93 protein-coding genes, 1 tRNA gene, 1 other RNA gene and 5 pseudogenes (1 of these 100 running past the window's edge) are annotated in these 115,343 nt (G+C 59.8%); 60 read left to right on the top strand and 40 right to left on the bottom strand.

All coding sequences use genetic code 11. From position 1 onward, the window contains the following. Window positions 1-186 precede the first annotated feature (186 nt). From VCA57_RS16860 to ppk1, 3 genes are all read left to right on the top strand, one after another. Window positions 187-1,425 (top strand): sterol desaturase family protein, encoded by a 1,239-nt coding sequence (locus tag VCA57_RS16860; RefSeq protein ID WP_411186236.1) that lies wholly within the window; start codon window positions 187-189, stop codon window positions 1,423-1,425. 333 nt (window positions 1,426-1,758) lie between these two features. Further along, entirely contained in the window at window positions 1,759-2,772 is a 1,014-nt protein-coding gene (gene hemB / locus VCA57_RS16865; protein ID WP_411186237.1) for a porphobilinogen synthase, read from the top strand. A gap of 18 nt (window positions 2,773-2,790) precedes the next feature. Beyond that, the gene (gene ppk1 / locus VCA57_RS16870; RefSeq protein ID WP_411186238.1) at window positions 2,791-4,995 is read left to right on the top strand and encodes a polyphosphate kinase 1; all 2,205 of its coding nucleotides are present in this window, start codon (window positions 2,791-2,793) and stop codon (window positions 4,993-4,995) included. 119 nt (window positions 4,996-5,114) lie between these two features. On the opposite strand, the gene ppx is transcribed toward ppk1, so the two are convergent. From ppx to VCA57_RS16895, 5 genes are all read right to left on the bottom strand, one after another. Further along, a complete protein-coding gene (ppx, locus tag VCA57_RS16875) occupies window positions 5,115-6,617 on the bottom strand; it encodes an exopolyphosphatase (RefSeq protein ID WP_411186239.1) in 1,503 nt (500 codons plus the stop codon). Window positions 6,618-6,949: 332 nt separating this feature from the next. Then, window positions 6,950-7,681 carry an amino acid ABC transporter ATP-binding protein gene (locus VCA57_RS16880; protein ID WP_411186240.1) on the bottom strand — a complete coding sequence of 244 codons (732 nt, stop codon included), beginning with the start codon at window positions 7,679-7,681 and terminating at the stop codon, window positions 6,950-6,952. Then, the gene (locus VCA57_RS16885) at window positions 7,668-8,318 is read right to left on the bottom strand and encodes an amino acid ABC transporter permease (RefSeq protein WP_411186475.1); all 651 of its coding nucleotides are present in this window, start codon (window positions 8,316-8,318) and stop codon (window positions 7,668-7,670) included. Before VCA57_RS16885 ends, VCA57_RS16880 begins: the two co-directional genes overlap by 14 nt. Next, the gene (locus VCA57_RS16890; RefSeq protein ID WP_411186241.1) at window positions 8,315-8,980 is read right to left on the bottom strand and encodes an amino acid ABC transporter permease; all 666 of its coding nucleotides are present in this window, start codon (window positions 8,978-8,980) and stop codon (window positions 8,315-8,317) included. The genes VCA57_RS16885 and VCA57_RS16890 overlap by 4 nt, the downstream gene beginning before the upstream one ends. A gap of 27 nt (window positions 8,981-9,007) precedes the next feature. Beyond that, on the bottom strand, window positions 9,008-9,793 hold the full coding sequence (locus tag VCA57_RS16895) for a transporter substrate-binding domain-containing protein (RefSeq protein ID WP_411186242.1): 786 nt from the start codon (window positions 9,791-9,793) through the stop codon (window positions 9,008-9,010). Between the two features lie 277 nt (window positions 9,794-10,070). Here VCA57_RS16895 and VCA57_RS16900 point away from each other — a divergent pair, with 277 nt between their 5' ends. The 5 genes from VCA57_RS16900 to VCA57_RS16920 all read left to right on the top strand — a co-directional run bounded on the left by VCA57_RS16900 (window position 10,071) and on the right by VCA57_RS16920 (window position 15,307). Further along, a complete protein-coding gene (locus VCA57_RS16900; protein WP_411186243.1) occupies window positions 10,071-10,772 on the top strand; it encodes a FadR/GntR family transcriptional regulator in 702 nt (233 codons plus the stop codon). Between the two features lie 124 nt (window positions 10,773-10,896). Further along, window positions 10,897-11,223, top strand: coding sequence for a thioredoxin TrxA (trxA, locus tag VCA57_RS16905; protein WP_079203790.1), 327 nt, complete (start codon window positions 10,897-10,899; stop codon window positions 11,221-11,223). Between the two features lie 256 nt (window positions 11,224-11,479). After that, window positions 11,480-12,739 carry a transcription termination factor Rho gene (gene rho, locus VCA57_RS16910; RefSeq protein WP_411186244.1) on the top strand — a complete coding sequence of 420 codons (1,260 nt, stop codon included), beginning with the start codon at window positions 11,480-11,482 and terminating at the stop codon, window positions 12,737-12,739. 133 nt (window positions 12,740-12,872) lie between these two features. Continuing rightward, complete coding sequence (gene ubiD / locus VCA57_RS16915) at window positions 12,873-14,339, top strand: 4-hydroxy-3-polyprenylbenzoate decarboxylase (protein ID WP_411186245.1); 1,467 nt, start codon at window positions 12,873-12,875, stop codon at window positions 14,337-14,339. Beyond that, window positions 14,339-15,307, top strand: coding sequence for a CDP-6-deoxy-delta-3,4-glucoseen reductase (locus VCA57_RS16920; RefSeq protein WP_411186246.1), 969 nt, complete (start codon window positions 14,339-14,341; stop codon window positions 15,305-15,307). Before ubiD ends, VCA57_RS16920 begins: the two co-directional genes overlap by 1 nt. Window positions 15,308-15,411: 104 nt before the next feature. On the opposite strand, the gene VCA57_RS16925 is transcribed toward VCA57_RS16920, so the two are convergent. After that, window positions 15,412-17,088, bottom strand: a complete 1,677-nt coding sequence (locus VCA57_RS16925) for a phosphoethanolamine transferase (protein WP_411186247.1) — start codon at window positions 17,086-17,088, stop codon at window positions 15,412-15,414. Between the two features lie 470 nt (window positions 17,089-17,558). Further along, window positions 17,559-18,536, bottom strand: coding sequence for an NADPH:quinone oxidoreductase family protein (locus tag VCA57_RS16930; RefSeq protein ID WP_411186248.1), 978 nt, complete (start codon window positions 18,534-18,536; stop codon window positions 17,559-17,561). Between the two features lie 157 nt (window positions 18,537-18,693). Here VCA57_RS16930 and VCA57_RS16935 point away from each other — a divergent pair, with 157 nt between their 5' ends. Further along, on the top strand, window positions 18,694-19,116 hold the full coding sequence (locus VCA57_RS16935) for a flagellar basal body-associated protein FliL (protein ID WP_411186249.1): 423 nt from the start codon (window positions 18,694-18,696) through the stop codon (window positions 19,114-19,116). Window positions 19,117-19,178: 62 nt separating this feature from the next. Here the strand turns inward: VCA57_RS16935 and VCA57_RS16940 are convergent, their stop codons facing one another. From VCA57_RS16940 to VCA57_RS16975, 8 genes are all read right to left on the bottom strand, one after another. After that, window positions 19,179-20,303 carry an ABC transporter permease gene (locus VCA57_RS16940; RefSeq protein ID WP_411186250.1) on the bottom strand — a complete coding sequence of 375 codons (1,125 nt, stop codon included), beginning with the start codon at window positions 20,301-20,303 and terminating at the stop codon, window positions 19,179-19,181. A gap of 1 nt (window position 20,304) precedes the next feature. Continuing rightward, entirely contained in the window at window positions 20,305-23,040 is a 2,736-nt protein-coding gene (gene rbbA / locus VCA57_RS16945; protein ID WP_411186251.1) for a ribosome-associated ATPase/putative transporter RbbA, read from the bottom strand. Then, window positions 23,037-24,101 carry an HlyD family secretion protein gene (locus VCA57_RS16950; RefSeq protein ID WP_411186252.1) on the bottom strand — a complete coding sequence of 355 codons (1,065 nt, stop codon included), beginning with the start codon at window positions 24,099-24,101 and terminating at the stop codon, window positions 23,037-23,039. Before VCA57_RS16950 ends, rbbA begins: the two co-directional genes overlap by 4 nt. 214 nt (window positions 24,102-24,315) lie before the next feature. Beyond that, window positions 24,316-24,765 (bottom strand): EVE domain-containing protein, encoded by a 450-nt coding sequence (locus VCA57_RS16955; protein ID WP_411186253.1) that lies wholly within the window; start codon window positions 24,763-24,765, stop codon window positions 24,316-24,318. Between the two features lie 358 nt (window positions 24,766-25,123). Further along, window positions 25,124-25,720 (bottom strand): 5-formyltetrahydrofolate cyclo-ligase, encoded by a 597-nt coding sequence (locus tag VCA57_RS16960; protein ID WP_411186254.1) that lies wholly within the window; start codon window positions 25,718-25,720, stop codon window positions 25,124-25,126. Between the two features lie 49 nt (window positions 25,721-25,769). Further along, window positions 25,770-25,948, bottom strand: a non-coding RNA gene (gene ssrS, locus VCA57_RS16965) — 6S RNA. Window positions 25,949-25,981: 33 nt separating this feature from the next. Continuing rightward, window positions 25,982-26,296: a cell division protein ZapA gene (locus VCA57_RS16970; protein ID WP_411186255.1), complete on the bottom strand. Its 315-nt coding sequence runs from the start codon at window positions 26,294-26,296 to the stop codon at window positions 25,982-25,984. After that, window positions 26,296-26,502 carry a TIGR02449 family protein gene (locus VCA57_RS16975; protein WP_411186256.1) on the bottom strand — a complete coding sequence of 69 codons (207 nt, stop codon included), beginning with the start codon at window positions 26,500-26,502 and terminating at the stop codon, window positions 26,296-26,298. Before VCA57_RS16975 ends, VCA57_RS16970 begins: the two co-directional genes overlap by 1 nt. A 284-nt stretch (window positions 26,503-26,786) precedes the next feature. Here VCA57_RS16975 and VCA57_RS16980 point away from each other — a divergent pair, with 284 nt between their 5' ends. The 5 genes from VCA57_RS16980 to VCA57_RS17000 all read left to right on the top strand — a co-directional run bounded on the left by VCA57_RS16980 (window position 26,787) and on the right by VCA57_RS17000 (window position 31,708). After that, a complete protein-coding gene (locus VCA57_RS16980; RefSeq protein ID WP_411186257.1) occupies window positions 26,787-27,341 on the top strand; it encodes a YecA family protein in 555 nt (184 codons plus the stop codon). A gap of 33 nt (window positions 27,342-27,374) precedes the next feature. Further along, on the top strand, window positions 27,375-28,709 hold the full coding sequence (gene pepP / locus VCA57_RS16985) for a Xaa-Pro aminopeptidase (RefSeq protein WP_411186258.1): 1,335 nt from the start codon (window positions 27,375-27,377) through the stop codon (window positions 28,707-28,709). Between the two features lie 3 nt (window positions 28,710-28,712). After that, window positions 28,713-29,900 (top strand): 2-octaprenyl-6-methoxyphenyl hydroxylase, encoded by a 1,188-nt coding sequence (ubiH, locus tag VCA57_RS16990; protein ID WP_411186259.1) that lies wholly within the window; start codon window positions 28,713-28,715, stop codon window positions 29,898-29,900. A 3-nt stretch (window positions 29,901-29,903) separates the two neighbouring features. Continuing rightward, window positions 29,904-30,386, top strand: a complete 483-nt coding sequence (locus VCA57_RS16995; RefSeq protein WP_411186260.1) for a DUF4442 domain-containing protein — start codon at window positions 29,904-29,906, stop codon at window positions 30,384-30,386. Window positions 30,387-30,487: 101 nt separating this feature from the next. Next, window positions 30,488-31,708: a 2-octaprenyl-3-methyl-6-methoxy-1,4-benzoquinol hydroxylase gene (locus VCA57_RS17000; protein WP_411186261.1), complete on the top strand. Its 1,221-nt coding sequence runs from the start codon at window positions 30,488-30,490 to the stop codon at window positions 31,706-31,708. Window positions 31,709-31,893: 185 nt separating this feature from the next. On the opposite strand, the gene dctM is transcribed toward VCA57_RS17000, so the two are convergent. From dctM to VCA57_RS17025, 5 genes are all read right to left on the bottom strand, one after another. Beyond that, entirely contained in the window at window positions 31,894-33,177 is a 1,284-nt protein-coding gene (gene dctM / locus VCA57_RS17005) for a C4-dicarboxylate TRAP transporter large permease protein DctM (RefSeq protein WP_411186262.1), read from the bottom strand. Continuing rightward, window positions 33,174-33,806 carry a TRAP transporter small permease gene (locus VCA57_RS17010; RefSeq protein ID WP_411186263.1) on the bottom strand — a complete coding sequence of 211 codons (633 nt, stop codon included), beginning with the start codon at window positions 33,804-33,806 and terminating at the stop codon, window positions 33,174-33,176. Before VCA57_RS17010 ends, dctM begins: the two co-directional genes overlap by 4 nt. Before the next feature lie 124 nt (window positions 33,807-33,930). Beyond that, a complete protein-coding gene (dctP, locus tag VCA57_RS17015; RefSeq protein WP_411186264.1) occupies window positions 33,931-34,920 on the bottom strand; it encodes a C4-dicarboxylate TRAP substrate-binding protein DctP in 990 nt (329 codons plus the stop codon). 294 nt (window positions 34,921-35,214) lie between these two features. Further along, window positions 35,215-36,603 carry a sigma-54-dependent transcriptional regulator gene (locus tag VCA57_RS17020; RefSeq protein WP_411186265.1) on the bottom strand — a complete coding sequence of 463 codons (1,389 nt, stop codon included), beginning with the start codon at window positions 36,601-36,603 and terminating at the stop codon, window positions 35,215-35,217. Beyond that, complete coding sequence (locus tag VCA57_RS17025) at window positions 36,600-38,414, bottom strand: ATP-binding protein (protein ID WP_411186266.1); 1,815 nt, start codon at window positions 38,412-38,414, stop codon at window positions 36,600-36,602. The genes VCA57_RS17020 and VCA57_RS17025 overlap by 4 nt, the downstream gene beginning before the upstream one ends. 167 nt (window positions 38,415-38,581) lie before the next feature. On the opposite strand from VCA57_RS17025, the gene VCA57_RS17030 reads away from it, so the two are divergent. Beyond that, a complete protein-coding gene (locus VCA57_RS17030) occupies window positions 38,582-40,207 on the top strand; it encodes a methyl-accepting chemotaxis protein (protein WP_411186267.1) in 1,626 nt (541 codons plus the stop codon). Here VCA57_RS17030 and rfbD read toward each other — a convergent pair. The 4 genes from rfbD to rfbB are packed head-to-tail and all read right to left on the bottom strand — an operon-like array spanning window position 40,204 to window position 43,545. Beyond that, window positions 40,204-41,070 (bottom strand): dTDP-4-dehydrorhamnose reductase, encoded by an 867-nt coding sequence (gene rfbD / locus VCA57_RS17035; RefSeq protein WP_411186268.1) that lies wholly within the window; start codon window positions 41,068-41,070, stop codon window positions 40,204-40,206. The two genes, VCA57_RS17030 and rfbD, sit on opposite strands and share 4 nt — an antisense overlap. Further along, on the bottom strand, window positions 41,067-41,612 hold the full coding sequence (rfbC, locus tag VCA57_RS17040; RefSeq protein ID WP_411186269.1) for a dTDP-4-dehydrorhamnose 3,5-epimerase: 546 nt from the start codon (window positions 41,610-41,612) through the stop codon (window positions 41,067-41,069). Before rfbC ends, rfbD begins: the two co-directional genes overlap by 4 nt. A gap of 2 nt (window positions 41,613-41,614) precedes the next feature. Next, the gene (gene rfbA, locus VCA57_RS17045) at window positions 41,615-42,481 is read right to left on the bottom strand and encodes a glucose-1-phosphate thymidylyltransferase RfbA (RefSeq protein WP_411186270.1); all 867 of its coding nucleotides are present in this window, start codon (window positions 42,479-42,481) and stop codon (window positions 41,615-41,617) included. Window positions 42,482-42,492: 11 nt separating this feature from the next. After that, a complete protein-coding gene (gene rfbB, locus VCA57_RS17050; RefSeq protein ID WP_411186271.1) occupies window positions 42,493-43,545 on the bottom strand; it encodes a dTDP-glucose 4,6-dehydratase in 1,053 nt (350 codons plus the stop codon). Window positions 43,546-44,126: 581 nt separating this feature from the next. On the opposite strand from rfbB, the gene VCA57_RS17055 reads away from it, so the two are divergent. The 14 genes and pseudogenes from VCA57_RS17055 to VCA57_RS17120 all read left to right on the top strand — a co-directional run bounded on the left by VCA57_RS17055 (window position 44,127) and on the right by VCA57_RS17120 (window position 61,773). Continuing rightward, the gene (locus VCA57_RS17055) at window positions 44,127-45,563 is read left to right on the top strand and encodes an undecaprenyl-phosphate glucose phosphotransferase (protein ID WP_411186272.1); all 1,437 of its coding nucleotides are present in this window, start codon (window positions 44,127-44,129) and stop codon (window positions 45,561-45,563) included. A 2-nt stretch (window positions 45,564-45,565) separates the two neighbouring features. Further along, complete coding sequence (locus VCA57_RS17060; RefSeq protein ID WP_411186273.1) at window positions 45,566-47,023, top strand: mannose-1-phosphate guanylyltransferase/mannose-6-phosphate isomerase; 1,458 nt, start codon at window positions 45,566-45,568, stop codon at window positions 47,021-47,023. Continuing rightward, on the top strand, window positions 47,023-47,934 hold the full coding sequence (locus VCA57_RS17065; RefSeq protein ID WP_411186274.1) for a glycosyltransferase family 2 protein: 912 nt from the start codon (window positions 47,023-47,025) through the stop codon (window positions 47,932-47,934). The genes VCA57_RS17060 and VCA57_RS17065 overlap by 1 nt, the downstream gene beginning before the upstream one ends. Window positions 47,935-47,953: 19 nt before the next feature. Then, window positions 47,954-48,742: a polysaccharide biosynthesis/export family protein gene (locus VCA57_RS17070; protein WP_411186476.1), complete on the top strand. Its 789-nt coding sequence runs from the start codon at window positions 47,954-47,956 to the stop codon at window positions 48,740-48,742. After that, window positions 48,736-50,724 (top strand): annotated as a pseudogene (locus tag VCA57_RS17075) (exopolysaccharide transport family protein); the annotation flags it as partial. The gene VCA57_RS17070 and the pseudogene VCA57_RS17075, both read left to right, overlap by 7 nt. A gap of 168 nt (window positions 50,725-50,892) precedes the next feature. After that, a complete protein-coding gene (locus tag VCA57_RS17080; protein ID WP_411186477.1) occupies window positions 50,893-51,288 on the top strand; it encodes a cupin domain-containing protein in 396 nt (131 codons plus the stop codon). Window positions 51,289-51,369: 81 nt separating this feature from the next. Then, a complete protein-coding gene (locus tag VCA57_RS17085) occupies window positions 51,370-53,361 on the top strand; it encodes an exopolysaccharide transport family protein (RefSeq protein ID WP_411186275.1) in 1,992 nt (663 codons plus the stop codon). Beyond that, window positions 53,361-54,536 (top strand): glycosyltransferase, encoded by a 1,176-nt coding sequence (locus VCA57_RS17090; RefSeq protein ID WP_411186276.1) that lies wholly within the window; start codon window positions 53,361-53,363, stop codon window positions 54,534-54,536. The genes VCA57_RS17085 and VCA57_RS17090 overlap by 1 nt, the downstream gene beginning before the upstream one ends. Next, a complete protein-coding gene (locus tag VCA57_RS17095; protein ID WP_411186478.1) occupies window positions 54,533-55,858 on the top strand; it encodes a GH39 family glycosyl hydrolase in 1,326 nt (441 codons plus the stop codon). Before VCA57_RS17090 ends, VCA57_RS17095 begins: the two co-directional genes overlap by 4 nt. Before the next feature lie 8 nt (window positions 55,859-55,866). Then, window positions 55,867-57,072, top strand: coding sequence for a glycosyltransferase family 4 protein (locus VCA57_RS17100; RefSeq protein WP_411186277.1), 1,206 nt, complete (start codon window positions 55,867-55,869; stop codon window positions 57,070-57,072). Further along, window positions 57,063-58,166 (top strand): glycosyltransferase family 4 protein, encoded by a 1,104-nt coding sequence (locus VCA57_RS17105; RefSeq protein WP_411186278.1) that lies wholly within the window; start codon window positions 57,063-57,065, stop codon window positions 58,164-58,166. The genes VCA57_RS17100 and VCA57_RS17105 overlap by 10 nt, the downstream gene beginning before the upstream one ends. Then, the gene (locus VCA57_RS17110) at window positions 58,163-59,551 is read left to right on the top strand and encodes an O-antigen ligase family protein (protein ID WP_411186279.1); all 1,389 of its coding nucleotides are present in this window, start codon (window positions 58,163-58,165) and stop codon (window positions 59,549-59,551) included. Before VCA57_RS17105 ends, VCA57_RS17110 begins: the two co-directional genes overlap by 4 nt. Next, on the top strand, window positions 59,548-60,357 hold the full coding sequence (locus VCA57_RS17115) for an acyltransferase (protein ID WP_411186280.1): 810 nt from the start codon (window positions 59,548-59,550) through the stop codon (window positions 60,355-60,357). The genes VCA57_RS17110 and VCA57_RS17115 overlap by 4 nt, the downstream gene beginning before the upstream one ends. A 9-nt stretch (window positions 60,358-60,366) precedes the next feature. Beyond that, window positions 60,367-61,773 carry a lipid II flippase MurJ gene (locus VCA57_RS17120; protein WP_411186281.1) on the top strand — a complete coding sequence of 469 codons (1,407 nt, stop codon included), beginning with the start codon at window positions 60,367-60,369 and terminating at the stop codon, window positions 61,771-61,773. Between the two features lie 209 nt (window positions 61,774-61,982). Here the strand turns inward: VCA57_RS17120 and VCA57_RS17125 are convergent. Beyond that, a tRNA-Lys gene (locus VCA57_RS17125) sits at window positions 61,983-62,059 on the bottom strand. A gap of 185 nt (window positions 62,060-62,244) precedes the next feature. Between VCA57_RS17125 and VCA57_RS17130 the strand changes: the two genes are divergently transcribed. Continuing rightward, the gene (locus VCA57_RS17130) at window positions 62,245-63,621 is read left to right on the top strand and encodes a tyrosine-type recombinase/integrase (protein WP_411186282.1); all 1,377 of its coding nucleotides are present in this window, start codon (window positions 62,245-62,247) and stop codon (window positions 63,619-63,621) included. A gap of 198 nt (window positions 63,622-63,819) precedes the next feature. On the opposite strand, the gene VCA57_RS17135 is transcribed toward VCA57_RS17130, so the two are convergent. Next, a complete protein-coding gene (locus tag VCA57_RS17135) occupies window positions 63,820-64,530 on the bottom strand; it encodes a GntR family transcriptional regulator (protein WP_411186283.1) in 711 nt (236 codons plus the stop codon). A 261-nt stretch (window positions 64,531-64,791) separates the two neighbouring features. Between VCA57_RS17135 and VCA57_RS17140 the strand changes: the two genes are divergently transcribed. Continuing rightward, on the top strand, window positions 64,792-65,856 hold the full coding sequence (locus VCA57_RS17140; protein WP_411186479.1) for a Rieske 2Fe-2S domain-containing protein: 1,065 nt from the start codon (window positions 64,792-64,794) through the stop codon (window positions 65,854-65,856). After that, window positions 65,853-66,806 carry a PDR/VanB family oxidoreductase gene (locus VCA57_RS17145; protein ID WP_411186284.1) on the top strand — a complete coding sequence of 318 codons (954 nt, stop codon included), beginning with the start codon at window positions 65,853-65,855 and terminating at the stop codon, window positions 66,804-66,806. Before VCA57_RS17140 ends, VCA57_RS17145 begins: the two co-directional genes overlap by 4 nt. 204 nt (window positions 66,807-67,010) lie before the next feature. Here the strand turns inward: VCA57_RS17145 and VCA57_RS17150 are convergent, their stop codons facing one another. Continuing rightward, on the bottom strand, window positions 67,011-69,239 hold the full coding sequence (locus tag VCA57_RS17150; RefSeq protein WP_411186285.1) for a tetratricopeptide repeat protein: 2,229 nt from the start codon (window positions 69,237-69,239) through the stop codon (window positions 67,011-67,013). Between the two features lie 611 nt (window positions 69,240-69,850). Between VCA57_RS17150 and VCA57_RS17155 the strand changes: the two genes are divergently transcribed. The 9 genes from VCA57_RS17155 to VCA57_RS17195 all read left to right on the top strand — a co-directional run bounded on the left by VCA57_RS17155 (window position 69,851) and on the right by VCA57_RS17195 (window position 81,791). Continuing rightward, window positions 69,851-70,516, top strand: a complete 666-nt coding sequence (locus tag VCA57_RS17155) for a glutathione S-transferase family protein (protein ID WP_411186286.1) — start codon at window positions 69,851-69,853, stop codon at window positions 70,514-70,516. After that, window positions 70,513-71,589 (top strand): WD40/YVTN/BNR-like repeat-containing protein, encoded by a 1,077-nt coding sequence (locus VCA57_RS17160; RefSeq protein WP_411186287.1) that lies wholly within the window; start codon window positions 70,513-70,515, stop codon window positions 71,587-71,589. Before VCA57_RS17155 ends, VCA57_RS17160 begins: the two co-directional genes overlap by 4 nt. Next, the gene (locus VCA57_RS17165) at window positions 71,586-74,036 is read left to right on the top strand and encodes an efflux RND transporter permease subunit (protein WP_411186288.1); all 2,451 of its coding nucleotides are present in this window, start codon (window positions 71,586-71,588) and stop codon (window positions 74,034-74,036) included. The genes VCA57_RS17160 and VCA57_RS17165 overlap by 4 nt, the downstream gene beginning before the upstream one ends. Before the next feature lie 18 nt (window positions 74,037-74,054). Continuing rightward, window positions 74,055-75,293, top strand: a complete 1,239-nt coding sequence (locus VCA57_RS17170; RefSeq protein WP_411186289.1) for an amidohydrolase family protein — start codon at window positions 74,055-74,057, stop codon at window positions 75,291-75,293. Beyond that, window positions 75,284-76,180: an alpha/beta hydrolase gene (locus VCA57_RS17175; RefSeq protein ID WP_411186290.1), complete on the top strand. Its 897-nt coding sequence runs from the start codon at window positions 75,284-75,286 to the stop codon at window positions 76,178-76,180. The genes VCA57_RS17170 and VCA57_RS17175 overlap by 10 nt, the downstream gene beginning before the upstream one ends. Before the next feature lie 90 nt (window positions 76,181-76,270). Further along, window positions 76,271-77,947 (top strand): DUF1302 domain-containing protein, encoded by a 1,677-nt coding sequence (locus tag VCA57_RS17180; protein WP_411186291.1) that lies wholly within the window; start codon window positions 76,271-76,273, stop codon window positions 77,945-77,947. A gap of 16 nt (window positions 77,948-77,963) precedes the next feature. Continuing rightward, window positions 77,964-79,301 (top strand): DUF1329 domain-containing protein, encoded by a 1,338-nt coding sequence (locus VCA57_RS17185; RefSeq protein ID WP_411186292.1) that lies wholly within the window; start codon window positions 77,964-77,966, stop codon window positions 79,299-79,301. Between the two features lie 130 nt (window positions 79,302-79,431). Further along, a complete protein-coding gene (locus VCA57_RS17190; RefSeq protein ID WP_411186293.1) occupies window positions 79,432-81,180 on the top strand; it encodes an arylsulfatase in 1,749 nt (582 codons plus the stop codon). A gap of 92 nt (window positions 81,181-81,272) precedes the next feature. Further along, complete coding sequence (locus tag VCA57_RS17195; RefSeq protein ID WP_411186294.1) at window positions 81,273-81,791, top strand: hypothetical protein; 519 nt, start codon at window positions 81,273-81,275, stop codon at window positions 81,789-81,791. A 58-nt stretch (window positions 81,792-81,849) separates the two neighbouring features. On the opposite strand, the gene VCA57_RS17200 is transcribed toward VCA57_RS17195, so the two are convergent. Continuing rightward, window positions 81,850-82,761 (bottom strand): LysR family transcriptional regulator, encoded by a 912-nt coding sequence (locus tag VCA57_RS17200; RefSeq protein ID WP_411186295.1) that lies wholly within the window; start codon window positions 82,759-82,761, stop codon window positions 81,850-81,852. Between the two features lie 89 nt (window positions 82,762-82,850). On the opposite strand from VCA57_RS17200, the gene VCA57_RS17205 reads away from it, so the two are divergent. The 10 genes and pseudogenes from VCA57_RS17205 to VCA57_RS17250 all read left to right on the top strand — a co-directional run bounded on the left by VCA57_RS17205 (window position 82,851) and on the right by VCA57_RS17250 (window position 93,137). Further along, window positions 82,851-83,879, top strand: coding sequence for an amidohydrolase family protein (locus VCA57_RS17205; protein WP_411186296.1), 1,029 nt, complete (start codon window positions 82,851-82,853; stop codon window positions 83,877-83,879). Then, a complete protein-coding gene (locus tag VCA57_RS17210; protein WP_411186297.1) occupies window positions 83,876-84,781 on the top strand; it encodes a VOC family protein in 906 nt (301 codons plus the stop codon). Before VCA57_RS17205 ends, VCA57_RS17210 begins: the two co-directional genes overlap by 4 nt. Beyond that, entirely contained in the window at window positions 84,778-85,638 is an 861-nt protein-coding gene (locus VCA57_RS17215; protein ID WP_411186298.1) for a fumarylacetoacetate hydrolase family protein, read from the top strand. Before VCA57_RS17210 ends, VCA57_RS17215 begins: the two co-directional genes overlap by 4 nt. A gap of 1 nt (window position 85,639) precedes the next feature. Then, the gene (locus tag VCA57_RS17220; protein WP_411186299.1) at window positions 85,640-87,208 is read left to right on the top strand and encodes a bifunctional 3-(3-hydroxy-phenyl)propionate/3-hydroxycinnamic acid hydroxylase; all 1,569 of its coding nucleotides are present in this window, start codon (window positions 85,640-85,642) and stop codon (window positions 87,206-87,208) included. 42 nt (window positions 87,209-87,250) lie between these two features. Next, window positions 87,251-87,673: a GlcG/HbpS family heme-binding protein gene (locus tag VCA57_RS17225; protein WP_411186300.1), complete on the top strand. Its 423-nt coding sequence runs from the start codon at window positions 87,251-87,253 to the stop codon at window positions 87,671-87,673. Window positions 87,674-87,753: 80 nt separating this feature from the next. Continuing rightward, entirely contained in the window at window positions 87,754-88,587 is an 834-nt protein-coding gene (locus tag VCA57_RS17230; protein ID WP_411186301.1) for a cache domain-containing protein, read from the top strand. Between the two features lie 137 nt (window positions 88,588-88,724). Further along, complete coding sequence (gene fdhA, locus VCA57_RS17235) at window positions 88,725-89,924, top strand: formaldehyde dehydrogenase, glutathione-independent (RefSeq protein WP_411186302.1); 1,200 nt, start codon at window positions 88,725-88,727, stop codon at window positions 89,922-89,924. Window positions 89,925-90,022: 98 nt separating this feature from the next. Next, the gene (locus VCA57_RS17240) at window positions 90,023-91,075 is read left to right on the top strand and encodes a Rieske 2Fe-2S domain-containing protein (RefSeq protein WP_411186303.1); all 1,053 of its coding nucleotides are present in this window, start codon (window positions 90,023-90,025) and stop codon (window positions 91,073-91,075) included. Window positions 91,076-91,181: 106 nt separating this feature from the next. Further along, window positions 91,182-92,252 (top strand): annotated as a pseudogene (locus VCA57_RS17245) (methyl-accepting chemotaxis protein); the annotation flags it as partial. Then, entirely contained in the window at window positions 92,247-93,137 is an 891-nt protein-coding gene (locus VCA57_RS17250; protein WP_411186480.1) for a methyl-accepting chemotaxis protein, read from the top strand. The pseudogene VCA57_RS17245 and the gene VCA57_RS17250, both read left to right, overlap by 6 nt. A 264-nt stretch (window positions 93,138-93,401) precedes the next feature. On the opposite strand, the pseudogene VCA57_RS17255 reads toward VCA57_RS17250, so the two are convergent. Then, window positions 93,402-93,857 (bottom strand): annotated as a pseudogene (locus VCA57_RS17255) (aromatic ring-hydroxylating dioxygenase subunit alpha); the annotation flags it as partial. On the opposite strand from VCA57_RS17255, the gene VCA57_RS17260 reads away from it, so the two are divergent. Continuing rightward, window positions 93,840-94,316, top strand: a complete 477-nt coding sequence (locus VCA57_RS17260; protein WP_411186304.1) for a hypothetical protein — start codon at window positions 93,840-93,842, stop codon at window positions 94,314-94,316. The pseudogene VCA57_RS17255 and the gene VCA57_RS17260 overlap by 18 nt on opposite strands. Before the next feature lie 252 nt (window positions 94,317-94,568). Here VCA57_RS17260 and VCA57_RS17265 read toward each other — a convergent pair whose 3' ends face one another. After that, window positions 94,569-95,117 (bottom strand): TetR family transcriptional regulator, encoded by a 549-nt coding sequence (locus VCA57_RS17265; protein ID WP_411186305.1) that lies wholly within the window; start codon window positions 95,115-95,117, stop codon window positions 94,569-94,571. Window positions 95,118-95,262: 145 nt separating this feature from the next. Between VCA57_RS17265 and VCA57_RS17270 the strand changes: the two genes are divergently transcribed. Next, complete coding sequence (locus VCA57_RS17270; RefSeq protein ID WP_411186306.1) at window positions 95,263-96,696, top strand: aldehyde dehydrogenase; 1,434 nt, start codon at window positions 95,263-95,265, stop codon at window positions 96,694-96,696. Between the two features lie 107 nt (window positions 96,697-96,803). Here the strand turns inward: VCA57_RS17270 and VCA57_RS17275 are convergent, their stop codons facing one another. From VCA57_RS17275 to VCA57_RS17285, 3 genes and pseudogenes are all read right to left on the bottom strand, one after another. Further along, a complete protein-coding gene (locus VCA57_RS17275; RefSeq protein WP_411186307.1) occupies window positions 96,804-97,388 on the bottom strand; it encodes a DUF2889 domain-containing protein in 585 nt (194 codons plus the stop codon). Window positions 97,389-97,458: 70 nt separating this feature from the next. Further along, complete coding sequence (locus VCA57_RS17280; protein WP_411186308.1) at window positions 97,459-99,090, bottom strand: electron transfer flavoprotein-ubiquinone oxidoreductase; 1,632 nt, start codon at window positions 99,088-99,090, stop codon at window positions 97,459-97,461. Between the two features lie 344 nt (window positions 99,091-99,434). After that, window positions 99,435-99,888 (bottom strand): annotated as a pseudogene (locus tag VCA57_RS17285) (IS630 family transposase); the annotation flags it as partial. Window positions 99,889-100,151: 263 nt separating this feature from the next. Here VCA57_RS17285 and VCA57_RS17290 point away from each other — a divergent pair. The 7 genes and pseudogenes from VCA57_RS17290 to VCA57_RS17320 all read left to right on the top strand — a co-directional run. Then, a complete protein-coding gene (locus VCA57_RS17290) occupies window positions 100,152-101,882 on the top strand; it encodes a DUF1302 domain-containing protein (RefSeq protein ID WP_411186309.1) in 1,731 nt (576 codons plus the stop codon). A gap of 16 nt (window positions 101,883-101,898) precedes the next feature. Further along, window positions 101,899-103,281: a DUF1329 domain-containing protein gene (locus VCA57_RS17295; RefSeq protein WP_411186310.1), complete on the top strand. Its 1,383-nt coding sequence runs from the start codon at window positions 101,899-101,901 to the stop codon at window positions 103,279-103,281. 19 nt (window positions 103,282-103,300) lie between these two features. Continuing rightward, complete coding sequence (locus VCA57_RS17300; RefSeq protein ID WP_411186311.1) at window positions 103,301-104,401, top strand: YCF48-related protein; 1,101 nt, start codon at window positions 103,301-103,303, stop codon at window positions 104,399-104,401. 94 nt (window positions 104,402-104,495) lie between these two features. Then, on the top strand, window positions 104,496-107,003 hold the full coding sequence (locus tag VCA57_RS17305) for an efflux RND transporter permease subunit (protein WP_411186312.1): 2,508 nt from the start codon (window positions 104,496-104,498) through the stop codon (window positions 107,001-107,003). Window positions 107,004-107,012: 9 nt separating this feature from the next. Further along, window positions 107,013-107,270 carry a hypothetical protein gene (locus tag VCA57_RS17310; RefSeq protein WP_411186313.1) on the top strand — a complete coding sequence of 86 codons (258 nt, stop codon included), beginning with the start codon at window positions 107,013-107,015 and terminating at the stop codon, window positions 107,268-107,270. Window positions 107,271-107,390: 120 nt separating this feature from the next. Beyond that, the gene (locus VCA57_RS17315; protein WP_411186314.1) at window positions 107,391-108,419 is read left to right on the top strand and encodes an MBL fold metallo-hydrolase; all 1,029 of its coding nucleotides are present in this window, start codon (window positions 107,391-107,393) and stop codon (window positions 108,417-108,419) included. Between the two features lie 10 nt (window positions 108,420-108,429). Further along, window positions 108,430-108,786 (top strand): annotated as a pseudogene (locus VCA57_RS17320) (transposase); the annotation flags it as partial. A 467-nt stretch (window positions 108,787-109,253) separates the two neighbouring features. Here the strand turns inward: VCA57_RS17320 and VCA57_RS17325 are convergent. The 7 genes in view from VCA57_RS17325 to VCA57_RS17355 are tightly spaced (at most 44 nt apart) and all read right to left on the bottom strand, a layout consistent with a single transcriptional unit that may run on beyond the window. Next, a complete protein-coding gene (locus VCA57_RS17325) occupies window positions 109,254-110,195 on the bottom strand; it encodes an electron transfer flavoprotein subunit alpha/FixB family protein (protein WP_411186315.1) in 942 nt (313 codons plus the stop codon). A 2-nt stretch (window positions 110,196-110,197) separates the two neighbouring features. Beyond that, complete coding sequence (locus VCA57_RS17330; protein ID WP_411186316.1) at window positions 110,198-110,947, bottom strand: electron transfer flavoprotein subunit beta/FixA family protein; 750 nt, start codon at window positions 110,945-110,947, stop codon at window positions 110,198-110,200. Then, a complete protein-coding gene (locus VCA57_RS17335; RefSeq protein ID WP_411186317.1) occupies window positions 110,944-111,738 on the bottom strand; it encodes an HpcH/HpaI aldolase/citrate lyase family protein in 795 nt (264 codons plus the stop codon). The genes VCA57_RS17330 and VCA57_RS17335 overlap by 4 nt, the downstream gene beginning before the upstream one ends. Before the next feature lie 2 nt (window positions 111,739-111,740). Then, window positions 111,741-112,901 (bottom strand): acyl-CoA dehydrogenase family protein, encoded by a 1,161-nt coding sequence (locus VCA57_RS17340; RefSeq protein WP_411186481.1) that lies wholly within the window; start codon window positions 112,899-112,901, stop codon window positions 111,741-111,743. A 35-nt stretch (window positions 112,902-112,936) separates the two neighbouring features. Continuing rightward, window positions 112,937-113,812 (bottom strand): MaoC family dehydratase N-terminal domain-containing protein, encoded by an 876-nt coding sequence (locus VCA57_RS17345; RefSeq protein WP_411186318.1) that lies wholly within the window; start codon window positions 113,810-113,812, stop codon window positions 112,937-112,939. Next, window positions 113,809-114,669 carry an alpha/beta fold hydrolase gene (locus VCA57_RS17350; RefSeq protein ID WP_411186319.1) on the bottom strand — a complete coding sequence of 287 codons (861 nt, stop codon included), beginning with the start codon at window positions 114,667-114,669 and terminating at the stop codon, window positions 113,809-113,811. Before VCA57_RS17350 ends, VCA57_RS17345 begins: the two co-directional genes overlap by 4 nt. Window positions 114,670-114,713: 44 nt before the next feature. Next, window positions 114,714-115,343, bottom strand: partial view of a cytochrome P450 gene (locus VCA57_RS17355; protein ID WP_411186320.1) — the 3' portion only. The gene runs 582 nt beyond the window's last position; the window shows 630 of its 1,212 coding nt (coding positions 583-1,212); the start codon falls outside the window, past its right edge — the gene reads right to left on this strand; it ends in the stop codon at window positions 114,714-114,716.

Genomic DNA, 115,343 nt, shown 5'->3' on the forward strand with positions numbered 1-115,343 from the left:
ACCCGAAGGGCCGGGCCCGTTTTAGCGCGATGCTGCGTTTCTCGATGGCTCATTTAGCTCACTAAACTTCGCATCTCGTGCCTTGCCTCGCGCTAAAACTGGCTCCGGCGCGGCCGCGAACGAAACGGGAACAGACCCTAGCCGTTAGCCTCATGCAACGATACGGCTTATGTAACGGGTGAGACCATGAATTACATCCTCTACGCCGTACCGTTTTTCTTCGCGCTGATCGCCCTAGAGCTATTGCTAGATCATTGGCGTGGGTTTAGTACCTACCGTTTCGCTGATGCGATCAACAGTCTCAGTGCTGGTGTGTTGTCGACCACCGTGGGCCTGCTGACCAAGGCCGTCGGCCTGCTCACCTATACCCTGGCCTGGCAGCAGTGGGCGCTGTTTGAACTGTCGGCCAGCAGCCTGTGGGTTTGGCTGTTTGCCTTTGTCTTTTACGACTTTTGTTATTACTGGAATCACCGCTTGGGCCACGAGCGCAATGTGCTTTGGGCGGCGCATTCGGTGCACCATCAGAGTGAGGACTACAACCTGTCCACTGCGCTGCGCCAGACCAGTACCGGATTTGTTTTCGGCTGGATCTTCTACCTGCCGATGGCTGTGGCTGGCGTGCCGCCGCTGGTGTTCCTCACGGTCGCTGCGCTTAATTTGCTTTACCAGTTCTGGGTGCATACCCGACATATCCCTAAGCTGGGTTGGTTCGAGTGGTTGTTTATTACGCCGTCTAATCACCGGGTACACCATGCGCAGAATGCTGTTTATATGGATCGCAATTACGGCGGCGTGTTCATTCTGTGGGACCGCTTTTTTGCCAGCTATCAAGAAGAATTAGATGAGGAGCCGGTGATTTTCGGCGTAACTACGCCGCTGGCTAGCTGGAACCCGCTGTGGGCTAATGCACAGTTTTATGTAGCGCTCTGGCGTGACGCGGTGCGCGCTGAGTCCTGGTGGGACAAGCTGCGCATCTGGTTTATGCGCACGGGCTGGCGGCCCGCCGATGTGGTGGCGAAATACCCGCAGAGCAAGCCGGACCTCAGCCACTTCGTCAAATTCGACGTGCCGTTGAGCCTGCTGCAGAAAGTCTATGCCGGTGCGCAGTTCAGCCTTTACGTTGTGGGCGGGACTCTGCTGCTGGGTATGGGCGCTGAGTTGAGTCTGGCGCAGATGCTGTTGGGCGTGGCCTGGATGGCCTTTGGTTTGTATGTGATCGGTGTGTTGCTGGAGAACCGGCCAAGCGCCAAGCGTATGGAACTACTGCGTGTGCTGCTGAACCTGCCATTTGCCTGGCTAGCCGTGCAATTGGGCTGGCTGGTGCCTCAGCCGCTGCTTTGGGGATTGCTGCTGAGCTACAGCGTGCTCAGCTTGGCAGGGCTGTTGTGCACGCCGCGTGAGCATAATCCGCTGCTTATTCAATAATCTGCTCAGGCGCTGTTGTGTGGTGGCCCTGTTGTGCTAAACATCGGGTGGTGCATCTGCCGATAGGATGTTGCTGTCGCCAACCTATACGCCGGCTTGGTTTTGCTCCTCAGATTTACCGCGCTGGTCAGCTGCATGCTGCCGCCCGCTTTTCAGGTGCTAGAACGTGTTTTCTCCCTAGTGTTTCCAACATATTCCCGTAATAGTCACGGCGCTATGTTGGATGTGCTTGCGGCACGCGGTCGCAGCGCTGTCGTGCGCTGTCATACATTGGTCATAATGTCCGCTTATAACTGTCACACTCGCCCGTGATTACGGGCTTCGGAGTCCGCCGTGAGTTTTACCCCAGCCAATCGCTTGTTCCCCGCCACTCGCCTGCGTCGTAACCGTCGTGATGATTTTTCCCGCCGTTTGGTGCGGGAAAACCGCCTGAGTGTGGATGACCTGATTCTGCCGGTGTTCGTCCTTGATGGCGAAAATCGCCGCGAAGCGATTACCTCGATGCCGGGTGTTGAGCGTTTGTCCATCGACCTGCTGCTCAAGGAAGCCGAGCACTGGGTGGCCTTGGGTATTCCAGCATTGGCGCTGTTCCCGGTGACGCCGCTGGAGAAGAAATCCCTGCTCGGCGAAGAAGCCTGGAACCCTGATGGCATTGCCCAGCGGGCGATTCGTGCCTTGCGTGCGAAATTCCCCGAGCTGGGCGTGATCAGCGATGTGGCGCTGGACCCGTTCACCACCCATGGCCAGGACGGCATCCTCGACGCCGATGGTTATGTGCAGAACGACATCACCGTTGATGCGCTGGTCAAACAGGCGCTGTCACATGCTGACGCCGGTGCCCAGGTGGTTGCACCGTCGGACATGATGGATGGTCGCATACAGGCGATTCGCGAGGCGCTGGAACTGGCCGATCACAGCAATGTGCGCATCATGGCCTACTCGGCCAAGTACGCCAGCGCCTACTACGGCCCATTCCGCGATGCGGTGGGTTCGGCAGCTAATCTGGGCAAGGCAAATAAGGCCAGCTACCAGATGGACCCGGCCAATAGCGATGAGGCGTTGCACGAAGTGGCCGCTGACCTGGCTGAAGGCGCGGACATGGTGATGGTCAAGCCGGGCATGCCCTATCTGGACATCCTTTGCCGGGTCAAAGCGGAATTCAAAGTGCCGACCTTTGTCTATCAGGTCAGCGGCGAGTACGCCATGCATATGGCGGCTATACAGAATGGTTGGTTGAGTGAGGCAGTGATTCTCGAGTCGCTAACTGCCTTCAAACGTGCGGGTGCCGATGGCATCCTGACTTACTTTGCCGTGCGTGCGGCAGAACTAATAAAGCAGGGGCAATAGCCCCTCCGGGACTATGCAATGAACACCGAAGGACTCAGTAACCCAGAATTGCCAGACGCCCAGCCGGTCGTCGACGAGGTTGTAGCCGTGGAACCCCCTGTCACCGAAGCTCCTGCGCCGGTCGCTCCGGCGCCTGTAGTGATCCATAACCTGGATGACAGCAGCCTGTATATCCACCGCGAACTGTCGCAGTTGCAATTCAATATTCGCGTGCTAGAGCAGGCGCTGGATGAGTCCTATCCGCTGCTGGAACGGTTGAAATTCCTGCTGATTTTCTCCAGCAACCTCGATGAGTTCTTCGAAATTCGCGTTGCTGGCCTGAAGAAGCAAATCAACTTCGCCCGCGAGCAGGCCGGTGCCGATGGCTTGCAACCGCATCAAGCGCTGGCGCGGATTGCCGAATTGGTGCACGAACAGGTGGATCGCCAGTACGCGATTCTTAACGACAACCTATTCCCGGCGCTGGCCAAGCACAACGTCAACTTTATCCGTCGGCGTTTCTGGACCACCAAGCACAAGGCATGGGTGCGGCGTTATTTCCGCGACGAGATCGCGCCGATCATCACGCCGATCGGCCTCGATCCGACGCATCCGTTCCCGCTGCTGGTGAACAAGAGTCTGAACTTTATCGTCGAGTTGGAAGGTATTGACGCGTTTGGTCGCGACTCCGGTTTGGCGATTATCCCCGCACCGCGTTTGCTGCCGCGCATTATCAAAGTGCCAGAGGATGTTGGTGGGCCGGGTGACAACTTCGTGTTCCTCTCGTCGATGATCCACGCGCATGCCGATGACCTGTTCCAAGGCATGAAGGTCAAGGGCTGCTACCAGTTCCGCCTAACGCGTAACGCCGACCTGTCGGTGGACACCGAGGACGTCGAAGACCTGGCCCGCGCCCTGCGTGGCGAGCTGTTCAGCCGTCGCTACGGCGATGCGGTGCGTCTGGAAGTGGTCGATACCTGCCCACGACCGCTGCTGGATTACTTGCTTAAGCAGTTCAGCCTGACCGAGGCCGAGCTATATCGCGTCAACGGTCCAGTCAACTTGACCCGGCTGTTCAGTATTACGGGTCTGGAAAGCCATCCGGAACTGCAATACACGCCGTTCACCCCGGTGATCCCCAAGTTGCTGCAGAACGCCGAGAACATTTTCAGTGTGGTCAGCAAGCAAGACATCCTCTTGCTGCACCCGTTTGAGTCGTTCACGCCTGTGGTCGATCTGCTGCGTCAGGCGGCGAAAGATCCACACGTGCTGGCGATTAAGCAGACCCTGTACCGCTCCGGGGCCAACTCGGAAATTGTCGATGCGCTGGTAGACGCCGCACGTAACGGCAAAGAGGTCACTGCGGTGATCGAATTGCGTGCGCGTTTCGACGAGGAGTCCAACCTGGCCCTGGCTAGCCGCCTGCAGGCTGCCGGCGCAGTAGTGATTTACGGCGTGGTCGGTTTCAAAACCCACGCCAAGATGATGCTGATTTTGCGTCGTGAGAGTGGTGACATCGTTCGTTATGCGCACCTGGGTACGGGTAACTACCACGCCGGCAACGCCAAGCTGTACACCGATTACAGCCTGCTTACCGCCGACGTGGCGCTGTGTGAAGACGTTTCCAAGCTGTTCAGCCAGCTGATCGGCATGGGTAAGACCCTGCGCATGAAGAAGCTGCTGCATGCGCCGTTCACCCTGAAAAAGACCCTCCTCGACATGATCGCCCGCGAAACTGCCTTGGCGGCCGAGGGCAAGTCGGCGCATATCATGGCCAAGTTCAACTCGCTGACCGATCCGAAGATCATCCGCGCGCTGTACAAGGCCAGCCAGACCGGGGTGAAAATCGACCTGGTGGTACGCGGTATGTGTTGCCTGCGTCCGGGTATTGCCGGGGTGTCGCACAATATCCAAGTGCGTTCGATCATCGGTCGCTTCTTGGAGCACACGCGGGTGTTCTATTTCTCCAATGGCGGCGAGGAGAAGATCTACCTGTCGAGCGCTGACTGGATGGAGCGCAACCTCGATAAACGGGTTGAGACGTGCTTCCCGGTGGAAGGCAAGAAGTTGATCCTGCGGGTCAAGAAGGAGCTGGAAAGCTACCTGACCGACAACACCCAGGCTTGGGTGCTGCAATCGGATGGCCGCTACCTGCACACGAGCCCGAGCGGCAACCAGAATCCGCGTAGCGCGCAGGCCGGCTTGCTAGAGAAGTTGACCGCACCACTGATCAGCGCACGTTAAACCTTGCAGAGGCTGCGCCTTGCGGGCGCCGCCTCAGCATTTGTTTCGTTTATGGCGCGTTAGGGCGAGCTAAGCGGCTAAGCAGCATGGCCTGCCGCATAGCCCATCGCGGCAGGCTCTCAGCGAACGATCAGTTCGATGCCGATACGTTTCAGCCACTCGGCTTCTTGGGTGAAGTCCGCCTGAGTCAGTGGGTTTTTCTCCAGCCAGCCGGCGGGGAACTGAATTTCCAGACTCTGCTCGCGCGCCTGTAGGTGAACGTTGGGCATTTCCTGGCTGCCACGAATGTGGTGGAACAGGATGGCAAAACGCAGCAGCACGCACAGACGGATCAGCTTGGTGCCTTCGCCGCCAAAATCGGCAAACTTGTCTTTGGGGATGTTGCGCCGATGCCCGCGGATCAAGAGGGCAAGCATTTGCTGGTCTTGGCGCGAGAAGCCAGACAGGTCTGAGTGCTCGACCAGATAGGCGCCGTGCTTGTGGTACTGGTAGTGGGCGATATCCAGGCCGACTTCATGCACCTTGGCGGCCCAGCTGAGCAGTTCGCGGTGCCATTCGTCTTGCAGTTGCCAATCTGCGGCGACCTTTTCCAGTGCTGAGAGCGCTTTGCTTTCGACCCGCGCGGCTTGCTCCAAATCGACGTGATAGCGCTCCATCAGCGAGCTGAGGGTGCGCTCACGCACGTCTTCATGTTGATGGCGGCCTAGCAGGTCATACAGCACGCCTTCGCGCAGCGCGCCTTCAGAGTGGCTCATGCGCTGGATATCGCAGGCATCGAAGATGGCTTCAAGAATCGCCAGGCCTGCGGGGAAGATGCTCCGGCGGTCGGGCTTGATGCCGTCTAGGTCGAGTTTTTCCGCTTCGCCGATCTTGAATACTTTGCGCTTCAGCCACGCCAGACCTGCGGCGTTGACCTCGCCGGAACCCAGCCCGGCTGCCTGAATGGTCAGGCCAATGGCTTTGATGGTGCCGGATGCGCCGACTGCATCTTCCCAGCCCAGGCGGCGCAGGGCGTGCTCAATGCCCATAATCTCCAGCCTGGCTGCGGTGTACGCTTGGGCGTAGCGCGCCGGGGTGATTTTGCCGTCCTTGAAGAAACGCTGGGTAAAGCTCACGCAGCCCATCTGCAAGCTTTCGCGTAGCAGGGGCTCGAAACGCTGGCCGATAATGAACTCGGTGCTGCCGCCACCAATATCGGCGACCAGGCGTTTACCGGGGGTATCGGAAATGCTGTGGGATACCCCGAGATAAATCAGGCGGGCTTCTTCACGGCCGGAAATGACTTCAACCGGGTGACCCAGGATCTCTTCGGCGCGGCGGATAAATTCGCTGCGGTTGCGCGCTTCGCGCAGGGCGTTAGTGCCCACCACGCGCACCGCGCCTTCCGGCAGGGTCGCGGTCAGCTGGGCAAAGCGACGTAGGCAGTCCAGTCCACGCTGCATGGCGTCTTCGCTGAGCAGGCGTTGCTCATCAATGCCAGCAGCCAGCTGGACCTTGTCGCCCAGGCGTTCGAGGATGCGGATTTCGCCGTGATCGGCTTTGGCCAGCACCATGTGGAAACTATTGGAGCCCAGGTCGATAGCTGCAATCAAAGGGAAAGACTCGGCAGGGGTATGCGGCATGGTAGAACCATCTCAATGCGGAACCGCGTCATCGTGCCACGATAGCCCGGCCCCGCCAACGCATACTGATGTCGCAGGCTTTGTGGATGTCTTTAGATCGAGCCCTGCCAAGGCTCTGGAGAGCGCTGTCAGCCGGGCTTTATGTCAGGCTGCTGCACCGCCGATAACCACGCATGTCGGGCGCTGCAGTTCCTCTGATGCGTGTCTCGCCGTTTGTGTTTGAGTTTTTTTGCTGCAGGCAGCGGATAACTGCCTAGATCGTCCGTTCGTCGCGTTCGTTCTACGGCGCGACGATTGGCCGAGGCGGGCTGTTTACCGCAGAGAAGTTTGGGTTAAAGGTTGATCGAGCCGATAAACTGGCGCAGTTCAGCAGTCTGCGGGTCGGCGAAGAGCTGCTTAGGGTCGCCGATTTCATGTACTTTTCCCTGGTGCATAAACACCAATTTATCGCCCACCTCGCGGGCGAAGCGCATCTCATGGGTGACCATGATCAGGGTCATGCCCTCGCTGGCGAGCTGCTTGACCACGGCCAGCACCTCGTTGACCAGTTCCGGGTCGAGCGCTGAGGTGATTTCGTCGCACAGCAGCACTTTGGGCGACATGGCCAGGGCGCGGGCAATGGCTACGCGTTGTTGCTGGCCGCCGGACAGCCGCTCCGGGTAGGCGTCGAATTTTTCACTAAGGCCGACCCGCTCAAGCATCTGTCGCGCCAGTTGTTCTGCTTCTGCGCGTGAGACCTTTTTCACCACCTGGGGCGCGAGCATGATGTTCTCGCCCACCGTCAGGTGCGGGAACAGGTTGAACTGCTGAAACACCATGCCGACCTTCTGCCGCAGGCTGCGCAAATCTGCGCGAGCGGCATCAATGTATTCGCCGTCTACTTCGATGACCCCGTCGTTGATCGACTCCAGGCCATTGAGCGTCCGCAGCAGAGTGCTTTTGCCCGAGCCGCTGCGCCCGATAATGGCGACCACCTGGCCTTCCTCGACCTTCAGGTCGATGCCCTTGAGTACATGGTTGTCGCCGTAGTACTTGTGCAGGGCGGTGACGTTAAGCAGTGACATTCAGCCTCCTTTCCAGGCGGTGTGCAGCGAATGAGAGCGGGTAGCAGAGCAGGAAATAGCCGAGGGCGACGAAGCCATAGACCATGAAGGGCTCGAAGGTGGCGTTGGCCAGCATGCCGCCGGTTTTGGTGAGTTCGGTAAAGCCGATGATTGAGGTCACGGCCGTGCCCTTGACCACTTGCACCGAGAACCCAACCGTGGGGGCTACGGCGATACGCGCGGCCTGTGGCAATACCACGTGGCGCAGCACTTCCAGGCGGCTCATGGCCAGGCTCTCGGCCGCTTCCCACTGGCCGTAGCTAATCGACTCGACGCATCCGCGCCAGATCTCGGCGAGAAAGGCGCTGGTGAACAGGGTTAGGGCCACGGCCGCCGCCAGCCAGGGCGAGACATCAATGCCCAGCAGGGCCACGCCGAAAAACACCATAAACAGCTGCATCAGCAGCGGTGTGCCCTGGAATAGCTCGATATAACCGCGCGCCAGAATACGTGGCGTGGCCAATGGTGCAATGCGCGCGAGCAGCACCAATAAACCGGCAATGCCGCCGCAAATAAAGGCTACCAGCGACAGGAGAAGTGTCCATTGCAGGCCAACCAGTAGGTTGCGCAGGATGTCCCAGAGGGTGAACTCCATCAGCGGGCTCCCTGAATAAAGCGCCGACCGAACCAGGCCAGCAACTGACGAATGATGATCGCCATGGCCAAGTACAGCAGGGTGGTGACTAAATAGGTTTCAAAGGCGCGGAAGTTACGCGATTGAATGAAGTTGGCGGCGAACGACAACTCCTCGGTGGAGATCTGTGAGCACACCGCCGAACCGAGCATGACGATGATGATTTGGCTCGACAGCGCTGGCCAGACTTTCGCCAAGGCCGGGCGCAGGACCACGTAACGGAAGCTTTCGACACGGCTCATCGCCAGTGCTGCTGCCGCCTCCAGTTGGCCATGGGGAATGGCCTGGATGCCGGCGCGGATGATTTCCGTGGAATAGGCCCCCAGGTTGATCACCATGGCCAGCACTGCTGCTTCCCATTCCGACAGGCGCACGCCCATGGCGGGCAGGCCGAAGAAAATAAAGAACAACTGGACGATGAACGGTGTATTGCGGATCAGCTCCACATAAATCCCGAACAGAGTGTTGAACGGGCGGATACGCCAGGCGCGCAGCACGGCACCGAGGATGCCGAGGCCAACCCCCAGCAGCGTGCCAATAGCGGTTAGCGCGAGGGTAAAGCCGGCGCCGCGCAGAAGCAGGTCAGCGTTCTGCAGTACCGGGATAAAGTCGAACTGATACGCCATCGTCGCGTGTCTCCTGGCTGGTCGGGCTTACAGGTCTGCCGGCAGCGGTTGCTTCAGCCATTTCTCGCTGATGGTGCTGAGGCTGCCATCGGCCTTGGCCGCAGCAATAATGGCGTTGACCTTATCCAGCAGGGCGGCTTCGTTCTTGTTCACGCCGACATAGACCGGCGAATCCTTGAGCTTGAGCTTCATCACTGGAACGCGCTTGGGGTTGCGCTCGGCGATAGCCACCATCACCACGTTGCCGCTGGCGATCAGGTCAACTTGGTTCGACAGGTAGGCGGCGATGGTTGAGTTGTTGTCTTCGAAGCGCTTGAGGGTGGCACCTTTGGGGGCGACCTTGCTCAGTTCGATGTCCTCAATCGAGCCACGGGTGACGCTGATGTTCTTGCCGGCTAGGTCATCAAGAGCGGTGATGGCGGCATCGTCCGGGCCGAATACACCCAGGTAGAACGGCGCGTAAGGTGCAGAGAAGTCGATTACTGCCTCGCGTTCAGCATTCTTACCGAGGCTGGAAATAACCAGGTCAACCTTGCCGGTGGTCAAAAACGGAATGCGGTTGGTGCTGTTGACCGGCGTGACTTCCAGCTTCACGTCTAGCTTGTCGGCCAGCAGTTGTGCGGCATCAATATCCAGGCCGCGCGGTTGCATGTCGGGCCCGACCGAACCGAACGGTGGGAAGTCCTGCGGCACGGCAACTTTCAATACGCCGCGTTGAGTGATATCTGCCAGGCCATCGGCAAAGGCCGGTGCGCTGCTGAGCGCGACGCTGGCAAACAAGGCGGCAAGTAGGTGGCGTGAGGTAAGGGTCATGGCGAGCTCCTGGGCGGATAAAAATGACAAATGCGCTAAAAGAGGTATTGCATCTGCCATGCCAATGTCTCGATTTTCGTGGTCTTCCGGCTGTCTGCTTGTAATTACAAGGTCTTACTGGTCTGAACAGTTAATAAACCTGTCTGCTCGGTCAGGCTGTTGGTCGCGTCTTATTGGTGCGCTGCGTAATATCGTGTTCCGCAAGGGTGCAAAGCTTGCCTGGAAAGGAATCAGGCCTTACAAAGGCGCTTTATCGGACTGACCGGCCTGAACAGTCATGAATGACACGCCCACACGAGCTGTACCTGAATATGCCGTCCAGGCGATCCGCGAGTTGATCGACGCAGGAGGCTATCGCGCCGGTGATGTGTTGCCCTCGCAACGTGATCTGGCCGAGCAACTGGGGGTTAGCCGGGCCTCATTACGCGAAGCGCTTTCTACACTCAGTGCCTTGGGACGGGTCAGCGTGCAGCCCGGCAAGGGTGTGTTCGTGCGCGAGCCTTCAGCCGCGCCTAGCGGGGCTTTCGCCTGGCCGTTTGCCGCACAGGTCAGTGCAGCGGATACCTTTCAGTTGCGCTTCGCGTTGGAAGGTTTCGCCTGTGGCTTGGCCGCAGCGACACTAACGGCCGAAGATCTCGATGCATTGCAGGACAACGTCGAGCAAATGCGCCTGGAACTGCGTGCTGCCGACTTCGAACGGGCCTCACAGTTGGATTTCGACTTTCACCGACGCATTCTGCAGGCCAGCGGCAATCAGGCCATGAGTGCAATTGTCACTTCCAGTGCGGCGATTTTTCTGGAAAGCCAGCGATTGCCGTTTATTCGTCCGGAGCGCGCGATGGAAACCTGGCAGGAGCACCGCAAGATTCTTGCGGCGCTTGGACGGCACGCGGCGGGGCCGGCGCAAAAGGCTATGCAGCAGCATATTCAGGCGGCGGCCTTGCGTACGGGCATCGCCTTTGTCACTCTGCGCAGCTGAGAAGGTGCTGCCATCAACTATTGATTAGGTTAATAGTTAAGCTCAATTGCATCTGCCTTCCTGTGACAGAAAAGCCGAGCTATGATGGCGGCCACTTTTTGCTTCCGAACATGCGGAGACTTCCATGAGCGAATTCATCACCAATGTCAGCGATGCCAGCTTCGATCAGGACGTGATCCAGGCCGAAGGTCCGGTGCTGGTCGACTACTGGGCTGAGTGGTGTGGCCCGTGCAAAATGATTGCACCGGTACTCGATGAGATCGCCCAGACTTACCAGGGCAAGCTGAAAGTCTGCAAGCTGAACATCGACGAAAACCAGGACACACCACCGAAGTACGGCGTACGTGGCATTCCTACTCTGATGCTGTTCAAAAACGGCAATGTTGAAGCGACCAAGGTTGGTGCATTGTCCAAGTCGCAGCTGGCGGCGTTCCTCGACAGCAACATCTAAGTTGCGTTGATACGGCAGTAAGCTCGAAATAGCCCCGCACATAGCGGGGTTTTTTCTACCTGAACGCTAGACGTATGAATAAAACCGGTGTTACATTCGGCCTCGCTGCATTTCCTATGCCGCCCCCTGCAAGCCGTCGCCGACGCATTCCTTTCGAATCTTTCGATATACAAGCAGGCGATCAAATCGTCTTCTCACGGCGCGGCCTCCCAAGCTAAATAGCTTATTTCCCCTCCTTCATGATTACGTCATTCCTATGAATCTGACCGAACTCAAGCAAAAGCCGATTACCGAACTGCTGGAACTCGCCGAACAACAAGGCCTGGAAAACATGGCCCGTTCGCGCAAGCAGGACGTGATTTTCTCCCTGTTGAAAAAACACGCTAAAAGCGGTGAGGAAATCTCCGGTGATGGCGTGCTGGAGATTCTCCAGGACGGTTTCGGCTTTCTCCGCTCTGCGGATGCCTCGTACCTCGCTGGCCCCGACGACATCTACGTCTCGCCGAGCCAGATCCGCCGCTTCAACTTGCGTACAGGCGATACCATCGTCGGCAAGATCCGCCCGCCGAAAGAAGGCGAGCGTTACTTCGCGCTGCTCAAGGTTGACACGATCAACTACGATCGCCCGGAAAATGCCAAGAACAAAATTCTGTTCGAAAACCTGACGCCGCTGTTTCCCACCAAGCGTCTGGTCATGGAAGCCGGTAACGGCTCCACCGAGGACATCACCGGCCGGGTGATCGACCTCTGCGCCCCGATCGGTAAAGGCCAGCGTGGCTTGATCGTTGCTCCGCCGAAAGCCGGTAAGACCATCATGCTGCAGAACATCGCAGCGAACATCGCGCGCAACAACCCCGAGTGCCACCTGATCGTTCTGCTGATCGATGAGCGCCCGGAAGAAGTAACCGAGATGCAGCGCACCGTGCGCGGCGAAGTGGTTGCCTCGACCTTCGATGAACCACCAACCCGCCACGTGCAGGTTGCCGAAATGGTCATCGAGAAGGCCAAGCGCCTGGTTGAGCACAAGAAGGATGTGGTCATCCTGCTCGACTCCATCACCCGTCTGGCGCGCGCCTACAACACCGTGATCCCAAGCTCCGGCAAGGTGCTTACGGGTGGTGTTGACGCTCATGCTCTGGAGAAGCCAAAACGCTTCTTCGGTGCCGCGCGTAACATCGAAGAAGGCGGTTCGCTGACCATCATCGCTACCGCGCTGGTGGAAACCGGCTCGAAGATGGATGACGTGATCTACGAAGAGTTCAAAGGCACCGGCAACATGGAACTGCCGCTGGACCGTCGTATCGCTGAGAAGCGTGTGTTCCCAGCCATCAACATCAACCGCGCCGGCACCCGTCGCGAAGAATTGTTGACCGCCGATGACGAACTGCAGCGCATGTGGATTCTGCGCAAGCTGCTGCACCCGATGGATGAGATTGCCGCCATCGAGTTCCTCACCGACAAGCTGAAAGCGACTAAGACTAACGAAGAGTTCTTCCAGTCGATGAAGCGTAAGTAAGGCGTTTTCGCCCTACAACAAAAGCCGGGTAAGCCCGGCTTTTGTGCATCTGGAGGTTGCTTCAGCCTTCTGATAGATCCAGTTCGGCGCTAAACTTTGCGTCCCTTTGCTTGGCCCGTAACGAGGCATCTGCATGCAGTATCGTGACTTGCGCGATTTTATTCGCGGCCTGGAACAGCGCGGCGAACTCAAGCGCATTCAGACGCCCGTTTCTCCTGTGCTGGAAATGACCGAGATTTGCGACCGCACCCTGCGTAAAGGCGGGCCGGCGCTGCTATTCGAAAACCCGACAGGCTTCGACGTGCCAGTGCTCGGTAATCTGTTCGGCACGCCTAAGCGCGTGGCCCTGGGCATGGGCGCAGAAGAGGTCAGCGAGCTGCGCGAAATCGGCAAGCTGCTGGCGTTCCTGAAAGAGCCCGAGCCGCCGAAAGGTCTGAAGGATGCTTGGAATAAGCTGCCGATCTACAAAAAAGTGCTGAGCATGGCACCCAAGGTGCTGAAAGACGCGCCGTGCCAGGAAGTGATTGAGGAGGGCGACGATGTCGACCTCGGCAAGCTGCCCGTGCAAACCTGCTGGCCGGGCGATGTCGGCCCGTTGATCACTTGGGGCCTGACCATTACCAAAGGCCCGAATAAAGAGCGACAGAACCTCGGTATTTATCGCCAACAGGTGATTGGTCGTAACAAGGTGATCATGCGCTGGCTCAGCCACCGTGGCGGCGCGTTGGACTTCCGTGACTGGTGCGAAAAATACCCAGGTCGTCCTTACCCCGTTGCAGTGGCTTTGGGCGCTGATCCGGCGACCATTCTGGGTGCGGTAACGCCCGTGCCGGACAGCCTTTCGGAATATGCCTTTGCCGGTCTGTTGCGCGGCCATCGCACCGAGCTAATCAAGGCGCGTGGCAGTGACCTGCAGGTGCCGGCCAGCGCCGAAATCGTCCTCGAAGGGGTGATTCACCCCGGTGAGATGGCCCCGGAAGGTCCTTACGGTGATCACACCGGCTATTACAACGAAGTCGACAGCTTCCCGGTGTTCACCGTCGAGCGCATTACCCGCCGGCAAAAACCGATTTACCACAGTACCTACACCGGCCGACCGCCGGATGAACCGGCGATTCTCGGTGTGGCGCTCAATGAAGTGTTCGTGCCGATCCTGCAGAAGCAGTTCCCCGAGATCACCGACTTCTACCTGCCACCGGAAGGCTGCTCCTACCGCATGGCGGTGGTGACCATGAAGAAGCAGTACCCCGGTCACGCCAAGCGCGTGATGTTGGGTGTCTGGTCGTTTTTGCGCCAGTTTATGTACACCAAGTTTGTGATTGTCACCGACGACGATATCAATGCGCGGGACTGGAACGATGTGATCTGGGCCATCACCACGCGCATGGACCCCAAGCGCGACACGGTGATGATCGAAAACACGCCAATCGACTACCTGGACTTCGCTTCGCCGATCTCCGGTTTGGGCTCGAAGATGGGCCTGGACGCCACCCACAAGTGGCCGGGCGAAACGACGCGCGAATGGGGCCGTGCCATCGTTCAGGATGAAGCGGTTAAGCAGCGCGTTGATGCGATGTGGTCTGAGTTGGGAATTGATTGATGAATGTCACCCTGAAGCCTTCAGGTGCCGTGCTTGCGGTGTTGCCTCATGAGCGCATCCTCGATGCCGCACGACGCCTGGGTTACGACTGCCCGCAGAGCTGCCGCAACGGCAATTGCCATATTTGTGCGGCGCTGCTGGTGGAGGGCCGTGTGCAGCAAGGCGGGGTCGAACTGACCCAGGGCGAGCTGTTCACCTGCCTGGCAGAACCGCTGGAAGACTGTGTGTTGCATTGGGATGGCGTGCTGGCCCCCGGTGAGCTGCCGGTGCTTGAGCTGGCTTGCCAGGTCTCGGCTTGTGATGAGCTGGGCGGCGATGTGTTTCGTCTGCGCCTGAGCGCTCCTGCGGGCAAGGCTGTGCGTTATCACGCCGGGCAATACGTGTTGCTGCAACGTGATGGCGATGATTACGCCGCTTTTTCCCTGGCGTCTGCTCCGCACAATGGTCGTGAGTTGGAGTTGCATGTGCTGGCCCGCGACGCGGCCACCGTTGCCCTGATCGCCCAGCTGCGCCGCACAGGCTTGGTAAAGGTGAAGCTGCCGTTTGGCGATACCCACCTGGCGGAGTTGCCGGATGGGCCGTTGGTGCTGATTGCCGCCGGCACCGGCATGGCGCAGATGCACAGCCTGATCGAACATTGTCGCGCCAGCGGCTTTGCTCATCCGGTGCATCTGTACTGGGGCGCGCGCCGTCCGGAAGACTTTTACGCTTTGGAGCACTGGCCGCAGTGGCAGCAGGTGCCCAATCTGTTCCTGCATCAAGTGGTCAGTGATCAATGTGGCTGGCAGGGTCGTTGTGGCCTGCTGCATGAGGCCGTGCGAGAAGACTTTGCTGACCTGAACGCGCTGCATGTATATGCCAGCGGCTCCCCGGCGATGGTCTACGCCACGCTGGATGCGTTGGTTGAGGCAGGGATGGATGCGCATCAGATGCGCGCTGACGTATTTGCCTACGCGCCACGCGGTTGAAGGCCGCAAAAGCGGCTGCGGCCTAATCGTGGTGTAGCAAACCTTGGTTGTTGCGAGCAGGCCTGCAGGCAACAACCAAGGTCGCTAGCGGTTATATAAGCCTGTTATTGGCCAGTGCCTACGCCAGGTTGCCGACAAGTGCTGAACATATCCAAGCCCGGCTGGTAAACGCTGCTTTGCACCGCGAACAAGCCCAGCAATGAATGGAAGATATTGTCGTGGCTGAGTTCCGGGTCATTCTGCTTGCCCTGCATGCAACCTTTGTCGATGTCCCAGTGGCTATAAGCGGCCGGTGAGAACCACATAACCATCGGCACATGGGTTTGCGCTTCAGGGGCGATTGAATAAGGCGCGGCATGCAGATACAGGCCGTTTTCCCCCAAGGACTCACCATGGTCGGAGACATAGATCATCGCCGTGTCGCGCTGCTCGGTATTGCGTTTGAGCAACTCAATCACCTGGCTTAAAAAATGGTCGGTATAGAGGATGGTATTGTCGTAGACGTTAACCAGCTCCTCGGTCGTACAGCTGCTTAGCTGGTTGGTATGGCACACCGGCTTGAAACGCTCGAACGAATCCGGGTAGCGGTCAAAATACTCCGGCCCATGGCTGCCGTCGGCATGCAAAACGATCATCGCGTTGCCGTCCAGCGAATCAATATAGCTCTGCAAGTCTTCCAGCATCACCTCATCAAGGCAGCGTCGATCATTGCAAAACGGGCTGTTTTTACGTTTGGCCACGTCGTCATTGGGGATGCGTAAGCACGTGCCTTTGCAGTCGCTGTTGTTATCACGCCAAAACACTTTAACGCCGGCGCGCTGCAGCACATCCAAAACGCCTTCGTTGGTTTTGCCTTTTCTGTCGCTGAAATCTTTGCGCGGGAACACCGAGAACATGCACGGCACCGAGACTGCCGTAGAGGTGCCGCACGAATGCACGGCGGTAAAGTTGAGGATGTCCTGTTTTTTAAGCTCTGGATTGGTCTCGCGGCTATAGCCATTGAGCGCAAAGTGGTCGGCGCGGGCGGTTTCGCCGACGACAAAGATCACCAGTGACTTCTTCGGCCGTGTTGATAGCTGTGCGCCAGCTTTGCTGTCGAGGCCTATTTGCTGCACCACCAGGCTTTCTTTGCTGCCAAAGCGCTGCTTGGCGTACTTACTGACGGCGTAAATGTAGTTTGTGGGGTTGATGTAGTGGGTCAGCTTGTCTTCATCGCGGAAAATCGGCGCATAGGTGGAATAAAAGCTACCGACCATCACCGCGACAGTAACCAGGCACGCGGTGATCATCAGCAGCTTATTCAGCAAACCGCGGAAAAACGGCGGGTAGCGAACCGGCGTACACCAGACCAGGATTGCCGGTAATACCCCGAGCACCAGCAAATAACCAAGCATCCGCATGCTCAGTAGCGCACCGGCCTCGTCAGGGTTGGTTTCGAAGATGTTTTGCACCATCACGGTATCAATCGAAACACCGTAACTGCCCATAAAATAGGTCGCGCTGGCTGAGCACAGCAATAACAACATGAGTAGCGGCTTGAGCAGGTATTTGAATGACACCAGGGTCAGCAGCAAGCTGATAAACGCCAGCAAAAACAGCGCAAAAGACCCATAAAACGCTGCTGCTTTTAAGCTGGTGAGCGGCACGAGCTGGTGCAGTGCCTGCCAGGTGGCGGCGTTATAAAACACCACCAATGCCAGCGCGACATACACAACTAAACGCGTTGGGCTGATTGCCGTGGTTGTTAACGCTGAAACCAACCGCCACTTGCCTGCTGCCATGTAACGTCACTCCGCAGTGTGTAACTGGATAATCTGCCGATTAAGATGCGAGCAATGCTAGGCGTTGGTGCGTCAAGAAAACGTGAATATCGAGCTGCTTAGGTTGATTTAACAGCCACTTGGCAACACTCCGTTGTGCTGCATTTTTGATCCGCGCATAAGCGCAGATTAGGCGACATTCAACGAAGCCGTAGTTTCTACTCAGGCAGGACAAATTGAGGCGTATGCCAAGTGGCAGCTACATCCTCCTCAGGAGGGGCTGCACCTAATTGCGCCTGCTTTATCAGGAGGCACAAGCGCTTGGGCTGGCTTTGCGAGGAGGGGAGAGCAGCGTAACCCAGCAACTGATGCGGCTAACCCACGCGAAAGCTCGCGTAAGCGTCGCAACGTTACTGGGACATACCTGAGGTGAGCCGCGCACTAGGCAGGCAAAGCGCGTGCGCGGCTGTGTGCTGATAACGGCTACGTATTTAGCGGACCTGTACCACGACTTTACCCACGGCCTTGCGCTGGCCGAGGGTATTGATCGCTTCGCCAGCCTGCGCCAGCGGGAAGGTCTGCGAAACCAGCGGCTTGAGTTTGCCCTCGGCGTGCCAGGCGAACAGTTGCTGGAAGTTGGCTGCGTTGTCCTGCGGCTGGCGCTGGGCGAAGGAGCCCCAGAATACGCCGACCACGGCTGCGCCCTTGAGCAGGGTCAGGTTGACCGGTAGCTCTGGGATGCGTCCACTGGCAAAGCCGACCACCAGCAGGCGGCCGTTCCAGGCGATGCTGCGGATGGCGGCATCAAACAGGTCGCCACCCACCGGGTCATAGATCACGTCTGCGCCCTGGCCGCCGGTCAGGCGTTTGACTTCATCCTTGAGGTTGCTTTCGCTGTAGTTGATCAGCTCGTCAGCCCCGGCGGCCTTGGCCACTTCGAGTTTTTCCGCGCTGCTGGCGGCAGCGATCACTTTCGCGCCCATGGCTTTGCCGATTTCTACGGCAGCGAGGCCGACCCCGCCCGATGCGCCTAGCACCAGTAGGGTTTCTCCTGGCTGCAGGTTGGCGCGTTGTTTGAGGGCATGCATTGATGTGCCGTAGGTCATACCGAAAGCGGCCGCGCTGGCGAAATCCATGCTGGGCGGGATCGGCATGACGTTATAGCCGGGTACGGCCACTTCTTCGGCAAAGCTGCCCCAGCCAGTCAGGGCCATGACCCGGTCGCCGACTTTCAGGTGGCTGACTTTCTCGCCGACGGCTTTAACAACCCCGGCGGCTTCACCTCCTGGCGAGAACGGGAAGGGCGGCTTGAACTGGTATTTACCCTCGATAATCAGCGTGTCGGGAAAGTTGACCCCCGCCGCATGCACCTCGAGTAGCACTTCATTGGTTTTCGCTTCGGGGCTGGCGATTTCTTCCAGTACCAGGGTTTCGGCGGGGCCGAAGGCTTTGCACAGCACGGCTTTCATCGGGCTTTCCTCTGCGGTTAGTGGTCATGCAGTTTAGGTGCGGGGGCTGCCGGGTCAACGAGCATGCTTGTACTTGATGGTCATGCATAAGCCTGGGGCTTGGGCGAGGCGCATACTCTAGCTATGCTAGGGGCTGAACTCTTGAGGAATACCGCCTGTGAAAGTCTGGATCGCATTGCTGTTGGCTCTGTCCATGCCCTTGATGGCTCAGGCTTCGGAAAGCAAAGAAGAGCCTAAAGAAGGTGAAGAGGGTGCCGCTCCGGTGGTGTCTTACGTAACCTTGGTGCCGGCGCTAGTGGGTAACTTTGGTGAAGGCCCCAAGCTCAAGTTCTACAAGGCGGATCTGTCCCTGCGGGTCACAGGCAAGGATGTCGAAGAGAAGGTCAAACACCATGAGCCGTTGATCCGTAATCAACTGGTCATGCTGTTTTCCCAGCAAACCGAAGAAGCCATGGCCGCTCCTGGGTCACGGGAAACACTGCGTGTCGAAGCGCTCAAACAAGTGCAGGACGTGCTCAATCAGGAAGAAGGCAAGCCCCTGGTCGAGGACTTGCTGTTCAATAATCTGATTATTCAGTAAGCGTTTAGGGTCTGTTGCTGTTTCATCGCGAGCCGCGTTGCTGCGAGCAATGGCAACAGGCCCTATGCCATCTGTGCCAGCGTCTTGCGAAAGCGCAGCAAGGCACCGGCGAAAAACACCGCACCGATAGTGATGATCGCCAGGAACTGCGGCCAGACGGTGGCGAACCCTGCTCCACGGTAGAGGATGGCCTGGGCCAGATCGACGAAGTGTGTGGTCGGTGCGACCATCATAATCTGCTGCACCAGTTCGGGCATGCTCTCACGCGGTGTGGTGCCGCCAGAAAGAATCTGCAGCGGGATCAACACCAGAATGATCAGCAGGCCCAGCTGCGGCATCGAGCGCGCAATGGTGCCGAAGAATATGCCCATCGAGGTGGTGGCGAACAGGTGCAGCAATGCACCGCAGAGAAACAATGGTAGCGAGCCGGCAATCGGCACCTGCAGCCAGCCCTGCACCACGAGCAGCAGCGACAACGTAGTGGCCAGCAACACCACCAAGCCCATCGACCAGACCTTAGCCAGCATGATCTCGTGGGGCGTCACTGGCATCACCAGCAGGTGCTCGATGGTGCCATGCTCGCGCTCACGGATCAGCGCCGCCCCGGTGAGAATGATCGATAGCATGGTGATTTGGTTGATCACCTCCATCACCGAGCCGAACCAGCTGCGTGTCAGGTTTGGGTTGTAGGCTATACGCACGGCCAACTCCGCTTGTTGCGGCAAATCGGCCCGGTAGTGGCGCAAGAACTCACTGACTTCCTGGGTGCCGATGGTCTGGATATAACCCGCGCCGGTAAAGGCCATGCTCACCTGAGTGGCGTCGACGTTGAGCTGGATGGCTGGGCTGTGCCCGGCCAGCACATCGCGCTGAAAGTCTGGTGGGATGTTCAGGGTGAAGGTGTATTGCCCCGAGTCCATACCGTGGTCCATTTCGCTCAGTTGAATGCGTTCCGGTTGGCGGAAAAACGGCGGCTGGAAGGCATCAATCAGGCGCTCAGAGAGCGGCGAACGATCTTCGTCGATCACGGCAATCGAGGCGTTGTGCAGGCTCTCCGGCATGCTGGTGGCTGCCGTGATAATCCCCAGGGTAAAGGCCCAGACAATCAGCAGAAGCAACGCTGGGTCACGCTGCAAGCTGCGCAGCTCCTTGAGCCCCAGGTGGAAGATATTGGCGAGCTGTTCCATCTCAAGCCTCCTGCTTTTTCAGTAGGCCGGTACACAGCGCCAGTAGCACGGGGATGGTGATCAGCAAAGGGATGAAATAGCCGTACAGCTCGCGGAAACCGAGTGCCTTGGAAAACACCCCACGGCTGATAATCAGAAAATGCGAGGTGGGGTAGAGCTTGCCCACCACGGCGCCAAAGCCTTCCAGTGACGACACTGGGTAGATCAGCCCGGAAAACTGAATGGCCGGAATCAGGGTGACGATGGCGGTGCCGAACACCGCTGCGATCTGGCTGCGGGTGAAGGTCGACATCAGCAGGCCCATGGCGGTGGCGCAGCTGATGTACAGCAGACCGCCGACCAGCAAGGCCAGCAGGTTGCCCTTGAGCGGTACGTTGAAGACGAAGACTGCCGCTATCAGCAGCAAGACGAAATTGAGCATGCCCAGGGCGATATAGGGCAATTGCTTGCCGAGCAAAAACTCCAGGCGGGTGACGGGCGTGACATACAGATTGATGATCGACCCCAGCTCCTTCTCGCGGACTACACCGAGGGCGGTGAGCATCGCCGGGATCAGCATCAGCAACAGCGGAATCACCGCCGGCACCATGGCGGTGAGGCTTTCCACATCAGGGTTGTAGCGGTAGCGCACTTCCAGCGTTGGCATGGTGCTGGGGGTTGAGGCGCTGTTTTTGCGCGCCAGCTCTTGCAGGTAGCTGGCGTGCAGGCCTGTGACATAGCCCTTGATGGTTTCTGCGCGGGTTGGCATTGCGCCATCGAGCCACATGCCAATCTGTGGCACCGCTCCCCGCTTGAGATCGCGGCCGAAGTTGGGCGGAATCTCCACCGCCAGGCTGATTTCGCCACTGCGCATGCGCCGTTCCAGCTCGTCGTAATCGTGCAGCGGCGCTTGCTCGAGAAAGTAGCGCGAGCCGGCCAGGTTGAGCGCGTAAGCCTGGCTGGTGGTGGTTTGGTCGCGGTCGAGTACCGCGTAGGTCAGGTCTTCAACGTCCAGGCTGATGCCATAGCCGATGATGAACAGCAGCACCAGGCTGCCGAGCAGGGCCATGCTGCCGCGAATCGGGTCTCTGCGCAGCTCCAGGGTTTCGCGGCGGGTATAGCTGAGCAGGCGGCGCAGGCTGAAGCGTTTGCGCGCTGGCGGCTTTGCTGGGGCTGTGGCGGCTTCTGCGCTGGGCTCTTTGGCCGCAGGCTCTGCAGGCTTGCCGACGGCATCTTGCAGGTAGGCGATAAAGGTCTCCTCCAGGGTTGGCAGGCCGCGCTTGGCAATCAGCGCCTTTGGCGTGTCGCTGTCGAGCACCTTACCGGCGTGCATCAAGGAGATACGGTCGCAGCGCAGGGCTTCGTTCATAAAGTGCGTGGAGATGAAAATGGTCACGCCGTCATTGCGGGACAGGTTGAGCATCAGCTGCCAGAACACGTCGCGGGCAAGCGGATCGACGCCTGAGGTTGGCTCATCGAGGATGAGGATTTCCGGCTTATGGATGACCGCCACGGCCAGCGATAGGCGTTGGCGAATCCCCAGTGGCAGGCGCTCGGGAAGCTGCTCCATGACGCTGCCGAGGCTGAAGCGTTCGGCCATCTCGGCCACGCGCGCGTCGATCTGCTCGCTCGCGACGTGAAACAGCTGAGCGTGCAGCACCAGGTTCTGCCGCACGCTCAATTCGCCGTACAGCGAGAAGGACTGCGACATATAACCAACCCGCTTGCGTGTCGCCATGTCATTGGCGTCCACGGTTTGGCCGAACAGCAGGGCTTCCCCCGAGCTGGCTTGCAGCAAACCGGTGAGCATCTTCATGGTGGTGGTTTTGCCGCAGCCGTTGGAGCCGAGGAAGCCGAAGATCTCCCCGCGCTCGATGCGAAATTCGACGTGGTCGACCGCGACAAAATCGCCGAAGCGCATGCTCAGGTCGCGCGCCTCGATGGCGATTTCCTGTTCGCCAGCTGGGCGTGGTGGGATCACCAGTTGCTTATGGCCTTGGCGTTTGGCTTCCGGCATCAGGGCGATAAACGCCTCTTCGAGGTTCTTGCTGCCCGTGCGTTGCAGCAATTCGGCAGGGCTGCCGGTGGCCAGTACGGCACCGTCATCGATGGCCAGCAAATGGTCGAAGCGCTCGGCTTCGTCCATATAAGCCGTGGCCACCAGCACGCTCATGTTGGGGCGCTGAGTGCGAATACGCTCGATCAGCTCCCAGAACTGGTTGCGCGACAGCGGGTCGACGCCGGTGGTTGGCTCGTCGAGGATCAACAGGTCAGGGTCGTGGATCAGTGCGCAGCACAGCCCGAGTTTTTGCTTCATTCCGCCGGACAGCTTACCGGCTGGGCGTTCGCCGAACTCGCTAAGCCCGGTGCTGCGCAGCAGTTCGTCAATACGGCTTTTGCGCTCCGCCTCTGCCTGGCCGAACAAGCGGCCGAAGAAGTCCAGATTTTCGATGACCGAGAGCGTCGGGTAGAGGTTCTTACCCAGCCCTTGGGGCATATAGGCAATGTGTGGGCATACCTGGCGGCGATGGTCACTGCTGGCCATGTCGCCGCCAAGCACCTCGATGTGGCCGCTCTGGATTTTGCGTGCGCCGGCAATCAGTGCCAGCAGGCTGGATTTGCCAACCCCATCCGGGCCGATCAAACCGACCATGTGCTGCGCGGGGATGGCCAGGCTGACGTTATTTAGCGCGCAGATCTTGCCGTAGTGCAGGCTAACGCCATCCAGCTGCGCGACCGTCGCCGCTGCTGCGCTCACTGCGGAACCTTGATCGCCAGCTCTTCAGGCCACTCGACCTGTGGGTCGAGGCGCAGATAAGCCACGCCGGGAACGCCGGTTTTTACTTGCTTGAGGTGGCGCTGCAGCAGTTCCGGGTCGAGCCGTGCTTTAACCCGGAACATCAGCTTCTCGCGCTCGTTGGCAGTCTCCACGGTTTTCGGGGTGAACTGGGCGACGCTGGCCACGTAACTGACCTGCGCAGGGATTACATACCGCGGTATGGCATCGATCACCAAACGAACTTCGGCACCTAGCGCGACTCGGCCCGCTTGCTGTTCGGGCAGGAAGAAGGTCATGTAGACATCGCCCAGGTCGACCAGGTTGAGCACCTTGCCGCCTGCGCCGATGACTTCCCCGGGCTCGGCTATGCGGTACTGCACGCGGCCACCGCGCGGGGCTTTGAGCCGGCTGTCCTCGATATCGATGTGTAAGCGTTCGACGCTGGCCTGGGCCGCCTCCACGGCGGATTGCGCTTCGATAACCTGCGACTGTGCGGCGGCAATCCCTGCTTGCGCCGAGATCACTTGCGACTGTGCCGCTGCCAGCGCGGCCTGAGTGCTTTGTAGGCGGGCAAGGTCATCGTCCAGTTGCTGCTGCGCCATGGCGTTGCGTTTGACCAGGATCGCGCTGCGGGCGTGGCGCTTTTGTTCGGCAGACATTTCCGCCTGGCGCTGACGGACGATTGCCTCGGCAGTGACCTTCTCGCTTTCACGCAGGCGTACCTGGGCGTCGGCCGTCAACTGGCTGTTCTGTGCCTGACGCATTTGCGCCTGAGCCTGAGCCAGCTGCGCTTCAAGTACCTGGGTGTCCATGCGGGCAATCACTTGTCCTGCCTCGACGAATTGGCCCTCCTCGACCTCGATACTGGCAATGCGCCCGGCCAGCTTGCTGGCAGCGTCGACATCGGTGGCTTCAATCCGGCCGTTGCCGCTGGCGAAGCCTTCGCCCAAGCCCGTGGGGCGCAGGGTGTACCAGAGCATGCCGGCGATTATTGCCACGGCGGCAACACCGAGGGAGGGGTAAAGCCACTTATTGCTCATTGGCGGTTCATCCATGGGTACAGAGATTTTTTATCGGTGAGCGGTCTGTACCCCACCGGTATAGGCGTAATGGAATGTGGTCGGCGGGTCAGGTGGCAGCATTGTGCTACCTGAGTGAGTGGATGCTTTTGATATGGGTCAAAAGGCTCTGTGTCGCGAACTTGCGCGCACGAGTGTTGGACAGCAGGGCTCAGCAGAAGTTAGGTGCACTGATTTAGCGCAAAGCGAGAACTGCCGCCCAGTGCTCGGCGCTTACCGGCATGACCGACAGACGGCTGCCTTTTTGTACCAGGGGTAGTTCCAGCAAGGCGCTCTGGGCTTTCAGCTGAGCCAACGGAATGACCCGCTTGAATGCCTCGACAAAGGCCACATCGACTGCGCTCCAGGGGTTTTTGGTGGCGCTGGCTTTGCTGTCGAAATAGTGACTTTGAGGGTCTAGCGCTGTGGGGTCTGGGTAGTTCTCGCCAGCGATACGGGCGATTCCGGCAATGCCTGGCTCTGGACAGCTGGAGTGATAGAAAAAGAACAGATCCCCTGGCTGCATGCTGCGTAAGAAATTGCGTGCCTGGTAATTACGCACACCGTCCCAGCGCGTTTGCTCAAGGCGCTGCAGGTCATGGATTGAGAGTTCGTCGGGTTCTGACTTCATTAGCCAATAAGGCATGAACTTTGCTCCTGTGTTCCGGTCCTTAACCGGGCTTGGCTATTTGCTTGGCTTTTACCGAGCAGTCGTATCGTCAAATCAGCTGTGTGGATGATCGTCGTAGCGGGATCTATAACAATAATTGCTGCGGGTGCACCGCGCGCTATGCCTTGAAGGGGGAGGCATTAAATGAAACGTAAACCAGACGTGTTGTTGATATTAGTAATTTTGTTCAGCTTGGGCATGGTAACCACGGGTTACACCCAGAGTTTATGGGAGCGTCAACCTGCGCCGGTTACGCAACCTAATGTGGCAGGCTGAAGCAATTATGTGCCGCAGGGAGCGCGGTACCACCTTAGTCACTCAATACTACAGTCACTCAATACCACGCCTCATCCGTCACTGTGCCTTGCAGTGGCACATCCCAGCTGGCCATTGTCAGTCGCTCAACCTGCTGACACGCGTGCGCCAGGCCCAGCAATGTCGGCTTGTGCCAACTTTTGCGCAGGCTGCGGTAAGCCAGGCTGCGATCGTAAAACCCCCCGCCCATGCCCAGACGTGCGCCATGGCAGTCGAACCCGACCAGCGGCAGTAGCACGAGATCCAGTGCCCAAACCTTGCGTTGTTGCGTGCGATTGCGCCGTGGCTCGTAAATACCGAAGCGGTTCTTGCGTAAGGCCTCGCCAGCGCGGATGCGTTGAAAGACCATTTTGCTGCGTGGCCAGGGGCTGAGTACCGGCAAATAGGTCGCCTTGCCGCGCTGCTGCGCGGCGCGCAGCAAAGGCCGTGGGTCAATCTCGCCATCGTTGGGTAAATACAAGGCAATGTGTTGCGCGCGGCGAAACAGCGGGTGTTGCGCCAGTTGTTTATACAACCCTTGCGCGGCCTGTCGTTGGGCATGGCGGCTGAGCGAGCGGCGCTGGGTGCGCAACTGGCGGCGCAGTTGTGCGCGGCTTAGACCTGTTGTGTCGAGCATGGGGGCTTACTGAGGCGATTGCCGCGGACGGGCAACCGGCTGGAAAAAGTGACTCCCCGACGTGCCGCTGTCGGCTTAGCCCTTGAACCCGAAAGTTCAAGGTGGAGGTTGCAGGAGGCGTTAAGGCTTTCCGTCAAGCGGACATGCACACCGGCTTCAACGTGCAACCTCCGGGGTTGTGCGAATCGGCTCAGGGACATCACCAACTGGCGCACACTCCAGGGAGCGGTGGCCAGTATACCCGAAAGCGCTGGCGCGTAATCAGCTACCTTGCTCATCGGTATCCCGCGCTAGGGCTTTGTCGACACGATTGAGCAGGTCACGCACCTGTTCGCGGTTAGCTCCGGCCTGTTCATCAAGGTGTTGCTTTTTGTGTAGCAGATCATGAGTGATGTTCAGTGCGGCCATCACGGCGACGCGGTCGGCACCAATGACTTTGCCGCTTGAGCGGATCTCCCGCATCTTGCCGTCCAGATAGCGTGCGGCGCTCTCCAGGTTGCTGCGTTCATCGCTTGGGCAGGCGATGCAATATTCTTTGTCCATAATCTGGACGGTCAAGGTATTCGACTGGCTCATTAATCCTGCTCCAGGGCTTTAAGGCGTGAAATCATGGATTCGACCTTATGCCGGGCCATTTCGTTCTTTTCAATTAAGTGCGAGCGTTCTTCTCGCCAGGATTTTTCGCTTGCTAGCAGTAGTCGGTTTTGCGCTTTGAGCTGCTCGACGCGCTGGATAAGCAGCTCCAGCTTGGTCGTGAGGGCATGCAGATCGGCGTCTTCCATGGGGCTCTACTCGCGGGTATATGGGTGGGGCTGACAGTCGAAAAATAGCGTCTTTCAACCACTTTCGACAGTACGGTGTGCTGGGCTTCGGGTGGTGCGTTTGGCAGTGTGGGGCAGATTGGCGTGCTAGAGGTTGATGGATTTCACCTGTGGCTAATTATTCATGGCGGCTTACGCGAGTTTGCGCGCGCCGTCGAGCCGCTTGAATAGTCTTGGCACGCTTGCCGGTGCTAGGATACAGGGCCTCCATTCTAGTGATTGCGCAGCTTTGCGCCTAGTTATCTATGCCAACTTCGAATTCTCCGTACTCCGCCTTTGCCGCCCTGCTTGTTAGCAGCGGCCACACCGTTTCCCCTGCCGAGTTGCACGGCCTGCTGCTTGGCCGTAGCTGCGCCGGTGCAGGCTTCGAGGTCGCCCCATGGTTGGTCGATGCCGCTGAGCTACTTGGCGCTGCGCCAGAAGATACTGTGCGCCAGGCGCTGATCGGTCTGCAGGAAATGGTCAAGAACGAACTGTCCAGTAACGATGTCACCGTGGTGCTGTTGTTGCCCAGCGACGATGCGCCGCTTAGCGAGCGTACCGTTGCTCTGGGACAATGGTGCCAGGGCTTCCTCGGCGGCTTTGGTTTGACCGCCCGTGACAGCGCCCTGAGCGCCGAAGCAATGGAAGTGCTGCAAGACCTCTCGGCGATTTCCCAGGTGCAGAATGCCCTAGAAGAATCCGAGGACGGCGAAAGCGATTACATGGAAGTAATGGAATACCTGCGTGTTGCGCCGCTGCTGTTGTTCAGCGAGTGCGCTAAGCCTGTGGTTGCCGCGGCCAAACCGTCGCTGCATTGATTTTCATGCAATAGAAGTGGACTCAATCTGCCCATGATCAGCATCCCCAAGTCGGAATACGCCCGTCGGCGCAAGGCGCTGATGGCGCAGATGGAACCTAACAGCATTGCGATTCTGCCGGCCGCGCCGGTGTATATCCGCAACCGCGATGTTGAGCACATCTACCGCCAGGACAGCGACTTCCAGTACCTCTCCGGCTTTCCCGAGCCGGAGGCGGTGATCGCGCTGATTCCGGGGCGTGAGCATGGCGAGTACGTGCTGTTTTGCCGCGAGCGTGACCCGCTGCGGGAGATGTGGGACGGTCTGCGCGCCGGCCAGGACGGCGCTATCAGCCAGTACGGTGCCGATGATGCGTTCCCGATTGGCGATATCGACGACATTCTGCCGGGGCTGATTGAGGGGCGTGACCGGGTCTACTCCTCGATGGGCACCAACCATGAATTCGACCGTCAGCTGATGGAGTGGATCAACGTGATCCGCTCCAAGGCGCGTCAGGGCGCGACGCCGCCGAATGAGTTCGTCACCCTTGAGCACCTATTGCATGACCTGCGTCTGTACAAGTCGGCGGCCGAAGTCAAAGTCATGAAGGAAGCCGCGGACATTTCCTGCCGTGCTCATGTGCGCGCCATGCAGGCCAGCCGCGCCGGGCTGTTTGAGTACCACCTGGAAGCCGAATTGGATTACGAATTCCGCAAAGGCGGAGCGAAGATGCCGGCTTATGGCTCCATCGTCGCGGCGGGCAAAAACGCCTGCATCCTGCATTACCGCGAGAACGACGCGGTGCTGAAAGACGGTGATCTGGTGCTGATCGATGCCGGTTGCGAGATCGACTGCTACGCCAGTGACATCACTCGCACCTTCCCGGTCAGCGGCCAGTTCTCCCCCGAGCAGAAAGCCATCTACGAGCTGGTGCTGGCCTCGCAGGAAGCGGCGTTCAAGGAAATCGGTCCTGGCAAACACTGGAACCAGGCTCACGAAGCTACGGTGCAAGTAATCACCGCCGGGCTGGTGGAGCTCGGCTTGCTGCAGGGCGATGTCGCCGAGCTGATCGCCACTGAGGCTTATAAACCCTTCTATATGCACCGCGCCGGTCATTGGCTGGGGATGGATGTGCACGATGTCGGCGAGTACAAAGTCGGCGGTGAATGGCGTGAGCTGGAAGTCGGCATGGCCATGACCGTTGAGCCGGGCATCTATATCGCCGTGGACAATCAGGACGTGGCCAAGAAGTGGCGCGGCATCGGTGTGCGTATCGAGGACGACGTGGTTGTGACCAAGACGGGCTGCGAGATTCTCACCAATGGCGTACCGAAAACTGTCGCCGAGATCGAAGCGCTGATGGCCGCTGCCCGCAGCGTGGCGGCTTAGACTATGCAACGGGTGGATATCGCGATTATTGGTGGCGGCCTGGTCGGCGCCAGCCTGGCCGTGGCTTTGCAGGCTGAAGCCAAACAGCGTGGCTGGCACATTTGCCTGATCGAGCCATTCACCCCGGGCAGCGGCTATCAGCCCAGCTATGACGCGCGCTCGTCCGCCTTATCGTTCGGCTCACAGCAGATATACCAACGCCTCGGTCTGTGGTCGCAGATCAGTCAGCGTGCCGAGCCGATTAAACAGATTCATGTCTCTGACCGTGGTCGTTTTGCTGCCGCGCGCTTGAGCGCCGAGGAAGAAGGCGTGCCGGCGCTGGGCTATGTGGTGGAAAACGCTTGGCTCGGTGAGTGCCTGTGGCAGGCGCTTGATCAGCAAGTGGTGAGCTGGCGCAGCCCGGCGCAGGTTACGCATATGCAAGCGCTGGCGGATGGCTACCGGCTGACCCTGGATGATGGCAGTGAGCTGCAGTGCAGCCTGGCGATTCTCGCCGAAGGTGGCCGTTCCGGTTTGCGTGAGCAGCTGGGTATCGCCGTCAGCGAGACGCCTTATGGGCAGAGCGCGCTGATCGCCAATATCAGCCCGCAGGACGCGCATAACGGCCTGGCTTTTGAGCGATTTACCGATGAAGGGCCGATGGCCATGTTGCCGCTGGCGGATAACCGCTGTGCGCTGGTCTGGACCCGTGCCACGTTGGAGGCCGAGCGGCTTTCGGCGCTGGACGATGCGGCGTTCCTCGCTGAATTGCAGCAGGCCTTCGGCTATCGCCTGGGCAGCCTGCGGCAGGTAGGCAAGCGGCATCTCTATCCGCTGGCCCTAACGGCGGCCAAGGAGCAGGTGCGTCAGCATTTGGTGGTACTGGGTAATGCTGCTCACAGCCTGCATCCGATTGCCGGGCAGGGCTACAACTTGTCGTTGCGTGACACGCTGGTGCTGGCGGAAACCCTGTTGGCCAGCACTGCGCCATTGGGTGATTTGGCCACCTTGCAGCGTTACATGAGCAGGCAGCAGATGGATCAGCAGCTGACTGTGGGCTTCTCCGACAGGGTGACGCGTCTATTCAGTACCGGCCAGCCGTTGTTGGCGGCGGGGCGTAATCTCGGCCTGCTCGGCCTTGACCTGCTGCCGCCGGCGAAACGCTGGTTCGCCCGCCAAGCCATGGGTTTGGGTACCCGCCCGGAGTCTTGAGCCATGTCGGCGAACAAACTGGCGCGCAAAGCGCGGCTGCTGCGTTGGGCAATGAATCTATATCCGCCTTATCTGGGCGCTGGCGTACGCGTGCGGCAGATCAGCGCGGACTTCCGCCAGGTGCGGGTCAAGATGGGGCTCGGCTGGTATAACCGTAACTATGTCGGCACGCAGTTCGGCGGCAGTTTGTACTCCATGACCGATCCGTTTTTCATGCTGATGATTATGGAAAACCTCGGGCGTGACTTTATTGTTTGGGATAAGGCCGCGCGTATCGACTTTGTCGCGCCTGGCAAAGGCCCGGTGTACGCCGACTTCAGCATTGACGAGCAGTTGCTCGAAGACATTCGCCAGCACACCGCAGACGGTGACAAATACCTGCCCGAGTTGCATGTGGAAGTGCGCGATGGCAGCGGCACGCTGGTGGCGCGGGTACACAAGACGCTTTATGTGCGGCTCAAACCGCGCGCTCGGCAGGCAGCCTGAGAACCTGTTCAAAGACTGCTGCGCGTCGGCCCTGCGGCGTTAGAAACAGGCTCGGAATTCTCGCGAACCTTTGAACAGGCTCCAAGTAAGAAGGAGACACAATGCAAGCGGATTTGATTATCGTCGGCGCAGGAATGGTGGGCAGCGCACTGGCGTTGGCCCTGCAGGATCAGGGGCTGGAAATTCTGCTGGTTGACGGCGGCCCGCTGAGCGTCAAGCCGTTTGACCCACAAGCCGCGTTCGAGCCACGGGTGAGTGCGCTGTCGGTAGCCAGCCAACGTATCCTCGATCACCTCGGTGTTTGGCAGGGCGTTGCTGACAGGCGCGCGTGCGCCTATGGCGACATGCAGGTGTGGGACGGCTCAGGCACTGGGCAGATTCACTTCAGCGCGGCCAGCGTGCATGCCGAGGCGCTTGGTCATATCGTCGAGAACCGTGTGGTGCAGGATGCTCTGCTCGATCGCCTGCACGACAGCTCGATTGGTCTGCTGGCCAATGCTCGGTTGGAGCAACTACGCCGCTCCGGCGATGGCTGGTTGCTAAGCCTGAATGATGGCCGCGAGTTGCGTGCGCCGCTGCTGATCGCCGCTGATGGCGCCAGCTCGGCGGTGCGCCGTCTGGCGGGTTGTGCCACCCGTGAGTGGGATTATTTGCACCACGCGATTGTCACCAGCGTGCGTTGCAGCAAGCCGCATCAAGCTACTGCCTGGCAGCGCTTTACCGATGATGGCCCGCTGGCGTTTTTGCCATTAACCGGGCCGGCCGGCGAACACTGGTGTTCGATTGTCTGGTCGGTTACGCCAAACGAAGCTGAGCGGCTGATGAGCCTGGATGACGACGCTTTTTGCCGTGCTTTGGGTTTTGCCTTCGAGCATCGCCTTGGCGATGTGCTGCACGCCGATGCGCGCCTGTGTATCCCGCTGCGTCAGCGCCACGCCAGGCGTTATGTCGAAGACGGCCTGGCGCTGATTGGCGATGCCGCACACAGCATCCATCCGCTGGCCGGGCAGGGCGTAAACCTGGGTTTTCTCGATGTCGCGGTGCTGGCCGAGGTGCTGCGGCACGCCGTGCAGCGTGGCGAGCGCTTGAGCGATGTAAAAGTGCTTAGCCGTTACGAGCGTCGGCGCATGCCACACAATCTGGCGATGATGGCAGCCATGGAAGGCTTCGAGCGGTTGTTCCAGGCGGATCCTTTACCGCTGCGTTGGTTGCGTAACAGTGGCCTCAACTGGATTGATGAGTTGCCCGAAGCCAAGGCGTTATTCGTGCGTCAGGCGCTGGGTCTATCGGGCGAGCTGCCGGAGTTGGCGCGGGCGATCTAACCCTGCAAACAATGAAGCGCATTGCGTCGATGGTGGGTTACGCCGCACCTGAAATAGCGTGAGCCTGGTAATGGCGGTATGCGGCTAACCTGCGCGGCCCGACCCACCCTACAAACGCTATGCATAAAAAAGCCCGGCACTAAGGCCGGGCAAAAAATATCCATTTAGTACCGCTGAGGTGCCTGTTAGGTCATGCCCAGCCAAGTTGGAAGCGCCATGGACACGGCCGGCACGTAAGTGATGATCATCAGGAAGCTGAGCAGCAGCATCAGCCACGGCCAGGCGGCCTTGATCACGGCGGTCAGCGGCATACCGGTTACGGCTGAGGTGACGAACAGGTTCAGCCCCACTGGCGGGGTGATCAAGCCGATCTCCATGTTTACCACCATGATGATGCCCAGGTGGATCGGGTCGATACCCAGTTGCACGGCAATCGGGAAGAGGATTGGCGCCAGGATCAGGATGATCGCCGACGGTTCCATAAAGGCCCCAGCCACCAGCAGCACAATGTTTACCACCAGCAGGAACTGCCACGGTTGCAGGCCCATTTCGATCACCCAGGCGGTGATAGTCTGTGGGATTTGCTCAGTGGTCAGTACGTGAGCGAAGAGCATGGCGTTGGCGATGATGAACATCAGCATGATGGTCAGCTTGCCAGAGTCCAGCAGCACCTTGGGGCACTCGCGGAAGCTCAAATCCTTGTACACGAACAACGCCACAAAACCGGCGTAGACCGCAGCCACTGCGGCGGCTTCGGTTGGTGTGAACATGCCGGTGTAAATACCGCCCAGGATGATCACCATCAGCAGCAGGCCCCATACGGCCTTGCGTGCAGCAGTGAGGAACTCACGCAGGCTGGCGCGTGGCATGGCCGGTAGGTTCATCTTCCGCGCGACTATATAGATCGCCACCATCAGCACCACGCCCAGCAGCAGGCCAGGAATCACCCCCGCCATAAACAGCTTGCCCACCGATTGCTCGGTTGCTGCGGCATACACCACCATCACGATCGACGGCGGAATCAGAATACCCAGCGTACCGGCGTTACACACGATGCCAGCGCCGAAGGCCTGCGGATAACCTGAGCGCACCATGCCGGCGATGGCAATCGAGCCCACAGCGGCTACGGTGGCAGGCGAAGAGCCAGACAGCGCGGCGAACAACATGCAAGCCAGTACCGCAGAGATCGCCAGACCGCCACGGATATGCCCGACGCAGGCGTTGGCGAAGTCGATCAGGCGCTTGGCCACACCGCCGGTGGTCATAAACGCACCCGACAGCAGGAAGAACGGAATCGCCAGCAGGGTGTAATGCTCGGAGGTTTCAAACAGCTTGATCGCCAGTGAGCGCACCGAGTCCGGGCTGAACAGCATGATGGTCACCGAACCGGCGAGGCCCAGCGAGGCGGCAATCGGCACGCCGATAAACATCAGCAAAAACAGCAGGAGAAAGAGGAACAGGATGGTCATGGTTTTTGCTCCTCGTGCTCATTGATCTTCAAGGCGTCAGCGGCTTCATCGGCCAAGCCCAGGCCGGTTTGCTCGTTGCGCAAAATGCGGATGAAGATTTCCACGAAGCGGATAAATACCATGGCGTAACCGAACGGCACGATCATTGTGATGTGCCACTGCATGATGCCGTAGTGACCGAGGTCTTCGGCACCTATGCCGGCGGTGAACAGGGTTTTCACCCAGTCGAAACTGGCGACGGTGATCAAGCCTGCATAGCCTAGGCAGGCCGTGCAAGCGATCAGGCCGATCACCCGCTGTATGGGCTTGCTGGCCAGTTTGACCAGCGCATCAACGCCGATATGGCCGGCGGTGCGTACACCGTAGGCCAAGCCGAAGAAGATCAACCAGGCGAAGAGCGCCTTGGTCAGGGCAATGCTCCAGGTCATCGACTGGGCCATGCCAAGAATGCTGTCGCCAACGGCGAAGAAAAACTCACTGCTAGCTTCCCAGCGGTCCGCCAGGTTGTAGAACAGTGTGTAGAGGTTGTTGAGGATTACGTAGACGAAAGTCACCAGCGTCATGGCGGCCAGCAGAAAGGCGATAAAACCTTCCTCGAAGTGCTCCCAGACGCGCCGCAAGGCGTTCATCAATAAAGTCTCCAGTGGATTAAGGGCGGTATACCCAGGCAGGTACGAGGCCTGTCTGGGTATTCAGCCAATGGCGCGGCCGGCAGGCCGCGCTGTGGTTGGTTCAGGGCTAGCCTGGACCGCCTTACTGGTTGGCTGCGTCGGCAGCCTTGATCAGGTCGGCACCGATTTCGCCTTCGAACTTGTTCCACACCGGCTTCATGGCATCGCGCCATTCATTACGCTGCTCTGGAGTCAGGGTAATGATTTCGGTGGTTTTAGCGTCGAGGATGCGTTGCTTGTCGCCATCGTTGAGGGCGCCGGCTTGTTTGTTCACTTCGGCAGTCACTTCCACGATGATCTTGTCCAGCTCGCTGCGCACGTCTTCAGGCAGGCTGTTCCAGAACTTGGTGTTAGTGATCAGCATGTAGTCCAGAACACCGTGGTTGGATTCGGTGATGTACTTCTGCACTTCATGCATTTTTTGGCTGTAGATGTTCGAGTAAGGGTTCTCGGCACCGTTAACTACGCCAGTTTGCAGGCCTTGGTAAACCTCGGCAAAGCTCATTTTGCGTGGGTTAGCTTTGACTGCCTTGAACTGCTCTTCCAGTACGGCGGATGCCTGTACGCGGAACTTCAGGCCACGGGCGTCTTTTGGCTCACGCAGTGCCTTGTTGGCAGACAGCTGCTTAAGGCCGTTGTGCCAGTAAGCCAGACCAGTGATGTTTTTCGATTCCATGGACTTCAGCAGACCCTGACCTTCTGGGCTCTGCTGGAAGCGGTCAACAGCGGCCATGTCCTTGAACAGGAACGGCAGGTCGAATACCTGGATTTGCTTAGTGTACTGCTCGAACTTGGCCAGCGATGGCGCGATCAGCTGTACGTCGCCCAGCAGCAGGGCTTCCATTTCCTTGCCGTCGCCGAACAGCGAGGAGTTCGGGTAAACCTCAACTTTGACCTTGTCGCCAAGACGCTCTTCGACGAGCTTCTTGAACAGCTCAGCACCTTGGCCTTTCGGCGTGTGCTCGGCCACTACGTGGGAGAATTTGATCACAATCGGGTCGGCGGCCTGAGCCATGCCGGCGATGCTCAGCGACAAGGCGCAAGCCAGCGCCTTTGCAGTCAATTTGAACATGGAGTCTTTCCTCTTGTTTTTGTAATGCGTGATGCGCTGTTGCGCGGTCAGTCGGGCGAGCATGCTCAAGTCTAGGCGGCCTGTCAGAAAATGATGGGCGCTGGGCAGCAATTGCCTGAACGAGTGCGTCTATTTGTCGCCTGCCAAGGTTAGAGCAACCGCCATGCCAGTCGGATATTAGTCGCTCATGAACAGCATGTAACCTAGCGCTAGAAGGGCTTGGCGAGATGTTGCAGAAGATTTCCGTGTGTTTTGTTGGTAGAAATCTTGTGGCTTGTGGCGGAAATCCGCCATTTATTCAAGGTTGTGTGGCGAGCTTCCGCCGTTGTCGGCAAAGCTCAGTCCGTGTTTACGCAGTTTGTCATGCAGGGTTTTGCGCGGCACGCCGAGGGCCTCGGCCAGGCTGCGCAGTGAGTTGTGTGAGCGGCTCAGTTCGGCACTGATCAAGCTACGCTCGAAGGCCTCAACTTGGGCATTCAGGCCGCCTTGGTGGTCTTCCTCGCTAACGGACGCGGCCTGTGCTTCCAAGTCGAGGTCCAGCTCCAGGCCTAGGGCAAAACGTTCGGCGGCATTTTGTAGTTCGCGCACATTACCCGGCCAAGAGTGGCGCAGCAGGGCCGCGCGTTGTCCGGGTTGCAGGCTGCGTTCTGGGATGCCGTGGCGGCTGCTGGCGGCTTCGGCAAAGTGCTGAAACAGCACCAGAGCATCTTCTCCGCGTTCGCGAAGTGATGGGATGCGCAGTGGCGCGACGTTCAGCCGGTAATACAGGTCGGCACGGAAGCGTCCTTGATCAGCGGCTTGGCGCAGGTCTTCTTTGGTGGCGGCGATTACGCGTATGTCTAGCGGAATCAGTTGGTTGCCGCCAAGGCGCTCAACTACGCGCTCTTGCAGCAGGCGCAAGAGTTTGACCTGGACGTCCAGAGTCATGCTTTCGATTTCATCAAGGAACAGGGTGCCGCCGTTGGCAAACTCGAATTTGCCGATGCGGCGCTTTTGCGCACCGGTAAAGGCGCCTTGTTCGTGGCCGAACAGTTCGCTTTCCACCACTGACTCGGCGAGTGCGCCGGCGTTGATTGCCACGAACGGTCCGTTGCGCCGGTTGGACAGGTCATGCAGGGCGCGCGCCACGACTTCCTTGCCGGCACCTGTTTCGCCGAGGATCAGTACGTCGCTATTAATCCCGGCCAGGGCGCCGATTTGTTCGCGCAGGCGCAGCATTGCCGGTGATTGGCCTACGAGTCGCGCCGACAGCGTGTGGCGATCGGCCAGAGCCATGCGCAGGCTGCGATTGTCCAGCACCAGGCGGCGCAGATCGAGCGCGCGCCGTACGCTATCGAGCAAGTCGTCGCTGGCGAAGGGTTTTTCCAGAAAATCATAAGCCCCTGCGCGCATAGCCTGCACCGCCAGCGGTACGTCGCCGTGGCCGGTAATCAGCAGTACGGGCAGTTCCGGGTCCTGCTCCTGCAGTTGTTGCAGCAGCTGCAAGCCATCAATCCCGGGCATGCGGATGTCACTGACTACTACACCCGGCCAGTCGCGCTCAATGCGCGCGGCCACGCCATGGGCATCGGCCAGGCTGGTGACCTTCAGGCCGGCCAAGTCAAGGGTTTGGCTCAGCGCTTGGCGCAGGTGCGGATCGTCATCGATCAGCAGTACCTGGGTGCGGGAGTCGATCATGCTCATACAACAAAATCCTCTGGCGACTGGGTTTTGATGCCCTGGTCCGCAGCGCGCAGGCGTAGGGTCAGCTGGGCGCCGCCGTCGGCATGGTTGGCGAACAGCAGTTCGCCGTCCAGGGCGCGCATCAGGGTATCGCAAATGGCCAGGCCGAGGCCTAGACCTTGGGCGCTGGTCTTGGTGGTGAAAAACGGTTCGCGGGCACGTTGCATCGCCTCCTGGCTAAAGCCAGGGCCATTGTCACGCAGGTGCAGGTCGACGCCGTTGTTGGTGATTTCGGCACTTAGCCATAGGCGGCGTGGTTGCGGTACTTCACTCAAGGCGTCGAGGGCATTGGCCAGTAGGTTGCCGAGCACTTGGCGCAGGCGGGTTTCGCCGGCTTGCACCCACAGGGTGGCTTCTGGCAGGTCGCGAATCAGTTCGACCTCCATGGTCCTCCGACGTTTTGCCAGTAGGGACAGGGCGTCGTCGATGGCTGGTTGCAGGGCCACACTTTCCGGAGCATGGCGGTCGCGTCGGGCGAAGGCGCGCAGGTGGGCGATGATCGAAGCCATACGCTCGGTGAGCTGGCTGATTAACTTGAGATTGCTGCGGGCATCTTCGCTGCGTTGATGATCAAGTAGCACGCCGGCATTATCGGCATAGCTGCGGATGGCGGCCAGCGGTTGGTTCAGCTCATGACTGATGCTCGCGCTCATGGTGCCCAGGGCCGACAATTTGCTGGCCTGCACCAGCTCGTCCTGAGCCTGTACGAGTTCTTGTTGCGCCTGTTCACGCTCTAGTACTTCTTGCTTCAGTCGGCTGTTAAGCCGCTCTAGATCCTGGGTGCGCTCCAGTACGCGCTGTTCCAGCTGCTGTCGGGCCTGGCTGTCGAGGGCGATGCGCTCCAGATAGTGACGGCGACGTTGCATCAGCAGGCTGAGCAGCAGCATCAGCAGTAAGAGTATGCCGCCGCCGGCGACCAGGGCGGTGCGTACTGGACGGTCAAGCAGGCTGCGCGGCGCGAGTATGCTGACAGTCCAGCCGGTTTCTTTGAGTTCGCGGTCCTGGCGAATCCAGTTCTGCGCATCCAGCTTGATCGGAGGTGGTGCCTGGTTTGGATAGGGTAGGTTGTCGGCAATTGCAGCGCGCTCGGCTGCGTCTAGCGGACGGCTGGCGGTAAAGCGCCACTGGCTGTTTGATGTGAGAATCACCACGCCATTGGCGTCGGTCACCAGCAGTTGTTCCGGTGTGTTGCCCCACAGCGTTTCGGTGTGGTCGAGGTCGACCTTGACCACCAGTGCGCCAAGGTTTTGATTACCGTCGCGCACGGCGGCAGCGAAGTAGTAGCCGCGTTTGCCCGACGTAGTCCCTAGGCCGAAGAAGCGACCTGGGCGGCCGGCGATGGCCTCGCGAAAATACGGGCGGAAGGCGAAATTACGGTCGACAAAGGAGTCGGCTTGTTCCCAATTGGAGGCGGCGAGGGTCTTGCCATTGGGGTCCATCAGGTAGATCACGTCGGCCCCGGTTTGCTCGCGTACTTGGTCTAGCAAGCGGCCTGCGTTCTCCTGCAGGGTGCGTTCATTGGGGCTTTGCAGTGTTAGGCGTAAGGCCGGCAGGTCGCCAAGAATGGGGGGTAGAACCTCATAGCGGCTTAGGGTGCCGAGTAGATTGGCCACGTAAAGGTCGAGGGTCTGGCGATTCTGCTCGACCAGCACGCCACGGTAGTAACGCTCGGCTAGCTGCTGCAGCGGCCACAGCAGTGGCGTCAGCAGTAGGGCGAGGATGGCCAGGCTGCGCCAACGTGGGCGGCGAGGGTGAGGTTGGACGGTGTGCATGTGCATACTCGGGCTTAGCAATCAGTTGAGAGTGGCGGTTATGCAATAACTGGGCAAGCTAGCAATATGAGCTAATACTCAGCGTGTTCGGCATCGCCCTGGAGTATTGGTGCCACCCTGCTTGCGCTCTGCATGGACGGTTGCGCTTTAGTCCTTGGAGATTCCCGATGCTGACTCAATTGACGGTAAAGGTGCGATTACTGCTGCTGGCAGTGGTGCCACTGCTGGTGTTGATTGTGGTTATTGGCATGGCGTTGTCCAACGCCAGCAAAATTAATCAAAGCTTTGACGAGTTGTTTAACGACCGCATGCGGCCGATCAATCAGCTCAAGGAAGTTTCCGATGCCTATGCGGTAACGATGGTGGATGCGTTACATAAGTACCGCGCAGGGGTGTTCGATGAGTCGACGCTGCGTAAAGCCTTCAGCGATGCGCGTAGTCGCGGTGACAAGGCCTGGGCCGAGTACATCGCCACGCGGCTGACTGCCGAGGAAAGTCGCCGGGTCGAGCGCGCCAAGCCGCAGCTGCAGAAGGTGCTGCAACTGGCCGATCAATACCTGGGGCAGATTTCCAGTGGTCAGTTACTGGCGGCGGAGGCAGGTCCATTTAATCGTACGCTGTATGACACATTCGATCCGCTGGGTGGCGAGTTGAATGGTCTTATTGATCTACAGCTGAGTGAAGGTGCGCGGCTTAACGTAGAAACTTCGGCGCAGTATCAGTCAATCCGCGACACCTTTTTGCTGATCGGTGCGTTTGCGTTGATTCTGGTGCTGGTGGCGGCGTTGTTGATCGGTCTGTCGATTATTCGTCCGCTATCTAGCCTGCGGAGTCTGATTAGCGAGGTGCAGCAGTCGTCCAATCTTACCTTGCGCGCAGATGTCAGTGGTCGTGATGAGGTGTCTGATACGGCGCGGGCCTTCAATACCATGCTGGAGCACCAGCAGGCGCTGATTCGTCATCTGACCGATACCGCTATTCAGCTGGCGGCCGCCTCCGAGGAGATGAGTGCAATTAGTGCTCAGGTTAGTCATACCGCGGTTGCTCAGGGCGACCAGACCAATATGGTTGCTACGGCTGTACATCAGATGAGTGTGGCGGTGCAGGAGGTGGCGCGTAATGCGCAGGCAACTGCGAGTAGCGCGGAAGATGCCAACAAGGAAGCGCGGCAGGGTAGCGAGTTGGTGCAGTCCAACCTTAAGTCGATCCAGGGGCTTTCAGTCTCGGTGGAGAAGGCCGGTGAGGTGATTGATGCCTTGCACAGTCAGAGTGATGAAATCAGCAAGGTGCTCGGAGTGATCCAGAGCATTGCTGAGCAGACTAACTTGTTGGCGCTTAATGCCGCCATTGAGGCGGCGCGCGCCGGTGAGGCCGGTCGCGGTTTTGCTGTGGTTGCCGATGAGGTGCGCAGCTTGGCCAGTAATACGCAGAAAGCTACCGAGTCTATCCGCGGCATGATCGATTCATTACAAAACGGTGCACGTAGCGCCGTCAGCGCTATGCAGCTCTCGCGTGAACAGGCGCAGAACAGTGTTAGTCATGCTCGCGAGGCTGGCGAGGTGCTCGGTCACATCGCTCATACGATCGAAGGCATTGCTGACGGCAATGTGCAAATTTCGGCGGCAACCGAAGAGCAGACTGCCGTGGCCAATGAGATCAGCCAGAACATCAGCAGTCTTAACGACAGCATTGGTGAGGTGGTCAACGGTGCTGAACAGAGCTCGCTAGCCAGTCGCGATCTGGCGCAATTGGCTAGTGGTTTGCAGCAGCAGATTCAGCGCTTCACGGCTTAGCTGCGGCTCAGGCACTCGGTCAGTGCGGCTTGCCAGTCCGGCAGTTGGACTCTCCAGTCTTGTTGCAGGCGACTGCAATCCAGGCGCGAGTTGAGTGGGCGTTGCGCGGGCGTTGGGTAGGCGCTGCTGGGGATCGGGTGCAGCGTCGCCACGCGTTTGCCCTGGCTGTGCAGGTGTGCGGCAATCGCACTGGCGAAACCGAACCAGCTGGTCTGGCCTAGCGCCGTCAGGTGATACACACCCCAAGGCCCTGCTTGGCCACTGCGCCACTGTTCGATCAGTTGCGCGGTGGTGTGGGCAATGCTGCCCGCCCAGGTCGGTGCGCCGACTTGGTCGTCCACGATGTCCAGCGCGTCGCGTTCCTGCAGCAGGCGCTGCATGGTCAGCAGGAAGTTGCGCCCGTGCTGCGAATAGACCCAGCTGGTGCGCAGAATCAAGTGCATGCCGCCTGCCGCCTGAATCGCCTGCTCCCCGGCAAGTTTGCTGCGCCCATAGACGCTCAGCGGATGGGTCGCATCGTTTTCACGGTAAGGATCGGCTTGGTTGCCATCGAACACGTAATCGGTGGAGTAATGGATCAGTGGGGTGCCCAGCTCTGCCGCAACTTCGGCAAGCATGCCGGGCGCCGTGGCGTTGATCGCGAAGGCCTGTTCCGGTTCGCTCTCGGCCTGATCGACTGCGGTGTGCGCGGCTGCATTGATGATCAGTTCGGGGCGTAGCTGTTTGACGTGCTGGCGAATCAGTTCGGGCTTGGCCAGGTCAAGCTGATTGCGGCCGAGCACGGTCAGCTGGTTTGCACCACAAAGGCTGCGCTGCAGCTCTTGGCTGACCTGGCCATGCTGGCCTAGCAACAGAATCTTCATGGGAAAACCTGCGCGTCGACAAAGCGAAGGCCTGCCTGATCCTTGGCTGAGAGTTGCGGTGAGTCGTCCAGCGGCCAGTCAATGGCCAGTGTCGGGTCATCCCAGCGAATGCAGCGTTCGTGTTCGGGTGCGTAGTAATCGGTGGTCTTGTAGAGAAACTCGGCGAACTCACTGAGAACCACAAAGCCATGGGCAAAACCTTCCGGTACCCACAGCTGGCGATTATTCTCGGCGGACAAGTGCATGCCGACCCAGCGGCCGAAGGTAGGCGAGCTGTGGCGTAGATCCACGGCCACGTCATAGACTTCGCCGGCCGTAACTCGGACCAACTTTCCCTGTGCCTGTTGTACTTGGTAATGCAAGCCGCGCAATACGCCGCGTTGTGAGCGCGAGTGGTTGTCTTGGACAAACTCGCGCTGTAAGCCGGTGGCCTCGGCGAAGTGGCGGGCATTGAAGCTCTCGAAGAAAAAACCGCGCTGATCGCCGAATACCTTGGGTTCGAGAATTATCACCTCTGGAATATCAGTGCGAATAACTTGCATGGTCACTCCTCGGCCAATCTGAACAGGTATTGGCCATAGCCGGTTTTGCCGAAGGCTTGTGCCTGTGCCAACAGTTGCTCGCGGTTAATCCAGCCTTGTTGGTAGGCGATTTCCTCTAGGCAGGCGACCTTCAGGCCTTGGCGGTGTTCGATGGTTTGTACGTACTGTGAGGCGTCCAGCAGACTGTCGTGGGTGCCAGTGTCGAGCCAGGCAAAACCACGGCCGAAGCGCTCAACACGCAAGTCGCCGCGCTGCAGATAGGCGTTGTTGACGTCGGTGATTTCCAGCTCGCCGCGCGGTGAGGGTTTGACTGCCTTGGCAATCTCGATCACGTCGTTGTCGTAGAAGTACAGGCCTGTCACCGCGTAGCTCGACTTCGGTTCTGCGGGTTTCTCCTCGATAGAGATGGCCTTGCCTTGGGTGTCAAACTCGACCACGCCAAAGCGCTGCGGGTCATTGACCCAGTAACCGAAAACGGTCGCGCCTGTTGGCTCGGCCGCTGCGCGCAAAAGCTTCTCAGTGAAGTGTTGGCCGTGAAAGATATTATCGCCAAGGATCAGGCATACCGAGTCAGTGCCAATAAACGTCTCACCAAGCAGAAAGGCTTGGGCGAGGCCGTCGGGCGAGGGTTGCTCGGTGTACTCGAAGCGCACGCCAAATTGGCTGCCGTCGCCGAGCATCTTGCGAAAGTTTGGTAAGTCTTGCGGTGTGGAGATGATCAGGATGTCGCGTACACCGGCGAGCATCAGTACCGAGATCGGGTAGTAGATCATTGGTTTGTCGTAGATCGGCAGCAGTTGTTTAGACACGCCCAGGGTTATGGGGTGTAAGCGGCTGCCAGAGCCGCCAGCGAGAATAATGCCTTTCATCGTGCTGATCCTTAAAGTGCGCCGAGGCGTTCGCGCTGGTAGCTGCCATCTTGCACGCGGCGGCACCAGTCGAGATTGTCCAGATACCAAGCCACTGTCTTGCGTAGGCCGCTGGCGAAGGTTTCTTCTGGCTTCCAGCCTAGTTCGCGTTCGATCTTGCTGGCGTCGATGGCGTAACGCAGGTCGTGACCAGGGCGGTCAGTGACGAAGCTGATCTGTTCTTTATAGGAGCCGTTCAGTCGTGGGCTCAGCTCATCCAGTAGCGTGCAGATGCTTTCCACCACATGCAGGTTTTTCTGCTCGTTGTGCCCGCCGATATTGTAGGTTTCGCCGACCGTGCCCTCGGTTACTACCTTTAATAGCGCGCGGGCGTGGTCTTCCACGTACAGCCAGTCGCGCACTTGCTGGCCGTTGCCATATACCGGTAGTGGCTTGCCATCCAACGCGTTGAGGATGACCAGTGGGATCAGCTTTTCTGGGAAGTGGTAAGGGCCGTAGTTGTTCGAACAGTTGGTGATCAGCACCGGCAGCCCATAAGTCCGTTGCCAGGCGCGAACCAGGTGGTCGGATGCTGCTTTACTCGCAGAGTAGGGTGAGCTGGGTGAGTAGGGTGTGGTCTCGGTAAACAGGTCGTCCACCCCGTGCAGGTCGCCATATACCTCATCAGTGGATATATGGTGAAAGCGAAACGCCGTCTTGCGCTCGGGGGAGAGTTGCGACCAGTAGCTGCGCGTGGCCTCGAGCAGTGCGTAGGTGCCAACAATATTGGTTTGAATAAATGCTGCCGGGCCGTCGATGGAGCGATCGACATGGGATTCGGCCGCCAGGTGCATGATCGCGTCTGGCTGAAACTCAGTCAGGGCTTGGCTAACGGCCACGCTATCAGCAATATCCGCCTGCAAGAAGCTGTAATGTGGATGGTCGGCAAAACTGGTGAGTGACTCGAGATTGCCGGCATAGGTCAGCTTGTCGAGATTGAGTACGCAGTGCTCGGTAGCGCTCAGTAGGTGGCGAATCAGTGCTGAGCCGATAAAGCCGGCACCACCGGTGATGATGATATGCATATTAATTGCCTAACTTGAGGGGCTTATTACTAGGTGCGGCAGTTGTGTGGGTTTATGGCATTGTTGGGCTGGCTCTGAAAAGCCTAGCTCCGGAAAAACCATCTCTGCAATAAAGCGAGTTGGAGTTTACTCGGTTCAAAAAGCTTGAGTTTCCCGAGATTTGTTTAGTGGATAGCGTATAGGAAAATAAGGGTTAGACGATAACGGCAGGTTGCTCGACAGTTATTTCTTTTGTGCGGGCCTCAAGCATCGCATGCCTTATAGCGTGGTGGGGCTGCACCCCCGCTTGCGAAAGCTAGGCAGTTTTTTCGAGAAAGATCTTTCCTAGGTAGTCCCAGGTGCGCGGATTTTCGAGAGTGTTGCGTGCGCAACTATGAGGGAGAGGCGCGTTTTTTGGTCTAGTGTTTTAATGGCGTCAATATTCAGTCGCCAGGTGATGGCGTATAGCCAATATTCAGCTTGAAATGCTTGTTTGAATCATGGTTTAGTCCGCGCTACTTGGATGGGGCTTTGTGCCGATAAGTTGACGTTTTTTGTTCGACTTTAGCCGTTGTGCGCTGATTTCAGGTCAAGGGGTGTGTGTGCGTCAGCATCAGGTAGATAGTTTGCTTTTGGCGCGGCCGGGATTTATTGAGTATTTCTTGGCGGCTATTCGCATTTTGCATGGGGTTACTGCCGTTTTTCCTGGCTTCGTTCTGTTATGGCTGTTGACTGATGATTTTGTTAATTTAAATCACAGTTATGTGGGGCTTTTACTATTCTTCGGAATGTTGAGCGTTTTGATGTTTCAAGCGCTTGGTGTTTATTCCGAAGAAATATTCAGTAATTCTTTGCGCTTTCGTATTATGTTTTTTGCTTGGACGGCTGCATTTTGTTTGCTGTTGTTTATGCATCAGGCGCTTGAGCTTTTTCGCTATATATCGCTACCTCTTTTGGTGCTTTGGTTCACCTTCAGTCTTGCTGCTTTTGGTGTTGAGCGCTTATTGCTGTTAGCTGTTTTTCGTTCCTTGATAAAACGTGGCCATTTTCTGCAGACTGCGGTGATTGTAGGTGGTACTGAAAATGGTATTCGGCTCGCCCAGTATTTGTTGCGTGGGCAGGACCTTCGTTCGGGATTGCTTGGTTTTATTGACGACCGGATAGGTCGCATGCCGGAGACTCTGGCGGGTTTGCCGTTGATTGGTAATAGCGGCCAATTAGAGAAAATGATTCGTGAGGAGCGGGTGACCCAGGTGTTAGTCGCTCTGCCGTGGTCTGCGGAGAACCGTATTGGGCAGATTGTGCGTAATCTGCGGCGTTTCCCGGTAAATGTCTTGCTGGTGCCGGATATGATTGCTTTTCGACATGCGCACAATCGAATCACCAATGTTGGTGGTTTGCCTATGTTTAATGTGTCGAAGATTCCGCTGGCAGGGTGGTCGCCATTAATTAAGCGGATTGAGGATGTGTCGCTTGCTGGCTTGGCTGTTATCGCGCTGCTGCCGCTGATGTTGTTACTTGCGTTACTTATCAGGTTTGATTCGCCAGGTCCTATATTGTTTAGGCAGAAACGCTATGGTTATAACGATCGCTTAATAGAGGTTTTTAAATTTCGTTCAATGTTTCATCACCAAACTGACGCTAATGCCGAGCGGCAAACGACACGGAATGACGACAGGGTCACGCGGGTCGGCCGGTTTATTCGTAAAACAAGCCTGGATGAACTCCCGCAGTTATTCAATGTGCTGATTGGCAGCATGTCAATGGTTGGGCCTCGCCCCCATGCCACTGCAACAAAGGCGGCGGGTGTGTTATTTGAAGACGCGGTAGAGCAGTACAGCGCGCGTCACCGAGTGAAGCCAGGCATCACCGGTTGGGCGCAGGTTAACGGCTATAGAGGCGAAACCGACACGCTGGAAAAAATCGAGAAGCGAGTGGAATACGATTTGGAGTACATCGAGCGTTGGTCGGTCTGGTTCGACCTTTACATCCTGTTCCGCACGATACCTGCGTTGCTGTTTACCCGAGAGGCCTATTAGCCATGAGTGCTCTGATTCCTTGCATCATTGCTGGTGGTGCCGGTACGCGTCTGTGGCCTGTTTCACGCGAGGCTATGCCCAAGCCGTTCATGCGCCTAAGTGATGGGAATAGCCTGCTGCAAAAGACCTTTGAGCGTGTAGCTGGGCTTGATGACGTAGCGCAGCTGCTAACTGTGATCAATCGTGAATTACTGTTTCGTACGCTTGATGATTATCGCCCGCTGAATAGTGGGCACCTGTCGTTGGATTTTCTGCTTGAGCCAATGGGGCGTAATACGGCACCCGCCATCGCCGCAGCCGCACTGCATGTTGCCCACCATTACGGTGAGGATGCGCATCTGCTGGTGTTGCCAGCTGACCACCTAATTACCGATCAGGTTGCTTTCGTTGCTGCCATTGCGCAGGCGCGTGATTTGGCTGAGTCCGGTTGGTTAGTAACGTTTGGCATCCGTCCGGGGCATGCCGAGACGGGGTATGGCTATATCCAGCAGGGCGAAGTGCTCGGTGAGGGCGGTTTCAGCGTGGCCAGCTTTGTCGAAAAGCCTGATCTGGTTACCGCTGAGGCCTACCTGGCCGGCGGCAAACACCTGTGGAATGCTGGCATGTTTTGTTTCCGGGCCGATGTTCTGTTGCGCGAGTTGCGCGAACATGCGCCGCAAGTGGTCGAAGCCGTAGAGAAGTGCTTGAGCCAAAGCCAATCAACAAACGGCAAGCAGGGCACGCAGTGTGAGCTTGATAGCCAAAGTTTCTCCGCGGTGACTGACATCTCCATTGACTATGCGTTGATGGAACGTTCTTCCCGAGTAGCGGTGGTTCCCTGTGACCTGGGCTGGAGTGACATTGGCTCTTGGCAGGCGTTGCGTGAGTTGAGCGAAGCCGACACCAATGGCAATCAGATCAATGGTGAGGTGGTGCTGCACAACGTGCGTGACTGCTACATCGATTCTCCAAAGCGTCTTATTGGGGCTGTTGGGGTCCATGATCTGGTGGTGGTTGATACGCCGGATGCTTTGTTGATCGCAGATGCCAACAGTACTCAGGACGTTAAGTACATTGCCCAGGAACTCAAACGTCGGGGCCATGAGGCCTATCGCTTACACCGGACTGTGACCCGGCCCTGGGGAACCTATACGGTGCTCGAAGAGGGTGTGCGCTTTAAAATCAAACGCATCATGGTGCGTCCGGGAGAATCGCTCTCGTTGCAGATGCACCATCATCGCAGCGAGCACTGGATTGTTGTCAGCGGCACCGCGCGCGTGATCAATGGCGAGCGTGATTTCCTGCTCAATACTAATGAGTCGACCTTTATTCCTGCTGGTCACAGCCATCGGTTGGTCAACCCTGGGGTGATTGATCTGGTGATGATCGAAGTGCAGAGCGGTGAGTATCTGGGTGAGGACGATATCGTCAGGTTTAACGACATCTATGGCCGTGTCCAAGATGTTGAGGTGCCGGGCTGATGTCGGTTGCGCTGATCATTCCAACGCGTAATGCCGCGGCCCATCTTGACCGGCTATTGCCGGCGTTGGCGGCGCAGAGCTTGCAGCCCGATGAGCTTTTGGTGGTCGACAGCAGTTCCAGTGATGACACCGTTGCGCGTTTTCGTGAGTTCGGTGCGCGTGTTGAAGTGATTGCGCCGAAGCAGTTTAACCATGGCGGTACACGGCGTTGGGCCAGCCAGCAGGTTGCTGCGCAGGCGCTTATTTGCCTCACTCAGGATGCCATTCCGGCCAGTCCGGAGAGTTTCGCTCAGCTTGTGGCGAATCTATACAGTGAGCCAGATATTGGCGTCGCTTACGGTCGTCAGTTACCCCATCCGAATGCCGGTTTGCTCGGTGCTCAGTCGCGCCGCTTCAACTATCCGCCGCAAAGCCGCAGCAAGCGCTTGAGTGATGCGGCAGAACTTGGCATCAAAACCTGCTTCAGCTCTGACTCCTTCTCGGTCTACCGTCGCGACGCCCTTGAGGCAATTGGTGGCTTTCCGTTGGACGTGATTGGCAGTGAGGATGCATATGTTGCGGCCAAGCTGTTACTGAGCGGCTATGCGGTGCGTTATGCCGCCGATGCTGAGGTGCAGCATTCGCATGACTATCGTGTGCTTGAGGAGTTTCGCCGCTATTTTGATATTGGCGTGTTCTACGGACGTGAACGCTGGATTCGTCAGGCATTCGGCTCGGCGGGTGGCGAAGGCTTGCGTTATGTGAAGGCGGAGCTGCAGGCCGTATACACTGCAGGCGCTGCCTGGCGGGTGCCCGAGGTATTATTGCGCACAGCCCTGAAATTGCTTGGTTACCGCCTTGGTCATCATGAGGCGTATTTTTCCAGTTCGATCAAGCGCCACCTAAGCATGTATTCCAATTACTGGACCTAGACCTATGTACGTTTATTCAATCAAGTCATCCGTTCAGGCCAAAGTTCTTACGCTATTACTGCTAGTGCTCAGTGTGGCCGGTTGTAGTACGCCAGCACGGGTTCACCTGCCGGATAATGAAGCGCTCAAGTTGCGTCATGAGGAACTCTACAAGCTGGCTGACCTGCCGCCGCCGCAGGTGCGTATTCAGAGTGGCGACACCTTGCGTATCGTGCGGGATGCGCAGGAGCCCTCGGAAAAGGACGACATGACCATGTTCGTGGTTCGGCCCGACGGTTATTTCTCGATGCCGTTCGTGGGGCTGATCAAGGCGGATCAACGCACCCCCGAAGATGTCGCCAAGGAAGTGACTGCTAAGCTGGCCAAAGTCTATCGCCGTCCTGCGGCCACGGTGAATATCGCCATCGCCCCGAGCAATAAGGTATTTGTTGGTGGCGCTGTGCCGAACGCCGCTTTCTTTGATCTGACCGGCCACGCCACGCTGGAGCAGGTGCTACTGGCTTCTGGCGGTGTGCTGCCATCTGCTGACAGTGACAACATAGCGTTGATGCGCGCCGGTACTGACGGTAAGTACAAACTGTATTTCTTTAGCCTGGCCAGCATGCTGCAGGATAAAGAGCGGCCGATGGTGGCCCTGCAACGCGGTGACATGATCTACGTGCCGCAGTCGGGCATTGGTAGCGCGGTCGAAGCGGTCGATATGTACTTCACTCGTTTGTTCCCGATCAACAAGAGCATCGGCCTAGGCTTTAGTTACGACCTGAATCCGCAAGATCAGGTTGACATTAAGTGCGGCAGTTTATGTTAGAGATTCGCTCTTTTCGCGACCTGTTGCGGCTGTTCTTTATCTTCCGCCGCGAATTCCAGTGGGCGGTGATCGCCACCGTGGTCGTCGCGGTCTTGGGTGCTTTTCTGCTGCCTGCCAAATACGAATCCAATGCTCGCCTGCTGGTTAAGCCTGGGCGCGAAAGTACAACGCTGCCCATTGAGGTCGCCAATCGGCAGACACTCATCGCCCCGAGCACGCAGCGTGATCCGATCATCGATGAAGAGCGGATGCTCACCGGCCGACCGATTGTGCGCATGGTCGCTGAAAGCTACCTCGTGCAAATGGCTAACTACCAACCGCAAGGCTTCTGGAAAACCGTCAAATTTTATGTTGGCAAGGTGACCGGCTCGGTAATCGAAGCATTACGCAGCGTATTGCAACTGATCGGCATCGTCGAAGAACAAAGCCCGGTCGAGCGTCTGGCCAAAAAGTTGGAGAAAAATTTCGTTGTTGGTCACGAGCCCGGCTCGGCAGTTATGGAGGTCAGCTTCACGTGGGATGACCCGGCTGTTGCCCAGAAAGTGGTGGAGATTTGGGTAAATTCCTACCTTGAAGAGCGTACCCGTGCGCTCAGTCGCAACAGTCTGTACGCCTTCTATGACGGTGAAATGCACAAGGTCGCCAGTCATATTGATCAGCTCAAGCAGCAGATGAGTGAGGCGTTGAAGACGATCAACTCCATCAGCGTCGAAGAGCGCCTGGACAACCTGACCAATCAGATCAATCGCATAACCGACTCCCGTGCAGAGAAACTTAACGACCAAGCGGGCATTAGCAGCTTCCTCACGGATGCACGCCTGCAGCTCAAGCGTCAGCCGCAGGAGGTCGTCACCGCACGTGAGGTTAGCCTCAACCCATCCAATCTTGACCTCAAGCGTCGTCTCAATGCGCTCAAGCAGGAGCGCGCTCAGCTGCTGCGAACCTTTCTGCCGGATACCCAGCCGGTGCGCGAGATCGAAGAAAACATTGCCCAGATGCAGGCAATGATTCGCGACGAGCAGGAGCGCCTGGAACGGTCAAAAAATTTCGCTCCCAACGGTATTGTGGTCAACCTCCAGCAGCAGATCATTGATGCCGAATTGCGTGACCAGCAATTATCCGGGCAGATCCGCGATTACGATCAGATGCTCACTAAATTAAGTGCCGAACGCCTGCGCATTCTCCGGAGCGAGCCGAAGATCAGTCGGTTGATGCTGCAACTGGCCAGCGCCGAGAAGAGCTACGCGCTGTATGCAGAAAACCTGGAGAAGGCACGGATCGACCAAGCGCTCGATAAAAGCCAAATCAGTAACATCGCCATGGTTGAACAGGCTACCTATAACCCCAGCCGGGTCTTCCCCAAGAGCCTGATGATCCTGCTGCTGGCCTTGCCCGCCGGGCTGGCAGTTGGTCTGTTGACCCTCTATATCTGCTATCTGATTGATCAGCGGATTCACGATGGCGCACGCATTGAAGAGGCGTTCAATGTGCCGCTGTGGACAACCTTGCAGGACCTCGGTCCGCCGCCTTGGCCGCGTAATAATGCCTTCACCGCCAGTATCTATCGTCTATACAGCCTGTTGCCCGCGGATGATATCGAACGCAAGGGGCTGACGCTGGCGTTGACGTCTGGGCGTTCTGGTGAGGGAGTGAGCTTTGTCATTGGTCAACTGGCTGCCATGCTCCGCGAGCTCGGTCATAGCGTTGGTTTTGATGCCACATTACCGGCACAGCCAGGCGAGGTTCTGCTGCTTGATGCTTCGGCTCTGCTGAGCAACGAAGATGCCTTCCTACTGCTGCGTCGGGCTGATTCGATCGCGCTGGTTGTCGAGGCTAAAACCAGTACTGTTCCGGCCGTACAGAATACGCTCTCGGTGCTGCACACGGCCTTCGGCAAAGTGGACGGCATTATCCTTAATAAGCGGCAGTTCGAAGTTCCAGGGTCGCTTCTGCAAATGTTCAATGCCCTGCGCGGCGGCGAGTTCCGCTTCGCCTTGCGCAAAAAACCGAAGACAGGTTCTATCGACCAGCAGCCGAGTTACCTCGAAGACGCCGCCGCGCCGTCTCCAGTGGCTCCGAGTGATCCTGCCCAGGGCGCGCCCAGTCAGAGCCCCGCCCCTGCCTTTGCCGCTGCAGTTGTCAGCCCTGCAATGCCGAGCGTTGCTGATGTGGCCGTTGTTACATCACCAGCCGCCGCTGCAATAGCTGCCACGCCGCTGCCCCCATCTGACTCGAAGATCCATACGTGGGGTAGCAGCACCCTTCTTCGCGCTGATATGCGCCATCAACTCCTGCTGCTCAGCATTACGCCCGATGCCGGAATGGCTGCGAATTATCACCTGCACAGGCGTAAGCGCTGGGTTGTCCTGAATGGCCTGTTGCAGCTTGAGCTAAATGGCGAGACTCGCCGCGTGCGTGCCGGCGAAACAGTCGAAATCAACGAAGAAGTAGTTCATGCCTTGCACAATATCGGCAAGATTCCCGCCGAGATTTATGAAGTGCAAATCGGCGAATACTTTGGCGACGACGACATCACCTTGGTGTGATGTCGAGTTTATGCGCAGTTCTCCACAGCACCACGATCAAGGCTGGCACGTTTACCAGCCTTTACAGAGAGTATTAATTCCGTGATCGAAATTCGTTCTTTCCGTGACCTGTTGCGCCTGTTCTTCATCTTCCGTCGCGAATTCCAATGGGCGGTTGTGATGACCATTGTGGTTGTCATCTTGGGGGCATTTTTGTTGCCGGCCAAGTACGAGTCCAACGCTCGCCTGCTGGTTAAGCCTGGGCGTGAAAGCACCACGCTGCCCATCGAGGTAGCTAACCGCCAGGCGCTCATCGCCCCGAGCACTCAGCGCGATCCGATTGTCGATGAGGAGCGGATGCTCACCGGCCGACCGATTGTGCGCATGGTTGCTGAGCGCTATTTGACGGATATGTCCAACTACCAGCCGCAAGGTTTCTGGAAGACCGTCAAATTCTATGTTGGTAAGGTGACCGGCTCGGTCGTCGAAGGATTACGCAGCGCGCTGGAGGTGGTCGGCATCGTTGAGGCTCAGAGCCCAGTCGATCGCCTGGCCAAAAAACTGGAGAAAAACTTCGTTGTTGGTCATGAACCTGGCTCGGCGGTTATGGAGGTCAGCTTTACCTGGGATGACCCGGCAATCGCTCAAAAAGTAGTTGAAGCGTGGGTTGGCGCCTACCTTGAAGAGCGTACCCGTGCCCTTGGTCGTAAGAGCTTGTACGCGTTTTATGAAGGGGAAATGCAAAAGGTTGCCGGACAGGTCGATCGGCTTAAACAGCAAATTGGCGAGGAGTTGAAGGCAGTCAACTCCATCAGTATCGAGGAGCGCCTGGATAACCTCACCAATCAGATCAATCGCCTGACCGATGCACGCGCTGAAAACCTCAACGACCAAGCGGGCATTCGCAGCTTTCTCGCCGATGCCAGTCAGCAGCTCAAGCGTCAACCGCAGGAAGTCGTTACGGCGCGCGAGGTTAGCCTTAACCCTTCGCAGCTTGACCTCAAGCGTCGTTTGAATGCGCTCAAGCAAGAGCGTGCGCAACTACTGCGCACCTTCCTGCCGGATACTCCGCCGGTACGCGAGATCGAAGAAAACATCGCCCAGATGCAGACGCTGATCAGCGGTGAGCAGGAGCGCTTGGAACGTTCGAAGAACTTCGCGCCCAACAGCATTGTGGCCAACCTCAAGCAGCAGGTGATTGATGCCGAGCTACGCGATCAGAAACTATCTGGACAGATCCGCGACTACGATCAGCAGCTCGCACAGCTAAGTGCCGAGCGCCTTAATATTCTGCAGAGTGAGCCGAAGATCAGCCGGCAGATGCTGGAGCTGGCGAGTGCCGAGAAGAGCTACGCGCTGTATGCCGAAAACCTGGAAAAGGCGCGGATCGATCAAGAACTCGACAACAATCAGATCAGCAACATTGCGCAGATCGAGCAGGCCACCTTCAACCCCAGTAAGGTCTTCCCAAAGAGTCTGATGATGCTCTTGCTGGCCCTGCCGGCAGGGCTGGCTATCGGCCTGTTGACCCTTTACATCTGCTACTTGCTTGATCAACGCATCCACGATGGTGCGCGGATTGAAAGTACCTTCAAAGTGCCGCTGTGGACTACCTTGCAGGATCTAGGGCCACAACCTTGGAACCCCAGCAGTGCGTTTACCGCAAGCATCTACCGTCTTTACAGCCTGCTGCCCGCTGAGGACATTCAGCGCAAAGGTCTGACGTTGGCGCTGACCTCCGGGCGTTCCGGTGAAGGTGTTAGTTTCGTCAGCGAGCAGTTGGCTACCATGCTGCGCGAGCGCGGCCATCACGTGCGTTTTGATGCCGAATCTCCCGCACAGCCGGGTGAGGTATTGATACTTGATGCTTCGGCACTACTGGTCAACCAGCAAGCCTTCCTCACATTGCGCCACGCTGACCTGATTGTTCTTGTCGTTGAAGCTAAAACCAGTACCGTTCCGGCCGTGCAGAATACGCTCTCGGTGCTACACACTGCCTTTGGTAAGGTCGATGGTTTCATCCTCAACAAGCGGCAGTTTGAAGTGCCTGCGCGCATTTTGAACGGCGTTAAACGTCTACGGCGTGAGGTCTGATGCGTATTGCGCTGCTTTCGCCACTGCCTCCGGAGCAGACTGGCATCGCCGATTATGCCGAGCACTTTCGCTCGTCACTCTCTGCGTTGGGTGTAGACGTGCTGACGCCATTGCGTGGTGTCAGCGGGGCGGACCGCTTGACGCAGCTGAGCCGCTTCGACTGGAGCCAGGTGCAGCTTGTCCATGCTGAGCTGGGCGGGGGGCGTTTAGGTGAGTTTGAAGCACTCGACTGGTTGCGTCGCCACCATCCACAGCTACCGCTGACAGCCACCGTGCATGACCCTGAACGCCTCGTTTGGCGGCGTGCGCGCTTGCCTTGGCCGCTGTCGTGGCTTGAGCGTCTGCCGCGGCCCATGCCACAAATATGCGCATTACTGGCTGACCCACTGACCTTGTACGAGGAGCGTCGTCTGGCTCGTCATCTGCGCCGTGCGGTGACGTTGACCGATACTGGTGCTCGCTGTCTCAGCACGCGCATGGGGCTGCTGCCTGGGCAGGCAGTCAGCATTCGTCACGGTAATCTGACCTTGGCGCCTGGTGAATTACCAGCGCTCGACCCGCTGCGGCTTCTCTACTTTGGCTTTATCTACCGTGGCAAAGGTATTGAGGATTTACTCGCTGCCCTGGCGCAGGTTTTCCAGCGCCAGCCTTCGCTGCGCGGGCATTTGCGTCTGACGCTGGCTGGCGGTACTGCCCCGGAAATGGCCTTCGGCCCAGCCGGCAATTACCTGGATGAATTACGCGCCCTGGCCCAGCAGTTGCAACTGCCCGATTGTCTGGACTGGCAGTTGGATCTGCCTGCCGAAGCCATCGCATCGACTATTCAGGCCCATCACGCGATGGTATTGCCTTATCGCGAATCGAAAAAGCTCGGTTTGCTCGGTGCGATGCGTGGCACCAGCGGTGCGCTTTCCTGGGCCAACGCGTGCGGCCGCGGGGTGATCACTTCCAACGCGCGCGCCTTTGCCGAAGAAGTTAGTAACGGTAATGGCACCACCTTTGAACAAGGCGATATTGCCGCGCTGGCAGACGCCATTGAAGTACTGGCCCTGCACCCACAGCGGGCCGTCGAATGGGCTGAACGCGCCGCCGTCATTGGCTTGGCGCGGCGTTGGCCGACCACAGCAGCACGCTTTCTGGAACTCTTCCAGAGCGTTTGCCGGGAGAATCAATAATGCGCAAGATGCTCTATTTACTACCACTGGCGGCGTTGACGGCTGCGGTATTGTGGCTCAGCCCCTTGCAGCCGGCCAAGGCGCAGGGCATGCAACTGAACGCCCCCCGAGCGGTAGTCTGGAAGGATTTTCTCGGCGTTAACGCACATTTTCTCTGGTTTACCCCTGAGCAATACCGTCAGCAAATGCAGATGTGGAAAGCGCTTGGTTTGGAGTGGACCCGTGTCGATTTGCACTGGGACCGCCACGAGCCGAAGGAAGGCCAGTATCGCCTTAGCGAACTTGACGGCGTGATCAGCTCGCTTGATGAGCAAGGCTTGCGCTCGGTGTTCTATCTGGTGGGCTCGGCACCGCATGCCACTAGCGCGCCAGCCAACTCGCCAGTGCCGGATCAGTATCCGCCCAAAGATCCCGCTTTGTTTGCCAAGACTATGACCATGTTTGCCAAGCGTTATCCGAGTGTGGACGCTTGGCAGGTTTGGAACGAACCCAATCTCCCGAGCTTCTGGCGACCGCATGAGGATGCCGAGGGCTATGGTCGTCTACTGCTGGCTACTACCCAAGCATTGCGCGAGGTCGACCCGAACAAGCCTGTGGTTATGGGCGGTATGGCCTACTTCAGCCAGATGCCCGTCAAAGGTGGGCTGATGCTTGAGGAGCTCGGCAAACTCGGCGTGCAGCGTCTCGGCACCGTGGTGGCTTATCACCCGTATTCGCAAGAGCCGGAGTATGACGAGCCTGGTAGCAATGACTTCATCCTGCGTAGCCAGCAGCTCAACACAACGTTGCGTAGCGTGCAGGTGCCGGCAATCTGGGCGACCGAGTGGGGTTGGTCGAGTTACTCAGGGCCTAAAGAGCTGCAGGAAATCATCGGTGAGCAAGGGCAGGCTGACTATGTGTTACGCCGTTTGGCGCTGATGAGTGCGTTGGATTTCGACCGTGTGTTCCTGTTTGCGCTGGCCGATCTGGACAGTCGCGCAACGGCGCGAGATCAGCATTACGGCCTGCTGGATCAGCAGGGCAAGCCCAAGCCGGTGTATCAGGCTCTGCAGCGCTTTCTCAAAATCAGCGGGCCGCGTCTGCAGCCGTCTCAGCCGCCACGCATGAGTACGACGCCTGATGACCTCTACAGCATTGCCTGGCAGCGTGAGGATGGTCGCCGTTTGTGGATGTTCTGGAGTGCCAGCGGGGCCACGCTGCAATTACCCGAACTGACCACGGCCGAACTGCACGACCCGCTTAGCGGCGAACAGCAGACACTGCAGGGGCAGGCAGGTCTGAGCGTGAAAGCCAAGCCAGGTCTACAGATGCTTGTATGGTAAGTGAGTCGATGCGCATTCTTTGGATCTTGCCTTATCTGCCCTGGCCCACGGCCAGCGGTGGCAAGACCCGCCAGTACCACATGCTGCGTACCCTAGCGGCGCGCGGGCATCGCATCACGCTGCTGGTGCAATCCAAAACTGCGCTCGACGAGTCTGCCCGTAAAGCCCTTGAGCCGTTGTTGGAGCGGTTGATTGTGCTGCCACGGCGTAGCCTGCGCCATCCACTGACGCTGGCCTGTGCCTTGCTGGGGCCGTGGCCGTTGCTGACGTGCCTTAATGGTCTCAATCGCCGCCTGAGCAGCACATTTAGCCAGCTTCTGGGCGAGCACTGGGACATCGTGCAGGTTGAACACAGCTACAGTTTTCAGCCTTACGCTAAAGCCCTGTCGCATTATCCGCAGGGCTTTGTGCTGACCGAGCACAACCTTGAGTCCAGTTTGGGCGGTGCTACCTACAGCCGCTTTCCGGGCTGGGCTGCGCCATTTATCTGGTTTGATCAGTGGCGCGCCAGGCGCTGGGAACGCCGGGTTTTCGCGGCGGCTCGTCGGGTGGTGGCGGTGACCGATGTGGATGCGCAAACCATGCGTCAGCTGACTAAGACGCCGGTTGCGGTCGTCGTCAACGGTGTCGATACGCGCGGTGCCGCGCAGGTCACGCCGAATATGCAGGCTCAGCGCATTCTCTTCGTGGGCAACTATGAGTATCCGCCCAATGTGGATGCGGTGACCTGGGCGCTTGAGGAGATTTTCCCGCGTCTATGGCAGCAATGCCCTGAGGCGTGCTTCGCCGTGGCGGGTTACGCCATGCCGGAGGAGTGGGCCCAACGCTGGCCCGATTCACGCATTGAGTGGCATGGTTTCGTGGCTGATCTTGCCGAGTTGCAGCAGCAAAGCAGCTTGTTTCTGGCGCCTCTGCGCGATGGCGGTGGCTCCAAGCTCAAGGTGTTGGAAGCCTTGGCCGCGGGGCTGCCGCTGGTCAGTACGGCGCAGGGTGCCTCGGGACTTGAATTGCAGAATACTCAGCAGGCATGTTTGGGCGAGACGGCTGAGGGCCTGAGCCAAGCGTTGGCCGGGCTGCTCGCCAATCCTGAACAGGCCCGTCAGATGGGCGAGCGTGGCCGCCAATACGTCCAGCTCCGCCACGACTGGAATGCCGCCGCCGACCAATTGGAAGCGGTTTATCAACAGATTCGGGAGAACGTCGCATGCGTGTAGGTCTGGATTACCGGCCAGCGACTGTCGCACCGCAGTCCGGTATCGGTCGGCAAGTATGTGCGTTGGAGCAGGCTCTGCTGTCAGACCCTGACACCGAACTGCTGCGCTTTAGCGAAGCACCGTTGGATCATCCACAGCGTGAAACAGCCTGTTGCCCCGTCTGGGGAGGCCCGCTGGAAGGGCTGCAGCGGCCGCAGGTGCGTTGGCGCTTCGAGGCCCGTTTTCTGCCGAAGGCACTTAGTGAGAAGCGGGTAGACCTGTATATCGCCACGGCCAATATGGGCCTGCCACTGGGCCGCAAGCCAGCCGGACAACGCTGGGTGCTGGTGCTGCATGACCTGTTTCAGTTAACCGAGAAAAACCATCACCGCTCGCAGCTCAAGGCGCTGGCCTACCGGATGATCGACACCTTATCGATTGCCTGGTCGGTTTGCCGGGCTGACCGTGTTTGGTGCCCGTCACAGTTCTCTGCAAGCGAAGCCGGCAGGCTCTTTCCGTTTGCGCGGCATAAGATCCGTGTGCTACCCAATTTGGTCGCTCCATCCACCGCGCTTGCTGACCCGCAGCGCTCGGCAGATTTACCGCCGCGCTACTGGCTGGTGGTCGGCACCCGCGAGCCGCGCAAGAACATGCCCTTGTTCCTGCGTGGCTGGCAGTCGGCGCGTGCCCTCTCTGTCGAGGTGCCGGAGCTGGTTCTGGTTGGCTATCCACAGGATGTGCCCGAGGAGCTCAGAGATATCCCTGGCCTGCATTGGCGTCACGGACTTGAGGATGCTCAGCTTCAAGCGCTCTACGAGCATGCCGAATGCCTCTGGCAGCCGTCTTATGCCGAGGGCTTTGGCTTGCCGGTGGTGGAGGCGCTTGGGCATGGCACGCCAGTGGCGCTAGCCCGTGGTTCGGCCCTCGACGAAGTGGCCCCGGCCAGCTCGCCGCGTTTTGCTGCGCATGATGCGGCTGATCTGCAGCGTTGCCTGCTGGCACTGGCCAGTCAGCCGTTGCCACGTACACCTGCCCTGCGCGAATGGGCAGAGCGCTATGCCCCGGCCGCCTATCGGCAGCATCTGCAACAACTGCTACAGGAGCTTGCATCGTGAGCGGAGGACTTCCCATCGCGGTACTGTTGGGCAGTGTGTTTGGTGTGCTGCTGTGGTTCCTGCCGGTGAGCAAGATCGCCATCGTGATGGTCGGCCTGGCATTGACCCTCACCTTGATGCGCAAGCCTCTGTGGGGGCTGCTGATTTTCGCTGTGCTGGCCACCAGTATTCCCTACACCACGGTGCAGGTCGGTATCCGGACCACCGTTAGCGAAGGGGTGTTGATGCTGACGTGGGGCGCGGTGTTCTGGCAGGGCTTTCTCGGTCGCAACCGTGGCCTGCTGCATTGGCACCCCGTAGAGCGCAGCCTGGCGATTCTGATGGTTTATTCAGCGCTGCCGTTTGCGGTCGGCATGGTTATCATCAACGCCGAAGGCAATGGCCCGGTGAACTGGGTCCGCTGGCTGATGAACCTGTCGCTGTTGTTCTTGGTGCCACTGTTGCTGCGTACAGAGCGTGACCGTGACCACTTGGTCGTCGCCCTACTGCTGGGCAACCTGATCATGCTCAGCCTATCGATCTTCATCTTCCTCAAAGATCGCGATGCCAACACCATGATCCCAATTCTCACCGATCTGAAGTACGCCCACCCTGAGGCAATCAAGGACATCTTCTCGGCGAACTATCAGCGCATGGCATCGCCCTGGGTACACCCGAACCTCACCGGCGGTATTCTTGCGCTGATGGTGCCGCTGGCGTTGCTCTACGGTTGGACCCGTGCCGGCTGGCGCCGGCTGCTCGGTTTGACGGTAGCCGTTATGGGCGCAGCCGGTCTGCTGTTCAGTATCTCTCGCGGGGCCATTGTTGCGTTGGTGCTGGTACTGTTCTGGCTCAGCTATAAGCGGGTGCCCTACAGCGGGCGGATCATTGGTCTTGGGGCCGCCTTTGGTGCCGCGCTGGTGATGTTCTACCCGCCGCTGCAAGAGCGCCTGCTGAGCATGTTCTCTGCCACCAACGCGAGTACCGAGATCCGCTTCGAGGAATACGCGATGTTCCCCGAAGTTATGTCCCGCTATCCGTTGGGTATCGGCTTTAAAGTCGATCCGCCGGTGCCTGGTAGTGGCTTGCTGGGTATCTCCAATCTGTGGCTTAACTTTATCTACAAGATTGGCCTGCCGGGTATGGCGCTGTTTGTACTGGTGACCATCCTCTGGTGGCGTGCGGTACGACCGCTCGGCAGGGTGCCGGCCATTACCCATGAAAATGCTCTATGGCTGGGCAGTCTCACTGGCGTTTTGGCTGCGCTAGTTACCGGTATTTTTGACCACTACTACAGCTTTACCTTCGTCATCATTGGCTTGTTCTGGCTGCTTGCTGGCCTGGCCTTACAACAAGCGCGGTTGTTCCCGCAGCAAACCCGAGGCATCAAGGAGTCGACCCCATGAAACACCGTGTGATGCTGCGCTCGCACCTGCGTAATAAACTGCCCCAGTATGCCGGTACGCTCGGTACCACTCCCGAGATGCTGCTTGAGGCGCTGGAATGGATGCTGAGTAATGACATCGTCTTTGAAGAGGGTGAGCGCTACGCTATGTCCTCCTTTGACCTTGAACCGCGTATTGAACATCCCCTCGCCAGGCGCTTCTTTGCCCTGCTGAAAACTGAGATTCCTGCTCGCTTCTTGCCGCTCTACGGCAAGAACTGGGCGACCCTCAAAGACCGTTGGCTACGAGCTTGGGAGCAGGCGTACAACATCCTGATCAACAAGATTCCCAGCCATCATGTGCGGATCTGGTGGCTGCGTGCCGGCGGGGCAAAGATTGGTAAGGGCTCGTCGATCTGGCGCAATACCGAGGTCTTGGGCGTCGAGAACCTGGTGATAGGTGATGACAGCGTTATTGCCTGGCACTGTCAGGTCGATGCGCGGGCTGGCTTGGTCATCGGTGATCATGTGGCTATTGCCTCTCATGTGTTGATCATTGCTGGAACGCATGACCTAAATGCGCCCGAGTTTTGGTCGATATCCGCGCCTATCTATATTGAGGACTACGCGTGGATTGCCAGCCGGGCGCTGATCGGCCAGGGCTCGTATATTGGCCGTGGCGCGGTGGTGACGGCCAATACGTTGGTCGCCAAGGAGATTGCACCGTACAAAATTGTTGGTGGTAGCGGCGCCAAGCCAATGGGCGAACGTCCGCATGACCTCAACTACAAGGTTGGTGGCAAAGGCTTGTTCACCCTGTTTCACTGACGGCCTCTTATGTTCAACAGCACGCTCTGGTTAACGTTGGCCACGCTGGTTGGTCTTGCGGCAGGCTTTGCTCGCGAGTGGCTATTGGTGGCTGCCTGGGGGGCGGGTGGCCGGAGCGATGCCTTCTTGGTAGCCCTGTTTCTGCCAGAAGCATTACGCATGACGATGGCCGGTGGTTTGTTGGCTGCAGCAGCGTTGCCGCTCTACAGTCAGCGTAGCAAGATGGCCCAGCAGCACTGGTTGAATGGCCTCAGTCCTTGGCTGTTGTCGTGCAGTCTGTTGCTGGCCGGCTTGTTTGCGGTCGGCGCACCGCTTTGGGTGCGACTGATTGGCCCTGGTTTGGACGACGTCGCTCGGGACCAAGCGGTCGGTAACCTGTACCTGCTCGCTGCCTGTGCTCCAGGCTTCGTGCTGCATGCGCTATTGAGCATTCCGTTGCAGGCGCGCGAGCGCTTTGTGTTGGCTGGGCTTGGTTCGCTGATGTTCAACCTGCCGGCGGTTATTTACTTGGGCGCTTCGGGGGCAAACAGCCAGCCGCAGCATGTGGCGTTGGCCTGCGTGCTCGGTAGTCTGCTGATGCCGTTGTCGTTGCTGATCCCTGTCTGGCGGCTTGGCTGGCGTCCCTATAGCCGCAATGGCGAGGCCGGTGCCGGTCGTGAACTGTTGAGCAAACTCGGGCCTTTACTTGGCAGTAATCTCGCGAGCCAGGCGCTAGCGCTCTTAGAGCGTATGGTGGCGAGCATGTTGGGAGAGGGTGCGGTTACCTGGATCAATCTCGCACGCAAGTTGATAAACCTGCCGCTGATTGCCTTGATGAATCTAAACCAAGTTTTACTGGGCATGATGAGTGCTCAGCAGGGGGCTGCGCGTCTTGGGCTGCTGAAACAAGGCTTGGCCGCCGCGACTATCCTCAGCGTGCCAGCTTCCCTAGGCTTGGTGGGCGCTAGTCCAACCTTGGTCGCGATGCTGCTTCCTGGGCAAGTTGCAGGTGGTCCGCTGCCGTTGTTGCTGGCCTGGTTTGCGGTGCCTCTGGTTTTTGGTGCCTGGAACGCACTCCTCGCGCGCTATGCCTACGCTGCTGGCGATACCAGCTTGCCGTTACGTTGTGAGCTATTGGGTAGCCTGTGTGCAGCGCTGTTGCTGATCAGCCTGCCGTTTGCCATTGGCTTGATCGGTGTAGCACTAGCCGCGCTTGCTGGGGTGGTCGTTACCGGCTTGCTATTGATGCAGCGACAGGGGCTGCTGGCGAGCGTGGATTGGGTTAGGCAATGGCTGCTGAGTCTTTTATTGCTCGGCATCGTGGCAGCAGGGCTATATCCGCTCACCGCCGGCTGGCTGCAGTTGGGCTTGTGCACCCTTGTTTCTTCGTTGGTTCTCATGGCGTTGGCTGCTTGGCTCAAACCTTGGCGTGCCTAAGTAGGTATAAGCCAAGGGCTTTGAGCTAGCTTTTTCAGCTAATCGCATAATTGCGCTAGAGGAAAGCTGCCGGCAGTGCATGAGTCCGAGTCTTTAGCGCGGCTTGATGCGCGGTGTCTTGGTCTCGCCAATTGGCGAGAGCCGAGCTGATGCGTAGATGCACAAACGAAAAAGGCCCACCTTGCGGTGAGCCTTTTCGGTATTTCATATGGTGCCGGCACCAGGAATCGAGCCCGGGACCTACTGATTAAAAGTCAGTGACACACATACATTATCCACAGCCTGCATGAGCAGAATTCACAGCTTAACGTTTTTTCTAAATGCCTGAATTATCTAGCTATTAACGTTTTTACTGGCTTTCAGGGGCGAATATACTCGCTGTTCAATAAGTAGTCAAATACCTACCCCGTTCCTACCCCGGGCGCTATAATCCTACCCCAAACCTACCCCGGAAACGGTCAGGATTTCGGTATGACGATGCGCACCGCGATGAACGAACACACCCTAAAACGGCTCAAGTATGACCCGAAAAAAGGGCGTATTGATATCCTCGATCCACCCATGCCTGGGCACGGTACGTTCGGGGTGCGGGTCAACAAGACATGCATAAGTTTCATCTTGCTCTACAGCTTTCATAACCATCCTCGTCGCCTGACACTGGGTACTTACCCTGACTTGTCGCTCGCTGAGGCACGCGCCAAGGCCGCGCAGGCTGTCGAACTACTTAAGCAGGGCATCGATCCGGGACAGAAGAAGATTGTCGAGTTGGTCGAGTATCGTACGAGTCCGACTTTTGAGGAGGCCGTTGAAAGCTATCTGGAATGGGCCCGGACTAATAAGAAATCGTGGCGTGAGGATGAACGCATGCTGCGCACTGAGTTTGTGCCTCACCTGGGTAGAACCAAAATTGGTGATGTCAGGCGCAAGCAGGTGGTGGCGTTGCTCGATGAAAAGGCCAAGACCGCGCCGGTGCAGGCCAACCGCCTGCTGGCTGTGATCCGCAAGATGTTCAATTTTTGCGTTGAGCGCGAGATTCTCGACGCGACACCCCTAGTGCAGATCAAGAAAGTGGCAAAGGAAGCGCCTCGGGAGCGTAGCCTCAATCGGCACGAGTTAGTGTGGTTCCTGCATCAGTTGGCTGGAGCCTCGCTGACGACCAATACGCGCTTTGCTCTGTTGCTGAGCCTGATGCTGGCGCAGCGCTCAGGGCGCATTGTGGCCATGCGCTGGGTCGACTTTGACCTCGAAGACCGGATCTGGGATCGCAGTGGCAAGTTCGAGAAGAACAACAACCCCATTGCCATTCCGCTCTCGGACGATGTGTTGAGCATTCTGAAATATCTGCGCGAGCAGCAGATTCAGAAAGTGATGTCGAGTGATCCTGAGCGCTGGTTGGATAGTAAAGCGCTGCCCGGCCCTGGGCAGTATGTGTTTCCAGGGCGATGGCCTACCAAGCCGCAGACTCAACCGTCTCTCAACCGCGCGATGCGCCGCTTCTACGATGATTATGTGAAAGATTCGGAGCGAGTAGAAGAGGAGAGCCTGTTGCGTGTCGCGGACGGCTATCCGCGGCCTACGGTGCACGATTTGCGCCGCACCGCGACTACGCACATGTCAAAGCATGGCCTGGGTAAGGAGGTGCGCAGTCGCATCCTCAACCACAAGGACCTGTCGGTGGACGCGATCTATGACCGGTATTCCTACTTCGATGAAAAAGACGTGGCGCTGAGTGAGTGGCATGCCTTTTTGAAAGGGCTGCTGCGCAAGGAATTTGGTGATGTGGACTGGGTCGAGTTCTACGGGCGACGTATGGAAGGGGCGTCGCCAGGTGTCGAAAAAGATGATTAGGGGGGATCTACTGCTGCCTAGTTTAGAAAGTATCAGTATCGAGGCTTCGACCATCCTGGATAGCCGTCAAACTCTTTTAGCAGGTCATCGCGGTCATCCTGGATACGGTGATTGCCATTGTATTCGAGCACCACAGAACGCAGTTACAAGGCCTTTATCGTCCATATTCAACTGATTGAGCGACAGCGGGTGGGGGCGTTACTGGATGATCCTCAGCTTCCTAGTGCCGGAGTCTTGTTGGGGGCCAAACAGGTGGGCGTAACGCAACGTGGCATTTGCATGCTCGCGCATGATGGCTTCCGCTCGAGCGCCTTGCCCACTGATCAGGGCATCCACCACGGCATGATGCTGCATATTGGCAAAATTGAATCGCCGGTACTCTTGGGTGAGGTTGTTGCCGTCGACGGCCAATGAACTGACTGAGGCAAAGGGCAGATGCTCGTTTCGAGCCAATGCTTCACCTATGGCAGCGTTACCGCTGGCATCCACGATAGCTTGATGGAAGCGCTTGTTAATGTCGTGGTACTCGGCAAGGTCGTCTTCGCTGACATAGCCTTTCTCAAATAGGGCATCGCCCTGGGCCAAGCACTGCAAGAGGATCTCTTGCGTCTCGCGAGATAGCCCTCGCTCGGCAGCCTGTCTTGCGGCTAGCCCTTCAAGTACGCCTCGAACCTCTACCGCACCTGCCAGGTCATTCGGAGTCATTTGCCGCACTGCATAACCACGTGCGCCTTGGCGGATCAGCAACCCCTCTTGCTCAAGCGCGCGGAACGCAATGCGAATAGGTGTGCGCGACACCCCCAGGCGCTCGGCGGTGGGGATTTCGGCGATGCGCTCTCCTGCCGGGAGTTCGCCATCCACAATCATTTTGCGCAGCAGATTGAGCACTCGCTGCCCGGGCCCGCTCATTTTAGCCTCCGATTGGATCCAGTGGTGGGTTTTCAGCATCTTACTCGCAGGGAATTTCCAAGAAAAAGCCTTGATGAATACGCGCCTTCACATGGAGTGTGCGTTTACCGCACGAAATTGGATCCGATCTGGCGTGTCCAACTGGAGCAGCCTCGTTGGGTGAGTTTATATTGGATCCCGTAAAGTCAAAATAAGAGTGAATTTTGGCTTCGCATGCAAATTTTGGATCCCAAGAACAAGAACGCCATTGAGGAATGCGCCATGTTTCCGAAAAACACCTGGTATGTCGCTTGCACTCCGGATGAAATCGCGGATAAGCCGCTAGGCCGCCAGATCTGCAACGAGAAGATTGCCTTCTATCGAGGGCCGGAAGGGCGTGTTGCCGCAGTGGAGGATTTCTGTCCGCACCGCGGCGCGCCGCTGTCTTTGGGGTTCGTTCAGGATGGTCAACTGGTTTGTGGCTACCACGGCCTGGTGATGGGGTGCGACGGTAAGACGGTCTCCATGCCCGGGCAGCGCGTACAGGGTTTCCCCTGCATCAAGAGTTATCCGGTCGAAGAGCGCTATGGCTTCATCTGGGTGTGGCCGGGAGATCCCGCGCTGGCGGACACCTCTCTCATTCACCATCTGGAATGGGCTAACAACCCAGAATGGGCCTATGGCGGCGGCCTTTATCACATCGCCTGCGACTACCGACTGATGGTCGACAACCTCATGGATCTGACCCACGAGACCTACGTGCATGCTTCCAGCATTGGTCAGAAAGAAATTGATGAGGCCCCGGTAAGCACGCGCGTCGAAGGAGATAACGTCGTCACCAGTCGATTCATGGATGGCGTCATGGCTCCGCCTTTCTGGCGCGCCGCGCTTCGTGGCAACGGTCTGGCCGATGACGTGCCGGTGGATCGTTGGCAGATCTGTCGTTTCACTCCCCCGAGCCATGTGCTGATTGAGGTCGGGGTGGCTCACGCAGGGAAGGGCGGGTACGACGCACCGGCGGAGCACAAGGCGAGCAGCATTGTGGTCGATTTCATTACTCCGGAAAGCGAGACCTCGATTTGGTACTTCTGGGGCATGGCTCGCAACTTCCGTCCGCAAGATGCCGAGCTGACTGAAACCATCCGTGTAGGCCAGGGCGCGATCTTTGCCGAAGACCTGGACATGCTGGAGCAGCAGCAGCGCAATCTCCTGGCCTACCCAGAGCGCCAGTTGCTCAAACTGAACATCGATGCCGGTGGGGTTCAGTCCCGGCGTGTCATTGACCGGATTCTCGCCGCCGAGCAATCGGCCACAAACGCAGCGCTGATCGTGAGGAGTGCAACATGATTGAGGTGATCATTTCGGCGATGCGCCTGGTTGCTCAAGACATCATCACTCTTGAGTTTGTTCGGGCTGACGGTGGATTGCTTCCCCCGGTCGAGGCCGGTGCCCACGTCGATGTGCATCTGCCTGGCGGCCCTGTTCGGCAGTACTCGCTCTGGAATCAACCTGGCGAGCAACGCCATTACTGCATCGGTGTCCTGAAGGATCCGTTGTCCCGTGGGGGGTCGAGGGCGGTGCACGAGAATCTTCGCGTCGGGATGCGCGTGCAAATTAGCGAGCCGAAGAATCTGTTCCCGCTAGAGAGCGGAGCGGAGCGGAGTCTGCTGTTTGCGGGCGGGATCGGTATTACACCGATTCTGTGCATGGCACAGGAGCTGGCCCAGCGCGGGCAGGACTTCGAGCTGCATTACTGCGCGCGTTCGGCCGACCGTGCGGCTTTCGTCGATTGGCTCAAGGCCTGCGATTTCGCGGACCGCGTACGTTTCCACTTTGACGATGGCCCTGAGCAGCAAAAACTGAATGTGGCGACGCTGCTAGCCGCTGAGGCCGAAGGTACCCACCTCTATGTCTGTGGGCCAGGCGGGTTCATGGGGCACGTGCTCGATACCGCAAAAGAGCAGGGATGGGCGGGCACTCGACTGCATCGAGAGTATTTCGCCGCGGCACCGCAAGTGAGTGCTGGCGACGGCAGCTTCGAGGTGCGGATTCATAGCACCGGGCTAGTGCTTCAAGTCCCAGCGGATCAAACCGTATCCCAGGCGCTTGATGCGGCCGGAGTCATCGTTCCCGTTTCCTGTGAGCAGGGCATCTGTGGTACTTGCATCACGCGAGTGATAGACGGAGAGCCGGATCATCGTGACTTCTTCCTCACGGATGCGGAGAGGGCAAGGAACGACCAGTTCACCCCTTGTTGTTCGCGCGCCAAGAGCGCCTGTTTGGTCTTGGATCTATAACCCTTGGCCCGTGCCCGGCTCAGCTGCTTTGGCATGGTGTGGTCTGTGCGCGGGTCATTGAGCGGCGCGAGGTGTTCCTGCAGTTGCACCGCAGCGCCATTGGCAATATCGCCCCGGCAGAACTGCTGCAAGTTGTCGGGTAGGCCAGCAGCAACTGAGCAGGAAAAATTGATATCAGCCACCGCGGAGTCCACCCACAACTGGTCATTCTTTCTGCTTGGCTAACAACCCTTTGAGTACTTGGTCTACTTGTGGGTCGGGTGCGTAGGCTTTGCTCCACTCCTGAAGAAACTCCACGGCCTCTGATGTGCGCGCTAACTTGTCCAGGGACAACGCGTAGGTATAGGCATAGCGGGGATTCGCAGGGGAGAGCTCGGTTGATTGACGCAGCGCCTGTGCAGCCGCCGCATAGTCCTTTTGGCGAACATGGAGCAAGCCCATGGCGTAGTGCGCTGCAGCTGAGTTCGGCGCCGCGACGACGGCGCGTTCAAGCAGCGGGGCGGCTGCGGCGTCGCGTGAGGTGCGTCTGTAGAAGTCTGCCAGGTTCAGCAAGGCGTTCTCGTGCCGGGGGGCAACGGTTATTGCCTGTTTGAGTGCCGTTTCGGCCGCGTCGTATTGCTTGCGGTCGACATGGAACTGGCCCAATGAAATCAGGCTCTCGGGCATGTCTGCGTTGTAGTTGGCGGCCTGAATGAAGTCGTCGAAGAGGCGCTGCAATTGAGCCTGTTGCCGTGCCTCGAGCTGAGTGGTGTCGAGACCGGCCAGCAGGCGCGCCATCTCGACGCGCAGTGATACCACCTGTTCACCCAGGTGGGGCGCGAGCAGTTGATACCTCAGCTGCAGCGGCAAGGTGTTCATCGAACGCAGTGCACCCAGGCGAATCAGCGGTTCAGGGTTGCTCAGCAGTTTCGCTAGCGCTTCCACACTTTGCTGGTTATGGAAGGGCGCGTGGCGAAGAATGGCACTGCCTCGGGCAATCGCCGGTAGGGACTCATCCTGTGCAATGCGCAGAAGTTGCGGGCCGACATCGGTACGGCCGTTATCGGCGGCATGGAAGGCTTCGGCGAACGGATGTTCAGGCAGTGTGCGCCCGGTGGGTTTCAACCAGCCTTCGATATGTGCTTGCGCCCAAGCAGCATTCTGATCAGTGTGACATTGATTGCAGACATTGGGTGCGTCCACGGCAGCGGATTGCTCGGGGCGGGGGATACGAAAGCTGTGATCCCGGCGCGCATCGACACCCATGAAGGTGGTGCTGGGCATGTGGCAGTTGACGCAAGCACTGCCGTTGCTCGCGGGTTGATGATGGTGATGCTCGGGGCGGTCAAAGACGGCGGCGTTGTGGCACTGCGTGCACAGGGCGTTGCCTTCGGCTTTCAGTTGGCTGCTGTGGGGGGCATGGCAGTTGGTGCAGGTCACGCCCGCCTGGTACATCTTGCTCTGCATAAACGAGCCCCACTCGAAGACCTCGTCGCGGACTTGCCCATCGGCATGATAGAGAGGCGGCTCGAGCAGGCTGAGTTGGTGGGTGTCGTAGTAGCTGCTGCGCGGCTCTGGCTGGCCGATTTCCAGGCGGCGCGAGTGGCAGCTCGCACACTGCTGCATCTGCACGTCCGCGCGCGGCCCGCTGTGCTTGAGCATGGCCACGCTTGGCTTGTCCTGGGCTATCTCCTGCACCGCTTTCCAGATGCCGGGGTTGACCAGCGAGACGCCGAAGCCGGCATGCGCCTGCGCGCTCTTTTGTGGCTTGCGCACCCAGTCGAGGTGGGCGCTGGCCGGGCCATGGCAGGCTTCGCAACCCACGCTGATCTCCGACCAGCGCGTTTCGTACAGATTATCTGAGAGCTTGTAGCCCTTCTCCAGATTGGTCGAGTGGCAACTGGCGCAGCGGCTGTTCCAGTTGAAGTAGATGCCGGTCCAGTGCAGCGGGTCCTTGCTGGTCACCGCCGGTTCGCCATGGTTCATGCTCGGCGAATCAGGAAACAGGTGATACCAGCGCTGCCCGCCTTGTTCTTTTGGGCGAGTGTCCCAGATGATGCCCAGCACCTGCTTGTGCCCGTCGGGGAAGTCGATGAGGTATTGCTGCAGTGGATAGGTGCCGAAGGTATGGGTGACCTTGAATGCTTCCAGCTCGCCAGCGGCGTTGTCGGTCTGCACGTAGAAGTCGCCATCCTTGCGGTAGAAGCGCGAGGTGATGCCGTTGTAGGTGAAGCGGCTGTCGTTGAAGTCGCCTTTGACCGTCTCGTCGCTGGCCTTGGCAATCGCCGCGAAGTGATGGCTTTGCCGCCAATCCTCGTACTCCTCGGCATGGCAGGACTGGCAGGCGTTACTGCCGACGTATTCGTTCGCCAGGCTGCTGAAGGACATGACCAGCAACAGGACGAGGAAGGCGCACGCACTGATGTGCCCGGAGTTCTTGGATTTATAGGTCATGTTTGGGCTTGTCTAATCGTTCTTGTGCATCGCTTATGCGAATGTCTTGTTAGAGGTCTGCGCGCGTTGATGAGCGAGCCCTTCGGCGGCGTCAGAATTATCCAGCCCCATGGCACCGTCAACAGAGAGTCGGGTGATGCCAAGACGACGACAGGCATTGGCCCAAGCATCTGCTGCGGCCGAATTAAATTAATTTTCTCTTATATATCAGCAAGATATGGCTAATGGCCGGCGGGTGGTAGGCCTGTTCCGGCCGTGTATTCGTCCTGCTATCCATGCGGTGGATTCTGTTTATGCATGAAATCCATTTGTCTTATTTCCCCCCTGCCCCGAGACTCAATCTGCCGACGGAGCAATAAAAATGTCGCCACGACCGCAAGGGTGAGCGACTGATAAGACCACCACCGGAGAGAACAGATGTGTCATCTCAATGACGCGCTGGCGTGCCCTGCTGACCGTATTGCCAAACGGAAGTCCAGTGAACTGCCTGCTGGGCTTGCCTGTGCCACAGCGTTGCAGCACTGCCAGGCAGGCGACGGTTTTGCCGCATTCCCGCATGGCGCTGGCGCCAGCCCTCATACCTGCAGCAACCATCATCATGGGGCGCAAGCATGACCAGCGCCTATCAACTGTATTTTTCGCCGGGTGCGTGCTCGCGGGTGTCGATTGCGGCGCTCGAGTGGGTGGGCGCCGACTATGCGCTACACCCGATCCTGCTTGCCCAGAACGAACAGCGGCAGCCGGCTTACCTGGCGCTGAACCCCAAGCAGCAGGTGCCGTTGCTGGTCACTGCCCAGGGTGCGCTCAGCGAGACGCTGGCGATTGCGCAGTATCTTCATCAAAACTATCCCCAGGCCGCTCTGCTGCCTGCCGGCAGCCCTTACGACACGGCGCTTGCCACCTCGTGGCTGGCCTGGTGCAGCGCCACCTTGCATCCCCTCATCTTCCGCGTCAGAAGGGCTGACCGCATTCATTCCGAGGCCGCGCAGCACGACGTTATTCGGCAGGTTGCGCTGGCAGACCTCAGCCATCAGCTTGAATTGGTCGAGCGCACCTTGAGTGACGGTCGGCAGTGGTTGTGCGCTGCGGGCTGCTCCTTGGCCGATCTGTTTGTGCTGTGGTGCGTGCAGCGGGCAGTGCAAGGTGGTTGCGAGATTGACCAATGGCCGGCCCTGAGCGAATGGCAGGCACGGGCGCAGGCGCATTCGGCCTGGACACGCATGCTGCAGCGCGAAGCGCAGGCGGTAGCGGCGAGAGAAGCAGGAGTGTTGCTATGAAAGCGGTCTTTGCAACGCGCTTCGCCCGTGGCGTCGGCATGCTGGCGGTGCTCTGCGTACTGGCCGATTCGGCGCTGGCGGCGCCGGTCGGGCCGGCGCTCGAACGTGCTGCGCTGAGTGTCAAGGCGCCCGATCAGGTGGCGCTGATCGATATGGAGCGTGCCGGCTCGCGCATCGTGGCTGTCGGTGAGCATGGCGTCATCATTCTCTCCGATGATCAGGGCGCTAGCTGGCGTCAGGCGCCGGTGCCGGTGAGTACCGAGCTGACCGCTCTGAGCTTCGTCGACGAGCGCCGTGGCTGGGCCGTCGGCCACTCGGGCGTGGTTCTGGCCACCGAGGATGGCGGGCAGACCTGGAGCAAGCAGTTCGATGGGGTGCAGGTGGCGCGCTCGATGCTCGAGGCGGCCAAGCGCAGCGGCAATCAACGGGCCCTGAAAAACGCCGAGTGGTTGGTGGCCGATGGCGCCGACAAGCCCTTCCTGGATGTGCTGTTTCGGGATGCTCAACATGGCCTGATCGTCGGTGCCTATGGCCTGGCCTTTGCCACCGAAGATGGCGGCAAGCACTGGTTGCCCATCGCCGACCGCCTCGACAACCCTGGCTCGCTGCATCTTTATGCGCTGGCCGGGCGTGGCGCTGAAATCCTGATCGCCGCCGAGCAGGGCCTGGTGCTGCACTCCACCGATGCCGGTCAATCCTTCAGCGCGTTGAACGTGCCCTACGAGGGCAGCTTCTTCACGGCTGCGCTGCCGCCCAATGGCGACATCGTCGTCGCTGGCCTGCGCGGCAATGCGCTGCTGAGCCACGATGGTGGTGAGCATTGGCAGGCGCTGGAGGTGCCGGGCAAGGTTTCTGCCAACTTCAATTGCGCCTCGGTCGACGCCGCCGGAACGGTCTGGTTGGCCAATGCCGCCGGGATGGTCTTCAAGCTCGACGGTGATCGCCTCGAACTGGTCAGCAGCCGTCTGCGCCCGCTGAACGATCTGCTGGTTCTCGACGATGGCGCCGCGCTGGGCGTTTCGCTTTCAGGGGTGGTAGCGGTCCCTGCCAAGGCTCAAGGAGTCAAACAATGAACATCTCTGGGCCAAGCACGACGCCTGTGGACGCCATGCACTTCGACCCGCGCTCCGGCTCGCTGATCGAACGCCTGCTGTTCAACAATCGGGCACTGGTCGTCCTGTTCTGTGCGCTGGTGACGTTGCTGCTCGGTTGGCAGGCCACCAAGCTGCAATTAAACGCCAGCTTCGAGAAAACCATTCCGACGCAGCACCCCTACATTCAGAATTACCTGCAGTACAAGAGCGAGCTCACCGGCTTGGGCAATGCCGTGCGGGTGGCGGTGGCCAATCCGGACGGTGTCATCTACGACAAGAATTACCTGGACACGCTGCGCAAGCTCAATGACGAGCTGTTCCTCCTGCCGGGCGTGGATCGGGCCTTCATGCGCTCGATCTGGACCAGTGGCACGCGCTGGTTCGGCGTGACCGAAGATGGCCTCGAGGGTGGCCCGGTGATGCCCCAGGACTACGACGGCAGCGCCGCCAGCCTGCGCCAGGTGGAAGCCAATGTGCAGCGTTCCGGGCAGATAGGCCAGCTGGTTGCGCGTGACGGCACTTCGTCGGTGATCTACGTGCCCCTGCTGGAGAAGACCGCCGAGGGCCAGCCGCTGGACTACGCTGCCTTCTCCCAGGCACTGGAGGCGCTGCGCAGCAAGTACGAGGCCGAAGGTGTACGCATCCATGTGACCGGCTTCGGCAAGATCATGGGTGACCTGATCGAAGGCGTGCGCGCCGTGCTGGCCTTCTTTGCACTGGCAGTGCTCATCGCGGCGGCCATGGTGTTCTGGTTCACCCGTTGCGTGCGCTCGACGCTGCTGGTGGTGACGGCCTCGCTGATCGCCGTGATCTGGCAGCTCGGTTTGCTGCCAACCCTGGGCTATCAGCTCGACCCCTACTCGATTCTGGTGCCCTTTCTGGTCTTCGCCATCGGCATGAGCCATGGCGCGCAGAAGATGAACGGCATCATGCAGGACGTGGGGCGCGGGCTGGATCGGCTGGTGGCTGCGCGCTTCACCTTCCGCCGTCTGTTCCTCGCCGGGCTGACGGCCCTGGTGGCCGACGCCGTTGGCTTCGCCGTGCTGCTGACCATCGATATCCAGGTGATTCGCGAGTTGGCGATCGCTGCGTCGATTGGCGTCGCTGTGCTGATCTTCACCAACCTGATCCTGCTGCCGATCCTGCTCTCTTACACAGGCGTCAGCGCCAAGGCGGCGCGCCGCAGCCTGCGCGCCGAAATGGACGTGCTGGCCGGTGCCAAGAAACCCGTGCTCTGGGCCTGGCTGGATTGCTTCACCCGTCGGCGCTGGGCCGCTGCAGCGGTACTGGTCGGCATTGTCATGGGCATCTGCGGCGTGGTGATCAGCGGCCATCTGAAGATCGGCGACCTGGATCCGGGTGCGCCCGAGCTGCGCCCGGACAGCCGCTACAACCGCGACATGGCGTTCATGAACGCGGCCTACGGCGCCTCCAGCGACGTGCTGGCGGTGATGGTCAAGGTGCCGGCGGGGCAGTGTGCCCAGTACGCCACGCTGAACAAGGTTGATGCCCTGGAATGGGAACTGCGCCAGCTCGATGGTGTGGAGAGCACCAACAGCCTGGCGCTGCTCAACCGTCGGCTGCTCTCCAGCCTGAACGAAGCGAACGTGAAGTGGGGCGCCTTCGTGCCCAACCAGCAGGTGCTCAATACGGTCACTGGCCGGGCGCCTCGCGGGCTCTACAACGAAAGCTGCGACCTGCTGACACTGTACGTCTACCTGCGCGACCACAAGGCCGACACCCTGACCCAGGTGGTCAATCACGTCGAGTCCTTCGCTCAGGAGAACAACACGGATGACGTGCAGTTCCTGCTGGCGGCCGGCTCGGCCGGTATCGAGGCCGCGACCAACATCGTGGTCAAGGACGCCTGGCGGCAGATGCTGTTCCTGGTCTACGGCGCTGTCGTGGTGCTGTGCTTCATCACCTTCCGCTCCTGGCGCGCCGTGGTGGTTGCAGTACTGCCGCTGGTGCTGACGTCGATCCTAGCCGAGGCGCTGATGGTCGGGCTGGGTATGGGGGTGAAGGTCGCCACGCTGCCGGTGATCGCCCTGGGCGTCGGCATCGGCATCGATTACGCCCTCTACATTCTCTCGGTCACCCTGGCGCAGATCCGCGTGGGCAAGAGCTTGTCGGAAGCCTATTACAGCGCACTGCTGTTCACCGGCAAGGTGGTGATGTTGACTGGCCTGACCCTGGCTGTCGGCGTCATTACCTGGGTGTTCAGCCCGATCAAGTTCCAGGCCGACATGGGCCTGCTACTCGCCTTCATGTTCGTCTGGAACATGCTCGGTGCCCTGATCCTGATTCCTGCGCTGGCGCATTTTCTGCTCGACCCCGCGCGCCGCCAGGCCGTCACCACAAGCGTCGCTGCGCCTGCCGGTGCGAGCGCCGATAGCAACTACACCGCCCTCTGTGTCCGGACATAACAAGAAGGAAGACACCTGATGAATACTGTTTTCACCCATGTACGTATCTTCGATGGCAGCGGCAAGCCGCCCTTCGCCGGTGAGTTGCGCGTCGAAGGCAACCGCATCACCGAAGTGGCCGTAGCGCCTGCCAGCGTCTCGCGCAGCGACGCGCGCATCATCGACTGTCAGAACCGTGTGCTGATGCCCGGCATGACCGAGGCGCACGGCCATCTGACCTGGCCGACCTCGGTCGAGAAGTTCGTCCCTGGCATGTATCTGCCGCCCGAGGAGCTGGCGCTGACCACGGCGCGCAACGCGCGCATTCTGCTCGACCATGGTTTCACCAGCGTCTATTCGGCGGGTGCGCTGAGCAAAACGCTGGAGATCAAGCTCAATGAGCAGATCCTCAGCGGCGGCATGCCGGGGCCGCGTTTGATTCCATCCTCGGTTGAGCGCGAGCCGCCAAACGAAACCGAGCTGGATCCGGGCAAGGTCGCAGAACACCAGCTCGGTGCCGACGGCATGCGCGCCTTCGTCAAGGACTGTGCCGCGCTCGGTGCCAAGGCCGTGAAGTTTCTTATCTCGGGGGAAAGTGCGCTCAAACCCGGCGCCTCCCATGAATTGCTCTACACCCCGGAAGAGCTGATGGCAGCCGGTGAGCAGGCGCGCGAATCGAACGTCTGGCTGACCGGCCATGCCCACGCCGCCGAGGCCGTGAAGCTGGGCGTGCGCGCCGGCTTTCGCGTGCTGTACCACTGCACCTACGCTGACGAAGAGGCGCTCGACCTGCTCGAGTCGAAGAAGGATGAAATCTTCATCGCACCGACCATTGGCATCGTCCAGGCTACGTTGGATGCAACACCGCCACCGCACTTCGACATGACCCACATGAAGGAAGATGCCGCCATCGTTCTGGAAACCCAGAAGGCGCTCATTCCCAAACTGCGCAAGCGCGGCCTGCGCCTGCTGATCGGTGGCGATTACGGCTTCCCGTTCAATCCCAACGGGCGTAACGCGCGTGATCTCGAACTCTGGGTTCGCCACTTCGGCTACACCCCGGGCGAAGTGCTGCATGCGGCCACTGCCCTGGGCGGCGAGATTATGGGCATGAGCCATGAGCTGGGCCAGTTGCGTCAGGGCTTCCTGGCCGACCTGCTGCTGGTCGATGGCGACCCGACCGAAGACGTGCGCATCCTGCAGGACAAGACCCGCCTGCTGGCCATCATGAAAGATGGGAAGTTTCACAAGGCGCCGGAGCAGCAAGCATGGGCATGACCGACGAGCTGGCCCTGCGCCTGCGCCAAGTCGGCAACGACTTGCCCGCAGTCGCGGCGCTTTACGAGCCGTTGCTGGCAGAGCAGGATCGCAGTGGCGTGCGCTGCCATGTCGACCTGATCTATGGCGATCACGCCCGGCATCGGCTTGACGTTTATCAGCCCGAGCAGGCGCCGCCGAAACAGGGATGGCCCGTGGTGGTGTTCATGCACGGCGGTGGTTTCGTGCGCGGCAACAAGGAGCACCGAGCCAATATTGGCTGGTATCTGGCGCAGCAGGGGTTCGTCACCGTATTGCCCAACTACCGGCTGGCGCCGGAAAGCCAGTGGCCATGTGGCCCCGAGGATGTGGTGGGGGTCTGGCGCTGGGTGCAGGAGCACGGCGCCGCCTACGGCGGCAACCCGGATGGTGTGGTGTTGATGGGTGAGTCAGCCGGTGCCGCTCATGTTGCCGCCGCCGCGCTGCGTAGCGAGTTGCAACCAGACGGCTGGCGCATTCGTGGTGCGGTACTGCTGTCCGGCCCGTATAACGCCCGCCTGGAAGGCATGTCCCGCGCACAATTCGGCATCGCCACACCGGATCCGCGCAACGAACCCTACTTCGGCACCGACAGGGCGCAGTGGGATTGGGCCAGTACGGTCGATCATGTCAGCGCCAAGCCATTCCCCTTGTTGATCAGTTACACCGAGCAGGACTTGCTGCAAATGCAGGTGCAGGCGGGAGAGTTGTTTGCGCGATTGGTCAGCAAACATGGTTATTCGCCTGAACTGTTGGTGATTGCGCAACATAACCATTTTTCTCAGGGCTACAGCTTTGGAACCGGCGATGGTTCGGTGAGCGAGCCTGTCGTCAACTTCATTCGCCGCGTTTGTGAGCGTGGCGAATAAGTATGGAGAAGTAACACGAAATAGAGTCGATAAGTCGTCTGCCTTGGGTCGCTGAACGATTCAATAACTAACAATTAAAAAGGTAATAGGATGAAGACTTCACAGTTCAAGCCTACGGGCTCTGCTTGCCCGCGTTCCCTGCAAGTCGCAATTACATTGGCGTTGTTTGGCGCCACTCAGGCACAGGCCTTTGAAATCGACACGGGTATTCCCGACCTGTCGGTGCGCTGGGACAACACGCTCAAATACAGTGTTGGCTGGCGGATGGAAGATCGTAAAGCTGCACTCTCCACACTGGCGCCTGCCGCGCCCAACCAGAATGACGGCAACAATAACTTCGATAAGGGTTCATTGATTCAGAACCGTCTCGACATCTTTTCCGAGTTCGATGCCAAGTATCAGAACTATGGTCTGCGCCTCAGTGGCGCCGCCTGGTATGACAATGTCTATCAGAACCATAACGACAACGACACCACCACTGCCAACCGTCCGGTCGGCCAGCCTGCCAACGAGTTCTCGTCGGAAACTGCGCGGCTGATGGGGCGCGATGCCGAGCTGCTGGATGCCTTCGTCTACGGGCAATTCAGCCCGAACGATCGCCCGGTGACGGTGCGCGCCGGTAAACACACCGTACTGTTCGGGGAAAGCCTGTTCTTCGGCAATAACGCCATCGCCGGAGGCCAGGGACCCGCCGATGCGGTCAAGGCGCGCTCGGTGCCGGGCTCCACCACCAAGGAAATTCTGTTACCCACCGGTAAGGTCTCGGTTCAGGCGTCGCTGACAGAAGATGTGTCTGTCAGCGCCTACCTGGGTTACGAGTGGAAGAAAAACCGTTTGCCACCGGTCGGCTCCTTCATGGGCACGAGCGACTCCGTGGGCCCAGGTGCTGAGCGCGTGTATGCAGGGCCTCGGGGCTCCTTCACGGTGATCGACGAGAATGGCGCCAAGGACTCCGGCCAGGGTGGGATCAGCCTGCGTTACTACTCGGAGGCACTGGATACCGACTTCGGCGTTCATGCCATTCGTTATCACGCGACTGCGCCGAGTGGCATCTACACGCGTTGGTCGGGTCTGCCGGGGCAGTCCACACCGCTGACCTTCCAAGAGAATTATCACGAAGGCATCAAGGCTTATGGCATTAGCTCCAACAGAAGCTTTGGCGGCGTGAACATCGGTGCCGAGTTCTCGATCCGTGACAACACCCCGCTGGCGAGCACTGGCCTGACGATCTTCCAGACCCCTGGCGGGGTGGTGGTGAATGGGGATTATGACAACAACCACAATCCGGGTTATGCCGTTGGCCGCAGCGCGCATGCCAACGTGAGCATGCTCACCTCGCTACGTCCGAACTGGTTGGCCGAAGAAACCTCCCTGGCCGGCGAGATCGCCTGGAACCGCCGGTTGAGCTTTACCTCCGGCCAGGAGTTCGCCAACCCGCTGGCCGATCGCGATGCCGCCTCGATGAGGGTGGTATTCACCCCGCGCTATCGGCAGGTGCTCGATGGTCTCGACCTCGCTGTCCCGCTGGGGGTGAGCTACACCCACGGCAACTCGTCGGCCGTTGGCCCGACCTTCGGTTCGGATAACGGCGGCGATATCAGCCTGGGCCTGGAAGGCACGTACCTGAACAACTGGACCATGACCATGCAGTACATGCATTTCTACGGCGATCCGGGTACGCCGCAAAACAGCGATCAGCAGCAACAGTACAAACAATCGTTGGCAGACCGGGACTTCCTGACCCTGTCCGTGCGCACCACATTCTGAGTCGGAGGATCATTCGATGAATATTCGTCATACCGCAATTGCCCTGGCGCTGCTTGCCTCGATGGTGCAGCCGGCCATGGCCGCCGTATCGGCCGAGGAGGCCGCCAAGCTGGGTAACGAGCTGACGCCTCTGGGCGGCGAGAAGGCAGGCAATGCCAAAGGCACCATCCCGGCCTGGAACGGCGGTTACCAAGGCCCCGCTGATACCAGTGGCCGCCGTAGTGACCCATTCAAGGACGAGAAGCCGCTGTACACCGTGACCGCGCAGAACATGGATCAGTACGCCGAGCAGTTGACCGATGGCGTCAAGGCCATGCTCAAGAAGTATCCGGATACCTACCGCGTGGATGTCTACCCGACCCACCGCACGGCCTCGGCGCCGGAGTGGGTATACAAGAACACCGCCGAGAATGCCGTGCGTGGCGAGCTGGACGGCTCTATTGCCAAGAACGTCTATGGCGGCATTCCCTTCCCCATTCCTAAGAACGGCGAAGAAGCGATCTGGAACCACAAGCTGGCCTGGCGTGGCTCCTCCTGGCAGGTCGCGCTGAACCAGTACCAGATCACTGCTGAAGGCAAGCAGATCCTGACCACCAACGCCAACCTGCGTCAGCGCATGCCGTACTACTTCGAGGACGGTAACGTCGCGAACTTCGATGGCTACTTCTGGGAGCTGAACGTCGAGACGATTGGCCCACCCATCCGTGCAGGCGAGATCGTAGTGGGTCGCCAGAACGTGGATGAAGACAAGTCGAAAACCTACACCTACCTCTCTGGCCAACGCCGTGTGCGTCGAGTGCCGAACGCCTGCTGCGATCAGCCGACGCCGACCACCGCTGGATTGATGTTCTACGACGAGCTCAGTGTCTTCTCCGGCAAGACCGGCGACTTCGACTGGAAGCTTCTGGGCAAGAAGGAAATGCTCATCCCCTACAACGAGAACAAGTTCCTGCAAGCCAAGGAGTCGGACATCGTCACCGGCCAGCACCTCAACCCCGAGCACGTGCGCTGGGAGCTGCACCGTGTCTGGGTGGTCGAGGCCACGCTGAAACCTGGCAAGCGCCATCAGGCGCCCAAGAGCATGTACTACCTGGATGAAGACACCTGGCAGGCCAACCTCGGTGACCGTTGGGACTCCGACGGCAAGCTGTGGAAAACCCTCTGGATGTTCAACTACGTGATGCCGGAAATCGGCGGGGCGATCCAGCAGACATTCGGTTATAACGACCTGCTGTCGAACACGGCTTACATCGCCAACGTGATGAACGACCAGTCCTACCATCAGCGGCAGACCGAGCGTTGGCCGACGGTCACCTTCACTGCCGATGGCTTGGCTGCGCAGGGCGTCCGCTAGCACCTGGATGAGAACCCGGCTGCCCATCGCGGTAGCCGGGGCATCCCGCCGAACGTGCTCGCCAGCGTTGCCTCAACGAAGCCAGCGCGTGGGATTACTTCCTCCAATAACGATAAAAGGATAAACGCGAATGAATCGGTTCAAGTGCAATGCCAGAACAGCATTGCTGCGTGTCGCCTTGGGTGTATGCGCACTTGGCGTGTCCGGCCTGAGTGCTGCCGCCACCGCCAATGGGTCGCCTGAAACGGTTGCAGAACGACCGAACGTCTTGCTGATCGTGGCGGACGATTTGGGCTATTCGGATCTCGGTGCCTTTGGTAGCGAGATCCCAACACCCAATCTCGACCAGCTCGCCAACCAGGGCATGCTGCTGACCAATCATTACGTCACCCCGACTTGTTCGCCGACGCGTGCTGCCCTGATGTCGGGTACCGATAACCATCTCGCCGGCCTGGGCACCATGGCCGAACTGCTGCCACGATCGCCGCAGTTGCAGGGTAAGCCAGGCTATGAGGGCTACCTCAATGATCATGTTTACTGGCTGCCGGAAATCCTGCGCGATGCCGGTTATCACACTTACATGGCGGGTAAATGGCACATCGGCAAGGAGCCCGGACAGTGGCCCGTGGCACGAGGGTTCGAGCAGTCATTCGCGCTTATGAATGGTGGTGGCTCGCACTTCGCCCCCGTACCGGGCAAGCCGATTTTTGCGGATCGCGGCCAGTACGTCGAAAATGATCAGCGCACCCAATTGCCGGCGGATTTCTACTCCAGCAACTCCTACACCGACAAACTGATTCAATACATCAAGCAGGATCATGGCGACGGCAAACCGTTCTTTGCTTGGGCGGCCTACACCGCGCCACACTGGCCGCTGCAGGCGCCTGATGAGGACATTGCCAAGTTCAAGGGCAAGTACGCTGCCGGTTACGAGGCGATTCGGGCGGCGCGCCTCGAGCGCATGCGCAAGCTGGGGCTGATCGGCGAAGATGCCCAGCCGAACGCAGGCCTGCCGACGTCCAAGGATTACCCGTCCTGGGACATGCTGAGCCCTGAGGAGCAAGCGGATGAAGCACGCCGGATGGAAGTCTATGCGGCGATGGTGCACAACATGGACAGCAACGTCGGGCGCCTGATCCAGACCCTCAAGGATCTGGGTGAGTACGACAACACGCTGGTCATCTTCATGTCTGACAACGGCGCGGAGCCAACGGATAGCTTCTTCCCGGCCAACGAGAACACCGATAACAGCCTGGAAAACATCGGCCGCCGTCTCTCGAACGTCGGTTATGGCGCGCGCTGGGCCGAAGTCAGTGCCTCGCCGTTCCGTTTGTTCAAGGGCTGGACGACCGAAGGTGGCGTCAGTTCACCGGCCTTCGTGCGCCTGCCTGGGCAGCGCGCTGCTACGCCACGCATCGAGGTCCCGACGCACGTGACGGATATCGCACCGACGATTCTGGATTTCGCCGGTATTCGTCTGCCCGAAGGCAATCAGTACAACGGTCGCTCCGTGCATCCCATGAGCGGGGTTTCCCTGGCTCCGGTACTCAATGGCGAGGCTGGCAGCGAGCAACTGGCCAATCGCGTTCTCGCAGGCGAGCTGTTCGGCGGCCGCTACGTGCGCAGCGGCAAGTGGAAGCTGGTATCGGTCATGACGCCATTCGCCGACAACCAGTGGGAGCTCTACGACCTGCAGCGCGATCGCAGCGAAAGCCACGATGTCGCGGCAGAGCATCCCGAAGTCGTCAAGCACATGGTGCAGTTGTGGGATGAGTATGCGCTGAAGAACGGCGTGGTGTTCGCACCTAACGAGCGCATGCCGGACACCCGCCGTGGGGCGCCATCCGAGATCAAGCTATCCGGCGAGACAGCACACTGACAGAACCCCCTGAGCAGGCTCTGGTCGCGCGTCAGTGAGGCCGACCAGAGCCCTGTATCGAATCGGCTACGCATGACCAGAGGCTCTCGCTCATGGAAACCAATCTGAGTTCCACGCATAAGAAATACATTCGCAATGAAGTGCTGCTGGGCTGCGTCATCAACGCACTGCTGGCCTTTGCCTTCACCTTCATGCTGTTCAGAAACAGTGCCCAGATCGGCTTGTGGGGTGGCGATGGCATCGCGCTCGACCTGCTCATCACCGTGTTCATGCTGACCTTGTTTGCCAATACGGCGGTGATGCTGATTACCCGCAAGCGAGTCCAGGCAGGACGCATACCCCGCCTTCCATCCAGTGCCTTGAAGGTCATGGGTTTTCGGCTTCCGCATAACCTGTTCCTCAGGGCGTTGCTGGCTGCCGTGCTGATGACCGCCATCATCGGCCCGCTTTCTATCGGCGCATTCGTCGCCCTGGGAATAGCGTCCATGTCGTTCTGGCCGTTCGTGGCGTTCAAGATGGTCTATGGCGCGGTCGTTGGCGCCTTGTCAGCCCCCGTGCTGTTACGCACGGCCCTGGCGGATGGGCCGCAGCAGGAGACGGCTCGCTGTTGAGCGGCTGTTGCTTGGGTAAGTTGAGGCACTTCGAGCGGCTTCGGCCGCTCTTTTTTGCCTACTCCGCGCTGAACAAACTGTGTATCGACGTGCGCAGCCAGGTATGCGCGGCATCCTTGTGATAGCGGCGATGCCAGAGCTGCTGCAGCTCGATGACGGGCGCCTTGATGGGGGAAGGCAGCATACGCATGTTGCCGTTGCCAAAGCGGATACAGGCTTGCGCCAGGTCATGCGGCACGGTCGCCACCAGGTCGCTGGTCGAGATGATCGGCAGCAGACTCATGAAGTGCGAAACCTCGAGCTGTACCGTCCGCTTCACGCCTTCCGCCAGCAGGAATTTCTCGAATAGATGCTCCCGGCCTTCGGGCTGCACAACGGCATGCTTGGCGCTCAGGAACTGCTCCAGGGTCATGGTCTGGCCGATGTCGGGATGGTCGCGCCGCAGGATGCAAACGTATTCGTTGCAGAACAGCCTTTGCTGAAAAAATCCCGCCTTCTGCAGATCCGGAAAATAGCCCATGGCCAAGTCTACGATGCCGGACTCGAGTGCCTCCGCTGCCGTGTGTTTGGGCATGGACATTGTCTTAAGGCGTGCGTTCGGTGCATGGGTCGCCAGGTGGTTGAGGAGCTTGGGCAGGAAATTGATCTCGCCAATATCCGGCGTGAGGATGTGAAACTGGCGATCCGTTGTCGACGCATCGAAGGCCGCCGAGGGCAGGATATGCCCTTTGATCGTTTCCATGATCAGCTGCACCGGTTGAATCAGCTCCGTGGCCCTCGGCGTTGGGTGCATTTCCGTCCCGGCCTTGACGAACAAGGGATCCCCCAGCAGTGAGCGCAACCGGTTGAGCGCAGCGCTCGTAGCGGGTTGGCTCAAGCCAATGGACTCGGCCGCTCGAGTCACGCTGCGATGCTCGATCATCGCGTGGAATACCAGCAAGAGATTGAGATCGACGTTGCGCAAGTTCATGAATGGCAGAATTCCGAATTTGTTTTATGGATTTTTGTTATTCGTTGTATTGAGTTGCTGGATACAGAGTGCCGCAAGATACTGCGGCCATGCAAATAATCAATCCCAACAATTGCTGCGGTATCGATATTCACGCGCACGTGGTCCCCGCGACGTTGCCTGCCTATATCGGTGATCGACTCCCCACTGCCTGGCCGTCCATGGCGCCTGCGCACGAATGCCATCGGCATGTCGTGATTGCCGACAAGGTATATCGCACCGTTTCGGACAAGTGCTGGGACGTCGAGAAGCGACTGGCCGACTTGCCCGGCCTCGGGCTCGGTATCCAGGTGCTGTCGCCCATGCCCGAGCTGCTCTCCTATTGGTTGAATGCCCAGGATGCACAACAGCTCCTGCGCTATCTGAATGAGCAGATCGGCGCCATGGTGGCGACCCAGCCTGCGCACCTGCTGGGCCTGGGTGCCGTGCCGCTGCAGGACGTGGATCTGGCGATAGACGAGCTGCGCTTCATCATGCAGACCCCCGGTTTCGTGGGCGTCGAGCTCGGCAGCAACATCAACGGCGTACCCATCGGCGACACGCGATTCGACCCATTCTTCGAAGCCTGTGTCGACCTCGGTGCGGCCGTGTTCGTACACGCGCTCAAGCCCACCGGGATGGACAGGCTGCTGGGCCCTGGCCCGTTGCAGCAGGTGCTGGCCTATCCCAGTGACGTCGGCCTGGCGGCCGCGTCCTGTATCACCACCAATCTCATGGCGCGCCATCCACGCCTGCGCATCGCTTTCAGTCATGGCGGCGGCACGCTGCCGTCGCTGCTGCCAAGGCTCGAACAGGGCTGGCAGGTTTTTCCCGCTTTGCGTGAGGCAATCAGCGAGTCGCCCATGGCGCAAGCGCGCAAGTTGCACTTCGACACCCTGGTTTTCGATACGCCGACCTTGCGCCATCTGGTCGAGCTGTTCGGCGCATCGCAGCTCATGGTCGGCACCGATTACCCCTTCAACTTTCACGACCGCACACCCGTGCAACGAATTCGTGCTGCGGGCTTTGCAGAAGCCACGGCCAGCGCGCTCGCCTATGCAAATGCCGAGCGTTTTCTCGGCCTGGAGGTTCATAAATGAGTTCACCCTGGATTGAAGCGCTGCGCAGCGTTGCCCTGATCGTGCCGGATGTCGAAGCGGCGACTCGCTTCTATACCGACATCTGGCATCTGGACATTGCCGCTCGTGCCGACGGCTCGGTCTACCTGCGTGGCACGGGAAGTGATCATCACCTGCTGTCACTGCACCCCGGCCCGCGAGCCGCGCTGCGCACCGTCACCTTGCGTGCGCGCAGTGCGCAGGCGTTGGATGAAATCGCCCAGGCGGCGGTCAAGGCAGGCGGCACGCTCATCACGCCCATTGGCCAGGTGAACGAGCCCGGCGGCGGTGTGGGTCTCACCGTCCGGGATCCGGACGGGCGCATTTTCCAGGTGGTGCACGGCGATGAATGCCACGCCTACGCTCACGAAGCGCCTGACCGGCCCATACGTCTCGCCCATGTCGTGCTCAACGCCCATGAGCTGCCAGCCGCTCAGGCATTTCTCGAAAACGCTTTCAAGTTCCGCTTGGCCGATCGCACCCGAATCATGGCCTTCATGAACTGCGACCGCGACCACCATTCGCTCGCCCTGGGCGACACGGACAACGACGCGCTCAACCACATCGCTTTCCTGATGCCCGACGTCGATTCGGTCATGCGTGGCGGCGGCCGTATGCGTGACGCCGGCTACTCCATCGACTGGGGGCCGGGCCGCCATGGCCCCGGCAACAACGCCTTCAACTACTTCGTTGGCCCCGACGGAGTGGTCATCGAATACACCGCCGAAGTCGAGCAGATCGACAGCACCTACAAGGTCGGCGGCCCCGAGGATTGGGTCTGGCCGCCCGGCCGCATCGATCAATGGGGTATCTCACAGCCACCGAGCGCCCGCCTGAAAGAAGCGCAGCGGGCCATCGAATTCATCAAGGAGAACTTTCAATGAAACTGACTACTTATGTGAAGAACGGCCAGCCGCGCCTGGGTCTGGTAGAGGGCGATAACGTCATCGATTTCAACGAGGCCCAGCCGCAGGTGCCGTGCGACCTGCGCCAGGCCTTGCTGGCCGGGGTGGATCTGGCCGCCGCTGCAGCCGCCGCGCATGAGTCGCAGGCCGCGCGCCTGCCCATGGCGTCGTTGCAACTGGCGCCGACCCTGCCGGAGCCGGGCAAGATCATCTGCCTGGGCCTGAACTACTACGACCACGCCAAGGAATCCGGCCGTGACAAGCCGGATTACCCCTGGTTCTTCTATCGTGGCGCCAGCTCCCTGCTGGCTCATAACGGGCAGGCGCTGCGCCCGCGCAACTCCGTGAAGTTCGATTACGAAGCCGAGTTGGCGGTGATCATCGGCAAGCGCGGCAAGCACGTATCCGAAGAAGATGCGCTGGATCTGGTGTTCGGCTACAGCTGCTTCAACGACATCTCGGTACGCGATTACCAGAAGCGCACGCCGCAATGGACGATCGGCAAGAACTTCGATGCCACAGGCGGCTTCGGCCCGCTGCTGGTCACGGCTGACGAGTTGCCGGCCGGTGCATCGGGCCTGAAGATCCAGGGGCGTTTGAACGGCGAAGTCATGCAGGACGCCAGCACCGCCGACATGATCTGGAACGTGGCGGAAACCATCGCGCTGTTGACCGATTGCATGACGCTCGAACCTGGCGACCTCATCGTCATGGGCACCCCGGCGGGTGTCGGGCAGAGCCGCACGCCCCCTGTCTGGATGAAAGATGGCGACCGCTTCGAGGTGGAGATCGAAGGGATCGGCACCTTGGTCAACACCATCGTCGACGAGGCCTGACATGGACGCCAGAGATCAGCAACACGAACTCTACGATGTTGCCATCGTCGGATTCGGCCCTGCTGGCGCCGTCGCTGCGGCGATGCTGGGCGATGCCGGTTTCAAGGTCTGGGTTGGCGACTGCCTCGAAGAGGTGTACGACATCCCACGGGCCATCGCCCTCGATCATGAGATCATGCGCATCTTCCAGCAGATCGGCATAGTCGACGATGTGATGCCCTATACGGAGCCCTTCACGCCGTCCGAGTATTACGGTGTCGAGCGACAGCTCATCAAGCGCCTGACCATGATCGACCGGCCATACCCGCTGGGCTATACCCCGTCGATCGTGTTCACCCAACCTCCCGTGGAGAAGGCGATCCGCCGCAAGGTGGCCAGCCTGAGCAACGTGACAGTGGAGCTGGGTATCGAGGTGACCTCGGTTGGCCAGGACGCCGAGGCTGCAACTCTCTCGGTAACCCGGCCGCAGGGCGGCTCTGGCGAAATCCGTGCGCGCTACGTGCTCGGTTGCGACGGGGCGCGGAGCCTGGTGCGCGATCAGGTCGGCATCGTGCTCGAAGACCTCGACTTCGATGAACCCTGGCTGGTCGTCGACGTATTGGTCAATGAGCAGGGGCTGGCGAAACTGCCCAAGACCAGCGTGCAGTACTGCGATCCGGAGCGTCCATGCACGCTGGTGATCGGCCCCGGCAACCATCGCCGCTGGGAGATTTCCCTCAAGGAAGGCGAGGATCCGGCGCAGGCCGCGACACCCGAGCGCACCTGGGAGCTGCTGGCTCCCTGGCTCACGCCTGAGGACGGCGAGCTCTGGCGACAGGCCAGTTATCGTTTCCACGCCTTGGTGGCCGATCGTTGGCGCGTCGGGCGCGTATTCATCGCCGGCGATGCGGCGCACCAGCAACCGCCGTTCCTGGGCCAGGGTATGTGCCAGGGCCTGCGCGACGTTGCGAATATCGTCTGGAAGCTTGCCGCGGTGCTCAAAGGCGAGGTCGATGGCGAGGCGGGGCAGCTTCTGCTCGACAGCTATGGAGAGGAACGCAAGCAGCACGTCAGTGAGCTGATCAAGCGCATCAAGGCCATCGGCTCGGTGATCTGCGAGCGCGATCCGCTCAAGGCCCGCCAGCGCGATGCGAACTTGCTGGCCGAGGCCGGTGGCGTGGTGAGGGATTCGCCTCGTCAGGATGTCCTGCCCAAGCTCGTCGGAGGGATCCTGTCGCAGGCACCGCACAACGCGGTCGGCACGATCTTCCCGCAGCCGTGGATGCGCCAGGGCGATACGCGCATGCGTTTCGATGAGCTGGTGGGCGAAGGCTGGTTGCTGGTCGTCGACCCAGCCCTCACTGCGCCCCGACTGCCTGCGCTGAACCTTCATGTGATCGGTGCGAACCAGGTCGTCGAGGAAGAGAGCGTCCTCGCGCAATGGATGGCCAAACACGCATGCCGCGCCGTGCTGGTGAGGCCGGATCGGTACGTCTTCGGTGCGGCGGATAACCAGGCCGGCCTGACGCGCCTGCTCGCCGAATGGCAAGAGCGCATGGGCCAGGGCGTCGTGACCTCTATCGCCATCTGAGGCGGCACGGAACACCTTTATCAATCGGCGAGTGGTTGGGTCATGAAGTTATCCCTTGAACAGGCAAATCGAATCATCGACGTCGCGCTGAAAAAGTCGCTCGATTCGGGCTACAAGCCAATGGCCGTGGTGGTCCTGGATGACAGTGGGCAGGTGGTGAGCCTGCAGCGCCAGGACGGCGCCACGGTGTTTCGTGTCGACATCGCAACGGGCAAGGCCTGGGCGGCGGTGAGCATGGGCGTCTCGTCCCGCGAGCTGGTGCAGAAGGCGCAAGCCATGCCGGCTTTCTTTGATGCGCTGGCCGTTACCGGGCAAGGCAGGTTTATTCCCCAGACCGGCGCTGTGTTGATCAAGGACGCTACGGGCCGCGTCCTGGGTGCTGTCGGCGCGAGCGGCGGTACGGGTGATCAGGACGAAGAAATCTGCCTGGCAGGAATCGAGGCCGCAGGGCTGCGCGCTAGCTGATCCGGGGTGACTCCGGGGCGAAGCCGGCTGCGCTTCATTGGGCATTAACCGTGCGCTGAGGCGCACAGGGAGTTGAGAGCATGCGTCTGATGATGTTCCTTTGCAGTGCCTTGCTGTTGCTGCTGACCCACGGCTCGGCGAGTGCCGACCAGGAGCAGCGCGCCAGGGATCTGCTGCAGCGCGCGGTGGACTACTACCGCGTTCAAGGCGATATCGCCTTTGCCGCGTTCAGCCGTCAGGGGGAGTTCATCGACGACGAGCACTATGTGTTCGTCGTCGACACCAGCGGCACCATGTTGGCGAGCGGAGGTACGTCGGCGGCCTGGATCGGGCGGGATGTGACCGAGGCATTCGAGCCAGAGGTGCGCAACGGCTTTCGCCAGGCGCTGGCCGGTGCCGAGGGGGAAGTGCTGACGGCCGAATACCGCTGGATGAATGCCCAGGACGGCAGGGTTGAACGCAAGCGCGTGTTCTTCGAGCGTGTGGGGGATCGCGTGCTCGCCGTTGGCATGTACCTGCCGAGAGCGACGCCAGACCAAGCCAAGGCGTTTCTGAGCCGCGCGGTAGAAGCCATCGAGCGTGAGCCCGAGGCCAGCCTCCAGGCCATCAACAGCCTGTCTCCCCGGTTCAATGAGGACGATCTGTACCTCTTCGTCATTGACCTGCGTAGCGGCCGCTATGTGGCCCACGGCTACAACCGGCGGCTGCTGGGCGTCGAGTTCGCAACCATCAAGGATCCGGACGGCAAGCCGGTCGGCGCGCCGATCCTCGAAATGATGAAGGATCGCTCCGAAGGGGGTTACGGCTACCGCTGGCGCAACCCGGTCACCGGCAAGGTGGAAGACAAGTACGCCCTGTTGCGTAAGACCGGCCACCTGCTGGTTGCGACCGGCTATTACCAGAACGCCAAGTAAGCGCCCACAGCAGCTTGGGGTATTGGGTAAAAGCTGCAGGCGGGTGGCTCGGTCTTGTCTACCCGCTTTGCTACCGACGTCATCGCTGGTCTAGCCGATAGGCCGACGTGGCGTCTCAACATACGAGGACAACAATAATGACAGGTAATCGTGGTGTGGTTTATCTCGGTACGGGCAAGGTCGAAGTGCAGAAGATCGACTACCCGAAGATGCAGGACCCGCGCGGCAAGAAGATCGAGCACGGGGTCATCCTGAAAGTCGTTTCCACCAATATCTGCGGCTCGGACCAGCATATGGTGCGTGGCCGTACCACCGCCCAGGTCGGCCTGGTGCTGGGCCACGAGATCACCGGCGAGGTGATCGAGAAGGGCCGCGACGTCGAGCGCCTGCAGATCGGCGACCTGGTTTCGGTGCCGTTCAACGTCGCCTGCGGCCGCTGCCGCAGCTGCAAGGAACAGCACACCGGCGTGTGCCTGACCGTCAACCCGGCGCGTGCCGGCGGCGCCTACGGCTACGTCGACATGGGCGACTGGACCGGCGGCCAGGCCGAGTACGTGCTGGTGCCCTACGCCGACTTCAACCTGCTCAAGCTGCCGGATCGCGACAAGGCCATGGAGAAGATCCGTGACCTGACCTGCCTGTCCGACATCCTGCCGACCGGCTACCACGGCGCGGTCACCGCCGGCGTCGGCCCGGGCAGCACCGTCTACGTCGCCGGTGCCGGCCCGGTCGGTCTGGCCGCCGCCGCCTCGGCGCGCCTGCTCGGCGCCGCCGTGGTCATAGTCGGCGACCTCAACCCGGCCCGTCTGGCGCATGCCAAGGCGCAGGGCTTCGAGATCGCCGACCTGTCGCTGGACACCCCGCTGCACGAGCAGGTTGCTGCGCTGCTGGGCGAGCCGGAAGTGGACTGCGCCATCGACTGCGTGGGCTTCGAGGCTCGTGGTCATGGTCACGAAGGCGCCAAGCACGAGGCCCCGGCCACCGTGCTCAACTCGCTGATGCAGATCACCCGCGTGGCCGGCAAGATCGGTATTCCCGGCCTCTACGTCACCGAAGACCCGGGCGCGGTGGACGCGGCGGCGAAGATCGGCGCCCTGAGCATCCGCTTCGGCCTCGGCTGGGCCAAGTCGCACAGCTTCCACACCGGCCAGACCCCGGTGATGAAGTACAACCGCGCGCTGATGCAGGCCATCATGTGGGACCGCATCAACATCGCCGAGGTGGTCGGCGTGCAGGTCATCAGCCTGGACGAAGCGCCGCGCGGATACGGCGAGTTCGATGCCGGGGTGCCGAAGAAATTCGTCATCGACCCGCACAAGACCTTCAGCGCGGCCTGATCAGGGAAATGGAGCTGCGGCCAAGGGCATGTGAAGGCATCGAGTTGCCCTTGCGCAGTCTCCAGAAGCGGTGATGACGGAACCTAAGGGGACAAGCTATGCATTTTTTGCGAAACGTCTGGTACGTGGCGGCCTGGGATGAGGAAATCAACAGCGAGACGCTGCTGCAGCGCACCTTGCTGAATGAATCGGTGCTGTTCTTTCGTGACGACGAGGGGGCGGTAAACGCCATCTCGAATCGTTGCCCCCATCGATTTGCCCCTCTGCATCTTGGCAAGCGTGTGGCCGGTGGGGTGCAGTGCCCGTATCACGGCCTGCAGTTCAATGGGCAGGGTCAATGTATCCACAACCCGCAAGGGCCGATCCCGAGGGCGGCTGTGGTCAAGAGCTATCCGGTGATCGAGCAGTACAGCATGGTCTGGATCTGGATGGGCGACCCGGAGTTGGCCGACCCCGCCAGCATTCCCGATTTCTCCTGCCAGGATCCGGCTCAGTACTATGTCGCCAAGCGCTACCTGCACGTCAAAGCCAACTACGTGCTGGAAACGGACAACATCCTGGATCTGAGCCATATCCAGTTCCTGCACCCCGAATCCCTGGGAAGCAGCGCGGTGGCGAATGCCATCACCAGCGTCGAGCAGCAGGGCAACACGGTGTTCTCGAAGCGGCAAACGGTCAGCGATATCCTGCCGGAGTTTCTCTACCGCCAGCGCGGCATACCTGTCGGCACCCCAGTCGATCGGTGGATCGACGTGCGCTGGGACGCACCGGCGTGCATGTTGCTGGAGGCCGGCTCCGTGGCCACCGGAAAACCGCGTAGTGAAGGGGTGTCGAACTTCGTCCCGCACATCTTCACCCCGGAAACCGACACCACCACCCATTACTGGTACTCGGTCTGTAACCCGCTGAGCATGGGCGAGGAAGGTCGCACGCGGGCGGAAGACTTCGTAACAGGTTTGACGAAGCCTTTTCAGGAAGAAGATTTGCCCATGCTGGAGGCGCAGCAGCGGATGATCGGCGATGCCGACTTCTGGTCGCTCAAGCCCGTGCTGCTTGTTGGCGATGCAGGTGCAGTGCGTGCGCGGCGTGTTCTGGACAAGATGATTGCGCAGGAGCGAGAGCTCAGTCTGGTCGAGGCGCATACGGCCTGACAGGGCATCGCCATATCGCCTCAAGGTGTCTTGGCCCCCAATGCAGGGGCCTTCACCGTGATGGCCAAGCCGTTCATCGGTGCATAAGAATAAGAAAGGAACTCCCATGTTCGCTCGCCTGCTCGGCAATCTGTCTGTTGGGGGCAAGCTGTCCCTTGGTTTCGGTTTGGTGCTGCTGTCGACGCTCGGGGTGGCGGCGACGGCGTTTTATGCCTTGAACACGCTCGAAGCGCGTAGCGAGAAATTGCGCGACGTGGCGGCCATCGAGTCCTTGATGCTGCGCGCGCGGGTGGCGGAAAAGGAGTTCGGCCTGGAGCTGGCTCCGGAAGCGGGCGAGCGAGTCACCCACCTTATCGGCGAGCTGGTGGCGTTATTGCACAGACAGCAAGCCGACGCCGGGCAGGCCGACTCCATCGCCGCCGCTAACACCTACCTCAGCCAATTCGAGCGCTACGCCCAGGCGCAGCGTGATGCGCGTGAAGCGCGCATGGGCATGCAGCGTGCCGCCCAGGGGCTCGGCAAGAGCTTCACCGGGGTGCTGCTGGATCAACTGGATGCGCTCACCCTGCTTGCCGACGCTGAGCAGCCGGCTGATGCGACGCGCATGCTGCAACTCGAACAGGCCTCGATGCTGCGTGACAAGTTGGCCAACCTGCGTGACAGCGAGCTGTTCTTCACCCTGGAGGGTAGTGCACAGGTACGCAGCGACTGGGAAGTACGCATGGCCGAGCTGCAATCGTTCATCAAGAGCCTGGAGATGCGCCTCGAAGGCAGCGAGCGGGAGTCCCTGACTCAGGCGAGCGCGGCGCTGGGTGAATACCGCGCTGCGTTTGAACGCTTCGCGGCCAGCCGCAGCCAGGCCAGCGCCAGTCAGGCGGCCATGAATGCCGCCGCCGACAAGGTGAGCGAACTGCTCGAAACCGTCGGGGCCGCGCAGACCCAGGCTTCACAGGTCATCGGCCAGCGGGTGTTGCGCCTGCTCGGGCTGATCGTGCTGCTCGCGCTCTGTTTCGGCATTGGCGCCAGCCTGTTGATCCGTCAGCTGATTCTGCAGCCGCTACGTCAGGCCGTAGCACTGACCTGCAAAGTGGCGGCGGGCGATCTCAGCGCGCGCATCGATGCCGCCGGGCGGCGTGACGAAATGGGCCAGCTACTGGGCAGCGTCGGCAGCATGCTCGACAGCCTGCGTGGGCTGGTGGGGCGTATCGGCCAGGGTGTCGGGCAACTGAACCTGTCGGCTGACAACCTGGTACAGGTAACCGAGCGCACCCGCCTGGGGGTTGAGCAACAACGCGAGGAAACGGAACTGGCGGCGACCGCGATGCAGCAGATGAACGCCACCGCACAGGAGGTTGCGCGCAATGCCAGTGATACCCGCGAGGCTGTCGGTCGGGCCGACAGTCAGGCGCGCAATGCCGACCAACTGGTAGGCCAGGCGGCCAGCAAGATCGACCGTCTGGCCCAGGAAATGGACGGCTGCTCCACGGCGATGGGGGCGCTGCTGCAGGAAAGCGCAGCCGTTGGCAAAGTCCTCGACGTGATCAATGCCCTGGCCAACCAGACCAATCTGTTGGCCTTGAACGCGGCGATCGAAGCGGCGCGTGCTGGCGAAAATGGCCGTGGCTTCGCCGTGGTGGCCGAAGAAGTGCGTCACCTTGCGCAGCGCACGCAAAGCTCCACGGATGAAATCGCCGCCATCATTCAGCAGTTGCGCCTGGTGGCCGAGCAAGCCGCTGGCCGCTTGCAGGAGAGCCAGGCGCTTACCGGCGAAAGCGTGGTGCTGGCCCAGCAGGCGTCAAGCGCCCTGCAAACCATCGCGGCGGGCGTGTCGACGGTCGAGCAGATGAGCCTGCAGATCGCAGCGGCGGCCGAAGAGCAGAGCGCGGTGGCCGAGCAGGTCGGGCAGAGCATGGAACGGGTGCGCGCCATCGCCGAACGCAGTAGCGAAGCGAGTGGCCTGCTCAATGCTTCGGTGCACGAGCTGGAGCAGGTCGGCGGGGCGCTCAACGAGGCGGTTGGGGATTTCCGGGTTCAATCCGCTGCCGCTCAAGCCTCGGGCTGATTAGGTTCTATATGAAAAGTCGTCGAGCGAAGGTCAGGCGATACCGATGGCGGCCCCGCAAAAACAGGTGAGGAACGGACTGGGCTCGCATTCGAGTTTACGAGCTGTAAATGAGCATTCCGAACCTGTTTTTAACGAAGCATTACCGAGCGGAGGCACTTTTCGTACAGAACCTAGTGGCCAACCTCTGCTGCCAGGCGTGCAGGCTGACACGAAGCAGAAAGAGCGACCGCGCCTGCGTTGGCGCGGTTCACTGCAGAGGCATCAAGACGCGTGGCGCAGTTGCTCGATGATCTTGCGGGCACGGTTCGCACCTACATCGACGTGGATATCCACCATTGGCCGGGCTGCAAAGCGCTGCATGTTCTTGTACTGCGCCTCGATGACCACCTTGTCCTCATCGAAGGTCATCATCGTCTGCTCGACGACCTTGCTCAACGTTGCCTCGGGATCGTGGACGGGATTGGTCGCGATGGTCCAGAAGTAGTGACTCGTGGTGTCCGTCTCTGGCGTTACGCCATGAAAGCCCCGCATGTGAAAACCGCCCCGGTTGGCGTCATCCAGAGCGTCGGTGTCCACGTCTACCGCGCCGGTCCAGATGCGCAGATGGCTGATGTGGAACTCGATTTCCTGCCAACGATCCACGTTGCCCTTGAAGGGGTAGGCCGCGGTGTAGGTGGGGGGCGGTGCCGAGTTGGGCATGTGGCGCACAAGCTCAAGACCGGCCAGCCGACCCGCTCACGCACCTCGCTGTCGGCCGTCACCAACTTGGCGCAGCTGTCGTTTGCCTTCGACTACGCCGGCCGTGCACCCTTCAACGATCCATCCGGCCGCGCAGTCCTGGGCCACAATGCCCTGTCGCACTTCTATAAAACAGACGAGGGCTGGCTCTACCTAGACTCCAAGGCGTCCGAGCTGCCCCAACTGGAGCGGGTCGAGGGGCTGGAAGGTATCAGTCAGGCCGCGGATATCGGTGCCTTTCTGAAGCGTGCGCTGCAGGCCGCACCAGCCGGTTACTGGGCAGAGAAGCTGCAGGCAGCCGATATTGCCGCCGCCGTTCCGCAGTCCATCGAATCGCTGCGCGCCCAGTACAGCCGTGAGGGTGATGGTAGCGTGGGTATCGACAAGGGCAGTTTCGCCTTCTCGATACACCACAACCCCCAAGTGGCCACTGCCTGACGCAGATCGACCACCTGGCGATCCGCCTAGCCGAGGCTAGCATCAAGGCTGATTCCCTGCCGGAGCGCTCCCTGCATAGCGGGCAGGACGTACGTCTCGCCCGTTTTGTTTGAGTCGTCATGAGCAACGCCCGTCCAGAGTTGGTCGAGCACGTGGGTGATGTCGGTCATCGCTCGCCCGCAAAACACTCTGCGAATCGTAGTCTCTGGGCTTGGTTTGGGGGGCGACGGCGAACGGATAGATGCGGCAGGCCTATGGCGTTACGATCCGCCGTACAGCCTCGATCATCGCAGCTCGCAGCGCCTTGCTCTTTTTTTGGTCGAGATTACAGTGGTCCAGTTGCGCCGTTGACAGGCGAATCACCAGCACCAGAAGGTACTCCGCGGGAATCGTGTCGCTGACCACACCCGCCTGCTGCGCCTGGCGAACCTTCGCCACCTTTTCCTGCGTGGCGTCCGCCATGATCTTGATCAGCTCGTTGGCGTCACCTCGTTCCAGTTGTTGCCAATTCGCCAAGCGCAGCACTTCCGGGTGTTTGCGGTACCAATCGAACAGCTTGCCGGCGTAGCCCGCCAAATCATGGGCGTCGATGGGTACGCTCGAAACCGTCTGCACCACCATGGCATCGAAGACGGCGTCGAAGAGCCCGTCCTTGTTCCCGAAGTACCCGTAGATCGACTGCTTGTTGCAGTCGGCGGTTACCGCAATCCGATCGACGCGCGCACCGGCGATGCCATAGGCGGCGAACTCCGCAGTGGCGGCGTCCAGAAGGCGCTGTTTGGTCACTTCCGAGTTTCTCATGTGGGGGGGCTCCGTGGTTGCGGGTCAATTTCATTCGGGTATGTGGCTTTCAGTATCATATCAACCAACCAGTTGGTTGACTTTATTTCTTTCCTGTCTTAGGTTATCAACCAACCAGTTGGTTGATAACCTAAGAGGACCTGATATGCCTTCCTTTTCGCACAACTACATCGGCGGCGAGCGTGTCGCCTCGCTCGGCGAGGACCTGTTCGAGGTCCGCTCGCCCTACAATGATGAACTCGTCGGCACGGTACCTGCGGCCACTAAAGGCGACATCGACCTGGCGGTCAGCGCTGCGCGAACGGCTTTCGATGAAGGCCCGTGGCCGAGTATGAGCCCGGCCGAACGCCAGGCCGTACTCAAGAAGTTCGCCGACCTGCATGCTGCGCGCTGCGACGAATTCGCTCAGTTGATCAACCGCGAGAACGGCATCCCGTTGATGTTTTGTGCCGGCGTGCAGCAGTACATCCCACTACTGAACGCGGCTTATCTGGATGTGGCCGCCAGGTTCCCCTGGGAAGTCACCCGGCCGGCAATGCCGCAGGGCGAGACACTGCAGCGCTGTGTCCCGCTGGGCGTCGTAGCGGTTATCATCCCGTGGAACGCGCCTCATCAGTCGGCCCTCGCAAAGCTCGTTCCGGCCCTGCTGGCTGGTTGCACCGTGGTATTGAAACTTGCCCCTGAGACGGGCCTGGACGGACATTTCCTCGGCGAGCTGTTTGCCGAAGCCGGTGTTCCCAAGGGCGTGGTCAACATCCTGACGGCGGACCGCGAGGTCAGCGAGCACCTGGTGACCCATCCTGACGTCGACAAGATCGCTTTCACCGGCTCCACCGCAGCGGGCAAGCGAATCGCAACCCTCGCCGGCGAGGGGCTCAAGCGCGTGAGTCTCGAGTTGGGCGGCAAGTCCGCCGCGATAGTGCTGCCGGACGCCGACCTTGTCGCCACCGTCGAGGCGCTGCGTTTCGCCTCCTTCTTCAGCAGTGGGCAGGCGTGTGTCGCGCAAACCCGGGTACTGGTCCCGGCTGAACTCCATGATCGCTTCGTCGAGGCGCTGGTGGAGATGGTGCAAGGGATGAAGGTGGGCGATCCGGCAAACCCGGAAACATTCATCGGTCCCCTGGTCTCCAAGCGGCAGCAGGAGCGGGTTTGGAGCTACATCGAGAGCGGCTTGGCGGAGGGCGCCACGCTCGCGGCGGGAGGCCTGGGCATGCCGGACGGTCTCACCCAGGGGGCCTTCGTGCGTCCGACCGTTTTCTCCAATGTGAAGAACAGCATGCGTATCGCCCAGGAAGAAATCTTCGGCCCGGTCGTCTGCGTGATCCCCTATCAGGATGTCGACGAAGCCGTGGCATTGGCCAACGACTCGCCATATGGCTTGGCTGGCGGCGTGTGGACGGCCGACCATGCCCGAGGGGTCGAGGTGGCGCGGCGGATTCGGACCGGTACATTTGCGGTGAATGGAAGTGGGCCGGACTGCCTCGCCCCCTTCGGTGGCTTCAAGCAAAGTGGTATCGGCCGCGAATTCGGCGAGCAAGGGCTATCCCACTATATCGAGCACCAGGCGATCTATCTCTAAGGCCAGGGTCGTGGCGCCGCTCGCAAAGCCTTACCGCCGACAGCGAGCGCGCCACGACAATGGGTCGTATCTCGCCAGGCTGGGAGCAGGGATAGGGTATTGTCGGGTTAGTTATTCGTAGGTCCGCTGTAGTGGTCCGGCCACAGAGTGGCGACAACCTCGGTGTCCGTGGCGTACGAGACGCAGCTTTCCAGCAATCCCGGGCGGGCAGGCTTGTTGCCGAACAAGCGGGCCGTGCGAGCACGGTCCTTGGTGACATGGGCGTGGTAGCTGCCCACGGTCTGCATGGCTACAGATCCTAAGACTCGGAGCAGTTCTGTCTGGTGCGTACATCCCGAGGTACCACCGATCAATTCCACGATGCGTCGCGAGAACCCGCTGCCGATGCGCAGGCCGACGAGGCGTTGATAGCTCCCCGGCGCCGAGGTACAGGTGGCAGGGTAGGGCGCGGCATCTGTGACGACCTCGATCGCACTGATCACCATGTCATCGCCAAAGGTGATGCGCATACCCATCTCATGGAATGGGGTGTCCTTGGGGACCGCCCCCCTCCAGCGTGTCCTGATGTCGAAGCCACGGGTGTCGCACAAGTGGCCCTCGACTTCCCACAGCCCATCGTCCCGTTGATAGCCATGGCAGGAAATGCAGCGGGTGTTGAGCGGCTTGCGGGGGACAGCAGGCGTAAGGGGCATGGCTCGACTCGCGATGGGGTGGCCTTGTATTGTGACGCAGGTGCCGCGGCGCCTGCGCTTCGACGGGAGGCTACATGCCCGGGTAAACCGGGCCTTCGCCTCCTTGGGGAGGGGTCCAGACGATGTTCTGCGTCGGGTCCTTGATGTCGCATGTCTTGCAGTGCACGCAGTTCTGGGCGTTGATCTGCAGGCGCGGCGCGACAGCAGCCGAGTCGCGCACGATCTCGTAGACGCCGGCCGGGCAGTAGCGCTGTTCGGGCGCATCGTAGAGCGCGAGATTGATCTCGATCGCCGCCTCGGGATCCTTCAGTTGCAGATGACAGGGCTGGTCTTCCGCGTGGTTGGTGTTCGACAGGTACACCGACGAGAGCCGGTCGAAACTCACGACCCCGTCAGGCTTCGGGTAATCGATCGGCTGGCATTCCGCAGCAGGCTTCATCTTGGTGTGGTCGGTGCTCAGGCCCAGCGTCCAGGGTGCCCGGCCGCGCAACAGTAATTGGTCGACGCCGAACATCAGTCCGCCGAGGTGCATGCCCTTGCTCATCCAGGGTTTGAAGTTACGCGTCTTGTGCAGCTCCCGGTGCAGCCAGGAGCGCGCGAAGCTCTCCGGGTAGGCCGTCAACTCATCGCCGCTGCGACCGGCACTGAGGGCCTCGGCTGCCGCCTCGGCCGCGAGCATGCCGCTTTTCATGGCCGCATGTGAGCCCTTGATCCGGGCGGCGTTGAGGAAGCCCGCGTCGTCGCCGATCAGCACGCCACCCGAGAATATCAGTTTCGGCAGTGCCTGCAGGCCGCCTGCGGTAATCGCGCGGGCACCGTAGCTGATGCGCTTGCCTCCTTCCAGGAAGCGGCGGATCTCCGGGTGAGTCTTATAGCGCTGGAACTCCTCGAAAGGCGAGAGGTAGGGATTGCTGTAGTTCAGGCCGACGACGAAACCGACGGCGATCAGATTGTCCCCGAAGTGGTAGCAGAAGGAGCCGCCGTACGTATCGGTGGGAAGAGGCCATCCGGCCGTGTGCACGGCTAGGCCCGGCTGGTGCTGTTCAGTGGGCACCTCCCACAGCTCCTTGATGCCGATGCCGTATACCTGCGGGTCGACGTCCCGGCGCAGTTCGAAGCGTTCCTCCAGTTGCTTGCCGAGATGGCCGCGGCAGCCCTCGGCGAACAAGGTGTACTTGGCGTGCAGCTCCATACCCGGTTGGTAGGCGCTTGTGGGCTGGCCATCGCGATCAACGCCCATGTCGCCGGTTGCGACACCCTTCACCGAACCGTCATCCCGGTAGAGGATCTCGCTGCCGACAAATCCCGGGTAGATCTCGACGCCCAGGGACTCAGCCTGCTGGCCGAGCCAGCGGCAGACGTTGCCCAGGCTGACGATGTAGTTGCCGTGATTCGTGAAGCATTCGGGCAACAGCACGCCGGGCACCTGTCGCGCCCGATCGGGCGAGAGGAACAGGAAGCGATCTTCGCTGACCAGGGTATCAAGCGGCGCTCCCCGATCCTGCCAGTCAGGCAGCAACTCGCTCAGGGCACGCGGATCCATCACCGCGCCGGAAAGGGTATGGGCGCCGATCTCGGCTCCTTTCTCAATCAGGCAGACATTGATGCTCTGACTCAGCTGTTTGAGCCGGATCGCAGCGGCCAGGCCTGCAGGGCCGCCGCCAACGATTACGACGTCAAATTCCATTGTTTCACGCTGCATTGCACGGGCTCCTCGTTTTGCGAATCCAGATTCTTATGTGCCCTTCAGGCATGGTTAATTTTATTCCTGCGCCATGAGCGAACCCTGGTTTTCAAGCGCCATTTTAAGCTTATAAATGATTAATCATCATTTACCGTAACTGTTAAATTGGCTGCTAGCAACTGTAGGAAAAGCTCGGAGATGTATCAGCGAGATTATCTGGCTGATGGTCATGAGGTGCGCCAGAACACGCCATTTGGAGTAGTAATGCCTTGCTGCATTGCGGCTCCGCTGATCCCTGCCGGTAGCGGTCCAAGTTGCTCATGCAGTTTCGACCAATCGCCTTCATGTACCCGAAATCGGCCACTTCTGAAGACGCCCCGCCGTATCTGATCTTCGGTCAGATCGCGGAAGAACCTCTCGACCAGGTTCAGCCAAGAAGCACTTGTCGGCGTGAAGTGCATGCGGGGATGCTGCTCAAGCCATGCCCGGACGTTGGGATGCTTGTGCGTCGCATAGCTGTCGACGATCAGATGTAGGTCCAACTCTGTCGGCGCCACCTTATCCAGATGCTTGATAAACCTCAGAAACTCGTCGTTACGGTGCCGCGGCAGGCACTGGCCGATGACCTTGCCGCTGGCCACATCCAACCCCGCAAACAAGGTGGTCGTCCCATGGCGCTTGTAGTCATGCGTGAGCGTCTGTGCCTTGCCTTGCCCAGCCCTGCTTGAGCGGCAGGCCAGGCTGGATGCGATCCACCGCTTGTATCTGACTCTTCTCGTCCCCGCACAGCGCGATGGCTTTTTCCGGCGGGTTCAGCAAGGCCTTCGAAAGGCTGCTGCATCGTCTCCCGTTCTTCGCGATTGCCTTCGCCGGAGGTTGTCGGCGTCTCCCAGTCGTGAGAGGTCGGTTATTGCTAAAGCTGAGAGGAGTTGACAGTGCGTCATACCGCTTTTCGGAAAGCTTTTAGGTACGAAAACATTCTTTGCAAAAATGATGGAGAGTCATCTATTATCGAATGAATCCAGTGAAACGGCTGGATCAACCATCCACAACAAAAACAAATGTGATGGAGACAATCCATGAAAAAGGTCGCCTATCGCGGTTCGCGAGGACATATCCTCGGTTGTGCTGCTCTTGTCGCTAGTGTTGCATCGTACAATCAGGCGCACGCTGTAGAGTTGGATGTCGGCCCTGACTGGGCGGTGCGCCTGGATAACACAATCACCTACAATCTGGGTGTGCGGGTTCAGGATGTCGACGACAAAATCGGCAATAACCCGGTTTTCGCTCAGTCCGACTACAGCTACGAGCGGGGCGATATCGTCACCAACCGTATCTCCAATCTGATGGAGCTTGATGCTCAGAACGTGAATGGTTGGGGCGCGCGAATCAGCGCCTCGATGTTCAAGGACTTCGCCTTCAATGACAGCGTCTCGACCAATCCCGGGCAGTTAGCTCCGGGTACGCCATACTCGGCGCTCGGCTCGTACGACAACAACCGTTACTCCAGCTACACCAAGCGCTACTACAAGGAAGGCGTGGAGCTGCTCGATGCCTTCGCCTACTCCAGTTTCGACCTGGGGGGGCATGAAAGCTCCCTGATGGCCGGTCGTTTCACCAAGTTCTGGGGCAATGCGGTGTTCTTCGGCGCGCTCGGGATCAACTACTCGCAGAACGCGGCGGACAACATCAAGGCATCCTTTGCCCCCGGCACCGAGGCCAAGGAGCTGGCGATTCCGCGGGAACAGATATATTTCTCCACGCAGTTAACACCTGAGCTCGTCGCCGAAGCGCAGTTTTTCCTCAAGTTCAAAGGGAATCTCCTGCCCGAGGGCGGCACTTATCTCAGCGTTGCCGATTTCCTCAGTCGCGGGCCTGATGGCAGCAACCTGACCGCGGCATTCGGCCTGGGTCAGCGCGGCTCTGATGTCGAGCCCGAGGATATCAACGACAACTTCGGCCTCAAGCTGTCCTGGGCACCGTCGGCATTGCGCGGGGCGGTCAGTGCGTACTACCGGCAGCTCGATGAGACGCAGCCGTGGATGCCGATGCTGCAATACGACTCCAATACCTTCGCCGTGCAGAACTATCACCTGGCGCATGCGCAGAAGGTGCAGCTCTTCGGTTTGAGTCTCGAGAAGCAGGTGGGTGAGTACAGTCTCGGAGTCGAGTTGTCCCACCGGCGCGATACGGGGCTGAACAGCTCCTCATTCAATCCGAACGATGCCCTGGGGCGGGAGGGTGCGCGAGGCAATGTCACCAATGTGCTGGTCAACGTATTGAGCGGGCTTGCCCGATCGCCATTCTGGGATACGGGAACCCTGCTCGGCGAACTTGGCTACACCCGACTCAATTCGGTGACGAAGAACGCCGAAATGTTCAACGGCGTGGATAATCCAAGCGCATGCCCGACCCAGGACAAGTGGATGGGTTGCTCCACCAAGGACGCCTGGATGGTCGCCGGTCTCTTCAAGCCGCAGTGGCTCGGGGTATGGCCCAGCGTCGACTTGGCGATGCCAATGTTCGCCATGTATGGCCTGAAGGGCAACGCGTCCTCGCTGGGTGTTCCCATGCGGCAGGGTTCCGCAGTCTACACCATCGGTCTGGAGGCCAAGGTGCAGCAGAAGTACACCGTGACTCTGCAGTACAACGGCTACTACGCCAGGCCGAGCGGAACCACCAATGCCGGCGCGGCGCTTGGTGTCCCGAACGGCACGGACGGGTTCCCCACCTTTTACGAGGGTGGCAACGGGACGTTCATGTACAACGACAAGGGCTGGCTCTCGCTGACCGCCAAAGCCTCGTTTTGATGCATAGGAGGACAATATGATCGCTATTAGCAAACACCTCGCTGTCATCGTCGCAAGCGTTGCATTTTCGGGCGTTAGCGTCGCGGCTGTAACGGCCGAAGAGGCCGCGCAACTGGGTGCCAATCTGACCGCCTTCGGTGCGGAAAAGGCGGGCAACGCAGACGGCTCCATTCCGGCCTACACCGGCGAACTGGTCTCTCCTCCGGCGAGCTATGAGCCGGGCAGTGGTCGTTTTCCCGATCCGTTCGCCTCGGAGCAAGTAATCCTTAAGATCGATGCCAAGAACGCGGATCAGTACAAGGATCAGCTCACGCCCGGTGTGTTGGCGTTAATGAAGCAGTATCCGACCTTCCACGTCAATGTCTATCCGACGCATCGGACCACGGTGTATCCCGAGGCAGTACTCGAAAACAGCATCAAGAACGCCACGAGCGCCGAGCTCGCCGGCGACGCATCCTTTGACGATGCCATCGAGAACGCCTACGGCGGCGTGCCGTTCCCGATTCCGAAGAACGGGGCTGAAGCATTGTGGAATTTCAGGCTGCGTTTTCAGCCAGCCGGCCTCGATCAGCGCCAGTCCAGCTATCTGGTCGACTCCAGTGGGCGCTCGGTATTCTTGGGCAGGTACCTGTGCAAGTTCATGAATGCGTACTATGACCCAGCGGCCACTTCGCTGAGCGATCCCTACTTCTCCCGTCAGCTGTGCCTGGGAGAGTCGCCAGCGTCACAGGCCGGGTACAACCTTCTGATTACCGAGTCGGCTGATTTCGGCAAGTACGATCGTATGGTATGGGTGTATACCCCGGGTCAACGGCGGGTGAGAACCGCGCCGGAGTTCTCCTACGACACGCCTGCGGCAAACTTCGGTGGGGCCCTGACCTACGACGAGGTCAATGTCTACTCGGGTCGTTCGGACCGCTTCGATCTCAAGCTGGTCGGCAAGAAGGAGATGTACGTTCCCTACAACAATAACCGGCTCTTCGATGCGGATTGGTCGCTGGAGCAGTTCCTCACTCCGAAACATCCTAATCCGGATTCCCTACGCTTTGAGAAGCACCGCGTGTGGGTGGTCGAAGCAACCCTCAAAACGGGAAAACGGCACGTTCTGTCGCGGCGTACCTTTTTCATCGACGAGGACAGCTGGCTGATCGTCGCTACCGATGGCTACGATCAAGCAGGCGAACTTTATCGTGTTGGCATTACCTTCCCGTTCCTGGCCTACGAAAACAAGGGTGCCGTCCCTTTCTTGTCCGGTCAGGTCTACTCGTGGATCGACCTGAACAAGGGAGAGTACTTCGCCTCGAGCCCGGGCGAGAAGGGCAGCTACGTCACCAAGCCGGAGTTGCCTAGCGTCACCACGTTTACCTCGTCGCGTCTGGCTGCCACCGGTGTCCGTTGAGTCCCGTGGATCCGCGCCGATGAACGTTCGACAAGGACGTTTTGGTTGGCGGATGGCGGCCGGCGCACTGCTGGTCGTCGCAGTGATGGCAGCGGCGGCCGTTCCTGCGCCGGGCCGCTTTCAGGATCCCTTGAGTATGCCCGCCGAGCCCCTGGGAGGGGGCTTAAAGGCGAGCGGAGCGACGCTTATCGGGGTGGCGAGGGACGGTTTCCGTACCCTGGCAGTCGGTTTGCGCGGCCTTGTCGTCTTCAGCGACGATGGTGAGCGCTGGGAGCAGGCAAGTGTTCCGCTGCAGACGGATCTCGTTGCGGTGCAATTGCTCGACGACCGGCGCGCATGGGCTTCTGGGCACGACTACGTCATTCTGCAGAGCGCTGATGGCGGTGCCAGTTGGCAGCGGCAGTTTGATCGCGATGCAGCAAAACGGCACTTGCCGGCCTACTACGGAAAGCGTATCGCCGCAGGCGAGTCCGGCCTGCAGCGCTACTTGGACGAGGTCAGGTTGAATACCGATGGCGAGGTCTCTCTGCCGTTCCTCGGGATTTGGTTCGAGGATGCGAAGACCGGCTACGCAGTCGGCTCCTTCGGTATGATCGTCGGCACGGAGGACGGCGGGCAGACATGGACGCCGTGGCTCCATCGCATCGACAACGACGATTTCCGAAACCTCAACAGCATTCGCAGCATCAACGGCCAGGTCTATATTGCCGGAGAGGGGGGCAGGGTTTACCGCCTGAGCCGCGATCGAGGGCATTTCGTACAACTACCGACCGGCTACAACGGCACTTTCTTCGATATTGTCGGCAACCAACACTGCCTGATCGCTTTCGGCCTGCGGGGCGCGGCGTACCGTAGCACCGACGGCGGTACGAGTTGGCAGGCCGTCGAGACCGGTTTCGAGCGATCGATCACCGCTGGTGCAGTGCTCGATGGCGGGCGACGGATCGTGCTGTTTTCCGAGACGGGGCATGCTATCGAAAGCCTGGACAACGGGGTGAGCTTCGAATCGGTGCCGTTCTCTCCGGAGGTCCCTGTCTATGGGGCTGCCGGGTCGGGCGGTCGGACATACACGATCGTCGGACCGTCTGGCGTTCAGACGCATATGGCGAAGAAGGACTGAGCCCGGCTGGGCCGCGCTAAGTCTTGCCCTCAGCGAGACTTGGCGCGTGCGCCCTTTGCACGTTCCCTACAGGACACACAGGTTATCCAACGTCATGAAATCTCCTTCTCCAACCCTGGACAAGATGTCCGTCGTCGCGGATCCTTCGGCTTTCGACCATAGGTCGGGGAATCCGCTTGAGCGGCTCATCTTCAACCACCGCGTCTTCATCCTGATCGCGTGTGCGCTGGTCACTGCGTTGCTCGGCTGGCAGGCAACCAAACTGAGCCTCAACGCCAGCTTCGAGGATACGCTGCCGCGTTCTCACCCCTACATCCAGAATTACCTGGCCAACAAGGATTCGCTCGGAGGATTCGGCAGCTCGGTACGCATCGTGGTGGAGAACCCTCACGGCTCGATCTACGACCCTCGCTACCTGGAGACCTTGCGCGAGATCAATGACATCGTATTCCTGATTCCGGGAGTCGATCGGTCATTCATGAAATCGCTGTGGACGCCCGCAGTACGCTGGACGCAGATCACCGAGGAGGGCTACCGGGGCGGGCCTGTGATGCCGCCAGATTACGACGGTTCTGCGCCTTCGAGAGCGGATCTGCGCCGCAATGTCGCGTTGGCTGGCATCACCGGCAGCCTGGTCGCCAACGACGGGCGCTCGAGCATGCTGTTCGTTCCCTTGATCGACACCGATCCGGCGACAGGTGAGCCTCTCGACTACGCGGCATTTTCCAAAGCCCTCGAGGAGAAGGTGCGGGCCAAGGAGTCGGATGGCGTTCGTATTTACATCATTGGCTTCGCCAAGCTGGCCGGTGACCTGATCGACAGCCTGCTGCAGGTCATGGCGTACTTCGGCATCGCCGCAACGATCGCTGGCATCGTCATCTATGCATACACGCGGTGCATCCGCAGTACGGTGCTGGTATTGGCCTGCTCCCTGGTTGCCGTGCTCTGGCAACTCGGCGTCGTCCACCTGCTGGGCTACGTCGTGAATCCGTATTCGATGCTGGTTCCGTTCCTGGTCTTTGCGATCGGCGTATCGCATGGTGCGCAGAAGATGAACGGGATCATGCAGGACGTCGGCCGCGGAACGCACCGCTATGTGGCTGCGCGCTACACGTTCCGGCGTCTGTTCCTGGCCGGCTTGACCGCTCTGCTCGCCGATGCGGTCGGGTTTGCCGTATTGATGGTCATCGACATCCCGGTCATCCGGGAACTGGCGATGACCGCGAGTATCGGCGTGGCCGTACTGATCTTTACCAACCTGGTACTGCTGCCGGTGATGCTATCCTATGTCGGCGTCAGTCCCGTTGCCGCGGAACGGGCGCTGCAGGCCGAACGCCGGGAGTTCGGGCAGGCGAAGGGGATGAGCCGAATCTGGGACGTGCTGGATAAGTTCACCGAGCGACGCTGGGCTTTGGCAACCCTTGTCTGTTCCTTCGTGCTCGCTGCGGTTGGCTTGGCCGTGAGCGCGAACCTGAAGATCGGAGACCTGGACGCCGGTGCGCCAGAGTTGCGCCCCGAATCGCGCTACAACCGCGACAACGCTTACATCACTGGCAACTATGGCCTGTCTAGCGACGTGTTCGCCGTCATTGTGAAGACCCCGCCGGAGGGCATGAGCGCCTTCGAGACGCTGATCGAGGAGGACCGGCTCGAGCAGGCGCTGCGGGCGCTCCCGGCGGTACAAACCACCACGTCGGCCGCCAGCCTCGCCCGATTCGCCACCTATGGCAACAACGAGGGGAACCCCAAGTGGCTGACGATCGTGCGCGATCCTGCCGTCACGACACAAGCCACCTACGATCTGCGGACCAACAACCCCGAATATTTCAACAGGGACGGCAGCGCCGGCACGGTCGTCGCGTATTTACGTGACCACAAGGCGACGACGCTTGACGAAGTCGTAGCCGTTACCGAGCAGTTCATCAGCGAGCATTCGACGCCCGAGCGCCAGTTCCTCCTTGCCGCTGGAACCGCCGGCATCGAAGCGGCGACTAACAGCTCGGTGGCCTACGCCAATCACAGGATGCTGCTGATGGTCTACGGCGCGGTCATCATCCTGTGCCTCATCACATTCCGCAACTGGCGTGCAGCCGTGGTCGCCGTGGTGCCGCTGGTGCTCACCTCGATTCTCTGCGAAGCATTGATGGTGGTGCTGGGTATCGGCGTCAAAGTTGCGACCTTACCCGTGGTCGCTCTGGGTGTGGGTATCGGTGTCGACTACGCGCTCTATTTGCTGAGCGTCCAGTTGGGGCAGCAACGTGCAGGCGTGCCTCTGCGTGAGGCCTATCGGAACGCGGTCGTGTTCACCGGCAAGGTTGTGGCGCTTATCGGCGTGACCCTGGGCGCGGGGGTCGTAACCTGGGCCTGGTCGCCGATCAAGTTTCAGGCGGACATGGGCATCCTGCTCACGTTCATGTTCCTGTGGAACATGATCGGCGCGCTGCTGCTTATTCCGGCTCTGTCGCACTTCCTGCTGCAGACCAACACCCTGACCCGAACGCCCGAGCTGGACGAAGCTGACGATACAAGCAGCGAAGTGAAAGCTGAGGGCGCGGCCTCGACGCAAGCGGTAATCAGCCGTACCACAGCGGTACTTCAATGAGGCATCAATATGGAATCGTTAAAAGTTTCTGGTTCTGAGCAATGTCCGTTCGAGTTCAATTTCGATCCGGCCACCTTCAAGGCAGGGGATTGGGTCAGCTACCGGGTGCCGGAGGAGTTCAGCGACATGGCCTTCGTGGGGCAACTGCTGGAGGTGGGCACGGACTTCGTGATCATCTCGCCCAACGATCCGACGGATGCGGAGCGCCGCATGCGTGGCACGCGCGCGAGCCGGCCGGTGGTGACTGCAAAGGAAGCGTTGGAGTAGCGACTCGATAGGGGCCAGGTCTAGCCCCATGCCAGAGGTTGCGCCGTTTAGCAGGTGGTTTCTCAACGGCCTGTTAGGCGCGCTCAACGGAGCCCGGCAGTAATTTAAAGGTGGTTTCTAGTGGTCGCAAGGAATTCGCTTGACCTAACCTGTAGCAGGAGGGGACAGCCGCCGAGAGGTGACGACGGCGAGCAGCGCAACGCCATGCCGCCGCGCCCTGGGCGGTCGTGCGGCTCACTTGGGCTGTTGTGGAATTTCATCTTCAACAAGCCCTGCAATACCCGGCCAGCTGGCCCCGTTCCCGTGCGGCGGCTCACCCGGGCCGAGCTCGAGGCCGCACCAGATCGCAGCCTCTATCGGCTCGGACACTCGACCATGCTGCTCAAGCTGCGTGGCGGGTTCTGGCTTACGGATCCAGTCTTCTGCGAACGTGCATCTCCGGTCCAATGGGCTGGCCCCAAGCGATTTCATGAGCCGCCCATTGCGCTTGAGAATCTGCCGCCGATACGCGGTGTGATCCTTTCACATGACCACTACGATCATCTTGATCGTCATGCGATCAAGCATCTCGCAAAGGCAGCCGAGGTATTTCTGGCCCCCCATGGCGTTGGCGACCGGCTGCTTCGCTGGGGCGTGCCAACAGAAAAGGTGCATCAGTTTGGTTGGTGGCAGGGCATCGAGTTGGACGGCCTGAATCTGACAGCCACGCCGGCGCAGCATTTTTCCGGTCGTGGCTGGAATGACCGGAACAGAACTCTTTGGGCGTCCTGGGTGATTTCAGACGCTGAGGTTCGGGTCTTCTTTAGTGGCGACTCGGGATACTTCGCGGGTTTCAAGCAAATCGGCGAGCGTTTCGGCCCGTTCGACGTCACTTTGATGGAAACCGGTGCCTACGACGCGCAATGGCCTTTAGTACACATGCACCCGGAAGAAACCATTCAGGCCCACATCGACCTTCAGGGGCGAGTCTTGGTGCCAATCCACAACGGCACATTCGACCTGGCGATGCACGCCTGGGACGAACCCTTCGAGCGCGTGGCCGTACTAAGCCGGCAGCGCGGCATCCAGCTGTCGACGCCTTTGATAGGAGAGCGTTTGGATCTCAATGCGCCGCACCAAGGTTTGGCGTGGTGGCGTGAGCTGGGCTGATTAGCCGGTGCAGCCGAAGATGAAGTCCGCACTGCACGACATCTGGCAGGCCGAGACGAAAGAGAACGCCGAAGTGGCCTTCGACCAGTTCGAAAAACTGTTTGAAGCAAAGTACCCGAAGGCGGTGCTTTGTTTACAAAAAGACCGGGAAGAGCTGATGGCGTTTTACGACTTTCCGGCACCATCCGGCATCGGATCAAACGATCCGAGGGCTGCCTGGCGCGAGACGGGATGTTGCACATGATCTTTACGCTGGGAGAGTGCCCCACAAAAGAACAGGCGCCGCCAGCGCGGCTTCGGTTATCTGGCCAAGGTGATTGCCGGTGTCAGGTTAAAAGATGGAGTCGAGGTGAGCACAGCCGATCAGAATGTCGGTGGAGGCGGCGGATGCACCGATCAGACGTTTTCCGTCTCGCTAAAACGTTCCGACTTGATTTGAACACCGGCTTTAGACGCTATGTGAGGTATCTCTATGACGCAGCATGTTTCGATTTGCCGGTTTTGTAATACTGGATGTCTGTCCCGTCCTGGTGGATGTTGAGGACAACATTGCGGTTCGTGTGCAGAGTGATCTGGAAAGTCCCAGTCATGGCGGCTATTGCCGTTCGAAGGGGCAGGCGGCACCGGAACAGATAGGGCACCCGGAGCGATTGCTGTCGTCAGTCAAACGGGATCAGGGCGGGCAGTATCTTAAGATCTCCTCAACTGCAGCAGTGCGCCGAGATTGTTGGAACCCCTGCAGGATCAGACAGTGCTCTGTGAGTTGCCCGTAGACTTGCCTTGATGTTGCGGCGGTCAATGCAGCGGGCAGGGCAGCCCGCTGCATTTTTGAGGTTAGCGGTCGCTCAGCGCCGTTACCAACTCCGGCACTGCGGTGAACAGATCCGCCACCAGCCCGTAGTCGGCGACCGAGAAGATCGGCGCCTCTGGGTCGCTGTTGATCGCGACTATCACCTTGCTGTCTTTCATTCCGGCCAGGTGCTGAATGGCGCCCGAGATGCCGCAGGCGATGTAGAGCTGGGGTGCGACTATCTTGCCGGTCTGGCCCACCTGCCAGTCGTTCGGCGCGTAGCCGGCATCGACGGCGGCGCGGCTTGCACCCAGGGCGGCACCGAGGGCGTCGGCCAGTGGCGGCAGGACCTCGTTGAATCTGTCGCTGCTGCCCAATGCGCGACCGCCGGAGACGACGATGGCGGCGGCGGCGAGCTCGGGACGGTCGCTCTTGGTGACTTCACGGCGGACCAGGCTGGAACTGCCACTGTCCGCTACTGCGGGTAGCTCGTCGGTCGCTGCGCTGCCACCCTCCGCGAGGGCCGGGTCGAAGCCGGTGGTGCGGACAGTGACGACCTTGATGGCATCGTTGCTCTGTACGGTGGCGATGGCGTTGCCGGCGTAGATCGGCCGCTCGAAGGTGTCCTTATCGACGACCTTGGTGATGTCGCTGATCTGTGCGACGTCGAGCTTGGCTGCTACGCGTGGCGCAACGTTCTTACCATGGGCGGTCGCCGGGAACAGGATGTGGCTGTAGTCCCGGGCGATCGCCAGTATCTGCGCCGTCACGTTCTCGGCAAGCTGCTCGCCGAGCTGCGGTGCGTCTGCAAGGAGCACCTTGGCCACGCCCTGGATGCGGCTAGCCTGTCTGGCAGCCTCGCCGGCGTTGTGGCCAACGACGAGCACATGTACGTCGCCCCCGCATTGGGCAGCGGCGGTCACGATATTGTAGGTCGCGCCCTTGATCTGGGCATTGTCATGTTCGGCAATGACGAGTGCGGTCATGGTCAGATTACCTTGGCTTCGTTCTTCAGCTTAGTCACCAGCGTGGCGACGTCGGGTACCTTGACGCCGCCGCTGCGCTTGGGCGGCTCGACGACTTTCAGGGTTTTGATGCGCGGTGTCACATCAACGCCCAGGTCGGTCGGGTTCAGGATGTCGAGCGGCTTCTTCTTGGATTTCATGATATTGGGCAGAGACGCATAGCGCGGCTCGTTGAGCCGCAGGTCGCTGGTCACCACGGCGGGCAGCTTGACCCTCAGGGTCTCGAGACCTCCGTCCACTTCGCGCGTGACGATCGCATGGTCATCGTCGATCTCGACCTTGCTTGCGAAAGTCGCCTGCGGCAGGGCGGCCAGGGCGGCCAGCATCTGGCCGGTCTGGTTGCAGTCGTCGTCGATTGCCTGCTTGCCGAGGATGACGAGCTGCGGTTGTTCCTTGTCCAGCAGTGCTTTCAGCAGCTTGGCCACCGCGAGCGGTTGCAGTTCAGCGTCGGTCTCCACCAGGATGGCTCGATCGGCACCGATCGCCATCGCGGCGCGCAGGGTTTCCTGGCTCTGGGTGGAACCGCACGAGACGACGACCACCTCGCTGGCCAAGCCCTGTTCCTTGAGGCGCACCGCTTCCTCGACGGCGATCTCGTCGAAGGGGTTGATGCTCATCTTGATGTTGGCGAGATCCACGCCGGTGCTGTCCGGCTTCACGCGCACCTTGACGTTGAAATCGATGACGCGCTTTACGGCGACAAGAACTTTCATTGGATTCCTCTTGCTGCGATTTCGTTGATGATTGCCTGGGCCCGCAGGACCACCGGCCGGTCGATCATTTGGCCGTCCAGGCGGACCGCCCCCTCTTCGGATGAGGCCGCGGCCAGCACGCGCCGTGCCCATGCTTCTTCTTCCGCAGTGGGCGCGAAGGCCTGGTTGACCACAGACACCTGCCTGGGGTGTATGCACAGTTTGCCGCCGAAGCCCATGGCTCGTGACCGCTGCGCGTCCTGGGCCAATTGCTCGGTATCGTCGAGGATGGTGGTGACTCCGTCGATCGGCGCGGCGAGGCCGGCCAATCGCGACATCCATACTAGTTGCGAGCGGAAGAACGACAGTTCCGGGCCGTCGCCCCTGATCCCCAGATCGAGTTGGAAGTCGACGGAGCCGAATATCAGGCGCCGAATACCGGCGACTTTGCCGATCGACAGGACCTGGCTCAAGCCGAAGGCGCTCTCGATCAACGGGAACACCGGCGCGCACGTGGCGACTGCGGCGACTTCCTCGGGGCATTCGGCCTTGGGCAGGACGATGCCCGCGACACCGCTGACGTGGGCGAGCAGGGCCAGGTCGTCGTCGAACCAGGGCGTACCCGCGGCGTTGATGCGCACCAGCACTGCGCGCTCCGGCTGCAGCCAGTCGGCCAAGGCATCGCGTGCCCGCGCCTTGTCGGCAGGGGCGACCGCGTCCTCGAGGTCGATGATGACTGCGCCGGCGCCGCAGGCGCAGGCCTTGTCGAAACGCTCCGGGCGATCGCCGGGGACGAAGAGTATCGAGCGCATGGTCAGAACGAGCGCGGCATGCCAAGCAGATGCTCGGCGACGTACGACAGGATCAGGTTAGTGGAGATGGGCGCCACCTGGTACAGGCGCGTCTCGCGGAACTTGCGCTCGACGTCGTATTCATTGGCGAAACCGAAGCCGCCGTGGAACTGAATACAGGCGTTGGCCGCCTCCCAGGATGCCTTGGCGGCCAGATACTTGGCCATGTTGGCCTGGGCGCCGCAGGCTTGCTGGGCGTCGAACAATTCGCAGGCTTTCCACCTCATCAAATTGGCCGCTTCGACCTCGATGTAGCTCTCGGCGATGGGGAACTGCACCCCCTGGTTCTGGCCGATGGGCCGGCCGAACACGATGCGCTCATTGACGTATTTGGTCACCCGGTCGATGAACCAGTAGCCGTCGCCGATGCATTCGGCCGCGATCAGAGTGCGTTCGGCGTTCAGTCCGTCGAGGATGTACTTGAAACCCTGGCCTTCGGTGCCGATCAGGTTTTCCTCGGGAATCTCGAGGTTCTCGAAGAACAGTTCGTTGGTCTCATGGTTGACCATGTTGGGGATCGGTCGCACGGTCATGCCGGATTTCTCGGCGGCGCGCAGATCCACCATGAAGATCGATAGCCCTTCGGTCTTCTTCTTGACTTCCGCAAGCGGGGTGGTGCGTGCGAGCAGGATCATCCAATCCGAATGCTGAACCCGGGAAATCCAGACCTTCTGCCCGTTGACCACGTAGCGGTCACCCTTCTTGACCGCGCTGGTCTTGATCTTGGTCGTGTCGGTGCCGGTGCTGGGTTCGGTCACACCCATCGATTGCAAGCGCCACTCGCCGCTGGCGATCTTGGGCAGATAGAACTCCTTCTGCGCCTGGGAACCGTGGCGCAGCAGGGTGTTCATGTTGTACATCTGCCCGTGGCAAGCACCGGAGTTGCCGCCAGAACGGTTGATCTCCTCCATGATCACCGAGGCTTCGGCGAGGCCCAGTCCGGCGCCGCCGAATTCCTCGGGGATCAAGGCAGCCATCCATCCGGCCTTGGTTAGGGCCTCGACGAAGACTTCGGGATAGGCGCGATCTTCGTCTATCTTGCGAAAATAGGCATCCGGAAACTCGGCGCACAGGGCGCGGACACCGTCGCGGATGTCTTGGTAGCGGTCGTTGGTATGGCTCAGCACTTGTCGGCCTCTCTAGATTGATAGCGGTAGATTCAGGCCAGCGTTGCCGTGGCCAACATGGTCACCACGCCACCGGCGTCCTCGGCCCACAGCTTGATGCTGTTTCCATCCGTGGCCGGCTCTCCGCATAGCTGGAATGCCGCTCCGTCGAGCAGCGGTTTCATGGCGCGAAACTCGAAGTGCGCGATCTGTGCATCGGGACGCTTGCGCCGCACCAGATCGAGCAGCAGCGTCGCTACCAGGGGCCCGTGCACGACCAGCCCGGCATAGCCCTCGACTTCGGTGGCATAGGGGCGGTCGTAATGAATGCGGTGACCGTTGAAGGTGAGTGCCGAATAGCGAAACAGCAGCACCGGATCGGCCGTGAGTTGTCGGCACCAGGTCGCCGACGCCGAGGCCGGTGCTGCGCTGGACTGCTGTACGGCAGGCTGCTCGCCCGCCGCTGGCTCGCGGTAGACGATGTCCTGCTGTTCGACGATGGCCAACCTCTCATCGCTGCCTAGGTAGCGATGCTCCACGGTGACGAACACCAGAGGGCCACTGCGGCCTGTCTTCATGCGGATGTCGATGATCTCCGACTCGCGGGTGACGCGTTCGTCGATCTGCAAAGGGCTATGAAAGCTGAGCCGGCCGGCGGCCCACATGCGCCGCGGCAGGGGCACCGGCGGCAGGAAGCCGCCGCGTGCGGGGTGCCCGTCTGCGCCGACCTGCGCCATGGCGGCTAGCGGCAGAAAGTACAGCCATTGATAGCCTGGGGGCAGGGCGGCACCGGTTTCAACCGTTGCGTTGTCGCGGTCGAGCGTCGCTGACAGGGCCTGGGCCGGGAATGCCGCGAGCATCTCGGTGCGCTGTTCGCGCCGTCCGCGCCAGGCCAGTAGCGGCTCGAATGCTTCGGAACTGAATGTCATGATCGACCCTGCTGTCGCTGGAAGCGACTCGACGAGGAGGGCGGGAGGGTCTGCAAGAAGTCTTCAAGTGCGGCCTGGAAGACCTCATTGCTGTCGCCTGCCACCATATGGGCGGCGTCTTCGACATCGATCCAGCGGGCGTGCGGGATCATCGAAAGCAGCTTTTGCGCGCCTTCGCGGCTGACCACGTCGCTACGCTTGCCGCTGATCAACAGGGTAGGCGCGACCACCTTGGCGGCCGCGGCTTCCATACGCTCGAACATGCCGCTGCGGCCGGCAGAACCCGCGTGGAAAGCGGGGTCCCAATGCCAACGTAACCGCCCGTCGTCGCACTGGCGCAGGCTGTTGAGCAAGCCTTGGCTGTTGGCGGGGCGTGGCCGGTCCGGTAAAAACGCGGCGACGGCGTCGGCCGCCTCCTCGAGGCTGGCGAACCCGTCGGCGTGGGCCGACATGAAGTCGCGGATGCGCTGAAGGCCCTGCGGCTGCATATGCGGCACCACATCGACCAGAACCAGGCCCGCGACCCGGGCTGCCGAAGACCCAGCTGCCGCAATCAGTGCGGCGATGCCGCCGATCGAGGCGCCGACCAGGACCGCCGGCGCCGCCAGGCTGGCAAGCACGGTCTCGATATCGGCGACGAAGGCATCGATACCGTAATCGCCGTCGGCGGCCCAGTCGCTGCCACCATGGCCGCGGAGGTCGAGCGACAGCACGCGGTAGCCGGTCTGGCTCAGCCGGTGTGCGGTCGCGGCCCAGGCGCGGCGGGTCTGACCGGCACCAGGGACAAGGACGGCGTATGGGGCATGCTCCGGTCCGCCGACGTCGGCGGCGAGCCGCAGCCCCCAGCCTGCCAGCATGCCGGACTGAAGGGTTGCTCCGTCGCCGGGTACGGAGGCTCCGCTCACCATAGCAGCGGCAGGGTTTCTAGGGCGAAGACGCCGCCGCCGCTGGCAACCAGCTGCGCATCGGGTGCGACGCGGAAAGTCGGAATCACCTTCAGCCATTCTTCCATGCCGACGACCAGTTCGCGCCGCGCCAGGTGCGAGCCTATGCAGCGGTGGGGGCCGTAGGAGAAGGCATTGTGCGCGTTGCCACTGCGATCGAAATCGACCAGGTTGGGGTTCTCGAACTCGCGCGGATCGCGGCAGGCGAGAATGGTGGAGCAGGTGACGTTGTCGCCCTTCTTGATCGTCACTCCGGCCAGTTCGACGTCCCTCGTCGCATAACGCGTCGTGTTCACCACCGCGTAAGCCCGGAACATTTCCTCGACCGCCGCAGGGATGATCGAGAAGTCCTGGCGCAGCCGCTCCTGCTCATCCGGATGCTCGGCAAGGTGGCGGAACTGAAAGCTGAGTGAGCTCGTCACGGTGTCGAGGCCGGCCATGAACAGCAGAACGCAGATGCCGAGGATTTCGCTGTCGTCGAGCGGGCGGCCGTCGACCTGGCCTTGGACGGCGAACGAAATCAGGTCGCCAGTCGGGTTCTTGCGACGCGCGGCGATCAGTTCCTTTAGATAGCTTGCAACTTCCTG

Source organism: Pseudomonas sp. (assembly GCF_046581935.1).
GTDB lineage: Bacteria > Pseudomonadota > Gammaproteobacteria > Pseudomonadales > Pseudomonadaceae > Aquipseudomonas.

Bases quoted from the DNA above. Each gene is read 5' to 3' on its own strand.
- VCA57_RS16860 (WP_411186236.1), top strand. From the start codon at position 187: ATGAATTACATCCTCTACGCCGTACCGTTTTTCTTCGCGCTGATCGCC.
- ppk1 (WP_411186238.1), top strand. From the start codon at position 2,791: ATGAACACCGAAGGACTCAGTAACCCAGAATTGCCAGACGCCCAGCCG.
- ppx (WP_411186239.1), bottom strand. From the start codon at position 6,617: ATGCCGCATACCCCTGCCGAGTCTTTCCCTTTGATTGCAGCTATCGAC.
- VCA57_RS16880 (WP_411186240.1), bottom strand. From the start codon at position 7,681: ATGTCACTGCTTAACGTCACCGCCCTGCACAAGTACTACGGCGACAAC.
- VCA57_RS16890 (WP_411186241.1), bottom strand. From the start codon at position 8,980: ATGGCGTATCAGTTCGACTTTATCCCGGTACTGCAGAACGCTGACCTG.
- VCA57_RS16895 (WP_411186242.1), bottom strand. From the start codon at position 9,793: ATGACCCTTACCTCACGCCACCTACTTGCCGCCTTGTTTGCCAGCGTC.
- VCA57_RS16900 (WP_411186243.1), top strand. From the start codon at position 10,071: ATGAATGACACGCCCACACGAGCTGTACCTGAATATGCCGTCCAGGCG.
- trxA (WP_079203790.1), top strand. From the start codon at position 10,897: ATGAGCGAATTCATCACCAATGTCAGCGATGCCAGCTTCGATCAGGAC.
- rho (WP_411186244.1), top strand. From the start codon at position 11,480: ATGAATCTGACCGAACTCAAGCAAAAGCCGATTACCGAACTGCTGGAA.
- ubiD (WP_411186245.1), top strand. From the start codon at position 12,873: ATGCAGTATCGTGACTTGCGCGATTTTATTCGCGGCCTGGAACAGCGC.
- VCA57_RS16920 (WP_411186246.1), top strand. From the start codon at position 14,339: ATGAATGTCACCCTGAAGCCTTCAGGTGCCGTGCTTGCGGTGTTGCCT.
- VCA57_RS16925 (WP_411186247.1), bottom strand. From the start codon at position 17,088: ATGGCAGCAGGCAAGTGGCGGTTGGTTTCAGCGTTAACAACCACGGCA.
- VCA57_RS16930 (WP_411186248.1), bottom strand. From the start codon at position 18,536: ATGAAAGCCGTGCTGTGCAAAGCCTTCGGCCCCGCCGAAACCCTGGTA.
- VCA57_RS16940 (WP_411186250.1), bottom strand. From the start codon at position 20,303: ATGGAACAGCTCGCCAATATCTTCCACCTGGGGCTCAAGGAGCTGCGC.
- VCA57_RS16950 (WP_411186252.1), bottom strand. From the start codon at position 24,101: ATGAGCAATAAGTGGCTTTACCCCTCCCTCGGTGTTGCCGCCGTGGCA.
- VCA57_RS16955 (WP_411186253.1), bottom strand. From the start codon at position 24,765: ATGCCTTATTGGCTAATGAAGTCAGAACCCGACGAACTCTCAATCCAT.
- VCA57_RS16960 (WP_411186254.1), bottom strand. From the start codon at position 25,720: ATGCTCGACACAACAGGTCTAAGCCGCGCACAACTGCGCCGCCAGTTG.
- VCA57_RS16970 (WP_411186255.1), bottom strand. From the start codon at position 26,296: ATGAGCCAGTCGAATACCTTGACCGTCCAGATTATGGACAAAGAATAT.
- VCA57_RS16975 (WP_411186256.1), bottom strand. From the start codon at position 26,502: ATGGAAGACGCCGATCTGCATGCCCTCACGACCAAGCTGGAGCTGCTT.
- VCA57_RS16980 (WP_411186257.1), top strand. From the start codon at position 26,787: ATGCCAACTTCGAATTCTCCGTACTCCGCCTTTGCCGCCCTGCTTGTT.
- pepP (WP_411186258.1), top strand. From the start codon at position 27,375: ATGATCAGCATCCCCAAGTCGGAATACGCCCGTCGGCGCAAGGCGCTG.
- ubiH (WP_411186259.1), top strand. From the start codon at position 28,713: ATGCAACGGGTGGATATCGCGATTATTGGTGGCGGCCTGGTCGGCGCC.
- VCA57_RS16995 (WP_411186260.1), top strand. From the start codon at position 29,904: ATGTCGGCGAACAAACTGGCGCGCAAAGCGCGGCTGCTGCGTTGGGCA.
- VCA57_RS17000 (WP_411186261.1), top strand. From the start codon at position 30,488: ATGCAAGCGGATTTGATTATCGTCGGCGCAGGAATGGTGGGCAGCGCA.
- dctM (WP_411186262.1), bottom strand. From the start codon at position 33,177: ATGACCATCCTGTTCCTCTTTCTCCTGCTGTTTTTGCTGATGTTTATC.
- VCA57_RS17010 (WP_411186263.1), bottom strand. From the start codon at position 33,806: ATGAACGCCTTGCGGCGCGTCTGGGAGCACTTCGAGGAAGGTTTTATC.
- dctP (WP_411186264.1), bottom strand. From the start codon at position 34,920: ATGTTCAAATTGACTGCAAAGGCGCTGGCTTGCGCCTTGTCGCTGAGC.
- VCA57_RS17020 (WP_411186265.1), bottom strand. From the start codon at position 36,603: ATGAGCATGATCGACTCCCGCACCCAGGTACTGCTGATCGATGACGAT.
- VCA57_RS17025 (WP_411186266.1), bottom strand. From the start codon at position 38,414: ATGCACACCGTCCAACCTCACCCTCGCCGCCCACGTTGGCGCAGCCTG.
- VCA57_RS17030 (WP_411186267.1), top strand. From the start codon at position 38,582: ATGCTGACTCAATTGACGGTAAAGGTGCGATTACTGCTGCTGGCAGTG.
- rfbD (WP_411186268.1), bottom strand. From the start codon at position 41,070: ATGAAGATTCTGTTGCTAGGCCAGCATGGCCAGGTCAGCCAAGAGCTG.
- rfbC (WP_411186269.1), bottom strand. From the start codon at position 41,612: ATGCAAGTTATTCGCACTGATATTCCAGAGGTGATAATTCTCGAACCC.
- rfbA (WP_411186270.1), bottom strand. From the start codon at position 42,481: ATGAAAGGCATTATTCTCGCTGGCGGCTCTGGCAGCCGCTTACACCCC.
- rfbB (WP_411186271.1), bottom strand. From the start codon at position 43,545: ATGCATATCATCATCACCGGTGGTGCCGGCTTTATCGGCTCAGCACTG.
- VCA57_RS17060 (WP_411186273.1), top strand. From the start codon at position 45,566: ATGAGTGCTCTGATTCCTTGCATCATTGCTGGTGGTGCCGGTACGCGT.
- VCA57_RS17065 (WP_411186274.1), top strand. From the start codon at position 47,023: ATGTCGGTTGCGCTGATCATTCCAACGCGTAATGCCGCGGCCCATCTT.
- VCA57_RS17080 (WP_411186477.1), top strand. From the start codon at position 50,893: ATGCCGAGCGTTGCTGATGTGGCCGTTGTTACATCACCAGCCGCCGCT.
- VCA57_RS17090 (WP_411186276.1), top strand. From the start codon at position 53,361: ATGCGTATTGCGCTGCTTTCGCCACTGCCTCCGGAGCAGACTGGCATC.
- VCA57_RS17100 (WP_411186277.1), top strand. From the start codon at position 55,867: ATGCGCATTCTTTGGATCTTGCCTTATCTGCCCTGGCCCACGGCCAGC.
- VCA57_RS17105 (WP_411186278.1), top strand. From the start codon at position 57,063: ATGCGTGTAGGTCTGGATTACCGGCCAGCGACTGTCGCACCGCAGTCC.
- VCA57_RS17115 (WP_411186280.1), top strand. From the start codon at position 59,548: ATGAAACACCGTGTGATGCTGCGCTCGCACCTGCGTAATAAACTGCCC.
- VCA57_RS17120 (WP_411186281.1), top strand. From the start codon at position 60,367: ATGTTCAACAGCACGCTCTGGTTAACGTTGGCCACGCTGGTTGGTCTT.
- VCA57_RS17130 (WP_411186282.1), top strand. From the start codon at position 62,245: ATGACGATGCGCACCGCGATGAACGAACACACCCTAAAACGGCTCAAG.
- VCA57_RS17135 (WP_411186283.1), bottom strand. From the start codon at position 64,530: ATGAGCGGGCCCGGGCAGCGAGTGCTCAATCTGCTGCGCAAAATGATT.
- VCA57_RS17140 (WP_411186479.1), top strand. From the start codon at position 64,792: ATGTTTCCGAAAAACACCTGGTATGTCGCTTGCACTCCGGATGAAATC.
- VCA57_RS17145 (WP_411186284.1), top strand. From the start codon at position 65,853: ATGATTGAGGTGATCATTTCGGCGATGCGCCTGGTTGCTCAAGACATC.
- VCA57_RS17150 (WP_411186285.1), bottom strand. From the start codon at position 69,239: ATGACCTATAAATCCAAGAACTCCGGGCACATCAGTGCGTGCGCCTTC.
- VCA57_RS17155 (WP_411186286.1), top strand. From the start codon at position 69,851: ATGACCAGCGCCTATCAACTGTATTTTTCGCCGGGTGCGTGCTCGCGG.
- VCA57_RS17160 (WP_411186287.1), top strand. From the start codon at position 70,513: ATGAAAGCGGTCTTTGCAACGCGCTTCGCCCGTGGCGTCGGCATGCTG.
- VCA57_RS17165 (WP_411186288.1), top strand. From the start codon at position 71,586: ATGAACATCTCTGGGCCAAGCACGACGCCTGTGGACGCCATGCACTTC.
- VCA57_RS17170 (WP_411186289.1), top strand. From the start codon at position 74,055: ATGAATACTGTTTTCACCCATGTACGTATCTTCGATGGCAGCGGCAAG.
- VCA57_RS17175 (WP_411186290.1), top strand. From the start codon at position 75,284: ATGGGCATGACCGACGAGCTGGCCCTGCGCCTGCGCCAAGTCGGCAAC.
- VCA57_RS17180 (WP_411186291.1), top strand. From the start codon at position 76,271: ATGAAGACTTCACAGTTCAAGCCTACGGGCTCTGCTTGCCCGCGTTCC.
- VCA57_RS17185 (WP_411186292.1), top strand. From the start codon at position 77,964: ATGAATATTCGTCATACCGCAATTGCCCTGGCGCTGCTTGCCTCGATG.
- VCA57_RS17190 (WP_411186293.1), top strand. From the start codon at position 79,432: ATGAATCGGTTCAAGTGCAATGCCAGAACAGCATTGCTGCGTGTCGCC.
- VCA57_RS17195 (WP_411186294.1), top strand. From the start codon at position 81,273: ATGGAAACCAATCTGAGTTCCACGCATAAGAAATACATTCGCAATGAA.
- VCA57_RS17200 (WP_411186295.1), bottom strand. From the start codon at position 82,761: ATGAACTTGCGCAACGTCGATCTCAATCTCTTGCTGGTATTCCACGCG.
- VCA57_RS17205 (WP_411186296.1), top strand. From the start codon at position 82,851: ATGCAAATAATCAATCCCAACAATTGCTGCGGTATCGATATTCACGCG.
- VCA57_RS17210 (WP_411186297.1), top strand. From the start codon at position 83,876: ATGAGTTCACCCTGGATTGAAGCGCTGCGCAGCGTTGCCCTGATCGTG.
- VCA57_RS17215 (WP_411186298.1), top strand. From the start codon at position 84,778: ATGAAACTGACTACTTATGTGAAGAACGGCCAGCCGCGCCTGGGTCTG.
- VCA57_RS17220 (WP_411186299.1), top strand. From the start codon at position 85,640: ATGGACGCCAGAGATCAGCAACACGAACTCTACGATGTTGCCATCGTC.
- VCA57_RS17225 (WP_411186300.1), top strand. From the start codon at position 87,251: ATGAAGTTATCCCTTGAACAGGCAAATCGAATCATCGACGTCGCGCTG.
- VCA57_RS17230 (WP_411186301.1), top strand. From the start codon at position 87,754: ATGCGTCTGATGATGTTCCTTTGCAGTGCCTTGCTGTTGCTGCTGACC.
- fdhA (WP_411186302.1), top strand. From the start codon at position 88,725: ATGACAGGTAATCGTGGTGTGGTTTATCTCGGTACGGGCAAGGTCGAA.
- VCA57_RS17240 (WP_411186303.1), top strand. From the start codon at position 90,023: ATGCATTTTTTGCGAAACGTCTGGTACGTGGCGGCCTGGGATGAGGAA.
- VCA57_RS17250 (WP_411186480.1), top strand. From the start codon at position 92,247: ATGCTCGACAGCCTGCGTGGGCTGGTGGGGCGTATCGGCCAGGGTGTC.
- VCA57_RS17265 (WP_411186305.1), bottom strand. From the start codon at position 95,117: ATGAGAAACTCGGAAGTGACCAAACAGCGCCTTCTGGACGCCGCCACT.
- VCA57_RS17270 (WP_411186306.1), top strand. From the start codon at position 95,263: ATGCCTTCCTTTTCGCACAACTACATCGGCGGCGAGCGTGTCGCCTCG.
- VCA57_RS17275 (WP_411186307.1), bottom strand. From the start codon at position 97,388: ATGCCCCTTACGCCTGCTGTCCCCCGCAAGCCGCTCAACACCCGCTGC.
- VCA57_RS17280 (WP_411186308.1), bottom strand. From the start codon at position 99,090: ATGCAGCGTGAAACAATGGAATTTGACGTCGTAATCGTTGGCGGCGGC.
- VCA57_RS17290 (WP_411186309.1), top strand. From the start codon at position 100,152: ATGAAAAAGGTCGCCTATCGCGGTTCGCGAGGACATATCCTCGGTTGT.
- VCA57_RS17295 (WP_411186310.1), top strand. From the start codon at position 101,899: ATGATCGCTATTAGCAAACACCTCGCTGTCATCGTCGCAAGCGTTGCA.
- VCA57_RS17300 (WP_411186311.1), top strand. From the start codon at position 103,301: ATGAACGTTCGACAAGGACGTTTTGGTTGGCGGATGGCGGCCGGCGCA.
- VCA57_RS17305 (WP_411186312.1), top strand. From the start codon at position 104,496: ATGAAATCTCCTTCTCCAACCCTGGACAAGATGTCCGTCGTCGCGGAT.
- VCA57_RS17310 (WP_411186313.1), top strand. From the start codon at position 107,013: ATGGAATCGTTAAAAGTTTCTGGTTCTGAGCAATGTCCGTTCGAGTTC.
- VCA57_RS17325 (WP_411186315.1), bottom strand. From the start codon at position 110,195: ATGACCGCACTCGTCATTGCCGAACATGACAATGCCCAGATCAAGGGC.
- VCA57_RS17330 (WP_411186316.1), bottom strand. From the start codon at position 110,947: ATGAAAGTTCTTGTCGCCGTAAAGCGCGTCATCGATTTCAACGTCAAG.
- VCA57_RS17335 (WP_411186317.1), bottom strand. From the start codon at position 111,738: ATGCGCTCGATACTCTTCGTCCCCGGCGATCGCCCGGAGCGTTTCGAC.
- VCA57_RS17345 (WP_411186318.1), bottom strand. From the start codon at position 113,812: ATGACATTCAGTTCCGAAGCATTCGAGCCGCTACTGGCCTGGCGCGGA.
- VCA57_RS17350 (WP_411186319.1), bottom strand. From the start codon at position 114,669: ATGCTGGCAGGCTGGGGGCTGCGGCTCGCCGCCGACGTCGGCGGACCG.